The organism is Paenibacillus helianthi, from assembly GCF_001909055.1.
Taxonomy (GTDB): domain Bacteria; phylum Bacillota; class Bacilli; order Paenibacillales; family Paenibacillaceae; genus Paenibacillus_AQ; species Paenibacillus_AQ helianthi.
In genome coordinates this window covers 1-115343 of sequence record NZ_LVWI01000048.1, presented here as the reverse complement: position 1 = coordinate 115343, position 115343 = coordinate 1, and the positions used below count along the sequence as shown (strand labels likewise).

Annotated in this window: 46 protein-coding genes (1 of these 46 running past the window's edge); 30 read left to right on the top strand and 16 right to left on the bottom strand. The window is 54.7% G+C overall.

All coding sequences use genetic code 11. From position 1 onward, the window contains the following. The 13 genes from A3844_RS18085 to A3844_RS17965 form a co-directional block, all read left to right on the top strand. Positions 1–12529: the 3' portion of an amino acid adenylation domain-containing protein gene (locus A3844_RS18085; protein ID WP_074108120.1), read on the top strand. The gene continues 2315 nt to the left of window position 1, outside the view; only the last 12529 of its 14844 coding nucleotides appear in the window; its start codon lies off the left edge, out of view; it ends in the stop codon at positions 12527–12529. Continuing rightward, positions 12495–35324: a non-ribosomal peptide synthetase gene (locus A3844_RS32380; protein ID WP_167374700.1), complete on the top strand. Its 22830-nt coding sequence runs from the start codon at positions 12495–12497 to the stop codon at positions 35322–35324. Before A3844_RS18085 ends, A3844_RS32380 begins: the two co-directional genes overlap by 35 nt. After that, on the top strand, positions 35314–52071 hold the full coding sequence (locus tag A3844_RS18015) for a non-ribosomal peptide synthetase (protein WP_074108119.1): 16758 nt from the start codon (positions 35314–35316) through the stop codon (positions 52069–52071). Before A3844_RS32380 ends, A3844_RS18015 begins: the two co-directional genes overlap by 11 nt. 45 nt (positions 52072–52116) lie before the next feature. Further along, entirely contained in the window at positions 52117–54987 is a 2871-nt protein-coding gene (locus A3844_RS18010) for a beta-ketoacyl synthase N-terminal-like domain-containing protein (protein ID WP_074108118.1), read from the top strand. 66 nt (positions 54988–55053) lie between these two features. Continuing rightward, complete coding sequence (locus A3844_RS18005) at positions 55054–65997, top strand: non-ribosomal peptide synthetase (RefSeq protein WP_074108117.1); 10944 nt, start codon at positions 55054–55056, stop codon at positions 65995–65997. Positions 65998–66057: 60 nt separating this feature from the next. Then, the gene (ectB, locus tag A3844_RS18000) at positions 66058–67356 is read left to right on the top strand and encodes a diaminobutyrate--2-oxoglutarate transaminase (RefSeq protein ID WP_425270611.1); all 1299 of its coding nucleotides are present in this window, start codon (positions 66058–66060) and stop codon (positions 67354–67356) included. 83 nt (positions 67357–67439) lie between these two features. Further along, complete coding sequence (locus A3844_RS17995; RefSeq protein ID WP_074108116.1) at positions 67440–68861, top strand: MATE family efflux transporter; 1422 nt, start codon at positions 67440–67442, stop codon at positions 68859–68861. A gap of 52 nt (positions 68862–68913) precedes the next feature. Then, entirely contained in the window at positions 68914–72762 is a 3849-nt protein-coding gene (gene uvrA / locus A3844_RS17990; protein WP_083606914.1) for an excinuclease ABC subunit UvrA, read from the top strand. 5 nt (positions 72763–72767) lie between these two features. Further along, positions 72768–73523 (top strand): MBL fold metallo-hydrolase, encoded by a 756-nt coding sequence (locus tag A3844_RS17985; RefSeq protein WP_244169795.1) that lies wholly within the window; start codon positions 72768–72770, stop codon positions 73521–73523. A 28-nt stretch (positions 73524–73551) separates the two neighbouring features. Continuing rightward, positions 73552–73920: a hypothetical protein gene (locus A3844_RS17980; RefSeq protein ID WP_074082894.1), complete on the top strand. Its 369-nt coding sequence runs from the start codon at positions 73552–73554 to the stop codon at positions 73918–73920. Positions 73921–73925: 5 nt separating this feature from the next. Further along, on the top strand, positions 73926–74690 hold the full coding sequence (locus A3844_RS17975) for a 4'-phosphopantetheinyl transferase family protein (protein WP_167374699.1): 765 nt from the start codon (positions 73926–73928) through the stop codon (positions 74688–74690). A gap of 17 nt (positions 74691–74707) precedes the next feature. Then, positions 74708–75667, top strand: coding sequence for an acyltransferase domain-containing protein (locus A3844_RS17970; protein WP_074108114.1), 960 nt, complete (start codon positions 74708–74710; stop codon positions 75665–75667). Positions 75668–75925: 258 nt separating this feature from the next. Then, positions 75926–76093, top strand: coding sequence for a MerR family DNA-binding transcriptional regulator (locus A3844_RS17965; protein WP_083606912.1), 168 nt, complete (start codon positions 75926–75928; stop codon positions 76091–76093). A 4-nt stretch (positions 76094–76097) separates the two neighbouring features. On the opposite strand, the gene A3844_RS17960 is transcribed toward A3844_RS17965, so the two are convergent. The 5 genes from A3844_RS17960 to A3844_RS17940 all read right to left on the bottom strand — a co-directional run bounded on the left by A3844_RS17960 (position 76098) and on the right by A3844_RS17940 (position 80471). Next, positions 76098–76895, bottom strand: a complete 798-nt coding sequence (locus A3844_RS17960) for an RnfABCDGE type electron transport complex subunit D (protein WP_074082899.1) — start codon at positions 76893–76895, stop codon at positions 76098–76100. Then, the gene (locus A3844_RS17955) at positions 76885–77781 is read right to left on the bottom strand and encodes an FAD:protein FMN transferase (RefSeq protein WP_074108113.1); all 897 of its coding nucleotides are present in this window, start codon (positions 77779–77781) and stop codon (positions 76885–76887) included. The genes A3844_RS17960 and A3844_RS17955 overlap by 11 nt, the downstream gene beginning before the upstream one ends. 11 nt (positions 77782–77792) lie before the next feature. Continuing rightward, on the bottom strand, positions 77793–78338 hold the full coding sequence (locus tag A3844_RS17950; RefSeq protein ID WP_074108112.1) for an FMN-binding protein: 546 nt from the start codon (positions 78336–78338) through the stop codon (positions 77793–77795). A 194-nt stretch (positions 78339–78532) separates the two neighbouring features. Beyond that, positions 78533–79795: a sensor histidine kinase gene (locus A3844_RS17945; protein WP_074108111.1), complete on the bottom strand. Its 1263-nt coding sequence runs from the start codon at positions 79793–79795 to the stop codon at positions 78533–78535. Further along, on the bottom strand, positions 79785–80471 hold the full coding sequence (locus A3844_RS17940) for a response regulator transcription factor (protein WP_074083318.1): 687 nt from the start codon (positions 80469–80471) through the stop codon (positions 79785–79787). Before A3844_RS17940 ends, A3844_RS17945 begins: the two co-directional genes overlap by 11 nt. Positions 80472–80922: 451 nt before the next feature. Between A3844_RS17940 and A3844_RS17935 the strand changes: the two genes are divergently transcribed. After that, positions 80923–81318 carry a MerR family transcriptional regulator gene (locus tag A3844_RS17935; protein WP_074100218.1) on the top strand — a complete coding sequence of 132 codons (396 nt, stop codon included), beginning with the start codon at positions 80923–80925 and terminating at the stop codon, positions 81316–81318. Between the two features lie 15 nt (positions 81319–81333). On the opposite strand, the gene thyX is transcribed toward A3844_RS17935, so the two are convergent. After that, positions 81334–82041 carry an FAD-dependent thymidylate synthase gene (gene thyX / locus A3844_RS17930; protein WP_074108110.1) on the bottom strand — a complete coding sequence of 236 codons (708 nt, stop codon included), beginning with the start codon at positions 82039–82041 and terminating at the stop codon, positions 81334–81336. Positions 82042–82186: 145 nt separating this feature from the next. On the opposite strand from thyX, the gene A3844_RS17925 reads away from it, so the two are divergent. From A3844_RS17925 to aroB, 6 genes are all read left to right on the top strand, one after another. After that, positions 82187–82705, top strand: a complete 519-nt coding sequence (locus A3844_RS17925) for an NUDIX domain-containing protein (protein ID WP_074082908.1) — start codon at positions 82187–82189, stop codon at positions 82703–82705. Next, positions 82702–82848: a hypothetical protein gene (locus tag A3844_RS32815; protein ID WP_167374698.1), complete on the top strand. Its 147-nt coding sequence runs from the start codon at positions 82702–82704 to the stop codon at positions 82846–82848. The genes A3844_RS17925 and A3844_RS32815 overlap by 4 nt, the downstream gene beginning before the upstream one ends. 2 nt (positions 82849–82850) lie before the next feature. Beyond that, positions 82851–83699 carry a GNAT family N-acetyltransferase gene (locus A3844_RS17920; protein WP_074108109.1) on the top strand — a complete coding sequence of 283 codons (849 nt, stop codon included), beginning with the start codon at positions 82851–82853 and terminating at the stop codon, positions 83697–83699. Between the two features lie 21 nt (positions 83700–83720). Then, the gene (locus A3844_RS17915) at positions 83721–84206 is read left to right on the top strand and encodes a GNAT family N-acetyltransferase (protein WP_074108108.1); all 486 of its coding nucleotides are present in this window, start codon (positions 83721–83723) and stop codon (positions 84204–84206) included. A 15-nt stretch (positions 84207–84221) separates the two neighbouring features. Beyond that, the gene (locus A3844_RS17910) at positions 84222–84773 is read left to right on the top strand and encodes a YoqH family protein (RefSeq protein ID WP_244169794.1); all 552 of its coding nucleotides are present in this window, start codon (positions 84222–84224) and stop codon (positions 84771–84773) included. A 112-nt stretch (positions 84774–84885) separates the two neighbouring features. Continuing rightward, entirely contained in the window at positions 84886–86028 is a 1143-nt protein-coding gene (gene aroB, locus A3844_RS17905) for a 3-dehydroquinate synthase (RefSeq protein ID WP_074100222.1), read from the top strand. 104 nt (positions 86029–86132) lie between these two features. On the opposite strand, the gene A3844_RS17900 is transcribed toward aroB, so the two are convergent. The 3 genes from A3844_RS17900 to A3844_RS17890 all read right to left on the bottom strand — a co-directional run bounded on the left by A3844_RS17900 (position 86133) and on the right by A3844_RS17890 (position 91343). Further along, on the bottom strand, positions 86133–87812 hold the full coding sequence (locus A3844_RS17900) for a type 2 periplasmic-binding domain-containing protein (protein ID WP_074108107.1): 1680 nt from the start codon (positions 87810–87812) through the stop codon (positions 86133–86135). A gap of 104 nt (positions 87813–87916) precedes the next feature. Then, positions 87917–89527: a response regulator transcription factor gene (locus A3844_RS17895; RefSeq protein WP_074108106.1), complete on the bottom strand. Its 1611-nt coding sequence runs from the start codon at positions 89525–89527 to the stop codon at positions 87917–87919. Further along, positions 89508–91343, bottom strand: coding sequence for a cache domain-containing sensor histidine kinase (locus tag A3844_RS17890; RefSeq protein ID WP_074082920.1), 1836 nt, complete (start codon positions 91341–91343; stop codon positions 89508–89510). The genes A3844_RS17895 and A3844_RS17890 overlap by 20 nt, the downstream gene beginning before the upstream one ends. Positions 91344–91486: 143 nt before the next feature. Between A3844_RS17890 and A3844_RS17885 the strand changes: the two genes are divergently transcribed. Together A3844_RS17885 and A3844_RS17880 are read left to right on the top strand one after the other, a co-directional pair. Beyond that, positions 91487–92437, top strand: a complete 951-nt coding sequence (locus tag A3844_RS17885) for an ABC transporter permease (RefSeq protein WP_074108105.1) — start codon at positions 91487–91489, stop codon at positions 92435–92437. A gap of 15 nt (positions 92438–92452) precedes the next feature. Then, complete coding sequence (locus A3844_RS17880; RefSeq protein ID WP_074108104.1) at positions 92453–93325, top strand: carbohydrate ABC transporter permease; 873 nt, start codon at positions 92453–92455, stop codon at positions 93323–93325. Between the two features lie 90 nt (positions 93326–93415). On the opposite strand, the gene A3844_RS17875 is transcribed toward A3844_RS17880, so the two are convergent. From A3844_RS17875 to A3844_RS32810, 6 genes are all read right to left on the bottom strand, one after another. After that, positions 93416–93892 (bottom strand): DUF2231 domain-containing protein, encoded by a 477-nt coding sequence (locus tag A3844_RS17875; protein ID WP_074108103.1) that lies wholly within the window; start codon positions 93890–93892, stop codon positions 93416–93418. Between the two features lie 17 nt (positions 93893–93909). After that, a complete protein-coding gene (locus tag A3844_RS17870; RefSeq protein WP_083606911.1) occupies positions 93910–95247 on the bottom strand; it encodes a sensor histidine kinase in 1338 nt (445 codons plus the stop codon). Continuing rightward, complete coding sequence (locus A3844_RS17865) at positions 95234–95929, bottom strand: response regulator transcription factor (protein WP_074108101.1); 696 nt, start codon at positions 95927–95929, stop codon at positions 95234–95236. Before A3844_RS17865 ends, A3844_RS17870 begins: the two co-directional genes overlap by 14 nt. 130 nt (positions 95930–96059) lie before the next feature. After that, positions 96060–97841, bottom strand: coding sequence for a hypothetical protein (locus tag A3844_RS17860; RefSeq protein ID WP_074108100.1), 1782 nt, complete (start codon positions 97839–97841; stop codon positions 96060–96062). 37 nt (positions 97842–97878) lie between these two features. Beyond that, positions 97879–98808: a hypothetical protein gene (locus tag A3844_RS17855; RefSeq protein WP_074108099.1), complete on the bottom strand. Its 930-nt coding sequence runs from the start codon at positions 98806–98808 to the stop codon at positions 97879–97881. Continuing rightward, positions 98795–98947, bottom strand: a complete 153-nt coding sequence (locus A3844_RS32810; RefSeq protein WP_167374697.1) for a hypothetical protein — start codon at positions 98945–98947, stop codon at positions 98795–98797. The genes A3844_RS17855 and A3844_RS32810 overlap by 14 nt, the downstream gene beginning before the upstream one ends. A 150-nt stretch (positions 98948–99097) precedes the next feature. On the opposite strand from A3844_RS32810, the gene A3844_RS17850 reads away from it, so the two are divergent. From A3844_RS17850 to A3844_RS17820, 7 genes are all read left to right on the top strand, one after another. Next, complete coding sequence (locus A3844_RS17850; protein ID WP_074108098.1) at positions 99098–100915, top strand: vWA domain-containing protein; 1818 nt, start codon at positions 99098–99100, stop codon at positions 100913–100915. Between the two features lie 12 nt (positions 100916–100927). Then, positions 100928–104317, top strand: a complete 3390-nt coding sequence (locus A3844_RS17845; RefSeq protein ID WP_074100229.1) for a tubulin-like doman-containing protein — start codon at positions 100928–100930, stop codon at positions 104315–104317. Between the two features lie 4 nt (positions 104318–104321). Beyond that, a complete protein-coding gene (locus tag A3844_RS17840; protein WP_083606910.1) occupies positions 104322–106772 on the top strand; it encodes a transcription initiation factor TFIID in 2451 nt (816 codons plus the stop codon). 79 nt (positions 106773–106851) lie between these two features. After that, positions 106852–108129 carry a vWA domain-containing protein gene (locus A3844_RS17835; RefSeq protein ID WP_074108097.1) on the top strand — a complete coding sequence of 426 codons (1278 nt, stop codon included), beginning with the start codon at positions 106852–106854 and terminating at the stop codon, positions 108127–108129. Between the two features lie 55 nt (positions 108130–108184). After that, a complete protein-coding gene (locus A3844_RS17830; RefSeq protein WP_074108096.1) occupies positions 108185–108820 on the top strand; it encodes a beta-mannanase in 636 nt (211 codons plus the stop codon). 144 nt (positions 108821–108964) lie between these two features. Continuing rightward, a complete protein-coding gene (locus tag A3844_RS17825; protein ID WP_074108095.1) occupies positions 108965–110227 on the top strand; it encodes a hypothetical protein in 1263 nt (420 codons plus the stop codon). Then, positions 110224–113316 (top strand): GAP1-N2 domain-containing protein, encoded by a 3093-nt coding sequence (locus tag A3844_RS17820; protein WP_074108094.1) that lies wholly within the window; start codon positions 110224–110226, stop codon positions 113314–113316. The genes A3844_RS17825 and A3844_RS17820 overlap by 4 nt, the downstream gene beginning before the upstream one ends. Before the next feature lie 273 nt (positions 113317–113589). Here the strand turns inward: A3844_RS17820 and A3844_RS17815 are convergent, their stop codons facing one another. Continuing rightward, positions 113590–114498, bottom strand: a complete 909-nt coding sequence (locus tag A3844_RS17815) for a GNAT family N-acetyltransferase (RefSeq protein ID WP_167374696.1) — start codon at positions 114496–114498, stop codon at positions 113590–113592. Positions 114499–114799: 301 nt separating this feature from the next. Here A3844_RS17815 and A3844_RS17810 point away from each other — a divergent pair, with 301 nt between their 5' ends. Continuing rightward, positions 114800–115024, top strand: coding sequence for a hypothetical protein (locus A3844_RS17810; protein WP_074108093.1), 225 nt, complete (start codon positions 114800–114802; stop codon positions 115022–115024). Positions 115025–115343: the final 319 nt, after the last annotated feature.

The following is a 115343-nucleotide window of genomic DNA, read 5'->3' as shown; positions in this document are numbered from 1 at the left end:
GGAAGTAAGGGGGTACCTGGGTGCAAGATTGCCGGAGTTTATGGTTCCGTCCTCCTTCATCGTTCTGAAGGAAATGCCGCGAACTCCCAATGGCAAGCTGGATCGTCACAGACTAATCAAGGCCGATACCGCTGCCCTTGTGCGTGAGCTGGAAGAAACGGCGGGCAAGGCTGCGAACGCTGTCGTTCCGCCGGTTGAAGCTTCTGCCGAACTGGACCATGACACCGTCAGGGATGAGCTGCTCCGGATTGCAACAGAAATCCTGGGAGGTGGCCCGGACGAGATCAAGCCGCATCATAAATATTACGAAGTCGGCTTCGATTCAATGACCATCGTTGATTTCATGAACCGGATCAAAGCGTTGTTCGCGGTCAAGCTGGAGGTTACGGATTTCTACGATCATCCCAGCATCAAGGATTTGGTTATGTTCCTGGCCGGAAAGGGGGTCCGTCCAGTTCCGGTTGCTCCCCCGCTGCCCGAGCCGGGCACTGCTGCCGTGGACACCGGCAATGCTTCGCAGGAGGCCAGTTCGTCTGGACTTGCAGCAACGGATGATCCGGCCAAGCCGGAGGACGACGTCTCGACGAGCCGGCAGCCGGTTGACAGAAAAGTAGCCGTAATCGGCTTGTCCTGCAGATTTCCGGGGGCCCGGAATGCCGAAGAGTATTGGAGCAATCTGGCCGCCGGCGTCTGCTCCGTAACGGAGATTCCCGCAGGAAGATGGGAGATGGAGGCATTTTATGACCCGGATCTGAAGAAGCCGTTCCGGTCTGCCAGCAAATGGGGCGGATTTATGCAGGGCATCGACCAGTTCGATTCGGATTTTTTTCGGATCTCTCCACGGGAGAGCGAAATGATGGACCCCCAGCAGCGCTTGATTCTCGAAGAGTGCTGGAAGGCGATGGAAGATGCGGGCTATCAGGAAAAGGAGCTTAGCGATAAGGCGGTTGGCGTATACATTGGCGGAAGGCCGGGGGATTATGTCCAGTTGATCCGCGACCGGCAGCTTCCCCACGATCATTACACGACCATGGGCAATGATAACGCCATTCTGTCAGCCCGGATTTCGTATTATCTCAATCTGAAGGGTCCATGCATAACGGTGGATACCGCCTGCTCTTCTTCGCTTACCGCCATCCATTTGGCTTGCTCCGACATTGCGGCGGGCGAGTCAGAGATGGCTTTTGCAGGAGGCGTGTCCGTGATGTCGTCTCCGGCGCTGTATTATCAGTCCTCCAGTATGGGGATGTTCTCCCCGGATGGACAATGCAAGGCATTCGATAATGAGGCCAACGGGATGGTGCCGGGCGAAGGTGTAGGAATCGTCATTCTGAAAAGCCTGGACCGGGCATTGGAGGACGGGGACCACATTTACGGGGTAATCGTTGCCTCCGGAATCAATCAGGACGGCAAAACCAATGGAATAACCGCTCCGAGTGCTGCCTCGCAGCAGCAATTAATCCGAAATCTGTATGCTAAGTACAAGCTTGATCCTGAACGGATTTCGTATATCGAAGCCCATGGAACCGGCACCAAGCTGGGGGACCCGATCGAGATCAAGGCGTTGACGGAAGCATTCGCCGGCTGGACGGATCGGAAGGGGTACTGTGCGGTCGGTTCCGTAAAGACGAACATCGGCCACACGATTGCTTGCTCCGGGGTAGCCGGGCTGGTAAAGGTTCTGCTGGCAATGAAGCACAAGAAACTCCCCCCGTCGCTGCATTTCAAAAACGCTAATGAGCATATTGATTTCGCCGGCAGCCCCTTCTATGTCAACACGGCGCTTAAGGATTGGGAGGCTCAGGGCCCGCGAATGGCTGCAGTCAGTTCATTCGGCATCAGCGGAACCAACGTGCATCTGGTTGTTGAAGAAGTGCCGCACGCCCCGCGGGGCGGCAGCGATTCACTTCCGTACCACATCGTGCCGCTTTCTGCCAAAACGAAACGGGCACTGATGGCCAAGGCAGGCGAATTGGCCGTTTGGCTGGATAAGGAAGGGAGTGGCTATACCCTAGACGAGATCGGCTATACGCTGCAGGCGGGACGGAGCATGTTTGATTGCCGTGCAGCCTTCGTGGCGGCGGGCCACCACGATCTGAAGCGCAAGCTGGAAGCCTTTCTGAACGGGGAGGAGCTGCCGTATATTTACAGCAATCTTCGTCCTCAGGCGAAGGCGCAGGCAGAGGAGCACGGCCCATACCGGCAGGACACGCTTGTCAGAAGACTTGGCAAGGCAGGCCTTGAACGGGAGGAGTACAGAAATATAGCCGGTCAGATCGCTGTATGGTTCGTTCAGGGACAGGATATCGACTGGAACCTGATTCCGCGCGACGGCCGCCTCGGCCGGATTTCCATGCCGGTCTACCCGTTCGAACGTCAGAGCTATTGGATTGCAGGGACGTCGGAAAACCGCCCGCAGGTGCAGCTTGAAGAGAAACACGCCAACCCTGACCAGAAGTTACACCCTTACCTGGGGGAGAATGCCTCTACGCTGAAGGAACAACGATTCAGAACCGTCTTTTCGCTGAAGGATGCCGAAGTACGGGAGCATGTCATACATGGGGCGGCTGTACTTCCGGCGGCGGTCATGCTGGAGATGGCAAGGGCAGCCGGGGAGTCTGCTTGCGAGCAGAAGATACACTTAATTTCTTCTATTGTATGGAAAAAAGAGCTTCGCTTCACCGGGGAATCAAAGCAGGTGGCTATTCATCTCTCGGAGCGGGAAGCTGCTGTTCATTTTACGATAACGGAGCAGACTGACGACGGCCCTCAGACCGTATGCCAAGGCAAGCTGGAGCCGGATGTTGCTCCCCGGTCAGCCGCAAGGTACGAGAAAACCGCTTCAATTCTGGATAGATGCACCCGGTCGAGGCCGGTTGGCGAGCTATATGCTTCCTTTGCGGAGAAGGGGATACGCTACGGCGCGGGCTATCAAGTAGTGAAGACACTCGCGTACAACGGGAATGAACTGCTGGCCCGGCTGGAGCTGCCGGACGGACAGGCAGGGCAGACCGGCGGAGAAGCCCCCTATTATGAGCTGCTGCCCCAGATGCTGGACGGGGCAATGCATGCTATGGGCGGCTTCGACGAGCTGTTCGAGGCGGATCATTCGTATGTGCCGTTTATGCTGGGGCAGCTGGAGCTTTATCGGCCTCTAGGCCGACAGTGCTGGACCCATATCCGTCTCCACCGCCCTAATGAAGCGGGTCATGGAATAATTAAGGCTGATATCGACGTATTTGACGAGCAGAGTGAATTATGTTTGAGCATGAAAGATTTTGTAATCAAAGCGATAACAACACCGGGGAAAACGGTTGTCAATATAACGGCGGAGCCGGAAGTGCTGTTTTTTGAAGGCCGCTGGAAGAGTAAGGAACTGCTCATATCGTCTCCTGCTGCAAACGTCAAGAACATAATGGTATTCGGCAGTGAGGAATACCGGGTGCCAGCAGGCGCTCTTGCGGAGCAGCGGGTCATAGTTGTCAAGCAGGGAACGTCATGGAGACAGCTGTCGGATACAATGTACGAAGTGGGCTGCGAATATGCGGATTACAGCAAACTTATGGACGTATTATTCGAACGCGGCTTCCGGCCTGACGAAATCCTGCATTTATGGACGCTGGATACCGGCATGTACCGCGACCCCTCTGTTCATATGGAAGCAGGCGTATACTCGTTGTATCTGTTAACCAAAGCATATATGCATGGGCCATATAGCTCGGAGACGGTGCGTCTGGTCTATGCATACTCCGGCGAGAACAACGATGCGTATCCCCACTACGCGGGAGTCAACGCCTTCCTTCGGACTGCGGCGGCAGAGAATCCGCGATTCCGCACCACAAGTGTCATGCTGGAGCCTGATCTGCTGCGGAAGGACTGGGCGGCCTGTTATGCCAGGCTGAGCAATGAATTGAATGAGGTGTCCGGGGATTCGGAGGTTATGTACTCCGGGCCTGGGCGGAGCGTTAAGGTTATGGAGTCCGTTGAACTGCGGCAAGTGCCGGAAGCCGGGCCAGTCTACCGTGGAACATACGTGATTACAGGCGGTCTTGGGGGCATTGGCTATCAATTGGCCTGCCGCATGCTGGCTGATCCCGGCTGCCGGGTCATCGTCATCGGGCGTTCCGAACTGGATGAAGTGCGAAAGCGCAGGCTGCAGCAATTACAGACATTTGCAGGCGAAGCCCATTACATCCAAGGGGATATCGCCAGCTATAGGGAGGCCAGAAGCGCTCTGCAGGAATGCCGGAAGCGTTATGGACCTATCCAGGGAGTGTTTCATTGTGCGGGGGTAACCCGTGATGCTTTATTGTTTCATAAGGAGCGCCATGATTTCGATGCCGTGCTGCAATCGAAGGTATGGGGCACCTTGAACCTTGATGAGTTGACTGCTTCCGATGATCTTGAGTTCTTTGTTCTGTTCTCGTCCATTTCGTCTGTGTTCGGCAATGCCGGTCAAAGCGATTATGCCTATGCCAACCGCTTTATGGACGAATTCGCAGCGGGAAGGGAGCAGAAGCGTCTCAACGGCTTAAGGTCCGGCAAAAGCTTGGCGGTGAATTGGCCCTTGTGGGCAGACGGAGGTCTGCAGCTGACGGAGGCGTACAAGAAGAAGCTGCGGATGGAGCTGGGGATGGCCGAGCTCGGCAGCCGAGCAGGAATAGCCGCCTTAGAACAGGCGCTGCAGTCTCCGTATCCGTGCCTTGCCGTTCTGGCCGGTGATCCCGAGCTTCTGTTGCAGCGGACAGCCAGCCGGCTGTTCATTCAACCGGGAGGGCGGCCGAAGCAGCTGCAACCGTACGCAGCTGCTTCGGCCGGGCCGCATGACCGGCTCTCGGCGCTTCCTGGGGTGAAGGCGCCGGTGAAAGCGCCGGAAGATGACGCTGTCAAGCTCAAGCGGGTAGAAGAGCTGCTGATAGGCCTTGTGGCCACCGAGACCCGCCTGCCGGCCGGGAAGGTGCAGCCGCAGCGCAGCATGGATGAATACGGCTTGAATTCTTTAATGATTATGAATATGACGGGGGAGCTAATCAGTCAATTTGGAGCCTTGCCGCAGACGGTATTCTTCGAGCACCGCAATCTTAAGGAACTGGGGGTCTATTTAGTGAAGGCATACCCGGATCAGACGGCGAAGCTGTGCGGAGAAGCCGAGGACCTCGCCGTCAAGGAGCCTGAGCAGAAGACAGGAGAACGCTTTCTTCCGGAGGATGCAGCTGCAGGAGACCCGGCGGTCAAGGAGCAGGAGACTTCCCTGGCTGAATCTGCCGGGACAGGGAAGAACGGTGATAAGGATGAACGGATTGCCATTATCGGGATTAGCGGACGTTATCCGATGGCCCGGACCCTGGAAGACTATTGGAACAATCTAAAGTCGGGCAGGGATTGTATTGCCGAGATCCCGGCGGACCGCTGGGATCTGCACGCTTTCTTCGATCCGAACAAGGAAGCGAAGGGGAAGAGCTATACCAAATGGGGCGGTTTTCTGGACGGCATGGAGGAGTTCGATCCGCTTTTTTTCAATATATCGCCCAAGGAAGCGGAGCTGATGGACCCGCAGGAAAGGCTGTTTCTGGAATGTGCATGGGAAACGCTGGAAGACGCCGGTTATACGCGCAAAGCGTTGGATAAAGCCAAGGTAGGCGTATATGTGGGAGCGATGTGGAGCCAGTATCAGCTGTACGGCGCCTCAGGAGATGAACGGGAGAAACCGACCTCAAGCTTCTCCTCCATTGCCAACCGGGTATCGTACGTAATGGATTTTACAGGTCCCAGCATGGCGGTAGATACTATGTGCTCCTCTTCGTTGACTGCGATCAAGCTTGCCTGCGACAGCCTTGCTCGCGGGGAGGCGGATTATGCGCTTGCCGGCGGAGTGAACGTGGCCTCGCATCCCAATAAATATATTTTGGTCAGCCAGGGCAAATTCGGCTCCACGGACGGAAGATGTCGCAGCTTCGGCGAAGGCGGAGACGGGTATGTGCCGGGTGAAGGCGTAGGGGCCGTGCTATTGAAGCCGCTGGCCCAAGCCGTCCGGGACGGAGATTCCATCTATGGCGTAATTGCGGGTACTTCGCTTAACCATGGAGGCAAAACCAACGGATATACCGTTCCGAGCCCGGTATCCCAGGCGGAGCTGCTGAGCCAGGCATTTCATGAGTCGGGAATTGACCCGCGCACGATCAGCTATCTCGAAGCCCACGGCACCGGAACCGCTCTGGGAGACCCTATTGAAATCGAGGGCATTAACAGGGCGTTCGCATCCTTTACGGAGGATAAGGGTTTCTGTGCCATAGGCTCAGTGAAGTCGAATGTGGGGCATCTTGAATCGGCGGCCGGGATTGCGGCACTGACGAAGGTGCTCTTGCAAATGCGCGAGCAGATGCTGGTACCGTCGCTGCACGCTGAACAGTTAAATCCAAGAATCGATTTCCGGAATTCTCCGGTCCGCGTTCAGCGCGAATGCAGTGAATGGAGACAGCCTGTCCGCACGGTGAACGGGAAGCAGGAGAGGTATCCGCGCCGGGCGGGAATCAGCTCCTTTGGAGCAGGGGGCTCCAACGCTTTCCTGGTCATAGAGGAATATGCAGAGGAGCAAGCCGTCTCCGGCAAAAGGTCAAGCGATAACAGACAGTCTGCTTCCATAGCGGTGCTCTCCGCCAGGACAAGGGAACGGCTGTCTGAGTATGCAGGTATCATGAAGGCATTTGTGGACATCCGGCGATTGCAGGAAGGAGCGGCGGCAGGCGCAGAGGAACCGGCTGCGGCTTATTCGCTGCTGGAGTACATCGAGGCGGTGACCGGAGGCGGACAGGAGCAGCTGGATGCAGGGGAAATGCTCGGAGATGTATTGGGCACTGCGGCCGACATCATGCAATTCGCATCCGGGATTAATCAGAGGTTCGGGGTTGAACTGAATCTGCACGATGTGGCAGGCGGTCTGACGGTCGGCGGCCTGGACAAGCTCATTGCGGATGCCAGAAGACAACGCGAAGGGGCGGCGGCAACCGCAGTTCTGCAACCCCTTCGGACAGGCGCCGGCGTTGCGGGCTGCTCGTTGCAGGATTTCGTCTATACGCTACAGACCGGCCGTGAACACTTTGAGGAGCGGCTGGCTATCATCTGCGAGGATTTTAATGAACTGAGCGATCTGCTGGATGTGTATCTTCAAGGCGGCGATGCGCCGGGGCTATACTCCGGATGTGCAGCGGACAAGCTCCTGTTCGGGCAGGTTCCTGCACTTGACCTAGACCCTGAGCTTGTCGATCTAACGGCCAGGGACCGTCTGAATGATATTGCCAGAAGCTGGACGGAGGGCTCTGAAATTCCATGGAAAAAATTGTTTTCGAACTCGAAGCGCCGTCCGGTCCGGCTGCCGACCTATCCCTTTAGCAGAGAACGTTACTGGGTAGAGACCCGCTGCACACTTCAGGCAACGGTGGAGGCGACAGCTGCCGACACTCTGCTGCCATTTATAGATGCGAATGTATCCACTTTTGAAGGTCTGGCGTATACCAAGCTTTTCGACAGGGAGAATGCTCTGATCCAGGATCATATTGTGCAGGGAGCTGTTCTTGTTCCGGGTGCGGCCATGATCGAGATGGCCAGGTCGGCCGGCTCGCTGGCGAAGCCGGGGACAATCGTTGCAGGGCTGAAGCATGCAATGTGGTTCTCGCCCCTTGATGTAACGGCCGGAAGCAAACAGGCGACGATCATGTTAACCCCGGACGGCAACCAAGCGAAGTATACCATTGTTACCGGCGTCCAGGGAGAGCAGACGGTTCACTTTAAAGGTACTCTGTCCTATGGAAACGCTGCCCCCGGCAATCCGCTCGATCTTTCAATGATAAGAAAGCGGTGCCTGAACTTGATCTTCCCTGCCGAGCTTTATTCCGGTCTCCATGATCGGGGTCTTCAATACGGCCCCGGTTATCAGGTTATGGCGGAGCTGTATCACAATGAGGTTGAGGCACTGGGCCATATCCAGCTGCCGTCCGGAAGCCGGCAGTATGAAGGCGGCGGGGGCCATCCGGCGATATGGGATGGGGCACTGCATTCGGTTGCCGCTCTGGCATGGGGAGAATCGGCCGAACAAGCAGGGCTGCCGTTTGCCATTGAGGAAATTGCATTCTATGGCGCCCTGCCGAATGAGTGCTGGGTATACACCGTAAAGGGCAGCGCAGGATATGACATTACGATCTGCGATATGTCCGGGAACCGCTTGGCCCAGATGGACGGCTTCCGCTTGACCGGAACGCCTGGCCCCAAGAAGCAGGCGGAAGACAAGGGGCTTATGTATGTGCGGGAGCAATGGAAGCCGGTTAAACTGGCAATTCAAGTGCCATCCATGAAACGGAGCTTGCTTATCTTCGACGACGACAACGCAAGGTTCGAGCATATAAGGGATGAGCTGAGCAAGTCATACTCTACGATTGTGCGGGTGCGTCCGGGGACTGCATTCCGTAGAACGGAATCGGGGTTTGAGCTGAACCTGGAGGAGCAGGAGGGATACCTTAGACTTTTCCAATCCCTTCGGGAGTCCAGTCTCCGTGACTTCCAGATCATGTGGTTATGGAGCGAGACGAACGCCGGTGATGCTTCCGGCAGCTATAACGTGGACCATGTACACCGCTCGGCGCAGCGCCTGCTCTGCTTCACCAAAGCAATAGCCGGTGCGGGGGGGAGTGAACAAACGAAGATTCTGTTTGCTTACACGGGGCAGCATCCGGAATGGGAGAGCTCCTGCGCAGCCGCTTTTGTCAAAAGTGTCTGCCTGGAGAGCAAGCAGGCGGTCTATAGAACGGTCCGCGTGCATGACCGGCTGCAGGCTGCGGAGCTGGCTCAACTGCTGTATCGGGAAGTAAACGCCATTCAGCAATCCTTTGCGGAGATTGCGTATACCGGCGGTATACGGATGATGCGGCTGCTGGAGGAAGCGGATATCGGCCTTCGGCTGAATGCCGATATCCGCCAGCATGCCGGGTCGTCTCCCCGCAGTCATGCACAGGAGCGGCCGGTATATGTAATCACCGGCGGAGCAGGCGGGCTGGGCCTCGTCTTCGCCCGGTATTTGGCGTCCTTGCGCCCTTGCATCCTTGTGCTGGCCGGAAGGTCGGAGCTGAATTCGGAGAAGCAAGCGGTGCTGGAACAGCTTGGGGAGACAGCCGAGATATCGTATCTGAGCTGCGACTTGTCGGACGCTGCGGATACACGCCGACTCTTTCAGATCATCGGGCAGCGGTACGGGGCCGTTCACGGTGTGATCCACGCCGCCGGAGTCACCAGGGATTCATTGGTGAAAGGGAAGTCCGAAGCAGAATTGCAGGCTGTGCTTGCGCCCAAGGTAAACGGGATCTTCCATGTGGATGAAGTCACCAAGGAAGAACCGCTTGAATTTTTTGTGGCCTTCTCTTCTATAGCGGCGGTGGCGGGAAGCCGAGGACAGGCCGACTATGCGTTCGCCAACCGTTATATGGATGAGTACATGGAGCATAGGCAGCAGTTAACGAACATCGGCCGGCGCTCCGGTGTATCGTTATCCGTGAACTGGCCTCTGTGGCAGGAGGGCGGCATGGTGATGCCCGCTGCCGTAAGCGCCAGGATGGAAGAAGAGACCGGTCTGTCGTCTCTGCAGACCGACCGGGGAGTGCGGGCCTTTGAAGCGATGCTCGGTGCCGGTTATCCCCGGCTGACGGTGGCGGAAGGACGGCTGAACAAGGTGAGAGACTGGCTGTTCCCGCCGCAGGACCTACCTGCTGCCGAAGCTTCGAGGCTGGAGGCGGATGCGGCTGCCGGCCTCCCAGGTAGGGGGGATGATCCGGCCCCGGAGCAGGTTGCTGCATTTGTGAAAGAAATGATCTCCCGGACGACAAAGGTAGCGGTGGAACGCATCCGCGATACCGATACGTTTGACCGGTATGGTATGGATTCTGTCATGCTTATGGGGATGGGGCGTGAGCTAGGGGCTGTCATCGGTGCCGATGCCCAAACCGTATTCGTCGAATACAATTCGGTGCGGCAGATAAGCGGCTGGTTGCTGAGCAATCACCGGGAGCGGCTGGCAGCTTATTTCCGGAAGGATTGTGCCGATGCAGTTGCCTCGGCTCCTTCGACTCCTTGGACGCCTTCGACCCCGGCTGCTTCGGCCAACCCTCAGCAGGTGCGGCCGGGTGCCAAAGAGGTTGCTGTAATCGGGTTAAGCGGGAAGTACCCTGAGGCGGAGACGGCCGCTGAATTCTGGAGCAATCTGAGTACAGGGAAGAATTGCATCCGGGAGGTGCCCGCCGAGCGGTGGAACGGCGATTTGTATATGAATGCCGCTGCAGACCAGCGGCACATGCGCAGCAATGGCAAGTGGGGGGGATTCATTAAAGATGTGGATCGGTTCGATCCGCTCTTTTTTAACATTTCGCCCAAGGAAGCGGTCGGTATGGACCCGCAGGAGAGAATCATGCTGGAGACGGTCTGGCACGCGCTGGAGGATGCCGGCTACTCAAGAGCAAAATTGAACCGCTTGGAGAAGGAAGGGCGGCGGGTAGGCGTATTTATCGGGGCTATGACTCAGCCGTATCCTTGGGTTGCCAAGGATAAACAGGTCGGGGCCATTCTTTCCGGTGCTTCTTATTGGTCGATTGCCAATCGAATTTCGTATTATCTGGGCATTCAGGGACCGAGTATGGCCGTGGATACCGCTTGCTCCTCTTCGCTTGCGGCGCTGCATCTGGCGGTCAACAGCTTGCGGTTGGGAGAGTGCGCGATGGCTATTGTCGGAGGCGTGAACTTAAGCCTGCATCCTTACAAGTATATAGGCTTGTCCCAGGCCAAGCTGCTGGGAAGCCACAGCAGGAGTCTCAGCATGGGCGACGGGGACGGTTATCTTCCGGGTGAAGGGGCGGGTGTCGTCATATTGAAGCTCGCCGAACCGGCGGAAGCGGACCATGATCGAATTCTCTGCAGGATCAAGGGCAGCGCCGTTAACCATAGCGGCAGAACCAGTGCCTACAAGGTTCCTTCCGGTGACGCGCAGGCGGAGCTTATCCGCCTGGCGTTGGCCGATGCGGGAGCGGAGCCTGCCACGATTGGTTATGTCGAAACGGCAGCCAACGGATCGGCGGTCGGAGATGCAATCGAAATGGATGCGCTGAAGCTTGTTTTTCAAGATTGCAGCGCGGACAGTCATGTGTGTGCCGTCGGATCGGTCAAATCCAACATCGGGCATTTGGAGGCGGCCTCCGGGATGTCCCAATTGACCAAGGTCATTATGCAACTGGTGAACCGTAAGCTCGTTCCCTCGCTTCATGCGGACAGCTTGAACCCACGGATCGACCTGACGGGCACCGTCTTGCAGATTCAACGTGAAACGGCCGATTGGGGTCGGCTGCGGCAAGACGGCGACGATGGCTTCGGCCCGGAAATACCGTTGCGCGCAGTGATCCATGCTGTCGGTGCCGGTGGAACCAATGCGGCGCTCGTTGTAGAAGAGCATCTCCCCACTCTGCAGGCAGAGCTGACACATGAGCCGGAGACAGCAGGTCCCTTCCTGTTGTTAATGTCGGCCCGAAACGCGGTGAGACTTGGCCGGGTGGCCCGCAATTTGCTGGAGTATTTGACAAGCAGCGAATACGTCTCTATGAGGGACCTTGCCTATTCGCTGGCTCTGAGGGAGCCGATGGAAGAAAGGCTGGCCCTTGTTGTGCAGGATAAGCAGGCTGCCGTCGATGCGCTGGAGCGGGTGTTGGGCGGAAGCGCAGCCGGGACCGGAATATTTGCGGGGAGTGTAGAGGAGCCGGGTATCCAATCGCGGCTAAGAGCAACTGACGTGACAACGGCCAGGTTGTCCGTCTTTGCGGAGCGGTGGGTGCACGGCATTGAGTTGGTGCTTGACGATCTGTACCCGCCGGAGGAATGCTTCATGCTGCCTCTGCCGGGTTATCCCTTCGAACGGGAAAGCTATTGGGTCGCCAGCGACTTGACTGCAGAGCAACAGCTGGAACCAGCGGCAGAGGCTGCACCGGACCGGACTGCATCAAATCAGGCTGCACCAGACCAAGTTGCACCGGACCGTGAGGTTTCGAGCGAAATCAGGGACTATCTGACGGAGCTGCTTGCGGAACTGCTGGATTTGAAGGCGGAGCAGATTAAGCCGGGCCAGCGGTTTGACAAATACGGCATGGATTCCCTGACTGCCAGCAGTATGGTAAAGGCTATCCGGCAATTTTTAGGGATAACGGTTACCCTGCCTGATTTGTTCGAGCACTACTCCATTGAGCGGCTCAGCGGCTTCTTAATGGAACGCGGTGCTCCCCAGACCTGGGAATTGCCGGAGAACCTCTTCTCCGGTAAGGATGCTACAGAAGCGGAGCCGGAAGGCGAAGCATCCTTCGACTATTACCTGAACAACTTGATTTTATCGAGTATGGAAGATAACAAGCTTCAATGGGAAGAAGCGCTGGCTTTGAAGGATATCATAAAGTCTTTTGTTGAAAGCGGTGAAACGAATGATCGAAAGAGAGATATATCAAAAGTTTGCTGACGGCCGGTTGTCGCGGGAGGAAGCCCTCAAGCTGATAGCCGGAAGCCACCGGCGCAGATCTTCACGGATAGCGCTGTCTGCTGGACAAAAGGGAATGTGGGTTGAGCATATGCTATCGCCCGGCAGCTGGGCCTATCATACTCCCGGTGCCTTTAAAGTACATGCCGGATTTAACGAGAATCTTCTCTATAAAGCGCTGGAGTATATGCTTTCGGTTCATCCTTCCCTTCGAACGGTACTGCTGCGTGAGGAAGGGGAGTTCTTCCCGTACCAGGTGACCGACAGTGCAGTGCTTCCGGCGATCAGCCGGTTCGCTGTGGCCGGATTGGCTGAAGATGAGGTCAACCGCCTGCTCCGGGAAGACATTAAGCGGCCCTTTGATCTGGAAGCGGGACCGCTCTTTCGCGCAAGTCTGTATGATGTGTCGGATGAGTACTCCCTGTTGCTGTTTACGTTCCACCATATCATTCTGGACGGCCTTTCTTCGCAGCTGTTTCTGAGCGATTTGCAGACCTGCTATGCCTCCTTGAGCCAGGGGCGCACACCGGTACTGCCGGAACGGCGTGCAGATTTCACCGATTATGTTCATTACGAACAACGTTATCTCAACAGCGATAAGGCCGGCAGGGATCGCAGCTTTTGGCTGGACCGGCTGGCTGTGCCTGTACCCGCTTTGGAGCTGCCTGTAACCGGTATGCACTCTGCCCCTTCTGCGGAAGGGGCGTCTTTTTCATTTTCGGCTCCGGAGTGGCTGGTTGCCGCCTTAAAGTCCGTACCGACATCCAAGCCGGTGACGCTGTTCTCTATAATGATGGCGGCTTATCAGCTCGTTCTTTCCCGGCTAGGCAATCAAACCGACATCTCCATCGGGACGCCGGTGGCCGGCAGACCGGAAGAGAGCTTCGATAATGTAATCGGAAATTTTATTAACATGGTTGTGATCCGCAATGATATCGATCCAGCCGATTCGCTGCTGGCCTTCATTGAGAAGGTTCACCGGACGGTGCTTGGATCCCTTGAACACAGCCAGTATCCGTACTATACATTGGCCCGCGAGCTCAATGACCAGCGTCCGTCGGGGGAACGTTTTTTGTTCCAGGCGGCGTTTTATTTTCAGAACGGCATTCAGGCAGCGGAGGATGGTATCTTCCTGGACTGTCTGCACCATATCCATCAGCTTGGGGAATTCGACCTGACGCTGGAAGTAATCGAGAAGGCTAACGGATGTCTGTTCCATCTGAAATACAATCCCGATGTGTATGCATTGGATACGGTGGAGACGTTGGCCCGCCACTATATCCGCGCGCTCGAAGCAATAGCCGGGCAAGGAGGTCTCCAGCTCTCCGGAGTTACACTGTTGTCCGAGGAAGAACGTCAGCTGCTGCTCTACGGCTGGAACGATACCGAGACGGCTTATCCGCGCAGCTTAACGTTTGTTGATCTGTTCTGTGAACAGGTCAAGCGCTCTCCCCATTCCGAAGCGGTACGCTTCCGGGAGGAAAGTCTGACCTATCTGGAGCTGTTCTGGCGTGCCAAGACGCTCGCCCTCCATCTGCAGGCCAACGGAGTTGCGAAGGGGACCTTTGTAGGCATCTACCTGAACCGTTCCCTGGATTTGCTGATGGCTTTGATTGGCGTGCAGATGGCTGGCGGTGTATACATTCCTCTGGACCCCCTATATCCAAAGGAACGGTTGGCCGATATGTTCGAGGAGAGCGCATTATCATATGTGCTGACACATTCTTCCGTCAAATCTGGCTTGCCGCAGTTTGCCGGCGCGGTACTGTGCGTGGATGGAGCGGATGCGCGGCAGGCTGCCTCTTCGGAGGAGCTGGAGCAGATAGCCCCTTTGGTATCCTTACAGCCGGACGACCCGGTATACACCATATTCACATCCGGTTCGACAGGAAAGCCCAAAGGAATTATAGTGAGCCACGTTGGACTGACCAACTTTCTGTGCTCCATGGCCCGGCAGCCCGGTTGTACGCCGGATGACAGACTGCTTGCCGTAACAACGGTCTGCTTCGATATTGCGGGACTGGAGTTGTATTTGCCGCTTATAGTTGGTGCCCAATTGGAAATAGCCCCGGAGGACATGCAGAAGGATGGCATCCTTCTGCTGGACAAGCTGGCGGAAGGCAGAATCACCATGATGCAGGCGACCCCTGCAACATGGCAAATGCTGCTTGTGGCCGGCTGGGATTCCCCCCTGCGGATCAAAATGCTGTGCGGCGGCGAAGCTCTGTCCAGGGAGTTGGCAGATCAGCTGTTGCCGCTGGGCAACGGGCTCTGGAACCTGTACGGCCCGACGGAGACTACGATATGGTCCTCTGTCAGCAAAGTGGAAAGTGCAGGCCGAATCAGCATTGGCCGGCCCATTGCGAACACGCAATTCTATGTGCTGGACGCATCGCTCCAGCCTGTGCCTGCCGGTGTCACGGGAGAGCTGTATATCGGCGGAGACGGGGTCGCCATCGGCTATTTGAACCGGGAGGAGGAAACGAAGCGCCGCTTTTTGCCTGACCCATTTCATCCGGATCGATCCTCAAGAATGTACAAGACCGGGGATTTGGCCCGTTACATGCTGGATGGCACCGTGGATTATCTTGGGCGGGCGGATTTTCAGGTCAAAATTCGGGGGTTCCGCATAGAACTGGGCGAAATCGAGAATGTGCTGCATAAGACCGGAGGCATTGCCGAAGCGGTTGTGGTGGCGCGGGACGAAGGAAATGACAAGCAGCTGACGGCATTCCTTGTTCCTCAGCATACGGACAGGATGCCGGATGTGCTGGATCTGCAAAGACAAGTCCGGCTTGTTTTGCCGGAGTATATGGTTCCTTCCCGGATCATGTATGTATCCGGTTATCCTCTGACCTTAAACCGCAAGGTGGACCGGAAGCAGCTGGCGTCCGCCGGGACGGAGCAGATTGCGCATTTGTTCGGCCTGGCCGGTTCTGTCCCGATGGACGAGCAGAGCGGGCCGGAGAAGCAACAGTTACATACCTCCGGCAGCTCGGCCCTGGATCTGCAGCCATTGGTTGAGAATGAACTGGTCCGCCTTGCCGGGATAATAAAAGCGTTGCCCGTTGAGGCGAACCTGCTGACGAACCTGGGCCAGATGGGATTTGACTCCATCTCCTTTACGGCTCTGGCAGCGCTTATCAACAAGCATTACGGTGTGAAGACGAATCCGACGCTCTTCTACAGCTATTCGACGATCCGGGACTTTGCCGGTTATTTGACGGCTGCATACCCTGGCGAAATGGCTTCCCATCACGGTGGGCAGCTTACAGATGAGCAGCGGCACGCCCAATTTCCGGCTCACGAGGCCCGGAGAGCGACGAATGAGCGGGCCGGCAGCGTGGAGGGGGAAGGCCCGGCGGCTAATGCCGGGGATATTGCCATTGTCGGCATGAGCGGCAAGCTGCCGGGTTCGGCAAATCTGGAGCAGTTCTGGCAGCAGATTGTCGCCGAACGGGATTTGATTACGGAAATTCCGGCAGACCGTTGGGACTGGAAGCAGTATTACGATGAAACCAATGAAGATCCGAACAAGTCCGTGTCCAAGTGGGGCGGATTTATTCCAGATGTCGATAAATTCGATGCCTCCTTCTTCGGAATATCACCACGGGAGGCGCAACTGATGGACCCGCAGCAGCGGATCATGCTGGAGACCGTCTGGGCAGCCTTTGAGGATGCCGGCTATAGACCTTCCATGCTCTCCGGCTCCAGAACAGGCGTATTTGTCGGAGCGACCAGCTCCGACTATGCCGAAATTCTCATGAGGGAGTCGGATATTGACCCGCATACATTATCGGGCATTGTTACAGCCGTCATCCCGAACCGCATCTCTTATTTCTATAACTTGAAAGGTCCGAGCGAACTGACCGATACGGCATGCTCCAGTTCGTTGGTGAGCGTTAACCGGGCAGTGGAAGCGATCCGCAGCGGTGCCTGCGATATGGCGCTGGCGGGCGGTGTCAATCTGATCTTGAGCCCGTTCGCCCACATTGCGCTGAGCAAGATCAATATGTTGAGCGGGGACGGACGGTGCAAGGCGTTTGATTCCTCGGCTAACGGTTATGTGCGCGGAGAAGGTTGTGCGGTTGTGTTCCTGAAGCGTATGTCGCAGGCGTTGGCCGACGGTGACCACATCTATGCGGTCATCAAGGGAACGGCGGTCAATCATGGCGGCAAGACCAACTCGCTGACTGCACCCAACAGCACTGCCCAGCAGGAATTGATTGTATCGGCCTTCCATGATGCCGGCTTTGATCCGGCAACCATCGGTTATCTGGAAGCTCACGGAACGGGAACCGCACTGGGCGATCCGATCGAAGTCAACGGAATGACGGCGGCGCTGCACCAGCTCTACCGGGAATGGGACCGGCCTGCCGCCCAAGCATCCCATTGCGGCATAGGCTCGGTCAAAACAAACATCGGACATTTGGAAGCGATGGCCGGAGTGGCCGGGCTAATCAAGGTAGTTCTGGCCTTGCATCACAAGCAGCTTCCGGGCAATCTGCATCTTCGGGAGGTTAATCCCTATCTTTCACTGGAAGGAAGCCCGTTGTATCTTGTGGGCCAGACCAGACAGTGGGAGCACCTTAAAGACGGGGCAGGCAATGACATCCCGCTGCGGGGCGGTGTCAGTTCCTTCGGGTTCGGCGGAACCAACGCCCATGTGTTGCTGGAAGAGTATGTAAGTGGACCGGCAGCAGCGCAACCGGCACAGGGCGGAGCACCGGTTATCATCGTGCTGTCTGCCAAGGGAACGACTGAATTGAAACGGCAAGCGGAGAATCTGGTCCGGTATCTGGGCGAGATGCAGGCAAGCGGGTCAACGATTCCGCTTGAGAAGATCGCCTATACGCTGCAGACGGGCCGGGAACCGCTGCAGGAGCGGCTTGCTGTGGTCGTATCGGATGCCGCTGAATTACTGGACAAGCTTGGTCTGTATTTGCAGGGAGAAGATCCGGTGCCGAACCTGTATGCATCGGCATACAGCGAAGGTCTGGAAGCGGTGCTGGACGACGGGGATTTGGCCGAGATTCTGGACAGGCTTGCATCTCAAGGCCATTGGGACAAGATCGCACGGCTATGGCTGAAGGGCTTCGAACCTAATTGGAGACGGTGGTATGTCGGGGATGGGCCGGGCAGAATTTCGTTGCCGACCTACCCGTTTCTCCGAGAATCCCACTGGGTGCCGGTACGAAACCGGAAACCGCAATACGGAACATCCTCCGGCAGCAAGGCAACCTTAACGGCTATGCTGGACCATATCGCGCCCGCACAAAGTTTGGGGGAGGGGCTGGTGTTCCGCAAAGTCTGGAGCGCTTCCCACCCGATTGTTCGTGACCACATGGTGAACGGAAAATCAGTGTTTCCGGGAACGGGATATGTGGAAATGGTCGTTGAAGCCACAGGTATGCTCGGAGATGCGCAAACATGGCGCATATCAGACATCGTGTGGCTGCAGCAACTAACCGTGGAGGAGGCTGCACTGGCAGAAGTGCATCTTTCGGTGCAGGAGGATGGCGATGCCTTCCGGTTCGAGATCGAGAGCGCCGGTCCCGATGCAAGCGGGAGCAGGCTGCATGCCAGTGGCAGCGTGTCCAGCGACAGCGGGACTGCTCACCAGGCTAAGGCTGAATTTGTGAATGTAAGTGAGATTATTGCCCGTTGTCCGCAGTACATGGACAAGCAGCGATTTTACTCGCAGATGGCAGCAGGCAGCGGCATTGTATACGGCCCCTTCTTCCAGGCTATGGAAGAGGTATGGCACAGTGCAAAGGAAGTGCTGGGACGGATTAAGCTGTCGGATGAAGCTTATGCGGAACTGGGCAGCTATACGGCCCATCCGGTATTACTGGATTGTGTGCTGCAATCTATGGGCTGCCTGTTTGATCAGAATACGGAGAAGGGAGTAGCCAAGCTGCCATTCTCCGCAGAGCAGATTCATATTATGGAGCCGCTGCGCTCCCGCGAGTATTATGTCTATGCCGTCCAAGCAGGGAAGGATGTCCACAATCTGGCGCTCCTTGATATGCAGGGCAAATTATGCGTAGCCTTCCACAACCTTGCTTCCCGCGAAATCAAAAAAGCGGAGGAACACAGTCTATATGTTCCGCAGTGGGTGATGGGCAGTTATAGTGAACGCCGGAGCAGTACGCCGATGAAGAGCGGGCGTGTGCTGCTTATCTCAGGAGAGCAAGAGGTTCCGGGCATTAGCGGTTTCACCCAGGCACTGCGGAACAAGATGCCGGATTGTCTGGAAATCCGAGTGGCGGAAGCAACCTCTATGGAGGAAGGATGCAGTTGGACCGTTGCCTATAACGATGAGGCGGCTTATCGGAGAACGGTGGAGGAGAACGGCATTGCCGAAGTCTATTTCCTTGGCGGACTTAGTGACAGCCCGGTCCCAACCGGCGAGATCGCCGATTGGGAAGCAAGGCAAAGCTGCGGGGTTGTGGCGCTGTTCCATCTAGTTAAGGCCATTGGTCACATCCGGGGTATCCGGCTCACTGTTGTAACGAATGGTATCTTCGAGGTTCTGCCCGGCGAGTCAACGAATCCGGTACACGCTGCCATAAGCGGTTTCTTAAAAAGCGCAGCACTGGAGTACCCCGGCCTGTCCCTGCTGCTGGCGGATCTTCCGCAGCAGGGCTGTCCGAATGCGGCAGCAAGCAGCGAGACTGCACATGCGTTTCTGGAAGCAGCAGCGTCGGGGGCAGCGGGAGAGCTTGCCGTTCGCCGCGGCAAGCTGTATACCCGCAGGATCATCGGCCTTGATCTTCCGTCCGGCGACGGCCTCGCTTTCCGGAACCGGGGAGTATACTGGATTGCCGGCGCGGGCGGAATCGGTTGGGAACTGGGGCTGCACCTGGGCAGAACGGTCCAGGCCCGGCTGATTCTGACGGGACGCAGCCGGTTGACGGAAGAGATGGAGCAGAAGCTTGCCGATATCCGCCGGGCGGGGGGAGAGGCTGTCTACATTCAGGCCGATCTTACCGATCCGTCCGCTCTCACAGCGGCAATAGAACAGGCCCGTGTGTTATACGGCTCCCTCCACGGAGTGTTCCATTCGGCAATGGTGCTTCAAGATATGAGAATTGAGAACATGAACGAGGATCACCTGATAAGTGTACTTGCTCCGAAGCTGACAGGTTCTGTTGCTCTGGGCGAAGCCTGTATGGATGTTCCGCTGGATTTTATGGTCTTGTTCTCTTCCACGAATTCGCTTCTGGGCAATCAAGGCCAGAGCAATTACAGTGCGGCTAGTTCCTTTCAGGACGCGTTCTCGATCTGGCTGGGCGCCAAGACCGCTTATCCGGTGAAGGTAATCAATTGGAGCTTCTGGGGCAATGTCGGGGCCGTGGCATCGGATGGATACCGCAGTTTGCTCACGGAAGCCGGTCTGCTTCCCATTGATACGGCTGAGGGTATGAAGACGATCGGCAGAGCGCTGGCTCAGCCGGTCCCGCAGGTGCTGATGTTCAAAGCCAAACCATTTCTAATCCATAAGCTGGGATTCGACAATAACATCCGTGCCAAGGTATATCCTGCCCGGCTGCCGTCCGTGATTCAGGAGATCAGCTTGGATTCGGGATCACGCAAGCACGGGATGGAGCAGATAGATTTCTTGAAAAACGGATTTAAGGAGCTGGAACGATTCGGCCTGCTGGCCCTGTGGCTGTACTTCAGGGAGAGTCTGTTTCCGGCAGCGGGTGAACGCTACGGTAGACAGGAGCTGCTGAAGGCCCTTGGCATTGTGCCAAAGTATGAGCAGCTGTTCGACGCATTGCTGGATATGCTCGAACGGGGCGGCTTAATGGTCAGGGACGGGGATGAGGTCGTTGTCTCCTCCTTGGCGGAGGATGAACAATTCCGGGTTGCCGCCGGCAATCTGACAGCGCTCAAGACTTCGCTTGAGCAGGCCTACCCGACGCTGGCACCGTACTTTCATTTGACCTGGCAATGTGTGGCCCACTACACGGAAGTGCTCAGCGGCCGGAAGGATTATGTCGAGATTATGTTCCCCGGCGGCTCTAAGGAACTGGTCCAGAACATTTACCGGGGCAACCTGATTATTGATTATTACAACGGGCTGGTTGCCGATGCAGTCTGCAGCTATATCCGTAAGCGAAGAGATGTCGGAGACGGCTCACCGGTCCGAATTCTGGAGATCGGAGCGGGTACAGGCGGCACGAGCGCCATTGTCCTGGACCGGCTGGATCGGCTGGACGGGCCGCGCGGCCCGATCGAATATGTATATTCGGACATTTCGGCAAGCTTCACGGCCTATGGCGAAGAGACTTACGGCGGCCGGTACAGCGATGTTCGCTTTCAGGTCCTCGACATCGAGAAGGAGCCTGGCGGCCAGGGATTCACAGAGGACAGCTTCGATGTCATTCTGGCAACGAATGTGCTGCATGCGACGGGATCGGTGGAGCGGACGCTGCGGAATATGAAGGGTCTGCTCAAAAACAAGGGCATCGTTGTGATCAACGAGATTACCAAATTCCAGAATTTCTCCACCTTGACCTTCGGTCTGACGGGAGGATGGTGGAATTTCACCGATTCGGGGCGGATCAAGGGCTCCCCGCTGTTAAGCGCCGAAGCCTGGGAAGAATGCTTGAACCGCAACGGATATACTCATGTCAGTATTTACGGGCTGGCAGACGTTGACGGGGTAAACGATCAATCCGTCATCCTGGCGGAAGGAAACGGCGTGTTCATTAATGAAGGGGCGGAGCAGCCTGCGGCAGAGCGGGCCGAGCAGGCATTGGCGGAGAGCCCCCCGGTTGTGAAGAATCAACCGAAGCCTGCTTCGCTGCCGGGAACCATGTCCCCAAGCCCGGCAGCGGGCGCGGTTACGGTCACCGGTAACGGGATGACGGACGAGCAACTCTACCATTGCGCCTGCCAATATATTAAACAGCTGCTGTCCCGCAAACTGAAAATTGATACTGACAAAATCGGGGAGCAGACGTTATTTGATAAGCTTGGTGTCGATTCTCTCATTATTATCGAGTTGAACAAGGAGCTGGCGAAGGATTTCGGCAAGCTTCCGTCCACGCTGTTCTTTGAGCATGTTACCGTAGAAGCGCTGGCTGTCTACTTGGCAAGGGAGCATAGGGCGAAGATGACGGAAAGGTTCGGCGTGAAGCCTGGTCCACAGACCCCGTCCCCGGTCGGTTCGTTGTTTGCTCTGAAGAACGAGCAACCAGCCGGAATGACGGAGACAGCTCCTGCAGCTGCCACGGAGATGCATGCAACAGCGGTGTCCGACGCCACTGAAATGTCTTCAACAACGTTGTCCGACGTCATTGAAATGCCTACAACAGCGGTGTCCAATGCCACTGAAACGCCTTCAACAGCGGTGTCCAATGCCACTGACATTGCCATCATCGGTGTATCAGGCCGTTATCCCTTAGCCGAAACGCTGGACGAGTTCTGGGACAATCTGAAGCAGGGGCGCAACTGTGTTACAGAGGTGCCGGGGGACCGTTGGGACTGGGAGCGTTATTATGATCCCGATAACCGTGAGCAAGGAAAAGGAAGCAGCAAATGGGGCGGATTTATCCGGGATGTGGACAAGTTCGATGCAGCGCTGTTTCATATTCCGGACGACCATGCCAGAGAGATGGACCCTCAGGAAAGACTGTTCCTGGAAACGACCTGGTCGCTCCTTGAGGATGCGGGCTATCCGGGACAGAAGCTGGCGGACAAGGGCGATAAAGTTGGGGTATTCGTCGGTGCGATGTACGGCGCTTACGGACAGCTTGCGACCAGTGCATGGGAGAAAGGCACGGCGACCAACGCCCAATCCGCTTACTGGATTATTGCCAACCGGACCTCTCATTTCTTCAACTTTACCGGTCCCAGCATCGCGGTCGATACGGCCTGTTCTTCTTCGCTGACAGCCATTCACTATGCCTGCGCAAGCCTGGTGAACGGAGACTGCAATGTGGCGGTAGCCGGCGGGATCAATCTCATTCTGCATCCGAGACAGCATGTACGTCTGGCCAACCTGAACAATCTGGCCGGATCGGATCGGAACCGCTCCTTCGGCGAAGGGGCCGACGGTTTTGTCGAGGGCGAAGGCATCGGGGCCATTCTGTTGAAGCCGCTGAATCAGGCAGTCCGCGACAACGACTATATCTATGGAGTGATTAAAGGTACGGCCATCAACAGCGGCGGGCAATCGAGCAGCTTCACCACGCCGAGTCTAAGTGCTCAGACAGAGGTGGTGGAGCAAGCATTACGGCGGTCCGGCGTAGATCCGGAGAGTATCAGTTATGTGGACGCTCATGCGACCGGAACGGCCTTGGGAGATCCGCTCGAAGTTCGGGCACTGAGCATCGCGTATTCCAGATTCACCTCCAAGAAAAGCTATTGCTCTATCGGATCTGTCAAATCCAATATCGGCCATCTGGAGGCGTCATCGGGCATATCCGCAATGACCAAGGTGCTGCTGCAGATGAGATACGGCAAGCTTGCACCGAGCATCCACACCGACAGGATCAACCCGTACATTGCATTCGAGGGTTCACCGTTCTATCTGCAGCGGGAGCTGACGGAATGGAGCCGTCCGGTAATTCTGGAGAACGGGGAGCGGAAGACTCTTCCGCGCAGAGCGGGAATCAGCTCCTTCGGGGCGGGCGGCTCCAATGCGCATGTCATTGTGGAGGAATACAGGAAGGAAGCTGTGGCAGCGTACAGTACAGAACCGGTGCTCATTGTGTTGTCGGCTCGCCAAGAGAGCAGTCTGCTGGCGTATGCGGAAGCACTTCAGCGGTTTATTGCGCGACGGCTGACGCCGGAAGCGGAAGAAGTCTTGTCGCTGGAGCGGATTGCTTACACACTGCAGACGGGCCGCGCGGAGATGAAGGAACGGCTTGCCTTTGTTGCGGCTGATCTGACGGAGTTGACCGGGAAGCTGGCCTTGATTGGCAGAGGAGAACCGGTGCAAGGCCTGTTCAGAGGCAGTGCGGGCCAACCCTCCGAAAGAGAAGCGCCGGCTGACATAAGCCTGGAAACAATGGCCTCGCATTGGGTGGCAGGCGGACAGGTAAGCTGGGAAGCGTTGTATCGGAATAGCCGGAAGCCGGACCGTCTGCCGCTCCCGACCTACTGCTTTGACCGTCAGCGATACTGGCTGGCGGATGGCTGGGCGAGGGATGAAGTGCCGGACCGTCCCGCTTATACGGCGACCTACCATTACAACGAGCCTTACTTGAGGGATCATTTGTCTATGGGCAGACGCACCTTGTTGGGGGTGACTTACTGTAGCCTGGCCTACGAAGCATTCAGGCACTCCACGCCGGATGCTCCAGGGTTGCAGATCCGGGGCATGCTTTTTCAGGAGCCGGTTGAAGTGCCGGAGGGTGAACAGGTTGAAATAACGTCCCGTATCGCTGCGGAGGACGGTAAGCTGTATGCGGACAGTCTGTTTCAATATAACGGATCGGGACCGCAGCGTCTGGCATCGCGGGGAGAAGTGGTTGCCGATGTTGTTGCAAGAAGTCGGAGCATTACGATTCCATCCTTCTCGGAGCATGAGGCGCTGCCGGGCTCTTCGTTGTATGAAGCCAAGCCGGGGGTATACGGACCATCGCTCTTTACCGTCAGAACAATTATCGTCTCCCATGCGGCCAGAACGGTATGGGGACAGCTGGCGCTCACGGCTGAGATGAGACAGGATCAGCGGGCATATGCAGTTCATCCGGCCTTGCTGGACGGTGCGGTTCTGTGCCGCCTTGCATTGCTGCCTCATGGAGAGAAGGATGCGCTGATTCCGCTGATGGTCAAGCAGATGTATATCTTCGGCGCTTTGCCGGATGAGTGCTTTTGCCAGGTGCGGGAAGTGAGGACGAATGCGGAGCTGTGGGAAGGCGATATTGAATGGGCGGATGCCGACGGACAGGTTCTTGTGGCGATGAAGGGCTTTGTCTGCAAAAGAATAAGACCGGACAAGAATCTGCCGGAAGGCCCGGCAAACGGGAGGAGCATAAGCGGTACCATGAAACAGCATACATTGACCCCGGATAAGCTTTTGGCGGAGGTACAAATGTACTTGACCGGTAAAATCGCCGGTTTGCTTCAGGAGAACCCGTCTGAAATGGATACGGCCTGCCACTTTATGTCCATGGGCATCGAATCGGGAGATTTAATCGCACTGGCCCAGGAGCTGCAAAGCAAGCTGGACCTTCCGGTTTACCCGACCTTGTTCTTTGAATATCCGAATATAGAAGAATTGGCAGTGTACTTGACCAGGGAGCATGGAGACAAGCTCACCGTCTTGCTGCCATTCGGGCAGGAGCTTGAACGGATTCATCCTGCCACAGCAGCACAGCCGGAGGCCGAAGCAGCCGGAGCGAGAGAGGATAGCGGCTCTGCTGTAGCCGATTCCGAATCTTCTTCCCCGGCCGATGAACCGGTTGCGATTATCGGCATCAGCGGCTACATGCCTCAATCGGACAATCTGACTGATTTCTGGAACAAGCTTGTCCGCATGGATAGCATGGTGACGGAGATCCCGCCGGACCGCTGGGATTGGCGCGAGCATTTTAAGGAATCGACGGAGGACAGGGATAAGACCAAAGTAATCTGGGGCGGCTTCATGAAGGATGTGGACAAGTTCGATCCCGGATTCTTCGGGATGTCGCCCAGGGAAGCCAGTCTGATGGACCCCCAGCAGCGGCTCAGCCTGGAGCTGGTCTGGAGTGCAATCGAGGATGCGGGCTATAACCCCAGAGAATTGTCGGGCAGCCGGACCAGCGTTTTTATCGGGGTAGCCGGACACGATTACAGCGACGTTCTGGCAGAGGGAAGGATTGAGAGCCGGGCCCAGGCTTTAACCGGCAATGCCCACAATGTATTGACCGGTCGCATCTCGTACCTGCTGAATTTACACGGGCCGAGCGAGCCGATAGACACGGCATGCTCAAGCTCACTGGTTGCCGTTCACCGGGCAGTGGAGAGTCTGCGCAGCGGCGACTGCGAGCTGGCGATTGCCGGAGGGGTTAATGTCATTACCAGCCCATCGCTCTACATTTCCTTCGACAACGTAGGCATTCTCAGTCAGGACGGAACATGCAGAACCTTCGATCAAGCCGCAGAAGGTACAGTCCGGGGAGAAGGCGCGGGCATTCTCCTGCTGAAGCCGCTTAGCCGGGCAATCCGCGACGGTGACCGGATCTACGGGCTTGTCCGCGGTTCGGCGATCAATCATGGCGGACGCTCAAGCTCGCTGACGGCCCCCAATCCGAACGCCCAGGCAGATGTAGTCTCGATGGCGCACCGCAAGGCGAAGCTGGACCCGGCGACCATCGGCTATGTGGAGGCCCATGGCACCGGCACGAAGCTCGGAGATCCGGTCGAGGTCAACGGCTTGAAGCGGGCCTTCAAGCAGCTGTATGAAGACTGGGGGCATGATGCCAGGGCAGCGGCCAAACATTGCGCCGTCGGTGCCCTGAAGCCGAACATCGGACATTTGGAGACGGCATCCGGCATTGCTGGGATGATTAAGATCCTGCTGGCGATGAAGCATCAGACCTTGCCGGGATTGGCCAATTACAGCGTAAGGAACCCTTATATTCAGCTGGATGACAGCCCCTTGTACTTGGTGGAGAAGACACAGCCATGGGCCCGCTTGAAGGATTCGGATGGACAGGAGCTTCCTTACCGGGCAGGCATCAGCGCCTTCGGCTTCAGCGGTGTGAATGCCCATGTTGTGCTTGAAGAATTCGTGCCTGAACCGGGAACAACGGCACCTGCAGCGGAAGAGGAAGGTGAGCAACTGATCGTATTGTCCGCCCGGAGTGAAGACCGTCTTTTGGCTTACGCCGCTTCCCTCCATGCCTTCCTCATCGGCAGTATGGATTCCGCGGAACCGGCGGCAACTGAACGGAAGGACAGTCGCCTCATGGATGAGGTGAAGCGTCTACTGGCAGATGGCCTGAACGTCTCGCCGGAGGATCTGGAGGAAGACATGACGCTGGCCGAATGCGGATTGGACCCCATTACGATAGACGGCTTCCTCCGGAAGCTTGAAGCCAGATATGGATCACAGGTGCTTGAGCAGGATATTGTGCTTGAGCACAGTCTGAAGCAGATTTCGGCTATAGTCCGGTTCTCCGGCACCGCAACAAGGCCGGAGAACGGCCGGACCTCCGGCCCGCTTTCTCTTCGGGATGTGGCCTACACCTTGCAAACGGGAAGAGAGGCCATGGAAGAACGGCTTGCCTTGATTGTCAACTCCGTCGATGAGCTTGCAAGCAAGCTGGAGCTTATTGCCGAGGGAAGATCGGTGGCAGGCAGAATCTACAGGGACAGCTGCAAGCAGCCGGGGCAAACCGCCAATTGGCGGACCGAGGATGGCTTGGATCAGCTTGCCCGGTCCTGGACGGCGGGCGGCACCTATGACTGGAGAAGGTTGTATGCGAATCCAAGTCCGCGCAAAGTTTCGCTGCCCGCCTACCCCTTTGCCCGCAAGCGGTACTGGGTGAACAGAAGCGAGCGCGGGCTTAACGAGCAGCGGGCAGAGCATAGCCGCCTGGGCGCCTTGCTTGATTCCAACCTGTCTACTTTCGGGGATCAGCTTTACCGAAAAGTGTATGATCCATCCGAGTTCTATTTGAAGGATCATATTGTGAACCAGCGGATGATTCTTCCGGGTGTCGTCTATCTGGAGATGGCCCGTTCGGCCGGGGCCTTATCGAGTCCCGGACAGAAGGTAACCGGGCTTAGAAATGTTGTGTGGACCCAGCCATTGGAATTGACCGGCGAACCGAAGGAAACCGGCATCAGGCTGCGGAAAACAGACAAGGCTGCCGAATATGAGATTGTATCCGAGCAAGGGGCCGTATACTCCCAGGGGGAAGTTGCATATGATGCGTACCCGGAAGTAACCGGCGGGTCGGTGGCCATTGAGCAGGTTCTTGCCCGGTGTACTGAAAAGGTCGAGCATCCGAGGCTCTACTCCCTGTTTGAAGCAGCGGGCTTCCGCTACGGGCCCAGCTTCAAGCCGGTTCATGGCTTGAACTGCAACCGGACGGAAGCCTTGTCCCGGATTTCCGTCCCTGAGCCGCTGAGAGAGAATATGGACGACTTCTTGCTGCATCCGGTGCTGCTGGAGGGTGCCTTGCAAACGGCCGGATTTCTGGTGCATCACGGACTGGAAACGGCCTCCCCATACATTCCGTTTGCGCTGGGCAGCCTGGAGATACACAGCAGACTTACGCCGGATTGCTGGGCTTATGCCGCCTTTGCGCCGGAACAGGAGAGCGGCGGTGTAAGAAAGCTGGAGGTGGCTATTGTGGATGAGTCCGGCAGGGTGTTAATCCGAATGAAGGATTATATGGTACGGCCGTTATCGAAGGACAAGCCGTCAGTGCGGACATCGCCGGTAGCTGATGTCCCGGTGGCTCAAGCCGAGGAGCGGAATGCAGATGCGCTGCTTGCTTATCTGCGTGAGGAGCTGACCGGCATTCTGGCCGGGATGGTGAATATTCCGGCTGCGGACATATCCGCGACCCGTGACTGGAGCCAGTATGGCATCGAATCGATTCTGTTGACGGAGCTCTCCGGTTTGATTAATGCCAGACTGCATCTGGAGACCACACCCGCTCTTTTCTTCGAGGTGAACGATTTGACTGTCGATAATGTAGCCGGTCATCTGCTCGCCAAGAAGAGGGGAGCACTAGAAGAGCGTCTCAAGGAAAGTGAGCTGCAGCAGATCCGTCAGGAGCATGAACTATCGCGGCTAACCGTTGCAACAGCCTCCTCCCCGGAATACGCCGGCGAAACCGTTCTTTCCTCCGTAAGTGATGAAGGGGGAGCAGAACCGATAGCGATTATTGGCATCGGCGGAAGAATGCCGCAGTCAGACAATCTCGATGCGTTCTGGGAGCATTTACGGGAAGGGCGCGACCTGATTACGGAAATCCCTCCGGACCGGTTCGATTGGCGGGATTACTATGGCGACCCCCGGAAAGAAGCCAACAAGACGAACAGCAGATGGGGAGGTTTTTTAGAGGAGGTCGATAAGTTTGACGCGGCTTTCTTCAATTTAACCCCTGCCGAAGCCAAGTACATGGACCCGCAGCAACGGCTCTTTTTTGAGACCGTATGGGAGACGATCGAGGATGCGGGGTATAAGCCCCGCAATCTGTCCGGCAGCCGGACCGGTGTATATGTGGGGGTGTCCAACGGGGACTATTCGGAGGTTCTGGCCAAAAGTCCGGTGGATGCCTTGACGATGACGGGGAACAATCATCCGATGATTCCGAATAAAATCTCCTATCATTTTGGCTTCACTGGACCGAGTGAGCCGATTGACACGTTATGCTCCAGTTCGCTTGTGGCGATTCACCGGGCAGTGGAGGATATCCGCAGCGGCCGCTGTGATCTGGCCATTGCCGGCGGGATCAACGTTATCCTGAGTCCCAAGCTGTACATCAGCTACAGCAATGCGGATATGCTCAGCCCGGACGGCCGCTGCAAAACATTTGCGAAGGACGCCAACGGCTTTGTCCGGGGGGAAGGAGTCGGAGCGCTCCTGCTTAAGACGCTCAGCCGGGCGGAGGCAGAGGGTGACCGGATCTATGCGGTAATTCGGGGAAATGCGGTTAACCATTGCGGGCGCTCCAAATCCCTGACTTCACCGAACCCGCTGGCCCAAGCCGAAGTGATTAAAGCCGCTTACGGTAAGGCGGCCATAGATCCGTCTACGGTTACGTATATTGAAACGCATGGCACCGGAACCCCGCTGGGCGACCCTGTAGAGATTAACGCGCTCAAGCTGGCTTTTGAAGAGCTGTATGACCAATGGGGCATTCGTCCTGGAGAAGTTCCGCATTGCGGACTGGGCTCTGTCAAAACAAACATAGGACATCTTGAATCTGGGGCGGGCATAGCGGGGGTATTGAAAATTCTGCTTGCCCTTAAACATAAGACCCTTCCGGCAAGCCTTCATGTGAAGGAGATAAATCCGTATATTGATGTGAAGCATAGCCCGTTCTATATCCTGGAGCAGAGCCGGCCTTGGAGCCGGCTCCGGGACGGAGAGGGGCACCCGGTTCCCCGCAGAGCGGGAGTCAGCTCATTTGGAGCAGGCGGGGTAAATGCCCATCTGGTCTTTGAGGAATATGTGAAGCAAGATGCGCCCAAGTCTGCAGACATCTCCCGCTCCGGGACTGCCGGCAGCCAGATCTTCGTTCTGTCCGCGAGGAACGAAGAGCGGCTCCTTGCCTACGCCGAGCGGGTGCTGCAGGAGCTTGGCCGGACAGAAGCGGATTTGGAGGATATTGCTTTTACGTCCCAGACGGCAAGGGAAGAGCTGGAGGTGCGCTTCTCCGCCGTTGCAGAAGATAGGCATGCACTGGTTCACAAACTTCAGCAGTTTATCCGCGGTGGAACCGGCGACTGGTACAGAGGAAGCATCTATGACGAGGACAATCTGACAAACGCCGGTGCTGCGGAACAGGCTATGATCCAGGAATGGATAGAGCGGTATAATCCGGGGGAGCTTGCGGCTCATTGGGTGAAGGGAGCAAGAATTGACTGGAGGTTGCTACATACGTCGTCGGCACGCTCACGGGTAGCTTTTCCGACATATCCGTTCCAGAAAGAACGTCATTGGATAGACGGAACAGACAGCATCAAATGGCTGTACGGGATACCAAGTTCCGGTGGAGCAGGCGCTGAGGGGGGAGAGGTTAAGTTAACGGAGGCAGGCGGCAACCATCCGCTGTATACGGCCAATACCTCAACCTTGCGGCAGGTAAAATTTCTTTCGACACTCCGCAGCACCGCCCCGTTCATCCGGGATCACCGCATACACGGCGGCATGATTGCTCCCGGTGTCATCTACCTGGAGATGGCCAGAGCGCTGGGTGAACTCGCCGCCGAACAAGCGGTTGCGGGATTGCAGGATGTGGTATGGGTTCAGCCGTTGACCGTGCCGGAGGGGGGCAGAGAGCTGTCTGTTTCCTTCTCCGGGCTTGAACGGGATTCGGAAAGGCTTAACTTTGTAATCTCCAGCCTGCAGGCAGACGGGAGCGAAATCGTTCATTGTCAGGGCCGGGTTCTGCTGGGGAGGCAGAGCCGTAAGGAGCCCGACAATCTGCCGCTTGCAGAGCTTATTCGCCAATGCGGCTCAGAAGAGACGGGGAAGGATTTCTACGAGCAGGCGCAGCGGAAGGGTTTCTCCTACGGTCCCGCTATGCGAAGTATCCAAAAAGTGCATAAAAATGAAATGAAAGCGCTCTCCAATTGGATTATACCTAAAGAGTGTAGGTCTTGGGATGCAAAGTATATGCTGCACCCGTCGATTATGGATGGCGCGCTGCAAAGCACAATGGTCTCCGGACTTGAAGAAGCCGGCGATACGGCATATCTGCCCTTCAGCCTGGCAGAGCTGTATTGGTACCGTCCGCTGCCGGAGAAAGGGTACGTGTATGTAACTCCGGCAGGTGCAGGCGGCTTGGATGCAGCGGTCGGGCAGACCTTCAAGAAATATCATATTCGGCTGCTTGACGAAGCGGGCCGTGTCTGCGCAGAGTTTACGGACTTTGCCAAAAAAGCGGCATCCCTTCAGCCTGGACCGCAGCATACGGACAGCTTCCTGTTCACCCGCAGCCGTTGGATCGAAGCGCCGTTGAATGGGGATGGCAGAGAGGAGCGGCCGAGAACTGCCGTCGTATTCGTATCCGGCGAAGAGGCCTTGCTTCAGGTCAAGGATAAGCTGCCTGGTATCGAATGCCTGATTGCCGTTATGCCCGGAACTGAATTTGCGGCATGCGGCAAGCTGGAGTACCGGATCAATCCGGTGAACCGCCGGGATTATGAGGCTCTCTGGAGAGTGCTGCAGGAGCGGGGAATACAGCCGGACAGCCTGCTGAGCATGCTGACGGATGGCCAGGCCGGGCTGTCTGCTGTAGAGTCCGGGTTCTATTCACTGGCCTATATGATGCAGTCCTTTGGACAAATCATGAAGCCGCTGCCGCTGCAGCTTGTGTTCGCCTATCCGGTCCACCGGGAACCGCAGGAGACCGAGGTATACCACGCCGCTGCAAGCGCGCTGCTCAAAAGTATGGCGCTGGAGAACCGCCTGCTGGCGTGCATTTCCTTAAGCTCAGACCAGCCGGATCTTCTGGCTGCACAAGCGGCTGCGGAGCTAAGGCGGGAAGCGAAGCCGGCTGCGGTAGAAGTAGTCCGTTATCAGAATGGGCGCAGGCTGACCGGCAAGCTGATCGAATGCGGCCTTCCCCTCAACGGAAAGGGGCCGTCGCCGTTCCGTAACGGCGGGGTCTATATTATCAGCGGCGGCTTAGGGGGCGTAGGCCGGTTGGTGTGCAAGCATCTGTTGTCGGTCTATCAAGCCCGGATAGTCGTGTTTGGCCGTTCTCCGCTCGATGGGGAGAAGGAGCGGGAGCTGCGGGAGCTGGAGGAGCTGGGCGGCGAAATCCTGTATTGGAACAAGGATATTACCAACGGAAGCGATGTGGCCTTCGTCATCGAAGAAACGATACGGTGTTTCGGAAGCATCCATGGTGTGCTGCACCTGGCCGGGACAATCCGCGATGCTTATTTGACGCATAAAACTGAAGAGCAAATGCGGCAGGTGCTCGCTCCCAAAATCGATGGACTCCTCCATCTGGACACGTATACCCGTGACCTGCCGCTTGACTTGTTTGTCCTCTTCTCTTCGATTTCAGGCCAGATAGGGAATGTGGGACAAAGCGATTATGCTTATGCCAACCACTTTTTGGATCACTTTGCGGTATGGAGGGAGAGCCTTCGCCGGAAGGGGCAGCGTCACGGCAAATCGTTATCTGTCAACTGGCCGCTTTGGCGCGACGGGGGAATGACGATAGATGCTTCCGCCGAAAAACAGATGCTGGAGCTGACGGGCATGGGAGCGATGGACACCGCTTCAGCCTGCAGCATCCTGGAGGCGGGGCTTCATTCCGGGGAAGCCCATGTTACTGTGTTCAGCGGGAACCGGAATCAAATCGCAGCCGTGTTTGGCATCGGCAGAGCAGAGCAAGGTCCGGCTGCGGCCAACGTTGCCGTCCCTGCCCCTGCGGAGGCCGCTGATCTGTCGGCAGAAGCCGTCAGCCGGGAGGCGGCCGATTCGACTGGCTTGCGGGAGCGGACGCTGCATATGCTGACAGAGGTATTTGCCAAGATCAGCGGGATTGCGGTCGATACCTTCCAGGAGCGGGTTCCCTTCGAAAGGTACGGCCTTGATTCCATCATGCTCATGAAAGTCAGCACGGAGTTGGAGGCTTACCTTCCTTCTATGTCCAAGGTGATGTTTTTTGAGCTGCAGACCTTGGGCCAACTGGCAGATTATTTTACCGAGCATTATGAGCTGCCGTTGCGGGAGCATCTGGATATGCTGCATGAAGCTGCTGTGGCAGCCGAACCGCCGACTGATGTGCATGTGCCGGCCGAAGCTGCAGAACCGACGTTCCCGGATTATACCGGACAGCATAACGTTGTTCAGCCGGCAGACCGGCGTGACGGTCAGGAGATTGCGATCGTAGGCGTGAGCGGCAAGTATCCCTCTGCAGCGGACCTGGATGAATTCTGGGAGCGGTTGAAAAGCGGGACCAACTGTATTACCGAGGTGCCGCAGGAGCGGTGGGACGGAGACATTTATTATGATGCCGACCAGGAGGTTCAGGGGAAAAGCTATTCCAAATGGGGCGGTTTCATCGACGGTGTAGACCGGTTTGATCCGTTGTTCTTTAATATTTCTCCGGCAGAGGCGGAGCTGATGGACCCGCAGGAACGCCTGATGCTGGAGACGGTCTGGGCAACGATGGAAGACGCAGGTTATACAAGAGAAACGCTGGGAAGCTCTGTGGGCGTGTTCGTGGGTACGATGTACAAGCATTATCCTTGGGCAGCCAGACATTTGGAGGTTGGGAGCCTGCTCGCCAGCACCTCCTATTGGTCGATCGCGAACCGGATCTCCTATTTCTTTAACTTTCAGGCGCCGAGCATGGTGATTGATACGGCTTGCTCGTCTTCCCTGAATGCTATACACCTGGCCTGTGAGAGCATCAGGCGGGGAGAATGCTTGAGCGCCGTTGCCGGAGGCATCAATCTGACATTGTTGCCTGACAAGTATTTGGGGCTGAGCCAGACCCGGATGATCGGAAGCGCCGACCGCAGCAAAAGCTTAAGCGACGGTGACGGCTACGTCATGGGGGAAGGGGCGGGAGCCGTACTTCTGAAGCCGTTGTCCGAGGCGGTCAAAGACGGCGATGTCATTTATGGCGTCATCAAGAGCAGTTGCTCCAATCATGGAGGGAAAACGAACAGCTTCACCATGCCAAACCCCAATGCGCAGGCAGCGCTCGTAACGAGAGCCGTGCAAGAGGCCGGCATTCCGATAGACACGCTTCGTTATGTGGAATCTGCCGCCAATGGTTCACCGCTTGGCGATATGATCGAGATCCATGCCCTTATCAAAGCGCTTAAGGAGTTGGGCAGCCGACCGGGCAGTATTTCGCTCGGAACGGTGAAGGCCAATATCGGCCATTTGGAAGCGGCCTCGGGGATCTCCCAGCTGACGAAGGTGCTGCTGCAGATGAAACACAGAACCTTGGTGCCGACCATCAGCGCCGATCCGTTGAATCCGGATATTAAGCTTGAGGGTTCGCCGCTATACCTTCAACAATCGCTCCAGGAATGGGAGCCTTCCCCCGGTGAGCCTCTCCGCTCATTGATCGTTTCATTCGGTGCCGGAGGCTCCAATGCCGCACTGGTCGTGGAAGAGTACAGGGTAGCTCAGCCTGGCGGCAGCGAAAGAGCGGATACCTGGCCGCTGTTGTTCGTATGGTCAGCCAAGAATGATGAGCGGCTCATGGAGCATACGCGCCGAATGTACAGCTTCATCGCGAATCATCCAAGCCTACCGGCTGCGGATATCGCTTATACGCTGCTGAGCGGACGCGAAGGGATGGAGAGCAGAGTGGCAATCGTTGCAGAGAGCAGAGCGGATCTGCTGAAGAAGCTGGAGCTTGTCCTGGAGGGAAGCCGCCGCAAGTGGGGGATTTATTACGGAACACTCGACCCTATGGACGGGATATCCGGGAAGGAGGAGGCAGACGATGTGCAGCGGGCTTGGGAACGCGGAGATCTGGGTGGGCTCGCACAGATGTGGGTGAACGGTGCGCAGATCGAAGCCCGCTCGTTCCCGCAGCTGAGTCAGGCCCGCCGTGTTCCGCTGCCGTCGTACCCTTTTGAGCGTAAACGCTGCTGGATTACAGAATCATGGACAGGTGCAGAGCCGGGCGGCAGGATCGCTCCCCCGGAAGAGGTGGCAGCGGGCAGCAAGCCTGAACGGCCTGAAGGATACACACTTCCAGAGCTGGTGAAACAGTTGGTCGCCGATATTGTCAAAATTCCGGTTGAAGAGCTAGATGCCGATTTGCCGTTCCACAGGTTTGGTTTTGACTCGTTAAGCGGAATGCGCTTTGTAAATAAACTGAAAGAACGGCTTGGGACAAAAATACCGGTCAGCGCCTTGTACGAACATCCGACCGTTCATAAGCTGGCGCAACATTTAGCGGATGAAGGGATCTGGAGCAGCAACGGATTGACCGAAGCTGACCAGCGCAGAGAAGGTGGCAGCGATGGTGCAGCGGAGGTGTTCCGCATGCTGCTTGCGGGGGTAAAAGCGGGAAGACTTACCGCAGCCGAAGCAAGCAGGCTCCACCAAAAGCTTGTCAAAACTGAAACGAGAGGTGGCTCTAAGCGAGATGAAGCTTGAAGATTTGTACCAGTTGGCATCGGAGCTGTCTGACGAAGAAGCATTGGAGATGTGCAGACAAGAATCGTGGGAAGCCGCTGAACCGGAGCGGGACGAAGCAGCGGGATACCCTTTATCCGAAGGACAAAAAGCGTTATGGGTCATCTATCAGCTCTCCAGGGACAATTACGCGTACAATACGCCCTTGGTCTTCCGGTTGCGGCCGGAAGCCGATCTTCCGGCACTGAAGCGGGCGGTTGGCCGTCTGGTGAAGCGCCGGACCATCCTGTCAACCCGGATTGCCGTCACAGACGGCAATCCGTTGCAACATACGGATACCGGGCTGCCAATCGATATGCTGGAGCAGGACACCGCCCGGATGACGGAGGCGCAGCTGGAGGTCTTGTTGAAGGAGGAGGCACGAAGCCCGTTTGAGCTGGAGAACGGTCCGCTGTTCAAGGTACGGCTGTATCGGCGGCCGGATGGTGCGCATTTGTTATTTTTCAACATCCACCACATCATATTTGACGGAATATCTTCCCAGATTCTTGTAGAGGAGCTGGAAGCCTGTTATCAGGCGGAGCTGTCCGGCGGGAACGGCAGTCCCGGAAGCGACGAACTGGATTACGGTGATTATGTGCGGTGGCAGCGGGCATTCTTGGCCGGCAGAGAAGGAGAAGCGCAGAAGCAGTATTGGCTCGGCAAGCTGAACGGGGGGCAAGGCCATATCGAACTCCCGTATGACAAGCAGCGGCCGGCCTCTCCGGGCTTCTCCGGCAAGAGCCAGGCGTATCCGCTGCCCGGAGATACCGCAGAGAGGGTTCGTGAACTGGCTGCCCAACATGGTTTTACTCCATTTATGGTGATGTTGTCCGCTTATACAACACTGCTCTACCGGTACAGCCAGTCCGAGGATATCCCGGTGGGGACTCCGATGGCGGGAAGGCCGGAGGCCTATTTCGAGCGGGTGATCGGCTATTTCATGAACATGGTGGTCATCCGAAGCAAGCTAAATGAGCATTCCCGCTTCATTGACCTGCTTCGTAATGTCAAACAAGCCGTGTTTGAAGCGCTTGAGAACAGCGACTATCCGTATTTCACGCTGCTTCAGGATATGCGCAGACAGGATAAGTCGGTCCAGTCTCTGTTTAATACGGCATTCTATTACCAGAACTGGCTGGAGCAGCCGGGTCTCAACAAGGCATCTGCCTTGATTGCTGGCCCGTATGAAGGGCTTCGCCAGGAGGGCGAATTCGATTTGACTCTGGAGATTATGGACCTGGGGGACGGATACCGCCTGTACTGGAAGTACAACCCGGATCTGTTCGAGGACCGTACGATTGAGCGGATGAACCGGCACTATGTCAATGTGCTGTCGGCCTGCGTTGCGGATACGGAGCTTTGTCTGTCGGAGATCGGCATTATGGAGCCTATGGAAGCAACCGGGATGCTGGACAAGCTGAACCATACGGAATGCACCTATCCGATTGACAAGAGCGCCGCCTGTTTGTTCGCAGAGCAGGCAGAGGCGGCTCCCGCTGCCACAGCGGTAATTTCAGGCGGACAAGCACTGACCTACGGGGAACTGGATCGAAGAAGTGATGTTCTGGCATCTTATCTCCAGTCCAGGGGGATCGGCAGAGGCCGGTTGGTTGGCGTATTTATGGAGCGGTCGGTTAACCTGCTGACGGCATTGATCGGGGTGCTGAAAAGCGGAGCCGGCTTTGTGCCGCTGGACCCGCTCTATCCGCCAGACCGCATCTGGATGATGCTTGAAGACAGCGAAACTTGCTGTGTTATCAGCGAGGCCGGTCTGTTAAGCCTGCTGCCGGAAGGAGCTGCCACCGGGCTTGCCATGGACTCCGAGTGGTCCGGCATTGAAGCGGCGGCCGGGAGTTACGGCAAGCCGTCCCGAGAGCATGATCCGAAGGATGCGGCCTACGTCATTTTCACATCCGGCTCCACCGGACGTCCGAAAGGGGTCGAGGTGGCGCATCAAGGGCTGACGAACTTTCTGTGCTCAATGGCCGAAGCGCCGGGATTCGGAGCAAGGGATCATCTGCTTGCCGTCACCACCGTGTGCTTTGACATTGCCTATCTGGAATTGCTTCTGCCCCTGGTTTGCGGCGGGGTTGTGGAGCTTGTGCCCTCGCATGTGGCTAAGGACGGAATTGCGCTGAAGGACCGGATTGAAGAAGGCGGGTTTACCGTCATGCAGGCCACTCCGGCTACCTGGAGCATGCTGCTCAAGGCCGGCTGGAGCGGAAGCAGACCTTTCAAGCTACTGTGCGGAGGGGAAGCGTTGTCTCCCGGATTGGCCGATCAGCTGTTGGAGCGGTCCGGAGAAGTGTGGAATATGTATGGACCTACCGAGACGACAATTTGGTCGTCGGTCCTGAAGGTCAGCGGCGGCTCGCCGATCAGCCTGGGTCATCCGATCGCCAACACGCAGATGTATGTGCTGGATCAGAGGCTGCAGCCTTGTCCGCCGGGAGTAGCAGGAGAGCTGCATATCGGCGGATATGGTCTCGCCAATGGGTATTGGAATAACCGGAAGGATACGGACGCTAAATTCATTGTCCACAGTCTGGACGGCGGAACCGGGAAGCGGCTCTATAAGACGGGAGATCTGGCCTGTTACAGAGCGGACGGAACCATTGAATACTTAGGGCGGATGGACAATCAGGTGAAGATTCGCGGTTACCGCATTGAGCTGAGTGAAATTGAAACCGCATTGAAAGGGATCGGCGGGGTGCAGGATGCGGTTGTAGTGCTCCGCAATGAAGGTGAACGCAGGCCATTGACGGCTTTTCTCATAACCGGAAATGCGGCGGAGCCGGAAGCGGCGCTGCTTAAGAAGCGGTTGGCCGAAGTGCTGCCGGACTATATGATTCCCGCCCATTATATTGCCGTTGAGACATATCCGCACACCTTGAACAACAAAATTGACCGGAAAACATTGTCAACGGCACCGCTTGCAGATCTTCGGGGGATCGGGACAGCGGCTGCTGCGGAACAACCGGGACCAACGGAACCGAGAGGCTCCGAAATTGCGGCAGAGGATATGAAAGGCGGGCTGATCCGGGCGATCGCCGGCATAATGGAGCTGGACCCGGACGAAATTGACACAAATGTGCCAATCGGCAATTACGGCTTCGATTCCATCTCGTTTACGGACCTTGGGGTTGCAGTCAACCGTCTTTTTGGTATCAAAATAAATGCGACACTGTTCTACGAATACAGCACGATTGACAACATCGCCGCCTACTTGTCGGAACAGGTCGGCATTGTCCCGGCACTCCGCTCCGAGCCGGTGCCGGAGGCTGCCGGGCAGGCTCCGGCGGAGGCGGAAGGGGGCCGGCGTGCGGCAGCGCCAGGCGAAGCCGGGGCGGTGCTGTCCGGTAATGCCGGCGCGGCTGCCGAACAAGACCGGGAGGACAACCGGATTGCCATCGTCGGCATGTCGGCGCGGCTGCCCGGTTCACCTACTCTGCAGGACTTCTGGAATAACCTGGAGCGCTGTGCAGATTTGGTTACGGAAATTCCGGAGGACCGCTGGGATTACCATTCGTTCTACGGAGATTCCAAGAGAAGCAGCAATAAGAGCCATTCCAAATGGGGCGGATTCATGTCCGGCGTAAACCACTTCGACTCCCTGTTCTTCGGGATATCGCCTAGAGAAGCCGAGATTATGGATCCGCAGCAGCGGCTGTTTCTGGAAGTGGTCTGGGAGACCTTCGAGAATGCCGGTTACAGGCTGTCCGAGCTGTCGGGGTCGGATACGGGAGTTTTTGTCGGCTGCACAGGAACCGATTTTCTGGATGTGCTGCAGTCCAGCGGCAAAGCGATCAACGCCCATTCCATTTCAGGGCTGTCCCGCACCGTCATCCCGAACCGGGTTTCCTATCTGTTCAATTTCCATGGACCCAGCGCCGTTGTCGATACAGCATGCTCCAGCTCGCTGGTTGCAGTACATAGAGCGGTTGCCGCCATCCTGAACGGCGAATGCTCCATGGCTATCGCCGGAGGCGTCAATCTGATCCTCAGCCCCTTTGCTCACATTGCCCTGAGCAAAACGGATATGCTGAGTCCGGACGGACGCTGCCGGGCCTTCGACCAAAGCGCCAACGGCTATGTCCGCGGTGAAGGCATTGCGGCCGTGTTGTTAAAGCCGCTGGCTCAGGCGGTTGCGGACGGCGACCACATTCACGGGGTCATCTGCGCCTCGGCGGAGAATCACGGCGGTCGTACTAATTCTTTGACCTCCCCGAATGTCAACGCCCAAGCGGATCTGCTGGTCCAGGCTTACCGGAAGGCAGGGATTGATTCATCTACCGTTACCTATCTGGAAGCTCATGGAACCGGGACGGCGCTCGGTGATCCGATCGAGATTAACGGAATCCAAAAAGCGTTCGACACCTTGGGGCATTGGAGCGGCGGCAGCAAGGACGCAGAGCCTTACTGCGCCATCGGTTCAGTGAAAGCGAACATTGGCCACCTTGAGGCTACCGCAGGAATTGCCGGTCTGCTGAAGGTGCTGTTGGCGATGAAGCACCGGACGATACCGGGCAATCCGCAGCTGAGCGAGCCTAATCCGCTGATTGAGCTGGAGCGCTCCCCGTTCTATCTGGTGCGCGGCACACAGGCCTGGAAGCGGCTTACGGGCAAGGATGGAAGGGATATTCCATTCCGTGCCGGGGTCAGCTCCTTCGGCTTCGGCGGAGTGAATGCCCATATCGTCATCGAGGAATTCATGCAGCCTGACAGCGTGGTCAGCGACGACACCGGCGGAGAGTTCCTGATCGTTCTGTCCGCCCAAACCGCAGAGGCTCTCCGGGAGTATGCGGAAAGGCTGCTGAACTTCCTGGAGAATGCTCAAGCGGTCAGCTCCATTCCCTTGAGTAAGCTCGCATTTACGTTGCAAACGGGCCGTGAGGAGTTCGAGGAACGCCTTGCGCTGTCAGTTCATTCCCTGGATGAGCTGCAAGAAATGCTGATCTCATTTATCGACGGGCATGCTCCGGCGGGCAATCTGTTCCGGGGAAGCGCCGGTGGCGATGGACAGAGCGTCCATCAGTTGCTGGAGGGCTCCGAAGGAGCGGATTACGTCCGTATGCTGATAAAGAACAAGCGGTACCGGAAGCTGGCCTCTCTGTGGGCCGATGGAGCACGGATCGACTGGAAGCTGCTGTACGGAACCAAGCCGGGCAAGCTGCCGCTGCCGGTATATCCTTTTGCCCGGACAGCCTTTAAGCTGCCGGTGGATTTCAACGAGCTGCTGAAACCCGCCGCCAGAAAGGCCCCGTTGATCGACCGGGTGCATCCGGCGCCGGGCGATGCGGCGGTCTGCTTCCACAAAACGTTCAACGGACGCGAGCCGATCCTGAAGGACCATGAAGTAAACGGCATGGAGATCATGCCCGGCGTAGGCTACCTTGAAATGGTGCATCAGGCGGCGTCCATGTTCAGATCCGGCCCGTTTGTCCTGTCGAAGCTGGCGTGGCTCCAGCCGCTGACTGTTGCAGAGGAGCAGCTGGATGTCTACGTGCTTCTCAAGGAGCGGGGGGAGCAGCAATTCGGCTATGAGGTGCGTAGCGGGGGCACAGAGGGAATGCTGCATGCCCAAGGCACCATCGGCAAGGCCTCCGAAGTTCAGGAAAGCAGGCAGGTGTCCATTCCGGACATTCAGGCGCGTTGCCGGACAGTGCATGAACGGGAGCCTTTTTACCGTCTTATCCGTGATGCAGGCATTCATTACCGGACCTACTTTCAGTCGGTGCAGCGGATATGGTCCAACGGGGAAGAGGCGCTGGGCGCCATGCAGCTTCCTGCGGACTATGCCCATGAGCTGGAGGAATATAATCTTCACCCATCTCTGGCGGACGGCGCGCTGCAGACGATGGCCATTCTTATGAACAAGGGCGGCGCCCCCCGAATCCCGTTCGCTGCCGAACGAGTGGAATTCTTTCGCCCGCTTACCGCTGAATGTTACGCCTATGTGCAGAGAAACGGCGAGCATTCATTCCATCTGGCCATTCTGGATGATAAGGGCAACGTATGCGTTGCCTTCACGGAGCTGATGTCACGGGGAGTGAAGCAGCCTGCGTCCGGAATGTATTATTCCACGCAGTGGAAGCAGGCAGGCTCGGCCGATTCCAGCGCAGCCCTAACCGGACATGAACAAGTTCTGGTCATTGCGCCGCAGCTACCGGTAGAGCTTGCACCTGAGTTCAGACAGCGGTTCCCGAATGCGAAGATGCTTCGTATGGGCCGGCGGATGTTCTGCGTCCACGAACATGAGTATGAGATGGATACAGCCGATCCGCAGGCGTTCGAGCCTTTGCTCGAGGCCATCGGCCCCGTCGATCAGGTGTATTTCCTGGGCGGGCTGCACGCTTGCGTCTATGGACCGGCTGACTTGAACAGGATACGGGAGCTGGAGGAGCAGGGGGTTATCGCGTTGTTCCGGCTCATCCAGGCGCTCGGCAAGCGGGGAAGGACCAGACAGCCGCTCAGGCTGCTTATTGTGACCAACCAGGCGGCGCTCGTCACGGGAACGGAGACTGCGAATCCGGGGGCTGCGTCTCTGATCGGCTTTGCTATGGGGGCGGCAGCGGAATATCCGGCCTGGCGCATTCGCCATCTTGATATATCCTTGCAAGAAGCTGACCCGGCGGATCTAACGGCGAAGCTGATCGCTTATAACACACAGGATGTCAGTGAAGGAGAGGGGCTGACCGCTCTGCGGGGCGATCGGCTGTACCGGCAAGCTGTATACGGGCTGGAGCTGCCTCCTGCAGCCCATAGCGCCTTCAAGCAGCAGGGAGTGTATTTTATCGTGGGCGGTGCAGGCGGCATCGGCCGAAGCTTGAGCGAATACTTGGCGGCCCAATACCGGGCCCGGTTGGTCTGGGTGGGAAGACGTACGCTGGACGAAGAAATCGGACATGCAATCCGGAGCATTGAAGCCAAAGGCGGAGAAGCCGTCTACCTTCAGGCGGATGCCAGCGACGCTGCACAATTGGGACTGGCGGCGGCACAGGCGGTGGAGCGTTTCGGCGCAATCGACGGAGTTATCCATTCCGCCCTTACGCTGCGGGACCAGACCATTGAATCCATGTCCGAGTCCGTTCTGCGGGAGGTGCTCGCGCCCAAAGTTGCAGGCACGGCGGCCCTTTACCATGTATTCAAGGAAGCGCCGCTTGATTTCATGCTCTTCTTCTCCTCCACCAGTTCGTTTCTCAGGAGCGCAGGGCAGAGTAATTACGCGGCAGGCTCCAGGTTCCAGGACCTGTTCGCTCAAGCGATATCCTCTGCGGCCCGCTTCCCGGTTAAGCTAATCAACTGGAGCTACTGGAGCGAAACCGGAATAGTGGCGGGCAAAAATTATGTAGAGCGCCTCAATTCACTTGGAATGACCGGCATCCACACCGGTGAAGGCATGGAGACGATCGAACGGGTCCTTGCGAGTCCGGTGGAGCAGGTGATTGTCATCAAAGCCTCTCCGCGGATACTGGAGGTGCTGGGATATGATCCGGAGCTGAAGCTGATCGCGCATCGGCCATCATCTCCCGCAGCCTCCCTCGCCCTGCCGCCGGCTCCGGAACCGACGGGAACCGCGGAGGTGGACCGGCTCATCGCCGGATTCCGCAGTGTGGAAGCATACGGCATGCATAGGCTGGCCGGCGTAATTCGGAGAATGGGCGGTTCGCAGCATTCCGGTGAATCGCATAGCATAAGCGGACTGCGGGAACGTCTGGGAATCATTCCGGCATACGACCGGCTGTTCGATGCGATCGTGCGTATGCTGGCCGGTCGCGGCTACATGCTGCTGGACGGGAATTCGGCCGCGATGCTGCCACGATTGGACCAGCCGGAGACAGCGCAGCCGAGCCAACAGGACATGCTTGAGGCCTATCCGCTGCTGAGCCCTTACGTTGCGCTGCTCGATACGTGCCTGGAGGCGTATCCCGAAGTGCTGACCGGCAAGCTGGACCACATGCAGGTGCTGTTCCCGGACGGCTCCAAATCGCGGGTAGAGCCGATCTACAAAGGCAATGCGCTGGTGGATTATTACAACAAGACCGTAGCTTCGCTGATCCGCCGGATCGTTGAAGCCCGCCTGAAGGCCAATCCGGGCGAGGTCGTCAAAGTATTGGAAATCGGTGCGGGAACAGGGGGCACCAGTGTTTTTGTTTTCGATGCCCTTAAGGATTTGCGGGAGCAGATTGAATACTACTATACAGACATATCCCCTGGGTTTACCCGGTACGGAGAGAAGCAGTACGGGGAGACCAGCGGGTTCGGACTGTTCCGAACGCTGGATATTGAGAAGGACATCGAAGCCCAGGGCTTTGAGCCGGATTCGATGGATATCTGCTTTGCCTCCAACGCCATTCACGCAACGGGGGATATTCAGCGGGCTCTCGGCCATGTGAAAAGACTGCTGAGAACGGGGGGGCAGCTTATTCTGAACGAGCTGACCTCCCTTCAGGTATTCTCAACACTGACCTTCGGCTTAACGACCGGCTGGTGGCTGTTTGAAGATCCCGAGAAGCGGATTCCGGGATCTCCGCTGTTGAGCCCAAGGCAATGGAAGGAGGCGCTCGGATTATGCGGCTTCCGCCATACCCGACTGGTTGATTTGCTGCAGCGGGAAGGGGAGGACAGGAGCCAGAGCATTATTGTGGCGGAGAGCGACGGTGTCGCCCGCCTGCCACAGCCGACACAGCTCCATCCGGCAACCGAACCGGTGCCGTCAAAGGCAGCGCTGCCTGCCGCTGCTGAAGTCCGGCCGGAGCCGGCCGTCGTACAGGGAAGCCCGGCTCCCGCTGCGGAGCAGAACGTTCTGGAGGAGCTGCGCGAAATGTTCGCTGCGGTGCTGAAGATCGCTCCGTCGGCGCTGAAGCCGGATGTGCCTTTTGAGAAATACGGGGTCGATTCCCTGATTATCATCGAGCTGAATAAGCTGTTCGAAGAGAAGTTCGGACAAGTATCCGGCACAGTATTGTTTGAGAACTCCACGCTTAGGATGCTAGCCGCCTATTTTATGGAGCATCACCAGGAACAGGTTGAACGCAGCTTCACCAAGGAGCCTGCGGAAGCTGCTGCGCCGGTTGTACATGAGAACGACCTGCCCGATAGGTTTACGAAGGAGCCGCCGACAGCTGCTGTGCAGGAGCCCATCCACACAACATGGCGCGGCTCACTCCGGGAACAGCCTGCCGACATACCGGCGACGGGCAGTCATGCTCCTGCTGCAGCGGGGACGGGGGAAATCGCTGTAATCGGACTAGCCGGCCGTTACCCGCATGCCGATTCGCTGGATCAATTCTGGGATAACCTTGCCGCCGGCAAGAACTGCGTTGCGGAAATTCCGCCGGACCGTTGGGACTGGTCGGCCCATTATGATCCGTCCGGCTCTTCTGCGGACAAGAGCTACAGCAAATGGGGCGCTTTTATTGCGGACCCTGACAAATTTGATGCCGAGTTCTTTGAATTCAATGCAGGGTATGCGGCAGAGATGGACCCTCAAGAGCGCATCATGCTGGAGCTGACTTGGCATCTGCTTGAAGATGCGGGGTATCCGTACCGGTCATTGTCGGAGCAGGGACTGAAAACAGGTGTTTTTCTCGGTGTTATGTATGGGACTTATGGGATGATGGGGGCGCTGGCTTCGGCAGAGGGCGCTAACAGCCATGCTCAATCCTCGTATTGGCTGATCGCCAACCGTGTCTCCCATTACTTTGATTTCAAGGGACCGAGCTTTGCCGTGGACTCCGCTTGCTCGTCTTCGTTAACGGCTCTGCATCTGGCCTGCGAGAGCATCCGTCGCGGAGAATGCAATACGGCGGTCGTCGGAGGGATTAATCTGATCCTGCATCCGAGACATTTGCAGCGGTTGTCCAATCTGCACAACCTCAGCTCGGACGACAAGACGCGAACCTTCAGCGGGGAGGCAGACGGCTTTGTTGTCGGAGAAGGAGCCGGAAGCGTGCTGCTGAAGCCGCTTGAGCTGGCTGTGCGGGACGGAGACCGGATCTACGGGGTAATCAAAGGCACGGCCGTTAATTCGACCGGAAATGCCGGAGCCTTCATGTCGCCCAATCCGGCGGTGCAGGGTGCTTTGATTGCGGAGGCGCTGGAACGGGCACAAGTCGATCCACGGACCATCAGCTGTCTGGAGGCCCATGGAACAGGCACAGCTCTGGGAGATGCCGTAGAAATCAGCGGCTTGACCAAAGGTTTCCTTCCTGGCGGTGCAGATCGGCAGTATTGCGCAATCGGGTCGGTCAAATCGAATATCGGCCATCTGGAAGCAGCTGCCGGAGTATCCGCCCTGACGAAAGTGCTGCTTCAGCTGAAGCATCGGCAGCTTGTGCCCACCCTGCATGCTGAGAATCCGAATTCCTATTTGAAGCTTGAACGGACCCCGTTCCGCCTTCAGTTGGAGCTTGAGGAATGGAAGGCTCCGGTCATTGCTGGGACGGTGCTCCCACGGCGGGCGGGCGTCAGCTCATTTGGCGCCGGTGGAGCCAACGCCCATGTAATTGTGGAAGAGCATACGGCTGCCGAGCGGCCCGGATACGGAGAACAGCCGCATCTGATTGTGCTCTCCGCCAAGAAGGATGCAAGACTCCATGCCTATGCAGCCAACCTGTATGCGTATCTACAGGAGCATTCCGAGCATTCACTCGGGGAGATTGCGTATACGCTGCAAAAGTCCAGGTACCACATGGACAGAAGATTGGCCTTTATTGCAGAATCCAGGGAGAACCTTCTGCACATGCTTCGTCAGGCCTCCACCGGCGATTATACCGGCATGCTGTGCGGGGACGCGGAGCCGGATTTCGAGACGGATGATGAAGCGGTAAGCGCAGCTATTCAGGAACGGAATCTGCCGCAATTGGCCCGGCTGTGGCTGGCCGGCAGCCGAATCGACTGGCCTGCCCTGTATGCACACGGCACACCGGCGCTTGCGACGCTGCCGGGGTATCCGTTCGAGCGGGTCCGGCACTGGTTGAAATCCGGTAAGAACGGGGACGGCCTTCGGCTGCCGCCGGTTGAACGGCCTGCCGGGGAGCGTTCGGGAACCGGCGTCTACACCCGCACCTTCAGATACAATGAACCTTATCTTCGCGACCATGTTACATTCGGGAAGCAGGTGATGTTGGGCGTTACCCATTGCAGCCTGGCACTTGAGGCAGCCCGGAAGGCGTATCCCGATAGACCTCAGGCGCATATCCGCAACCTTCTGCTGATAGAGCCGGTTATCGTGGAGCGGGATGAGTGGGTGGAGGTCGGCATTCAGATGGACGGCGCTGCCTTTGCCAGCGTGTATTCCGGCGGAGCGCACAGCGGACCAAGGGAAGCGGCGCGGGGAGAGTATTACTTCTCCTATGAAGCGGAGCCGCCGCCCCTGGATGTGGAGGACTTCATCCGCCGCAGTGACCGGACGTATACTGCCGGAGACATCTACACAAGGAAGAAGCCCGGCGTATACGGACCGGCTCTCCAGACGGTAGCCGAAGCGTATGTATGCGGGGGCGAGGCGGTAGGCAAGCTCAGGCTCACAGATGAAATGCTGCGGGACGGGCAGCGGTACTTCGTTCATCCGGCTTATCTGGACGGAGCGATGGTTACCCGGTTCGCGCTGCTGGAGGATAGCGGAGAGCCGGAGCCGTTCATTCCCCTGATGGTCAAGAGAATAACCGTCTTCCGGCCGCCGTCGGGCATTTGTTACAGCCGGGTGCAGCCGGTTAAGAGCAATGAAGAAATGTGGGAGGTGGATCTGACGCTGTATGACGAAATGGGAGCCCCTTTGGTAAGGCTGGAGGGCTTTGTCGCCAAAAGAGTGAGAACCGATGAGGATGACAGGCGCAGGAAGGATCCGGTGTTTGCGGCCGTTTCGGCCGGAGAGCCGGAGGAGGCGGCAGAGACGGGTGGACCGATCCCGGCGGTCAGAAGCTATATTGCCGGGAAGCTTGCCAGAATTTTGCAGGTGTCCGCATGGTCGCTCAAGCCGGAGAAGAACTTTATGGACATGGGTGCCACTTCGATGGTGCTGGTTAACCTATCGCAGACAATCGCAAGCGATCTGGATGTGGAGCTTTACCCGACGCTGTTCTTCGAATACCCGACTATTGGCGCGTTGTCGGAATATCTGGCGAATGAGTATACGCAGCAGTGCTCCGCTTATTTAGCTGGGGCAGAGCTTCTCAGCCCTGCCGAGGCGATTGCCGCGGCAAGCGAAAAGGAGCCGGGAGGGCGAGCAGCGGCGCATATGCGTGAGGCGCAGGCCAAGGCAGGGATTGTGCTGGAGGAACGGAAGGAGGCGGACGATCCGTTGGCCGATACCGGTGCGGCGGAGAATGGGGCAGTCGCCATCATCGGGATAAGCGCGATGCTGCCGGGCTCGGCGGATCTGGAGGACTTTTGGAGCAAGCTCGAAGCAGGCGAAAATCTTGTAAGCGAGATTCCCGCAGATCGCTGGGACTGGCGGCGCTACTATAAGAATAACCCGGATGAACCGGGCACAACGAATATTATCTGGGGCGGGTTCATGAAGCACATGGATACCTTCGATCCGGGCTTCTTCGGCATCTCTCCCAGGGAAGCCAATCTGATGGACCCGCAGCAGCGGCTTAGTCTCCAGCTTGTCTGGAGCGCCATTGAGGATGCGGGCTATAATCCAAGGCAACTGGCCGGCAGCAATACAGGAGTGTTCATCGGCGTGGCAGGACATGATTATGCCGACGTATTGGCCAAGGGAGTTGTCGAGAGCGAAGCGCAAGCGCTAACGGGCAATGCCCATAACGTGCTCACCGGCCGGATCTCCTTCCTGCTGGATCTTCACGGTCCAAGTGAGCCGATCGATACGGCTTGCTCCAGCTCGCTCGTCGCTGTGCACCGTGCGGTTGAATGCCTGAGCAACGGCGAATGCAATTTAGCTCTGGCCGGGGGCATTAATGTCATTGCAAGCCCCTCCTTGTATGTTTCGTTCGACAGCGTCGGCATCTTGAGTCCCGACGGCAAGTGCAGGACGTTCGACAAGGATGCGAGCGGTACGGTCCGCGGCGAAGGAGCGGGAATTCTGCTGCTGAAGCCTCTGAACCAGGCCGTTCGGGATGGAGACCACATCTACGGCGTCGTTCGGGGAACCGCTGTCAACCACGGCGGCAAAGCCGGGTCCCTCACAGCGCCCAACCCGAAGGCGCAGGCCAATGTCGTCGCAGCCGCTTATGAAAAGGCAGCGATCGATCCGGGCACCGTCGGCTATATCGAAGCCCATGGAACCGGCACTGCCTTAGGTGATCCGGTGGAGATTAACGGTTTGAAGGCAGCGTTTAAACAACTGTACGGCAAGTGGAGCCGCACGTATAACGGCCCGCATATCGGCATTGGCACTTTGAAGACGAACGCCGGTCATCTGGAGACGGCGGCGGGGGTAGCCGGAATCCTGAAAATTGTCGGGGCGATGAAACGCGGGGTTTTACCGGGTCTCCTTCATTTTGACGAGATCAATCCGTATATTCAGCTAACCGGCAGTCCGTTCTATCTGGTCAAAGAGACGCAGCCCTGGAGCCGAATCAAGGACAACACCGGCCACGAGCTTCCTTACCGGGCCGGCATCAGCTCCTTCGGATTCAGCGGAGTGAATGCCCATGTTGTATTGGAAGAATACACCGGCGCTTGTCTGCCGGAGCCTGATCGGGAAGATGTGCTGATTACTCTGTCTGCACGCAACGAAGAGCGGCTGCGGGAATACGCGGAATCGTTGAGCCGGTTCTTGAAGCAGAGCGGGACCGGGGAGTCCGGCCACGCTGCAGCAAGGCTGCAGGCTATCCTTACCGGCGAGGTGCAGCAACTGGTCGCCGAGATTGCCGGAATTTCAGGCGAGGACCTGGATGGCGAAACTCAGCTTATGGAGTGCGGCTTGGACACTATTCTGCTTGCCCGGTTGGGGGAAGCGGTGGAGGAGCGGTTCGGCCCAGGAATGGAGAGCATGGAATGGCGGCCGGAATGCCGCATTAAGGAGCTGGTGCGAATCCTTGCTGCCACAGCATCTGTGAAGCGCCGCTTCGGCCGGCACAGGGGAGCTGCTGCAGGTGTCAGTCTGCGGCAGATTGCGTACACGCTGCAAACGGGCAGAGAGGCCATGGAAGCAAGACTTGCCTTTATCGCCGAGGACCTGGAGGATCTGCAGGCCAAGCTTGAAGCTTACCTTGACGGAGCAGCGGCTGGAGATTCCGGCATCAGCTCATCGCAAGGTAGGGGGGCTCACAGGTCCGAAGACGACCTGGAGGCAGAAGTGGCACAACTGAAGCTTCCCGAAGAGCTGGAGCGGCTCGCTGCCTTGTGGGCGCAAGGCGCTGATTTCAGCGAATGGAACCGGCTGTATCCTTCCGGCTTGCCCGGAAGAGTACAGCTGCCCGCATATCCGTTCTCCCGCCAACGCTATTGGGTGGAACCGCTGGCGGAGGTGTCCGCCGGGTCGGGAGAGCCGCCTGCCGTTGTCCCGCAGGCGGCTCTGACCGCACTCATCGACAGCAATGAATCGAATTTAGTCCGCCAGTGCTATAAGAAGCTGCTGCGGGCGGAAGCGTTCTATCTGCAGGATCATATCGTTGACGGCCGCATGATTCTGCCCGGTGTGGTCCACCTGGAGATGGCCCGCATGGCCGGGGAATTGGCGCATCCGTACCAGCATGTGACCGGCTTGGCCAACGTCACGCTGATTCAGCCGCTGCAATTGACGGGAGAGCCTGTCGAAGCATGGACCTCCATTCATCAGTCGGCAGCGGGCTATGACTTCAGGATTAGCCTGGAAGACGGAACGGTCAGCTCCCAAGGCGAGATTCACTACGGGGCACTGCCGGATGTTCCGTCCGAACGTTTAGATCTGCAGGGAATCGCCCGGCGGTGCCGCACGGAAATGGAGCAGAACGAATTTTACCATTTGTTTGAGGGTGCCGGATTTGCCTATGGCACAACCTTCAAGCCGCTGCGTCGAATCTCCTTTTACGGTGATGAGGCGCTCGCGAGCATTCATTTGCCTGACCGCTTGCAGCAGGATTTCCAATCATTCCTGCTGCATCCCGTCCTGATGGAGGGGGCGCTGCAGACTGCGGGCTTTCTGGCCAACCGCCATGCGCAAAAGGAAAGTCCGTACATCCCGTTTGCGATTGGCAGTCTTGAAATCTACGGTGAACTGCCGGAGCACTGTCTGGCGTATGCCTCGTTCTCGTCCTCTGCATGCGAAGAAGAGGTGCTGAGGCTGGATGTAAGTCTGGTCGATTCCGAGGGGAACGTGCGAGTCAAGATTAAGGACTACAGCGTGAGGCCGCTTATCCGGCGTGGTAACGGCCAATCCCTCCTGTACCGTCCAGCTTGGGAGGAGAAGCACAGGGAGCAGGATGACGTTCCCGTGGAGGGTCCGATCGTGCTGTTCCATGATGACAGCAGCTTATGTGGGACATTGTCCGCAGCGACGGGCCAACGGGTCATTCTTGTGAAGCCGGGAGATCGCTTTAGGCGCATGGGGAACGACAGCTATCGGATAAATCCGTTATATGAAGAGGAATACCGCCAATTATTTGAAGAGCTGGAGGAAGTGGCTCCGGGCTACTCACATATCGTACACATGTGGTCGCTTGAAGCACGGGGCGAGAGCATTTCTCCGACCGACCAGCTTGATCGCGGCCTATTGTCACTCTTCTATGTGAGCAGGGCTGCTGTCGCTGCCGATTCGGACCGTGAGGTCCGGATGGTTCATCTGTATCGGCGGGATGATCCTGCAGGCGCGGCCGTCGGCGGCTTTTACAAAAGCTTATATCTTGAGAACAGACACTGGCTCGGCCGTTCCGTCGGTATGGACCCGGATGCCCCGGAGCTGCTTCCGGAAATTCTTCTGCGGGAGCTTACCAGCGGCGGACCTGAGCGGGAGGTGCGTTATCTCGGCGTTGTGCGGCAGGTGAGAAAGCTTGAGATTTACGAGCCGTCACGCGTAAACACCACGCCCTTGAGGGAGAACGGCGTTTATTTGATTACGGGGGGCGCGGGCGGCATAGGGTTTCAGGTCGCCCTGCATCTGGCCAAAAATTACCATGCCAGGCTGGTATTGAACGGCAGAACGGCTATGAACGAGGGGATTGCGGCCAAGCTTGCTGAATTGGAACGGGCGGGAGGCCAGGCGGTCTATGTGAGCGGAGATATATCCGACCAAGCGGATGTGGGATTCGTGCTGAGACAGGCCAAAGCCCAGTTCGGCCGGATTAACGGAATTCTCCACTGTGCTGGCATTATCCGGGATTCTATCGCCCTCCGCAAGCAGCGCGAGGATATCATGGATGTGCTGGAGCCCAAAATTTCCGGCGCGGTTTATCTGGATGAGGCGTTGCGGGATGAGCCGCTGGATCTGTTCGTCCTGTTCTCCTCGATATCGGGCGAGATCGGCAACATTGGGCAATGCGACTATGCCTATGCCAACAGCTTCCTAGACCATTTTGCCCGCAAACGGGAAGCGCTGCGCATGGAGCATAAGCGTTACGGTAGAACCGTCTCCATCAATTGGCCATTGTGGGAGGACGGCGGCATACCGGTCGATGAGGCAACCAGGCGTTTCATGAAACAAACACTGGGGTTGTTGCCCCTTAGCCATGAACAGGGAATCCGCTTATTCGAGGAATGTCTGGGGTCTGACGAGGAGCAGCTGATGGTGCTTTACGGCAACCGGGACAGAATGAAGGCCGTGCTTATCGGATCATGAGGCAGAGCGTAAGGAAATACTTGGAGGAAGAGGAGGGGTTATACGTTGGATGCCCAAATTAATCTTTCGGTAAAAGTAACCAAAGATCTTATTCAGTCAATTGTGACTATTTGCAGTCTTAGCGAGCAGGAGATTTTGCACCATACGGAGCTGGAAAAGTACGGATTTGATTCCATAACCCTGACGGAGTTGACGAATAATCTGAATAAGAAGCTGGGACTTAAGCTTACACCGGCTCTTTTTTTTGAAATGAAAGAAATCACTGTACATTCTATTGCACAGCAGCTCTGTGCCAAGTATCCGCAGGAGCTGGCGGTATGCTATTCCGAGCCTTCAGGGTCTGCCAAATCTTCAAGCCTTGGAAGCAAGGACATTTCCGCAGAGCCGGAGCTTGTATTCCGTAAAGCGCAACCGTCGGCTGCAAGCTCTGCTGGAGAAGCGCTGAAAGACAGCGGCTTCGTGCCGGTCAATACCGCCAAGGCGGTGAACCCTTTCCGAACAGCTGCCCGTGTAAGTGGCTTGCGGGAGGAGCCGCTTGCCTCACAGTCGGCCGGTGGCGATCTGCCCGAAGAGGCCCGGCCGGCGCCGGCTTTGAACGAAAGGGTTACAATGGATGAACCGCAACCTTGCGGGGCGGTTGCAATCATTGGCATCGGAGGGGTGATGCCCCAATCCGACAATCTGGAGGAATTCTGGGACCATCTCGTCAAGGGGAATGATCTTATAACGGAAATTCCTTCGGAACGTTGGGATTGGCAGGCATTTTACGGCGATCCGATGAAGGAAACGAACAAATCGCAATGCAAATGGGGCGGCTTCCTTAAGGATGCTGCCTCTTTTGACCCTCTCTTCTTCAGGATGTCGCCGAATGAAGCGCTGCTGCTTGATCCTCAGCAGCGCAAGTTTCTTGAAACGGTGTGGCAGACCATCGAAGATGCGGGCTATAGCCCGTCGTCGCTGGCCGGCAGCCAGACCGGAGTTTTCGTCGGTGTTACCAACAATGAATACACCGATTTGATTGCAGAGTCGGGACTTCCTGTGGATGCGCATTCGATCGTATCGAATGCGCACTTTCTGATTGCCAACCGGACCTCCTATATTTTCGATTTCCATGGTCCCAGCGAGGCGGTGGACACCGCATGCTCCAGCTCGGCGGTGGCTCTTCACCGGGCCGTAATGTCCTTGCAGGCCGGCGAATGCAGGCTTGCAGTGGCAGGAGGAGTAAATTTACTGGCCTCTCCACGCAGTATGGCAGCCTTTGACAAGGCAGGGATGCTCAGCAAGTCAGGACGCTGCAGTACCTTCGACAAGCAGGCAGACGGCTTTGTCCGGGGGGAAGGCATCGGGGCGCTGCTGTTGAAGCCGCTGGCCCAGGCGGAAGCGGACCGTGACCTGATTTATGCCGTAATCAGGGGAACCGCCGTCAATCATAGCGGACGGTCCAAGTCATTTACAGCGCCCAATCCAAGCGGACAGGCCGCAGTGATTAAAGAGGCGGTTGCCAGGGGCGGTATTGATCCGTCTGCCGTTTCCTATATCGAGGTTCACGGCACAGCGACCACGCTGGGCGATACCGTGGAGCTGGAGGGGATCAAGAATGCATTCGCGGAGCTGGGCAAGCAGCGGGGGACACCAACTGTGCCTGCACCCGCATGCGGCTTGGGCTCGGTTAAATCCAACGCCGGACATCTGGAGGCGGCATCAGGGATGGCCAGTCTGCTGAAGGTAATCTTGGCGCTCAGAGCCAAGGAGCTGCCGCCCAGCATTCATTGCGGTGAATTAAACCCGTTTATCCAACTGGACGATAGCCCGTTCTACATTGTTCGCGAGAGACAGGAGTGGCGGCAGCCGGTGGATGCAAGCAACCGGAAGCTTCCGCGTGTGGCTGGTATCAATGTGTTCGGCGCGGGAGGGGTTAACGCCCACATCATTATCGGGGAATACGAACAGCCGGCTTCGCCGGAGCCTGCGGGTACGGACGAACCGGTCGTGATGGTATTCTCGGCCAAAACCAAAGACAGCTTGCGGGAGATTGTGAAGGCCACGGCAGCATTTGCTGAGGACGATCACCGTTTTGAGCTTCGGAATGCCGCCTACACCTTGCAGACGGGCCGTGACGAGATGGAGGAGCGAGTTGCTTTTGTGATTCAAACCGCCGAGGAATTTGTGGAGAAGGCCCGGCTCTATGCAAGCGGACAAGCGCCCGAAAGCGAGGACGGCATCTTTGAGACGGCGCCTCCAACGGTCAAGCAAGGCATTTGCGATTTAATGAGCCAGGATGCAACCAGCCGCTTGTATGTCGATATGCTTCTGCAGAGCAAGCAATGGTTCACCATTGCCAAGTTATGGGTGAACGGTGTTTCTGTAGAGTGGGCGAAGCTCCACCCGGCAGGAGCCAGATCCCGGTTGCGCCTCCCGACCTACAGGTTTGCGAAGCAGCGGTATTGGATAGCCCGGTCAGGGGAGCTTAACCGGAGCCGGGAGGGAGTGCCTTCTGCTTCAGGGGAGACGGAGAAGCGCTCAACGTTCACTGTCCAGGAATCCATCGGGCCGGAGGAAGCCGCCAGCCGGTATTTCGGGGACAGAATCAGCTCCATGCTGGGAATCCGTCCGGAGGAGCTTCGCATGGACAAGGAGCTGCAGGAATTCGGCTTCGATTCCATCATGGCAATGAAATTCAAATATGAGGTGGAGAATGAGCTGGGGCTGACGCTTCCGATGGAGGTGTTGGGAGAGAGCCGCTGTATCAAGGATCTGGCGGCGCGCATCGTATCCGATCCCGGACAGGAGGAGCTGCGGAAGGCGATCACAGGCACCTGCCCGGAGCCCGAGATCGAATCTTTAGAAACGGAACAGCTGGATGCTTTGTTCGAATCTTTGAACCGGAAGCTTCACGGCGAGACGGTGCTTCCTTAAGGACGGTCCTCCCGCCTTCGCATACATGTCTTGCAGTGAGCCTTTCACTCTGGAAGGAGAGAAACCATGCTAAACCACAATCAGTTTGTCCAACTATCCGACAAGGAGAAAAGGGAAGTTCTGCAGCGTATGCAGCAGCTTGTACAGGATAAAGAGCTTCATGAGGATTCCGGTTCACCGGTCCGGAATGAGGCTGCGGGATCGGACCGGGAGCGCTACCGCCCGTTTCCGTTGTCGGATATGCAGGAATCATTTTCGGTGGGCAAGTTTTTCGGGGGAACGACCGATCGTGTGGGCTGCCATATCTATTTCGAGCTGGAGGAATACGATCTGGATATCTCCGCCTTGACCTCTGCCTGGAACCGGTTGATTACGTATCATGAGATGTTGAGGACCGTCGTATTGGCCAACCGGTCCCAGCAGCTTCTGGAACAGGTTCCCGAATATGTGCCGGAGGTATATGACTTAACCGGCAAGGATCAGGGGGAGGTTGACCGCCGGATCGGGGAGATCAGGCAGCGCATGTCCCACAAGCTGTACGGCACGGGCGAATGGCCTTTGTTTGAAATAGGTGTGTCCCGGCTGGACCAGGGCCGGCATATCATTCACTTTAGCATTGATGAGTGGCTGGTCGATGGCTTCAGCATGGCGACATTGTTCAAGCAGTGGTACCGGCTGTACCGAGAACCGTCCTGTGAGCTGCAGCCGCTGCAGTACACGTTTCGTGAATATATGTTGTATCAGCGTAATCAGGAGGGGTCTCCCCGATACAAGCGCGATTTGGCCTACTGGATGAAGAAGTATGCCGAGGTGCCAAGCGGTCCTTCTCTTCCCTACGACCTGAACCCTGCCAAGCCGACTGAGCAGCCTTACTATGAGCGTAGGCGCTATCAGCATGTAGTCGGCAAGGAAGACTGGACACGGCTCAAACATATTGCCCAGGACATAGGCATTTCGCAAACGGCACTGCTCATCCTGTGCTTCAGCGAGCTGCTGTCGTATTGGAGCGGAGATGATGCTTTTTCTATCATCCTTACGTACTTTAACCGGCCGCCCGTTCATCCGCAGATTGACCAGGTTGTCGGTCCTTTTGTATCCACCAACATTTTCACGATCGAACAGATCCGCCGGCTATCGCTCAAAGCTAAAGCAAAGGGCTATCAACAAAAACTGTGGGAGGATCTTGACCACAGCAGTGTGAGCGGAATCCGGGCCCTGCGGGAGCTGCGGGTGCGCAGCAAGCAAGCCCCCGCTCTGTCCATTCCGGTTGTATTCACCAGCATGCTGAACAATGCGGGGCGGGCGGCGGAGGACAGCTGGCTGGCCAAGACAGTGTATTCGATCTCCCAGACACCGCAGGTCTGTCTGGACCACCAGGCCTATGAGCAGGATGGTCGGCTGACCGTGATGTGGGATGTTGTGGAGCAATATTTTCAACCGGGGACTGTAGCCCGCATGTTCGCCGATTACGTGAATATTATCGGGCAGCTCGCGAGCCGGGAGATCTGGGACCAGATTTCCTTGAAGGACAAGCTTCCGGCACCGCAGCTGCTTGCCGCTGGAACATCTCCGGCGGGAAGATATGATAAATTCCGGCTGTCCGATATGCAGCAGGCGCAATTATTCGGACGTCTGAACCATAAGGCGGGCTGCCGGATGTACCAGGAATTTGATTTGGAGGAGCTTGATATTGCCCGCCTCCAGCAAGCCTGGAACCGTGTGGTCGGAGCCCATGATATGCTGCGGGCCGTCGTTCACGAGAACGGCACGCAGCAGGTATTGGAATCGGTGCCGGAGTATGTGGTTTCTGTTGAATCCTATCGGCAGTCGAATGAAGAAGTGGACCCTCGGGCAGCGGAAAGGATACGGCAGGACAAGCAGCAAATGCAGTTTCCCTTGAACCAGTGGCCCTTGTTCGATCTGTCGGTTTCGCTGTGGAATGGGAACAAGGCGCGGATTCATTTGACCATCGATGCATTGATCGCAGATGGGAACAGCATTGCTATGCTATATCATGACCTATTCAAGCTGTATGAGACTCCCGAAGCTTCCCTGGAGGAAGCCGGGTTAACTTACCGTGATTATCTGGAGGAAGCCGGCCGTTTCCGCAAATCGGATGAGGGCAAGGCGATGGCGGCATACTGGAAGGAGAAAATGAAGGATCTGCCTTCCGGCCCTATGCTCCCCTATGCTGTCGGCGGCGGAACGGCAAACGGACACCGCCGGCTGGAGGGGAGAATCCACAACTGGGCGGGGTTCAAGCGAAAGGCAGCGGAATTGTCCATTGAGCCCGGAATTCTGTTGTTCGCCGCCTATGCTCAAGTGCTGGAGGAGCAGAGCAAACAGGAGCCCTTCACCGTCGTATTCGTCGATTGGAGCCGTCCGGCGGTTCATCCGGATATTCAACGGATCGTCGGTGACTTCACCTCGCTCAGCTGGGTTGTGATCCGCCCTTCCGGTCTGCCTTTTGCCGAGAGGGCCCGTAGCTTGCAAGAGAGCATCCGCAAGGACTTGGCCTGCGGTGCCGTCGGCGGCTTGGGAGAGCTGCGCAAGAAGCTGATGCTTGCTTCACCGGCTGCTCCGCTCAGCTTCCCGGTCGTATTTACTAACAGCATTGCAGGCGGAGCCTTGCCGCTGCCGCCGGAGGTGGCGGCCGGGTTCGGGCAATCCGCTACCCCCGGTGTCTATTTGGACAACATGAGCCTTGAGCGCGAGGATTCCCTCTGGGTCCAGTGGGATTACGATGCATCCATGCTGCCGCCGGAAATAGCGGAGAGCATGTTCGAGCGGTACCACGGCTTGCTGACCGACCTGGCCCATGATCCCGATCTGTGGGGGGCGGATTACGTTAACCGGCTGCCTGAGTCTACCGGCTGCATCCACTCGCTATTCGAGAAGCAGGCGGCGAGAAATCCTGATGCCGTGGCCCTTACCTTCAACGGATTGCAGATGACGTATGGGGAGCTGAACAAGCGGGCGAACCGGCTGGCGCATTATTTGCGCAAGCAGGGTGCAGGGCCAGAGGTAATGATCGGATTGTGCTTGGAGCGTTCCTTCGAACTGCTGATCGGCATTCTGGCTATCCTTAAAAGTGGAGGGGCCTACATACCCTTGGACCCTCACAGTCCCAAGGAACGGCTGGCTCTCATTATCGAGGATGCCAATCTGCCGCTTATTGTTACCCGGACCGGGCAGCTGTCCGAGCTGCCTAAACCGGATCAGGCCCGGTTCATCTGTCTGGACCTTATTGAGGAGGAGCTTGCCGTAGAGGATGACCGCAATCCGGACAGCGGTGCGCACGGCGATAACGTATCTTATGTCATCTATACGTCCGGCTCCACCGGCAAGCCTAAGGGAGCTCTGATCCCCCACTCCAACGTAGTGCGCCTGTTCTCTTCGAGTGAGGCTTGGTTCGGATTCGGGGAGAATGATGTCTGGACGCTGTTTCACTCGTATGCGTTTGATTTTTCCGTATGGGAAATCTGGGGGGCGCTGCTTCACGGCGGACGTCTGGTGATTGTTCCTTACGCGGTCAGCCGTTCCTTCGATGAGTTCTACCGGCTGGTTGCTGCCGAAGGGGTTACGGTGCTTAATCAGACGCCGACCGCCTTTAAGCAATTTATGCTGACTGAAGACCGGCTGGAGCATCCGGCAGTCTTGTCGCTCCGGTATGTCATCTTCGGAGGGGAGGCGCTTAACCCGCAGAGCCTGGCTCCTTGGATTCAGCGGCACGGCGACCGGGAACCGGAGCTAATCAATATGTACGGCATTACGGAGACCACGGTACATGTTACCTACCGGCCGATAACCGGCGCTGATCTTGTCTCCAAAACCAGTGTCATCGGCACTCCTATCCCCGACTTACAGCTGTACATATTGGATGACAAGCTGCGCCAGGTGCCATCAGGGACTCCGGGGGAACTGTATGTAGGAGGCAAGGGGCTGGCCAGAGGGTACTTGAACCGACCGAAACTGACTGCAGAGCGGTTTATTCCGAACCCGTTCTCCGGGGAGCCGGGCAGCCGGTTGTATAAGACCGGGGATGCCGCATTGCGTCTGCCTGGCGGCGATGTGGAATATCTCGGCCGTCTGGATCTGCAAGTGAAGGTGCGCGGCTTCCGGATCGAGCTGGGTGAGATCGAAACGGCGCTGCTCCGGATGAACGGGATTCGGCAGGCGGTTGTGGCTGTGCAGGACAAGGATACCGACGATCCCAAGGTTGTCGCCTACGTCATTGGCGCCAACCGGGAGGAGCCGACTGCCAAGGAAGTCCGGCAGCATGTAAGAGGACTCCTGCCGGATTATATGGTGCCGAACGTTATTGCCCGGATCGCTGAGCTTCCGTTGACAGAGAACGGCAAGCTGGACCGGGAGGCTCTGCCGTGGCCGCTTCCGGCCGTAGAGGCGGAGCGGCCTGCCGGGAATGGCAGTGCCGACTATCAAGGATTGGTCAGCAGTCTGATCGACATCTTCCGTGAAGCGCTGGACACCGGGGATGCGGTAACGGCGGAGGATGATATTTTTGATCTCGGGGCAACCTCGTTGACACTCATGACGGCCAATCAGCGGATTGCGGACCGGTATGAAGTCAGCGTCCCCATCGAAATCTATTTCTCCAATCCGGCTATCCGGGATATCGCGGCTTATATACACGGTCATGCGGCAGGCGGAAATCCCGCTGACATTGAAGCCAAGGGAGAGACGTCCGCAAGCCGGATCGGCTTGACGGAGGAGCTTCTTGGAATGTTCAAGGAGGCGCTGGAAACGGAGGAGGACATTCAGGCATCCGACGATTTGTTCGATATAGGCACCACCTCGCTGACAATTATGACAGTAAGCCGGATGGTGGAAGAGAAATACAAGGTCACGATCCCGGTGGATCTGTTCTTCCGCTCGCCTACAATTGAGGAAGTTGCCAAGTTTATTGCAGGTGAGGCGATGACGGACGCTTCCGGCTCTTCCCTTCCGGCATCGGGAGCTGCCGGAGCTGCTGGAGCTGCCGGAAGGGAAGCAGCGGCTTCTGCACTGGCCTTGGAAGAGAAACCGGTACAGATCGTACAGCTGCAGGCTCCGCCGTTCAAAAAGATCTTTTACCGCTTCGCATCAAGCAAACACCGCTTTGTGCAGAAGCCGATATCATTTGATGTTTTTTCCGCTTTCCTTGCACTGCTGAAGATGGAGAAGGTGAAGGGTGACAGCAAATTCCTGTATCCTTCGGCCGGCGGACGCAATGGCGTTCAGGCGTATGTATATATCAAGGAAGGCGGCATAGAAGGTCTGGCCGGCGGCTTGTATTATTACCATCCGCTGACGCATGAACTGTATTTCATCAGCAGCCCGCTCATGATCGATTCCTCTGTCCATATGGAGTTGAACCGGTCTGTGTTTGAGCAATCCGCTTTCAGCATCTTCTTCATCGCCCAGCTAAATGCACTGCGGCCGGTGTACGTGGATTACAGCGAGAGTCTGGCCAAGCTGGATGCCGGATACATGGCGCAGCTGCTGGTGAACAGACAGCACGAATTCAATATCGGGCTGTACCCGGCCATCGGGCTTGATTTTGAGCGCATTGCCGACAGCTTCCGGCTGGACGACGGCAACCGGTACATCTTCTCTCTTATGGGCGGTTACTATGATTATCGGGCCGAGGATGGTCCGCTGTTCGATGAAGCGGCATTGGTGCAGACCTTGAGGGACGGCCGCCTTGACATTGCCGGACATTTCAGAACGCGTCCCGTATACGAGACGGCGGCAGATATTCTCCGCATCCAGCGTGAGCGGAAGTTTAATATTCTAAGCCGCAAAGAGCTTGTTCAGCTTACGCGGGAACAGCCCCATATCCGCAGATTCCATGAAGACGATCAGCGGATTGCGCTGGCTCCGCACGAATGGGACTCGTCCCATTACATCCTTCGCGCCAGCAGACGGCATTATATAGATGCCTCTGTTTCCTTCCGCCAGTTCAGCAAATGGCTGTCCACGCTTGGTACGGAAGAGATTGATTCGGTGGAGAAGGGGCTGTACACGCCTCCCGGCGGTGTCTCCGGTCTAAAGATATACATCTATGCCAAAGAGAACGGTGTAGAGACACTTCAGGAGGGGATATACGAATACAATCGGAGTAAGAATGCTTTAACCATGATTCGCGCCGGCTTATCCGAGCCGATTCGCGCCTGCCACACCCCCTTCAATATCAAAATCAGTGTGGAAGCCAAGTTCTTCATCTTCCTGGTCGGCAATTTGTCGGAGAGCCGTCTTCTCCTTGGAGAGGGCTGCACGGCTTATGCACAGCTGGAATCCGGGATGATCGGACAGGTATTGATGGACAGACAGGCCGAATGCGGAATCGGAACGGTGCCAATCGGCGGAATGGACTTCGGCAAGATTGCCCGCGATTTCGGGGCCATGGATGAGGATATCTATATTCACAGCTTCATGTGCGGCTCCGTGGAATTCGAAGAGGAGAGGGACCCAGGATATGTCCTGGAGGAGAACGGGGCGGCGCCGAATCTGCTGACAGAGAAGCAGCCGCAGCAGAAACTAGCGGAATCTCCCGTTCGGACGGCAGAACATTTGGAGTTGCCTCTCCAGCAGGCCGAGCGTCCGAAACTGCCCGTCCAGCAGGGCAAGCTGCATTTTCCGTTGTCGCTGGGACAGCAATCGTTGTTCTTTGTACATTGCTCTTATCCGGAGAGTGCCGCGTACAATACGGCTTACCATGTCCGAATCCGGACTCCGTTGCACCTTGATCTGTTCAAGCGGGCACTGGAGTTTCTCGTCTTCAAGCATCCGCTGCTCCGGACTACCTTTGCTGTTATCGAAGGGGAAGAGACGCAGATTGTACACGAACAATATGATCCTCCCATCGAGCTGATCGATGCCTCCGGATGGGATGAAGCGCGGCTGACCGCCGAAAATATCAAGGAGTACCGTGTTCCGTTCACTTTGACGGAGCGGCCGGGCTTCCGCGTAGTTCTATTCCGCATTACGGATAACGATCATGTGCTGCTGTTTAATATCCATCACATCATCACGGATTTCACCTCCACAGGTCTGATGATTCAGGATTTGTGGACGTTCTACGGCAAGCTGATGGATGACCCGGGGACTGTGCCTGTGACTGGGCCGGATATGCGTTACTTCGATTATATTGCCTGGCAGAGAACGGAACTGGAGGGCGAAGAGGGGAAGAGGATGTGGACGTACTGGGAATCGCAGTTAGGCGGCGATCTTCCCGTGCTTAATTTGCCGACGGATCGTCCCCGTCCGCCTGTCCAGACCACCAGTGGGGCAACCCTGAATTTTAGTATCGACAAGGCATTGACGGACGAGCTTGTGAAATTTTCGCGCAAGGAAAAGAAAACATTGTACACGGTGGCATTAACCGCCTTCCAGGTGCTGCTCCACCGTTATTCCGGGCAGGAGGATGTGCTTGTCGGGACGACGGCTTCAGCCAGAGGGCCGCTCCGCTTTCAGGATGCCTCGGGTTATTTCATTAACCCGCTTGTCATCCGGGCGGATCTGTCAGGCGGACCGACCTTCAGGGAAGCGCTTGAACGGATCAGCCAGACGCTGTATTCGGCTCTGGACAACCAGAACTATCCGTTCTCGCTGATGGTCAAGCAGTTGAAGCCGGTAAGGGATCTCAGCCGGTCTCCCGTATTTCAGGTTACCTTCCAACTGCTGAGCCAGAATATGACCGCCAAGATGAACGGCGGAGACGGGACCGTCGAACGTTATGAAATCCCCCAGCAGGAAGGCCAGTTTGATCTGGAGCTGGAATTGCTGGAGGGAACGGACGGAATGAAGGGCAGATTGGCCTACAACAAGGACTTATGGCATGAGAACACGATGGAGCGATTCCAGGCGCATCTTGTTAATCTGCTGCGGGAAATCGTCGCCGATCCGGATCGGAAGCTGCTGTCTTACGATTTTCTCGGACAAGAGGAGAAGCAGCTTCTTCTGGAGACATGGAATGACGGGATCAGGGACTATCCCCGTAATCAGTCCATACACGGGCTGTTTGAGCAGCAGGTGGAACAACATCAACATGAGCTTGCCGTTACCGCACGGGGAGCAGGCGGCCAATCTGCATCGATCACCTATGGAGAGCTAAATGCACGGGCTAACCGGTTGGCACACTTCCTGCGCTCCATCAGCACGAAACAAGGCGGAGTAGTGGGAATCTGCCTGGAGAAATCGATGGAGACGGTCGTATCCGTGCTTGCCGTCTTCAAAGCGGGCTGCGCCTACGTGCCGATTGACCCCGCTTATCCGCGGGAGCGGATCGGATTTATAACCGCAGACGCCAATGCCGGAATCATTATAACCACCTCCGATATGGAGCCGAGCTTCGATGCGCAGCAGTCCACCATCATCTGTCTGGATTCAATGCAGGACCAACTGGACCGCTGCAGGGACGACAACCCCGGCGATCCGCCGCAGTCCGAGAGTCTGGCCTATGTGATCTACACCTCCGGCTCAACGGGAACGCCCAAAGGTGTAGGCATTACGCATGGCAGTGCTGTCAACATTTTCTGCGGATATCGGGATGTTTACTTACTTGAGAAGAACAACAGGATTCATTTGCAGATGGCGGCCTTCACGTTCGACGTATTTATTGGCGATCTGATGCGGGCGCTCTGTTCAGGCGGCCGGCTGGTGCTCTGCCCAAGGGAAAGCGTAATAGATCCTGTCCAGCTGCACCGTCTGATCGTTGAAGAGGGCATTCATATTGCAGAATTTGTGCCGGCGGTGATGCGGCATCTGGTTCAATACATGAAGAATGCAGGCATAATGCTGGATACCATGCAGACCGTGATCATAAGCTCTGACAGCTGGAATATGAAGGATTTGCAGGAGTTCCGCCGTTATTTCGCCAAGGGTACACGGTTTATCAACGCCTATGGGGTGACAGAGGTTACCATTGACAGTACCTATGTGGATTGCGCGGAGCTGGATTCCGACAATCAGGGCTTTGTCCCCATCGGCAGGCCCTTCCCGAATACCGACATCTACATTGTGGACCCGGAACTGAAGCCGGTTCCCATTGGTGTAGCGGGTGAGCTCTGTATTGGCGGCAAGGGAGTTGCGGCAGGTTATCTGAACCGGCCGAAGCTGAACGCCGAGAAATTCGTCGCGAACCCGTTCAGAGAGGGCGGTACTGAGCGGATGTACCGTTCGGGCGATATGGCGCGGTACTTGCCGGACGGCAGCATTGAATTTCTGGGCAGAGCGGACTACCAGGTGAAGGTGCGCGGCCTGCGGATTGAAGTGGGCGAGATTGAGGAGGTACTTGCACGTCATCCCTCCGTCGGGGCCGCGGTTGTGCTTGCGAAGCAGGATCAGACAGGCGAGAGCATCCTGATCGGTTACTATACAGAGAACGGGCCAAGCAATCTGCCGCTCGACGAATTACAGGATTATGCGCGGAGCAAGCTCCCGGAATACATGGTGCCGACGATCTTTATCCGGCTTGACGCCTTCCCGTTGACCAGCAACGGCAAGATCGACCGCAAGGCTCTGCCGGGGCCGGACTTGGCATTGAAGGTATCCATGCGCGATATCGTCCAGCCGGCAACTGAAACGGAGCGGCGGATGGTTGCAATCTGGCAGCGGGTTCTTCAGTTGGAGAACCTCGGTGTTACGAACGACTTTTTTCTGGTCGGCGGCCATTCATTCCTGGCGATCAAGCTGCTTGACGAGCTGAAGCGGGAGCTGTCGGCGGATATTTCCCTGATGGAATTTTTGGAGAATCCGAACATCCGCGAAATGGCCCGACGGTTTGACAAGGAGGACGAACATGTAGACGAAATGGAAGAAGCATGGGCCGGCAGTCTGGAGGCAGAGGCCATACAGGCAGAGGTGGCTTATCCGGAGTGGGACAGACCGCGGAACATCCTGCTGACCGGTGCGACGGGACATCTGGGAATATATCTGCTGGTGAACCTTCTTGAATTGCATGAGACGGCGGTGGTCCATTGTCTGATTCGCGCGAAGAATGTGGCTGAAGCCCGTGACAGGCTGGAACGTACGCTCCGGAAGCATCTGCTCTGGCGGGAGAAGCTGCTTGACAGAGTGATTCCTGTGGTTGGAGATTTGGAGCAGCCGCTGCTGGGGCTTGCCAGCGATCAATATGACGAACTGGCGCGCAAGATCGACCTCATCTTCCATAATGGCGCATATGTAAATTTTGCTTATCCGTACCAGGTGCTGAAGAAGGCCAATGTGAACGGAACAGCGGAGGTGCTGAAGCTGGCCGCCCAATCCAGAATCAAGCCGGTACATTACATTTCTACCACCTCCGTCTTTGAGAATACCGAAGCAAGATCCGGCATGTTTCAACGTGACATCGTGATCGGCGACAATGCGGAGCTGGTTCACAACAGGAAGCTGGACCAGACGCTCGGATATACCCAGAGTAAATGGGTGGCGGAGAAGCTGGTGCAGCGGGCCAGAGAGCAGGGAATGCTAGTTACCATTTACAGACCCGACATCATCTCGGGACACAGCCGGACCGGCATCTGGAACAACAATGACTTTGCAGCCAAAACATTGCAGAGCATCGCAGAAGCGGGAATAATCCCCAAAGGACGGTTCAAATTCAACTGGCTGCCGGTGGAGCAGGCAAGTCAGGCGATCGTGCGGCTATCGAGCCTCCCGAAATGTCTGAACCGCAATTTTAATGTCGCCTCCCCGTATTCCTTCGAGCTGTGTGACTTGGCGGAATGGCTGACCGAAGCCGGATTCCCGGTTAAGGAATTGCCCTTCCACACATGGAGAAGACAGATGGAAGAGCTCCAAGCGAAGGCAAGCGTCTCTGGACAAATCCCAGACGAAGTATGGAAGGCCGCTGATAGTCAAGACTCGCGGGCAGTGCATGTCTATGATCTGAAGAATCTGAAGATCGGCCTTAGAGAGACGGACATCAGCTTCGAACCGATCGGCAAGGAACACATCCGTAAATACGTAGAATACTTTGTGCAGAATGGCTATTTGAAGAAAAAATAATAGATATGAAAAAGTAATAATCGCCATTTATTGGCGATTATTACTTTTTTTGTAGTGAATATGGCGAAGGGAGCGATTATAGTGATTCATGAAGAGCTCGAATCAAATGTAAAATCGTATTGCCGGTCATTCCCAACTACTTTTGGCAAAGCCAAAGGCTCCATTCTTTACTCCTCCGACGACAGACCGTACATTGATTTTTTTGCCGGAGCGGGTGCCCTCAATTACGGGCACAATCACCCTTACATCAAAGAGCGTCTGATCGCGTATTTGCAGGAGGACAGCATCATTCACGGCCTGGATATGTACACAGAGGCCAAGCAGCAGTTTATGACGGATTTCCAGGAACATATCTTAAGCCCCCGTGGAATGGAATACAAGCTGCAATTCTGCGGGCCGACAGGCACCAATGCAGTGGAGGCCGCCATGAAGATAGCCCGTAAGGTCACCCAACGCGCAGGCATCATCTCGTTCATGGGCGGGTTTCATGGGATGTCCCTCGGAAGCTTGGCGGCGACGAGCAATCGCTCTTCCCGTGCAGGTGCAGGTATGCCGCTACACAATGTGACCTTCATTCCTTACTGCGACGGGTATCTCAAAAATTTCGATACTCTGGGCTACTTGGAGGCACTGCTCTCGGATACCCATTCCGGCGTGGAGAAGCCGGCTGCCGTTATCATCGAGACGGTGCAGGCGGAAGGGGGAATTTATGTTGCTCCTGCGCAGTGGCTGGAACAGCTGGCTGCGCTCTGCAAACAGCACGATGTGCTGCTGATCGTCGATGACATTCAGGTAGGCTGCGGCAGAACAGGATCATTCTTTTCCTTTGAACGCACGAATGTGCAGCCCGATCTAATCGTATTGTCCAAATCGATCAGCGGTTATGGACTGCCTATGTCTTTGCTGCTGCTGAAGCCGGAGCTGGATGTCTGGAGTCCGGGCGAGCACAATGGAACCTTCCGCGGGAATCAGATGGCCTTTGTTGGGGCTTCGGCTGCATTGGAATTGCGAAGCAACGAGAATTTAGATCAATCTGTATTGCAGAAGGGGGCTATCATCGAAAATTTCCTGCGCAATGAGATCAAACCTTTGATTCCGGAGGTAGACATACGCGGGATTGGACTGATATGGGGAATAGATTTCGGAGGCTGCGCTGATCCGATGAGTGCAGAGCGTGTAGCCAAAGCCTGCTTCCAGGCCGGGTTGATCATTGAGCGGGTCGGACGCAATGATACCGTTCTGAAGATCATGCCGCCTCTGATGATTGAACAGGATTTGCTGCTGCAAGGCTGCGAGATTATCAAGCAAACCATCCGATTGATCGCTTCGGGAGAACCTTTGGCCTCTTCTATTCTTTGAGAAATGCAAGTTGATTATTTTATTACTATTAGTGTAACATATGTATGTAATTCAAAAAAATAGGAGATTGGAGCTGGGAATCTATGAGTGAATCTAACAATTCCATAGAGAAAGCGGGGGGCGGACTATCCGATGAGATATTGAGAGGACCGATTGCTCCCACATCGATCAAGCTGGCTGTGCCGGTCATCATTGGGCAATTAATGCTGCTTGGCTATGGTATAACCAATACGGTGTTCATCTCTATGATCGACAAGTCCTCGACAGCATTAATGACCGGAATCGGGCTGGTCTTTCCGATACATATGTGTTTCCTTGCCATGAGTCTCGGCCTGTTCACCGGGATGAGCTCGATTGTGGCAAGAGGGATCGGTGAGAAGAACAAGCAGGTAACCGACAGGGCGGCGGGTTCGGGCATTTGGCTGGCGGTTGGGCTGGCACTATTCTCCATTGCCGTAATCTATCTATTCTCTGACAATATTCTCCCGTTCCTGTCCGGCTCCCAGATGAGTGAGGAAGCACTGAACAACGGGCTGACCTACTTGCACTGGATTCTCCCCGGACTCGGGATGATGCTGGTATTTCAGACGCTTCTGGGCGTGCTGCAGGGCGAAGGTCTATCCAAATATTACGGAATGGCTATGCTGCTCTCCACGGTAGTCAACATTATCCTCGACCCGATCTTTATATTCGGGCTGAATATGGGCGTTGCCGGCGCCGCATTGGCCACCACAATCTCGATCACCGTCTCTCTGTTATTTGTAATCAACCTGTTCCGCAGCAAGAAATCGAGTCTTCCTGTCAACTGGAAAGCCAGACATGTGGAACGTTCGGTGATTGGCAAGATAGCCTATATCGGTCTGCCGCAGACGCTCAGCATGATCTCTTTGTCGGTTGCAAGCGCAGTTATTAACAATTTAATGGGCTCCATCAGCGAGCATGCAATGAACTCCTGGATCATTGTCGGAAGAATCGACGAGCTGCTTTTGCTGGCAGGCTATGGCTTTGGCAGCGCTGCATTGACCCAGATCGGTCAGAACTATGGCAGTGGAAATATGTCCCGCGTGCTCAGCATTTTCAAGACCAATGTGCTGCTGTCGCTTGCGCTTTGCATCGTGCTTGTTCTTATCTACAACGGCTTGGCGCCGTATATCTTCTCCATGCTCACGGGAGTATCCGATGTGGTAGAGGGCGCCGTAAGACAGGTGCGGATTGTTTCGTTCTCTTATCTGGGCGTAGTGGCAGCTATTGTAGTTACCAGCTCCTTCCAGGCAACCGGAAGAGCAATGCCGGGGCTCATTCTCGACATTCTGCGCATGGGGCTTCTGACCATTCCTGTGTCGTATATGCTGTTCTATTGGTATGACGCGGGCGCCACCGGTATTTTCTATGCGATGGCCGCGATTAATCTTGTTATGATGGTGTTCGCCTTAGGCTGGTGCTATCTGTATCTTAATAAACTTAAGCAGTCCACAGGTTTGACGGAGGCTATGGCATTCAAATAATAACCCAGCGCATATCGATTGGCCTTGGGTACAACGTCCAGCGGAGGGGAATATGAGATACTTGCATACAGATACAAAGCTCAAAGAGTACTACCGACAGCACGGAGGGATAACTGACCCTGGCGAATGGTCCGCTCTCTATAATGACCTACCCGCCCAGCCCAATGATCTGTGCTTGCTGATTCAAGGCCTGGCAATTGATTTTCAGCATGCAGATCTTTATGGAGTGAAGCTGACGAATAACCGGAAGGAAGAGGTGGAGCTGCGTTATGCCGCCAGGCTGCTGGGCAAGCTCTATGAGCTTCAGTCCGAACCGCTGAACGTGCGCAGGGAACCCAAAGACCGGCTGCTGCTGACTTCACGGGATATCAACGTTATGTTGTGCTCCATGTTGCGCCATCAAGGGATACCAGCGCGTGTGCTGTGCGGCTTCTCCGCTTACCGCACCGACTTCTATCCTGCCCACTGGCTCTGTGAGTATTGGAAAGAAGAGGAGGAGCGCTGGGTGTTGGCGGATGCTTCTCTGGATGAGACGCTTCGCAGCTCCTTGGGACTGTTCTTCGGGCCGGATGACATTCCGCAGGAGAAGTTTTACCGTTCCGAGGAGGTCTGGACGAAGTGCCGCAAAAACCTGCTCGATGACCGTCTTTTCGGGTATAAGCAGGACACAGGGCTGGGCTTTATCCGGGGCAACCTGATTCGCAACTTTGTATCCCTTAATAAATATGAAGTATCGCCTTGGGATAACTGGTGGGGATTCCGTGCCAGAAAAGATATGAAAAAAGATGATCTCGACCATCTGCAGAAGATAGCGGATATTTTGTCAGTTGGAAATGACGGCTTTGAGGCTATGAGAGCCCTCTTCGAAACAGATGTCTTCCTCTCGTCTCCTGTTCGGACTAAGCTGGATCAGCAGCAAAGCACAACAGAAGACTTGCGCGGGAAGGCTCAAGATACGTCCCGCATCGTAGTCGGCAGCCCCCCGGACAGCTTCCGCAGCTTTGACTCGTCCAAATGGGATACGGGAGAAGAAGTCGTTATAGATCAGCTGGTGATCGAGGGCGCCAAACATCATAATTTGAAAGATGTTCATCTGAAAATACCTAAAAACCGGATGGTTGTCTTCACCGGGCTAAGCGGCAGTGGAAAATCCTCCCTGGTGTTTGATACGATTTATGCCGAGGCGCAGCGCAGGTTTATGGTTGGCATGTCGCCCTATGTTCGCAAATATATGGATAAAGTGGAACGGCCCAAGGTAGATTCCATCCACGGGCTCAGTCCCGCCATTGCCATTGAACAAAAAACATTAAGCAATAACCCCCGCTCCACCGTTGGGACCGTTACGGAGATTTCCAGTTACCTGCGGTTGTTGTACTCGCGGATCGGATTCCGGGAATGTCTGAAATGCGGCACGGCAATACACCCGCAAGGACCTGCGGATATTGCCGCAGCCTTGTACGGCTCTTTGTCCGCAAGGGATACATTCCAGCTGTTTGCACCTGTTCTGGTTCAGTATACCGGGGATATAAGTTATACCGTTCAGGATTTGCAGAAGAGAGGCGTAACAGAGCTTCGGGTCAACGGAAGACGGCAGTCTGCGGGTGAGCTGGATGTATCCCAAGCGGTCAAGAGCTGGAATGTTGAGCTAATCGGCGAACGTTTTACTGTTCCCGATAAGTCGGCTGCTTCAGCCGTGGAACGGGAAACGTTCATCCAGCGACTGACCGGCTCCATCCAAGAGCTTCTCAAAGCGGCCAAGTATACCATCTCCGCTGAATTACAGGATGCCGCCTACCTGTTCACAACGAAGATGATCTGTCCTTGCTGTCACTCTAGCTTCCCGGAGCTCAGCTCCCAGCATTTCAGCTTCAATACACCGCTCGGCATGTGCCCGGAATGCAACGGCCTTGGAACGAAGCAGGACATCTCCCCGGAGCTTCTGGTGGATGATCCTAACTTGTCCATTCTTGACGGTGCCCTGAAATGGTTTGGCAACCTGAGGGAAGGCAAGAAGACAACCTGGCCAACAGGCCCGCTGGATGTCGTCTATGCCCACTATGGATTGGATATTGAGAGTCCATGGAAGGATCTTCCCGAATGGTTTCATCGGATTATTTTCTACGGGTCAGGCCAGGAGAAGGTCAAGTTCCAGTCTACGCTGGGCAACAAAGAAACCGCGAAGCCGATCAAAGGGCTTGTGCCGGAGCTGTCCCGTCTGTATTACGAAACGGAATCGGAAGCCTCCAAGAAGAAATACGGCACCTATATGGAGTCTGCGGAATGTCAAGGCTGCGGAGGAACCCGGCTATGCAAGGAAGCAAGGGCGGTCCGGCTCAGAGGCAAGAATATCTCGGAGGTCAGCTCATCCTCCATTGCAGAGATGCTGGAATGGATCAAGGGCGTATATGAATCTCTCGATGCAGACATGCTGGACATCGGAGAAGAGCTGATTATAGAAATCTACAACCGGCTCTCCTTCATGATGAACGTCGGGCTGCACTATCTTACACTGAATCGGACGGCACCAACCTTATCCGGGGGAGAAGGGCAGCGCGTGCGCTTGGCCAGCCATCTGAGCAGCGGCATGGTTGGCGTGCTCTACGTACTGGATGAGCCTTCCATCGGGCTTCATCCACGGGACATTCGCAAGCTGCTGCATACGCTGCTGAAGCTGCGGGATCAAGGCAATACCGTGCTTGTCGTTGAGCATGAGGAAGAAATTATGCGGGAGGCCGATTATTTGGTGGACATCGGGCCGAAGGCAGGGGTGCTGGGCGGAGAAGTGATGGCCGTCGGCTCACCGGTTGAGGTTATGGCCAACCCAAGGTCCATTACCGGGCAATACTTGAATGGAAGCAAGTCGGTTCAAGCCCCGGCAACGTCCAGAAAGCACAAGCCGATTCAGGATTGGCTTGTGCTTGAAGGAGCATCCCATAACAATCTGAGAGATGTAACCGCAAGAATCCCGCTGGGCTCCTTTACTTGCGTGACCGGTGTCAGCGGCAGCGGCAAAAGCAGTCTGATTGGCGAAACCCTGGAACCGCTGCTGGAGAAAATATTGAACGGGAGCGATACCCAGCCGGGACCATACCGGAAAATATCGGGCCTGGATCAGCTGGATAAAGTTATCAATGTCTCCCAAGATCCGATTGGCCGCACGCCACGTTCTAACCCTGCGACCTATACGGATCTGTTCAACAAGATCAGGAAGCTGTTCGCCCAGACTGAACAGGCGGGCGAGATGGGGTTCTCCTACGACAGCTTCAGCTTCAACTCGTCGGCCGGGCAGTGCGAGGTATGCCACGGTCAAGGACAGGTCAAAATTGAGATGCACTTTTTGGCCGATATGTGGATTACGTGCAGCGAATGCAAGGGCAAGCGCTTTAAGCCGGATATTCTCAAAGTGACCTATGATGGAAAGAGCATAGCAGAAGTACTGGAGATGGATGTCAAGGAAGCCGCACAATTTTTCAGCAAGCATAAAGAGATCAAGCGGATTCTCGGTACATTCCAGGATGTCGGGCTGGACTATATTAAACTAGGGCAAAGCGCAACCACGCTTAGCGGAGGCGAAGCGCAAAGAGTCAAGCTGGCCAAGGAGCTTAGTCAAGTCAAGAAGGGGAAGATGATCTATATTCTGGATGAGCCGACCACTGGGCTGCACTTCAATGATATCCAGCATTTGCTCAATATTCTGCACAAGCTTGCAGATGAAGGACATACGGTCATCGTCATCGAGCATGATCTGGATGTAATCAAGACAGCGGATTGGATCGTGGACCTGGGACCGGAAGGCGGTAAGGGCGGTGGCCGGATCATCGCCCAATGTCCGCCGGCTGAGTTGATGCTGGAGCAGGACAGCTATACAGGTCAGGCGTTGCAAGCCAAGCTGAAGAAGTAGAAGAATTGCAACGAGAAGGAGAAGATGTCGTCAACAACATGTATGTGTTGTGTGACGGCATCTTTGTTTGGGGGGGGATTTCTATGAACCGGAGCTGCATCGTACATGTAATCAGAACCCGCTATGCGGATTTTATCAACTATTGCTATCTTGTCGAGGAGGTGCAGTCCAAGACGGCGTTCATAGTAGACCCGTCCTGGGAGATGGAGAAGATACTCCGCAAACTGGAGGAGTTGCAAGTACAACTGCGGGCTGTTTTGTTGACCCATTCTCATTTCGACCACACCAATCTGGTAGAGCCGTTAATCGATTTGTACAATCCGGAAGTCTATATGTCACAGAGAGAAATCAATGACTACCATTACCAATGCAGAAATATTCACGGAGTGCATAACCTGGAGGAGCTTACTCTGGGCAATACCTCAATCCAATGTCTGCTCACACCCGGTCATACATCCGGCGGCATGTGTTATCGAGTGGCGGACTATCTGTTTAGCGGTGACACGCTTTTCAGTGAAGGCTGCGGCTCATGCTTTGGCCAGGGAGGCTCCGCTGACCAGATGTTCGAGAGCATTCAAAAGCTCAGAAGGGCAATTCCGCCCGAGACAATCGTGTTTCCAGGCCACTCTTTCGGCATGGCTCCCGGACAGACGATGCGGACACTGCTGAATCAGAATATTTATTTTCAGTTTACAGAAAGAGAGGATTTTGTGCGATTCCGAATGAGAGGCAATCAGAGCTCATTGCTCAATTTCAAATAGACCACACATTGTTAAGGGAGATGAGAACGTGACGGAACGCAATTCGATCCATCTAATATCGAATCATTCTGCAAACGACGGGCAATTCAGACAGTGTGATTTGGCAATCAGGATCACCTGTCCCTTGTGCGGCAAAGACATGCGCGGTTATGTGCAATGTGCACTTAATATACTTCAGCAGGTTCATTTCCATTCCTGCACCTGCAGCCAGACGGCACAGATGTGCCGAACACTTGAACCGCTGTTCAGAACGGCATCCATCGATGATCTGTATGATGATGGCTTTATCCAACAGGTTGCAGGGCAATTGTCATCCTTCAGTCCGGAACTGCGTGTTGCAGGGTTAAGCTTTTCCGATAAAATTCTTTACGCATTCTACAATAAATATTTTACATGAGCACCATGGAGCAATTACCGAACCGGACGCCGCTTGTGGCTAAAGCGTTATATGAACTGACCGCCGAGCGCGGGCGTTATCCATGGGGCTGGAGCATGTGTTATATGCCTGGTCCACAATATTATCGGGCAATCCTATCGCACCTGCATCCGCAGGAGGTTGACTATTTGAACGGCCTGCAATACGAGGCGAGAATCCGAAGCTATCTGTTGGGGAGGTATGCGGCAAAGACAGCGGCGTCTCAGCTCATCGGAGAGCAGGATTTGCGGCAACTGCAGGTGAAGAACGGAATCTTTCAGCAACCTCTGTTGGTCTCCCGCGATGGACACCGTCATCCGGTCAGCATCAGCCACAGCGGGGATGTGTCGGCGGCGGTTGCTTTTCCGGCGGAACTTCAGATGGGGATTGATGTGGAAGCGCTTGATGAAGTTAATGTTGCAGCTGTTGAGACGCAGATGACCGAACGCGAAAAAGTAACCGTCCGTAAGCTGCCGATCTCTTACGAAAAGGGCCTGATGATGTTATGGACCGCCAAAGAATCTTTATCAAAAGCAGTGAAAACCGGGCTGACCACGCCCTTCTCCATCTATGAAATCAATCAAATTGAGCTTAGGCCGACCTATATGGTAAGCACCCATACTTATTTTACCCAATATGTAACCCTCTCGGTTCTGGGACATCGCTATGCGGTATCGCTAACCATACCCAAGCTTGCCAGGCTGCCGGAAGCATTCAGACAGGAGTGCCAAGCATTTCTAGCGAAGCTATGAAAGGATATCCTTAACCTATGACCAAATCCGTTGTATTTATGTTCTCAGGCCAAGGCTCCCAGTATTATCATATGGGAAGAGAGCTGTACAATAAGCAGCCTGTTTTTCGCGAGTGGATGCAGACATTTGACCGGGTCGCCTGTGAAATGCTGGGGGTGTCCTTAATAGAGATTATTTACGATGACGCCAAAACAAAAGGCAGCACGTTTGATCGTCTGCAGCATGCCCACCCTGCGCTGTACATGGTGCAGTTTGCCTTGGCACAGGTGCTGATTGCCCAAGGGCTGCGGCCTGACTTCGTTCTCGGAACCAGCCTGGGAGAGACGGTCGCTGCCGCTGTGGCCGGAGCAATGGCCGCCGAAGATCTGCTTCGGCTTGTCAACGGGCAGGCACGGCTGGTAGAATCCAGTTGCGAGCCGGGAGGAATGATCGCTATTCTGCATGATCCCCGGCTCTATGAAGAGGAACCTATGCTCTATTGCTTCAGTGAGCTGGCATCTGTGAATTACGATTCGCACTTTGTAGTTGCAGGCTACGAGCGGAATCTGGAGTGCATTATGAAGTATTTGAAAGCGGAAGGCATCCTGTTCCAAGCCCTTCCGGTTACGCGTGCCTTCCATTCCTCCTGTCTTGAACCTGCGCGAGAACAATATGCGGAGATGCTGCAGCATGTCGCCTGCCGCCAATTGCAGTTTCCTATGGTTTCGTGTGTCCACGGGGAGGTAATCCATCAGCTAGCTTCCGGTTATTTCTGGGACGCTGCCCGCCAGCCGATCCAGTTTCCCGCCGCCCTGCGTTCACTTGAGTCAGCTGGCCCTTGCTTGTATCTGGATTTGGGGCCGACCGGTACCTTGAATCATTTTGTGAAAAGTAATTTGCCCGCCGGTTCGCCATCCAGACATGCTGCCGTACTGACACCGTTTCAACAGGATCTACATCATCTTGAAGCAGTCTTGGACCGATGGCATTCAGGCTGATGCCGCTTCTGCTTGGAATCAACGGTTCAGCACGCCGGCATACTGAGGATACAACTAGCGGAGGCACAGCTTTGTTGAATGAATAAATGCCTACTTAACCAAGGGTACTAAAGCATGTTTAACAACTAATGATCGATCTAGCAGGAGATTGCTTGGATTAAGTCTACTTTTTCCACTATAGACCTTGTTTCTACTGAAGGTGGACCACTTAAGCCACTCACTACTTCAGGTATGCAAAAAACAGAGGGGAGAACAGGCATGGAAGGAATGGCACGCGGCGAACTGGCTCAGCGGACCGGCTTGAGCATGGCAACTATCCGCTACTATGAGGACAGCGGCATTCTGCCCGTCCCCGAGCGGTTAGCAAATGGCTACCGGATCTACTCCGAAGATTATCTGGTAAAGATTCCGGCGGATAAGGAGTAAACGGTTATCTCGTCAGCAGCTGTGTGCGATAAGAAGGTCTTGTTCTTGCGTAGTGATACAGGTTCCCGGCAAGCAATCCCACAAATAAGTAGATCAAACCGCCGAAGTATGCATACACCATAGCCCCCGCAACAGCGCACAGGATACCGAAAATGATTTGATCTTTATACTTGGCCGGTGAGGTAGGCGGGTCCGTAAGCATAAACAGGGCAAAGAACAGGCTGGCATTGATATAAGGAATCCTCAGGGCATCTGTGGCGTCACCGAACTGGAATATTCCCATGATCAGCAGCAGGACGAAATATGTGCCGAGAAAGGAAAAGACCAAAGGGAATTTATTCACACGCTTAGTCACCAGATAACCGCCTATTACAGGGAAAATCAGGCTCCAGGCCGGAAGGTCGCCGAAGGCCCCCCACCAGCTCTGTCCGGTTTGAAAGAGCAGGCTGGATAACAGCAGGCCGAGAGCCGCCGGATTGAAAATGGCTTTTTTCTTATTCACAAACACATATTTCGGTACAATGGCGAGCAAGGCAGTTGCAGCGACAATGATCCATGAAGCACTTGTGCTTAGGATCAGAGCGACGATAAGTCCTGTGATGACGGCGCTATAGGGAGGAGTCCGTTTCTTTTTGACCAGAGAAGTGCCTAGCATGTCAGCGGCGACGGATACACTGACGGCAATGCCTGCGTTAACTACGCCTTTAATATCCATTGTTCCGGCTGAAGCCAGCAGGACATAGGCAAGCATGCATAGGATGACATAGCCTTTTGGTGTTTTGATCCATTGTTTAACTTTCAATGTCTATCCCTCCAAGCGTAACTGTTGTTAAATCGGAAGTAATAAAGAGTGCCTTGAGATTCACCTGCTCAATGAACGCTGTCCCATGCTTCACCCCTGACAAGAAGCTCGCTGTCGAGAAGGCGTCTGCCATCATGGCATAAGGGGCAATTACACTGCAGCTAACCATTTCATGCGGGGATTGCTTGCTGCCCGGGTCGATAATATGATGAGTTTCCGGGTGGATAGAGCTTCTGCGTTCATAGCTTCCGGAAGTGCAGATAGCTTCATTTGAAAGTTCAACCGTGTGGATGATTTGTTCCTGATGCACAGGATGCTGAATGCCGATCTTCCACTTGCTCCCGGTTTCAGCGAGGCCTCCGGCATACAGGTCGCCCCCGGCATTGACGACAAAACCATCAAAAGCTTGCAGCTCATGTGCGGCTAAATCAATGGCAAAACCTTTGGCAACCGCTCCTAAATCAATGACCAGCGGCTTCTGTAAATATAGCGTATGCTTCTCCTCGTCCAGGACAATATCCCGGTAGGAGGCGGAAGCAGAGGTGAAGTTGTGAATCGCTTGCTGAGTCAAGTAATGCTCATTAAAACCAAGGTCCTCCAGCGCCTGCCCCACGGTGGGGTCGAATAGGCCATCCGTCCATTCAGCCACCTCCAGGGCAAACTTCAGCGGCTCAAATAAAAACGGGCTAACCGGCACAGGGGTCTGAATCTGCTGCGTAGTCTGCATCAGCTCACTATCCGGGCTAAACCGGCTGCAGGCCTGCTCAACCTTGCGAAAGGCTTCGAAGGCCCGATCCAGGGCCGCGGCAGCGGCTATATCCTGTGCTCTACCGGTAATAACCTGGATCTCGACGGTGGTATCCATAAACAATTTTGTTCTCTTCATGTTACCCTCCGTTAAGCGTTCAACGCTTGGTCAAGCGCATTTTGGATAGCGTCCCTGAACGCCCTGGTGCTATAGGTTGCGCCTGATACATTGTGCACCTTAGCGCTCTGATTCTGTATAATCTCTTGGGGTAGTCCGGCTATATAGTCTTGGGAGTAACGCATTCTGTAATCACTGATTTCTACGCCCGTAATTTTATCATTCTTAATGCTCACCGCGACCTGAACGGACCCCCGCCGGTTATTTCCTGCGCCGTAGAAGGTTCCGTTTATATATTTGCTTTTGACCGTAGGCGCGGGGGTGGGGGTTGTAGCCTTGGACTTAACCTTTGTACTGGCCGGCTTGCTGGTCGGTTGGCTAACATTAACGCTGACCTGACTGCCCGCCGGTTGGCTATCCAGCTTGCTGCCCTGATTGCCGGATGAACCGCTGACCTGGCTGTATGGTACGGGCTGCTGAATAGCCGCCAGTGTGTCCGTTGTGAAATAGCCTGCAGTGTAGATCGCTCCAATGGCTGCGGAACACAGGATGACCCACTTGCTGTTCATCTTTGCCATATTGATTATCCCTCCAATAGAATGCTTGTGTGAATGTTTTAAGTATAAGAAGGGATTATTGAAATTTTCTTAAAATATAAGAAAGTATAAGTTTCACCCGATACTTTATCCTTATATTTCTCGCTGAAACAGATACCGTCCTTTTGAGGACGGCGCAGCCGTTTCTACTTGAAATGACACAGCCGGAGAGCAGGCTACAGCTTCTTGGGGAAAATGAGCTGGAACTCCGTTCCGCTCCCCTCCTGGGAGGTGACATGAATCGTCCCTTTATGAGCAAGCACGATCCATTCGGCGATAGACAGGCCAAGACCTGTTCCGCCTTCGGTGCGGGACCGGCTTTTATCCCCGCGATAGAAGCGTTCGAACACATGTGGAAGATCGTCCGGGCTGATTCCGCAGCCGCTGTCTTTCACAAGGACTCGGACAGAGTGAGGGGAATTGTGGCAGGTCAGCTTGATGGAGCCGTTCGGCGGTGTGAACTTCAGCGCATTATCCAACAAAATAATAAACAACTGCCGCAGGCGGTTGTCATCACCCTCGATTTCGGCAGGCTGGAACTGGGAATGGATCTGAATGGACCTCATTTCAGCCAGAAGCTCAAACTGCTCGGTGATCTCTTGAAGGAGAAGATGCAGCGGAACCGGGGCGGTGTGAATCTGTAGCTGGTTGGAGTCTGTTCTTGCCAGGGTCAGCAGATCGTCAATCAGCCGGCCCATACGTTTACTTTCTTTTAGGATCAGCGCAATGTTCTGGCTCTCCTCTTCAATGGTGTGCTGCGGATGACGGAACAACAGCTCGGTGCGGGTCAGAATCACGGCAGTTGGCGTGCGCAGTTCATGGGAGGCGTCTGCAACAAACTGCTGCTGCTTGTTCCACGACCGGCGAATCGGCACAAGGGCATGTCCCGCCAGGAAGAAGCCGATGAGTACCGAAAAGAGTACACCCGCAGCGCAGCCTATGACAAGGTCCATGCGGAGGGAGTCCAGCATTTTGTTCTCCTCTTCCAGATTCCTGACCACAACCACATAAGCGACATGAGAGGCTGCGAAAGAGCCAGCCGTTTCTCTAGAGGCATTAGCAAAACCCAAAGTCAGATAATCCCGGCCGTCACCAGTCTTCACAGTCTGTAATGCCCCCCCAGCGGCAGCATCCTTAAATCTCTGGGCCTCTTCACTTGTGAAGTCATGCTTCGGATATTGTATAATCAACTTTCCTTGCCCGTCCCAGAAAAAATAGGAGGTCCTCCGGTCGGCATCCGGTTCGGGATGATCTTCTTGAAGCATTTGGTCGATGGATGCATTTTTCATAGTTTTGGCTGTATTCAGAATAGCTTCATCTGCTTCGTGAAATAACCGGTAGCGGAGCTGAGTATACAGGGCCAAGCCCGATACAAGTAAAATCAATACAAGGATTGCCGAATTCAGCAGCACCAACTGGCGGCGGGTTTTACTGAACATGATCTTCTCCCTTCAGCAGATACCCCACTCCGCGGATCGTCTTCAGATAGAGGTCGCCTCCATAGGGAGCCAGCTTCTTGCGCAAATGATGGACATAGACATCCACGGCAGAGGAGGCCGATTCCGAATCGAAACCCCATATCCGTTCGAAAATTTGCTCTCGCGATAAAATTTGATCTTTATTGCACAGCAAAAATTCCAACAGCTCATACTCTTTTGGTGTAAGCTTCAAGGCCTCCTCGCGGGCAAAGGCGTCTCTCAAAGAGGAGACCAATTGAATCTCTCCGCATGTCATATTGCCCTCCAGATTAACGGTTCCCCGGCGTCGTAACACGGCCCTTGTTCTGGCGAGCAGCAGGGTCGCGGCAAAGGGTTTAGTCACATAATCATCCGCCCCGGCATCCAGTCCCTTCACAGAGTCCTCGACACTGTCCTTTGCCGTGAGCATAATGATGGGTGTCGCCACTTGCTTTTCCCGCAGCCGTTTGACGATTTGAAGACCGTTCATTCCCGGCAGCATGATATCAAGTACAATAAGATCGTAGCTCCCGTTCTCCGCCAAGTAGCAGCCCTCATCTCCGTTCGAAGCCCCTGTTGCTTCGAAGGATTCATTTTCATAGATTTCAATGATCGCTTCTAGCAATGGAAGTTCGTCTTCAACAATTAGTATTTTCATCGGAATCACCTCTGATTTCATTCTGTTTCCATAGTATCAGTTGCAGATTAATTGTTTATTAAGAAGAGCCAATAGCAGCTTGACCTTGGAGTAAGATAACTTAAGAATCTATCCCCGTGAATCGATGATTCTCTGAATAACAGGGAATTCATGGGATCGCGTTATTCAATTTTTAAGTGCAGCGTAAGTAGGTGGAAAAAGGAAACCTAATCGCAAAAATCCGCTCCTTAAAGAAGGTTAGTTGGAATTAATATACTTATTTCGGGCTCTTTTACCGCATATTGGACAATATGGACGGATTAACTCTACTTTTTCCCACTAATGATCGATCTAGCAGAAAATTGCTTGGATTAAGTCTACTTTTTCCACTATAGACCTTGTTTCTACTGAAGGTGGACCACCTAAGCCACTCACTACTTCAGGTATGCAAAAAACAGAGGGGAGAACAGGCATGGAAGGAATGACACGAGGCGAACTGGCTCAGCGGACCGGCTTGAGCATGGCAACTATCCGCTACTATGAGGACAGCGGCATTCTGCCCGTCCCCGGGCGGTTAGCAAATGGCTACCGGATCTACTCCGAAGATTATCTGGTAAAGATTAAGTTCATTCGGGATGCCAAGTCCCTGGGATATTCGCTTAAAGAAATTCAGGAAGTGCTGCATATGCTCGGCCAGGACATGGATGCTGAGGCCCTTAGAGAGCGGGTCCGGGGCAAAATCATGGAAATCGACGAACGGATTGCAGCGATGCGTTCCATTCAGAAGTTGCTTGCCGGACTGCTTCAGACGCCAAATGAAGAGGTTCACGATTATCTGAAATCCTTCCATCCGGCGGATAAGGAGTAATAAGCAACAAGTCTGTTATTTGGACAGCAGCTCTTCCACCGCTACGGGGAACAATGATTTTACGATATCCAGGATGGCCTTCGCGTAGTCCTGGATTTCCTTTTGGGCATCATGCTCCAGCCGCTGGTTCAAAAAATGGGCAACGGACTGCAGGGAAGCCGTCCAATACCAACGCACGTACAGGCCGTAAGCCGCAAGGAACAGTCTGGCCTGCTCAGCGCATATGCCGTCAGCTAGAGCAGCTTCGTATTTCTGTATGCCCAACTGGACGTATTCCATAAGCTCTTGTGTATATTTCTCACCTAGCTCCCATGCTATCAGGTCACCGCTGCCTTGTTTGGAGTTCTCCGGTGCACTTCTCCACTGTCCGGCAGATGGAATATAAAAAGCGGGTTCTTCTGTAATGTATCTGCGGCTCGATTCATTCCACGCCTCCAGGCTATCTCCGGTGCCCTCATAATGGGCTGAACCTACAACGTATTTCCACCACTGCCTGGCGACCATGAGCGGAGCATATATTTCCAGCTGGATTACGGCATGTCTGAAAGGCGAAGTATGGCCTTCCCGTGCGAGAAACTGAATCAGCCGGATATCTTTTTCCGTCAGTGCTTCAGATTGTTTGGCATAGGATACGCGCGCCGCATTCACAACGGTCAGATCGCTGCCCATATGGTTAACCAATCGGACATAGCCCTTGTCCAGTACGTTAATATGCAAAATCATTACCCCCTAATAATAGTAAGCTCTCTAATTCTTATTCTGGAATGGGAGGGTTCTTTCCTGCAAATGGAAGTCCTACACTTATCTATTCCCAACACGCATGGTATAATTTCCCTTATAGATATCCTTACTATAGAGGTGAACTTGGATGCAGCTTAGACAAATGGCCGTAGCCTTCTTATTGAATGAGCGCAGAGAGATGTTATTTCTGCAAAAGAAATCCACCAGCGCTTTTCTTCCCGGACAGCTCGTTCCCATCGGGGGGCATATGGAGGGGGAGGAGATCAGCGAACCGAAGCGGGCTTGCCTCAGAGAGATTGAGGAAGAGACAGGTCTGGCGGAACACGCGCTTGCCGGTCTGGAACTCAGGTACATTGTGCATAGAATCAAGGATGAGAGCGAAATTCGCATACAGTACATTTTTACAGGAGAGGTACAGTCTGGCAGCAGATTGATGGAGAGTGATGAGGGGCGGCTGATGTGGGTGGATTGCGGTAACGTATTGAACCAGCGGGTTACAGCCTCTACCAAAGAGGTCGTACGGCACTACCTTGAAACGGGAATACATAATCATACAACGTATATCGGCACTATGCACGGCTTACAGGGACAAGCTGCAATGAGCTGGGCGGTGCTGGAAGATTGGGAAAGCAGGGGGAGTCTATGAACCGAACGGTGAGTATTTTGGGTGTGTCATTCTCCAAGCTGACGCTTAATGAGACGATCCTTCATCTAACTGAACAAATCGGGAGCCGGAGCGACAGGCTGTTTCATCTCATTACCACCAACCCGGAAATGAAGGAGAAGTAGAGATGGAGCAAGAGAATAGCAAACCAATATTGCAGCTCGTTTCGCTAATTTCAACGGGAGCAGAGGATTTTGTCAGAGAGGCTTTTGCCAAACAGAAGGTAACGGTTGTGTACCATGAAGAGTCCGGGGATAATCAGGGTGTGTTCTGTTTGGCAGAGGACGACGATTGCGTCATTGCTTATGCTGCTTTTATTCGAACGGACGGGATCGGCTCATTGTTGAAAATGATAGAAGACAGTATTAAGCCGTACATAGCAGAAGAGTGCAGAGAATTGTGCTGTAATGTATACGGTGGAAATAAAGAAATTATTGAATGTATAAGATCGCTTGGTTTTACCTCGGATATGGAGGGGTATCAGTTCAAGTATGACTTATCCTCTCCAGGCTCATTGGATGAAACTTCTGTATTGTGGGAGCAGGGGTTCACACCGGATATGCTGGAGCCGTTTATTGTTTTATTTGACGGGGCCTATCATCAATTACTTCAAGACAATGGATGGGAAACAGACCGGTACCAAAAGAACCCTGAGCACTTTCTGAGAGCACTTACCCGGTATGAGTCGGCCGGGGGAGTCCGGTCCTTTTGGCTGCAGAGTCAATTGGTTGGGGCGTATATTTCGGAAGGTCAATATATCCGTGATGTCGTTGTTGCTCCTGAATTTCAGAACCGGGGATTTGGGCGAATCCTCCTGCAGAGCTGTGTTAACCGTATGAGCAGTTTGCTGCCAGGGGGACCTATCTATTTGCGGGTGGCAGCAAGCAACCAGGGGGCTAAACGGTTCTATGAAAGAAATCATTTCGTGGAATGCTGCTATTTTGCTGAGCACACCTATCCCCGTCCAGATTGCTAAATGAGGAAGGAGAGATGCCGGATGATTCGATTGTGTGAGAAGAAAGACGAGGAGAACATGTACCGGATTATCAACGATGCCGCTAAGGCATACCAGGGGGTTATTCCGGAGGACCGGTATCATGAACCTTATATGAGCAGAGCTGAACTCGATCACGAAATGAAGGATGGAGTCGTTTTTTGGGGATTTGAAGACAAGGGAGAACTGTGCGGTGTGATGGGAATTCAGGACAAAGGCGAAGTAGCCTTGATCAGACACGCCTATGTTCGAACGGCCCAGCGCCAAGGCGGCATCGGGACAAGACTGCTAACGCACATCATAGAACGTACAGATAAGCCCATCCTGATCGGTACGTGGGAAGCGGCAGATTGGGCGATTTCCTTTTATACTAAGAATGGTTTCAATCTTGTGCAGCCAGACGAGAAAAGAAATCTGCTGAACCAATACTGGAATATTCCGGAGCGCCAGATCGAAACGTCTGTTGTTCTAAGCAATAAAGGCTGTTAGAGGTAAGGAGATCTTATGCTAGAAGGCCTTAATGTATGGCATAAGCGGCATATTCGTGGATGGCGTGGGGAAGAATATCCTTTCGAAAAAGGAGGGAGTACCATCAAAAAACCACTGTTATGGATTTGTGTCCTGCTGCTGGCAGCTATATTCCCAGTGGCCGTACAAGCCGCACCCCCAGAGAGTAAGTATCCTTGCAGTCTCATACTGAGTGCCAAAGAAAATATGCCGGTCAACGCCAAAGGTGTAGCTCTGGTTTATCGTGTACTTAGGGATGTCGGAGGTGAGCGGACAAGCTTGAGCATTCACGCCCAATACTTACCGGAGCCAGCCTCCTTAGGAAATTACGACAGGTATGAGGGATTTGCTCAAGTGGCGGGTGAGATCAGCTGGCGATTCCGTTTGCATCCGGCTCCTGCAGGAACGGAGAATCCAACCTGGGCTGGCCGGATTGATGATATCACAGGTCCGCTGGAGCGTGCTTCCGTACAGGTCCGTCTATCCAACTCTACAACGAATACCCTGGGTCCCATCGTTCTGGAGAGTGTTATGAGCAAGTGTAATTGATGATAATGTTGCTACTCGATAAGTAAAGCATGCAGGGAGAAGCAGGAGAATTTTCCACTTCGGGCGAATGTACTCTACATCATGTCCAAGTCTGGGGAAAAGAGGTTGTGCCATGTCCCGAAGCTTTCAGGTTGTACTAAAAAAGGTGGTCGATCACTCCTATGCGATTGAGATTGGTGAGCGGCTGTTTGATTCGCTGATTGAGGATTTACAGCAGGGGCTAGTGCCGAATGTAAGCAAATATGCGATTATTACGGATTCCACGGTGGAACCGCTCTATGGGCGGCCTTTGCTTGAACGGCTGCGTCTAAACGGTTTGGAGGCGGACTTGTTTTCTTTTCCGGCGGGGGAGACCTCGAAAACCCGGGAAACCAAGGCCCTGCTGGAGGATCAGCTGCTGCAACGCGCTTATGGGCGGGACTCCTGCATCATCGCCGTGGGCGGCGGAGCTGTGACCGATCTGGCCGGATTTCTGGCCGGGACCTTTGGTCGGGGAGTACCGAGCCTGAATTATGCAACCACCCTGCTGGCTGCAGCGGATGCGTCGGTCGGCGGCAAAACGGGTGTGAATACGCCGGTGGCCACGAATCTGATCGGTGTGTTTCACCAACCGCGCAAGGTATACATAGATTTAGCCGCTTGGCGCACCCTTCCGGCCCGTGAATTCAGAAGCGGCTTGGCCGAAACCATCAAGCATGCCTGCCTGGGGGATGCCGGTTTTTTCAGCGATCTGGAGGAGAATCTGGGCAAGGTCATATCGGATCGCGGGCAGCTGGTGCTTGATGCCGGAGTTTGTGAGCGGATTGCGCTGGCCAACTGCCGGATCAAATACGAAGTAGTGGAGCAGGACGAGCATGAGAGCAATCTGCGGCAGATTCTGAATCTGGGCCATACGGCCGGCCGGGCGCTCGAAGCAGTAAGCGGTTATACGCTGCTGCATGGAGAGGCCGTTGCGGTGGGACTGGTGATCCAGGCGAAGCTGGGAGTGAAGCGCGGGTACATGACCGAAGAACAGGCAGAGCGCGTCATTGCACTGCTTAAGAAGGCAGGATTACCGACGGACATTCCAGATCAGGTCTCGAACAGACAACTGATGGACAAGATGTATACGGATAAAAAAGTGCGCAGCGGCCGCATCCGGTTTGTGTTCCAGGACGGTATCGGGGCGATGAAGCGTTTTGCAGACGGCTCGTATTCGGTTCCGGTTGAGGAAGCAGAGGTTATGGAAGTGCTGGAAGAGATGCGTCAATTGTAGGAAATGAGCCCAAAGCAAAGGCAGGACCCGGCAGCATTCATAGCTGCCGGGTCCTGCCCGTTTTTATTAGATACTGCTCTACTCCAATTATTCCCGGCTTCTAATTATTTGGCAGATACCGATTTGTACCAATCGTTAACTTCCTTCGTGATTTGATCGCCGCCGTTAGCTTTCCAGTTGGTAACGAATTCGTCAAATGCATCAACCGGCAATTTGCCGTAGATGATTTTGTTGAAGGTTTCCATCTCGGACTGGCGTAGCAGATTCCACTTGGAGACCATGGTCGGCGTAGCTGCACCTGTGAAATAGTTTTGCTTGCGGATATCTTTCTGTGACATTACGATCTTGGCGGCTGCCCAGTTTTCCGGCTTGCGGAACTCAGCCATTTGTTTCTCATAAGGGGTTACCGGTTTTTCGCCGTCTGCCAGCTTAACGAGTGTTTTCATGTACAGATCAGGAATACGGGCCGGACCGGTCAGGAACGGGAACTCATTGTTGAAGTCCTTAATCTTGTCTTTATCGCTGGTAGGCTGGCCATCAATGATATCCCAATCGTAGCCCTTGGCAAAGCCGTATTCATATGGGCTGCCTGCGGCCGGATTCGCCACGTTATCGAGCAAATAGTTATAGTACAGGAAGATAGCTTCCGGATGCTTAGCATCTTTATTGATCATGATACTGGCATTTACACCGGAATTCTGCCATTTAGTGCCGATCTTGCCATCAGGTCCGGCAGGAATGGGGTAAGCTTTGTACTTAGATCCCGGCACATTCTTAAGCAGATCGGGAGCGGGCCAGTCTGGAACCCATTGGGCTCCCGGCAGAATGCCTGCCATGCCTTTGGTCCAGCTCTCAGCGGATTTCGCTTCATCCCACAGAGCGGAGTCGGCATGGATATAGCCTTTATCCATCCATTCCTTCAGCTTTGCAAGGGCTTGCTTGGCACCCGGGTTCACAGAACCATACTCCAGATTGCCATTCGCATCCATGTTCCATTGCTCCTCGATGGTTCCGTAAGCTCCGAATAGCCAGTCGAGCGAGCCCATCCAGGTGTTTGTGTTATTTTTCAGCGAAATGGCCAGTGGATACACTTTATCGGGAGCCAGACCGTCAGGGTTCTGGTTCTTGAATTTGTCCATGATATTGTCTAAGTCGGCAATAGTCTTGGGTGCCTTAAGATTCAGCTTCTCCATCCAGTCCTCACGGAGCCAGAGCAGGGTATCGTCATTGTCGGTATATTCCATGATCGGCATATTGTATTTCTTGCCGTCTCTCATGAAAGGATACCAGAGCTCAGGGTGTGCAGCAGCATGGTCTTTCAGTGTCTTGTTGGCGTATTTGTCAAACAGATCATCAATCGCAATGAACTGGCCGGAATCAATCAATTGATTAGTCAGCACCGGATTGGTAGGTACGGATACGAAATCCGGAAGCTTCTCGCCCGAGGAGATCGCTAGCTGAAGCTTTTGCCGGTATTGGTCGTCATTCGCGGGATACCAGGTATCTTTATGCTTGATTCCCAGAGTCTCCAGCATCCAGCGGTCATGTACATTGTTTTCCTTCGTGTCGCCATGGGCGTACTTCTTCGGCATAAGTACTGAACTGATCTCAATCGGCGGATCGTATTTGCCTTTGGCGAAGGCAGCGTCGGCTTCAGAGGTAGTTGCACTATTGGAAGCGGCATTGTCTTTGGGTGCCTTCTCATTGGATGTTCCGTTACAGGCTGTAAGTGTGACGAGAGCTGTGACAGCGAGCAACGAGCCTAATTTTTGGAATGTATTCATTCATCATGTCCCCCTACTGTGTATGATGCTTACATGTGTACTGTACCAACTTTGAGGGGAGGGCATCTATATGAGTTTCTTAGTTTTGATAGGACTCTATCATGCTATTTTTTCCCGTCCCTGTATTCCTGCGGTGTCACTCCAAACTGGCGTTTGAATACTTTGATGAAGTAGGCGGGGTCCATGTAGCCTATGTCCGTGCTGATTTCATACACCTTTTTACCGGTAGTCTTCAGCATATGACAGGCCCGGTCCATACGCAGGCGTGAGATATATTCGCTGATGCCTTCACCTGTTTCAATCTTGTAAATTTTGGATAAGTGGGTGGGGTGCAGATTAACATGGTCTGCCAGGACCCGCAACGAAACATCCAGATGCAGATTCTTATCCGTAAACTCCTGGATCTTCTTCACGTAGAGGGAACGGATGTCTTTGATTTCGCTTGAGGTTCCCTCTTTCAGCTTGCCAAGCACGCTCAAGGACCATACTCTGAGCTTATTGATGGAAGAAAAGGCTTCCCCGCTCTGCAGCTCTTCAATATCTGTCCCCAGCAGCTTCCCGAGTGTATGTCCATTCCGGTGTGCCAGGTTGGAGAAGGCCGCCGAGATTAGGAATCCGGCCTCCATGCAGTGCTCCCAGGATTCAGGCCATTTCTCATCCAGTTCTGCACATACATCCATCAGTTTGGCCTCGGCGGCTTCCCAATGCCCGGATTCCAGCAGATGAATCAGGGAAGGAGGCGTGTAGAGGGCATCCAGCGGTCCTTGCTCTGCTTGTTCGCCGGGTTCACTGACCCGCATAACGAATTCCCGCTCATCCCCGACAATCTGACGGAAGTAGGCCGAGGCCTGGCGGAACCGGTCATACAACTGTTCAGGGAACTTGAACCATTCTGTGATCACTATAGACAGCGACCCTTTCAGGAATTGTTTTACCTTGTACTGGAGCTGTACAGACAGCTGCTCCAGAAGGCCTTCTGTCCCCAGATCTGCTGCCCGTTTCTTCAACTGAAGCAGAAAGACCAGATATCCATGCTCTTCCTTGACGCCCCAGACCTCCATGAATTCACCAATAATCTCTTCCGCCATATTAATGACTGCATATTCAATGAGCGGCTGTCCGTTATTCTTATACTGTCCGAATTCTTCCTCCATCCTGACAAGCATCAAGGCGCAGTCCCCCTGGCTGAAGGGGAGACCGTAGCTCCTCAGCTTGCGTTCCCATTCGTCGGCTGGCAGCCGCTGCCCCTGCAGAGCACTCAGAAGCAACTGGCCGCGCAGCAGCGGCAGGTTCTCTCTCAGCGTATATTGGGTCCGCTCCAGGGAGCTGACCAGCTCCCACTCCGCATTCAATTGATCAATTGCCGTTTGGACGGCACCCAGTAATTCAGGGTCTGTCGGAGGCTTAAGCAGATAATCCACTGCACTGTGCTGAATGGCAGTTTTGGCGAATTCGAAGTCCGAATGCCCGGTTAAGATGATGCATTTGATTTTCTTGTCCCGTCTCCGGATCCGTTCTATCAGTTCAAGTCCCGTCATTTCAGGCATCTGAATATCTGAGATCACAATATCTATAGGGTGCGTTTCGATGATCTGAAGCGCCTCGGTAGCGGAATATGCCTTGTGTACTTGTTCGATTCCCAGTGTGTGCCAGGGTTTGGTCATGGACAGGTTATCTACCCAGTGGGCTTCGTCGTCAACGATGATCATTTGCATGCTGTGTGTCTCCTTGTTGGTTAGTGTACAGGTGATACTCTTCCTGAGCTGGAATCTCCCAGATGATCTCTGTCCGGAAACCGCCTAGCGGTGATTCCCTGAAATACAGAAAGGATTGATTACCGAACTGGTGAATAAGCCGCTGATTCGTATTCCAAAGGCCGCAGCCCATTTCCTCGCGCAGCGGCTCCCGCATCTTCCGGTTAAGTGCTTCCTGCTGGTCCTGGCTCAGGCCCGGCCCATCGTCGTCAATATACACCCGGCAGAAGCCTTCGGTAGTCTCGCCGGTGATTCTGATTTCACCGGAGCTGTACGATTTTCCGACCCCGTGGATAACCGAGTTCTCCACAATGGGCTGCAGCAGGAGACGCGGGATAGACTGTTTTAGCATCTCTTTGGGGATATCAATATGATAATCAATTCGGCCATTGCGCAGCTTTTGAATATCCAAATAGTTAACCAGCAGTTTGACTTCGTCGTCCAAGGTGGCTGTATCCCGCTCCATCCGGGTAGTATAGCGATAGTAAGCGCTTAAGTTATAAGCCATCGATACAACGGCTTCTTCATCCTTCATTTGGGCCATATTGATAATATATCCCAGGCAATTGTAGAGGAAATGCGGATTAATCTGAGCTTGAAGCTGCTTCAGGGTAGCCTCACGGGCACGGATTTTTTCGTTGAAGACATTTTCAATCAGGTCCTGAATCTGATGAGACATATCATTGAACCGGTGGAAGAGAAACGAAAATTCGTTTTGATCGTCGGAGTGGAGGCGCACAGTGTAGTCGCCCCGCTGCACACGTCTAAGCCCTTTGATGAGCTTCTTGATAGGCTGTTGAACGTTCCGGTACAGCAGAATGGAAGCCGAGATTCCAACAACAAAGAGCAGAAGCATGGATACATAGAATAAATTACGGCTGCCGGATATAGGCCCGAGAATACGGTCAAGCGGTACAACGTCAACCAGATACCAATCCAGATTAGTGGACTTCACCGAGCTGACCAGATAATTTTTATTCTCCAGTTTCACTACATGCTGCGTGCTGTTGTCCGGTGAATGCTCATTCAGATAAGTAATCAAATCACCGGTTAGGCGCTGGTCCGCACTGCGGTTCAGGATCGGCTTATCGCCTTTGTGATAGAAGAACGGGTCCCCTTGTCCCCCTGCCTTATACGTATCCAGCATATTCTGGATATTCTCATAGCTGAAGCTGGCTTCAACGACCAGATCACTTCCCGTAAACGTACCCTGCGGAGCAATAGAATCGCTATAGAACCAGTAAAAAGCCTTGGTTTTCCCCGGATAGCCGGATTGGCCGTCGCTGTATGTCCATTTGCCGCTCATATTTTGCTTCAAGTAGTGTTCATCATAACCTGTAGGTTTATCGTAATTGGAAATGACATCCTTGTTCTGCTGGGAATATACAGCGTATCGGGAAGGCCAGATATCCGTTAACCCGGACTGGAGCATCATCTTCTCCTGAATGACATAACGGGTCTGCATATGGTCGTAACGGTCTTCCCACATATTCAGGCCATTGAATTTCCTGACATTCGGATCTTTCGAGAATACCAGGCTGAAATCCATCATCTGGTTGATCCGTGAATCGATTTGACTGGATAAAAAAGTGAGCTGTTTGGTATTGGATTCCTGGAGCTCTTTACTGACTACATCGTAAGTGACGTTATTGGAATACGTATACACGATGATGATCGGCACAAACAGCACAATGATCAGACTGTTCATTTTGGCGAACAAACTAAATCTGCTCCAGGATTTTTCCTTAGCGAAGTTAATAGCTTTACTTAGACCCATCTTTGTCCCCCCAGACGATGCCCTAATAAATCCCTATGCGAGCCTAACAAAGTAATATAGTCAAACCTTAGAAATGCTTGCTACTATTTATATCAGAGATTCATACAACACACAAAATAATTTTTTGAAAGCGGGAGAGAGCGATGGAAGCTAACACTATACAGCAGGTGAATCCTGGAAAAACGCCGCGCTTATCGAGGAAAAAAGGGTATAAGCAGCCGTGGGTGCTCCACTTTATGGTGCTGCCGGCGGCCGTTATGGTGTTTATTTTTTCTTATGTTCCCATGGGCGGAATTCTAATGGCCTTTCAGGATTATAAGCCGGCGCTCGGATTCGCTGATTCTCCTTGGGTGGGACTCAAACATTTCGAATACATGTGGCAGAACGATTACTTCCTGCAGATTACATGGAACACCCTGTTCTTCGCCTGCTCCAAAATGGTGATGAACCTGATTATCCCGTTCTTCTTCGCCTTACTGCTGAATGAGGTCAGAAAGATGGCGCTCAAACGAACCATTCAGACGCTTGTCTATTTGCCGCACTTTTTATCCTGGGTTACCCTGTCGGGAATTCTGATTGATATGCTTGCCCAGACGGGCCTTATCAACCAGTTCATCTCCAGTGTTTTCGGTGTGAAGCCGATTTTCTTCCTGGGTGACGGCAACTGGTTCCGGTTCACGATCATTTTCAGTGATGTCTGGAAAGAATTCGGGTTCAACATGATTATTTTCCTGGCCGCGCTGTCCGGCATTAATCCCTCCCTGTATGAAGCGGCGGAAGTGGATGGGGCAGGGCGCTGGAAGCAGACGATTTATATTACCATTCCGGCGTTGATTCCGATTGCCATCGTGGTGGCAACCCTGGCGCTGGGCAACGTGATGAACGCGAACTTTGACCAGGTGTTTAACCTCTATAGTCCTTTGATCTATCAGCAAGGGGATATTATTGACACCTTTGTCTACAGAGAGGGTCTGCTCAGCGGACAGTTCAGCTTTGCCACTGCGGTGAATCTGTTCAAATCGGCGATAAGCCTAATCTTGATCGTGATCTCCTATCGTCTGGCATACCGGTTTGCCGGCTACAGAATCTTTTAGAAAGGATGACATCCTATGTATCACAAAACGGCGTCTTACCGCATATTCAGCGTATTCAATAATGTCTTCCTGACGGTTATTTCCGTGCTGTGCCTGCTTCCGCTATATCACTTGCTGATGGTATCACTCAGTTCGACAGCTCCGGCCAATGCCGGGATGGTGACCTTTTGGCCGATCGGATTTACCCTAGAAGCCTACACAAAAACATTTAATAACAGCAACTTTCTCTCCGCCCTGTGGGTGTCTGTAGAACGGACCGTGCTGGGAACGGCGCTTGCCCTGGTTGTGAATACCATTGCTGCATACGCGCTCTCCAAGGAAACCCGTGTATTCCGGGCCCGCAATATTTATCTCTGGTATTTTGTCGTCACCATGCTGTTCAGCGGCGGTCTGATTCCCGGCTACATTCTGATTCTGAAGCTTGGGCTGATGGATTCCCTGATGGCACTGATCCTTCCGGGACTGGTGGCTGTGTTCAATATTATCCTGCTGCTGAATTTCTTCCGTACGGTGCCCAAAGATCTGGAAGAAGCCTCCTTTATTGACGGGGCAGGGCAGTTCCGCACCTTTTATAGCGTATATCTGCCGGTGTCCCTGCCGGTTCTTGCCACGGTATCCTTGTTCATTATGGTCGGACATTGGAATTCGTACTTCGACGGGATTATCTATATCAAGGATGCCTCTAAGCTCCCGCTGGCGACCTTTATGCAGACAATTATTGTGCAGGCAGATATGTCGCAGATTGATCCGAACGTCGTGGCCAATCAGTCGCAGCGTACCCTCCGGGCGTCACAGATTTTTATAAGCGCCTTGCCGATTTTAATGGTTTATCCTTTTTTACAGCGGTACTTTGTAACCGGGATTGTTGTCGGTGCTGTAAAAGAATAGCGATGCCAGGCGGCAGCATGCCAAACAGGACGTTCATCACAACGAAGCCGGTGCTCACCTTGTATAGGGGGCACCGGCTTCTTATCGCTGTTACTTATGATTACCTTGCACAGGAGGATTGACTGCAGCGCCGTTGGCTGAGACGCCCACGCCATCTGTGTACACCATTTTCCCGCCGTAATATCCGGTTCCCAGCACAAGCCCGCAAGCGACAAGAGAGACGGCTAAGTACAGCACCAGCGGAACTTTCACAAAAGCCCGCTTGCCCTTCCAGAACATTATCAATCTCCACACAACGATCAGAGAAGCTGCCCAAGCGGTCAGAGTAGCGAGTGTCTCGTGAGGCTCAATAAATGAAGTCACGCCGCGGGCATCATCATCCGGTCCGGTTGCTATAGCGACCCAGGCACCCGCTGCAGCAAGAAGCCACATCCATAACCCTCCGGCAGGATTCAAAGTGCGTTTTTTCAGGGCCACCACCAGATCATATCCAAATCCGATGAGGATCAGAGCGATAGGGAAATGTACAACAATGGGATGGATGTGGTTAAAGACTTCAGTAAACATAGTAATACCTCCATTTTCTACTTGAGTGGTTGCCTAAGGATTCGCTGGGTTTCAGGTAGGATGACCGTAAATATGCTCCCCTGATGAAGGGTGCTGGTTACGACGATTCTGCCACCGTGCCGGCTGACGATCTCGTGTGCAATGGCGAGTCCCAGTCCGGTGCCACCATGCTCTCTTGTGCGGGCTTGATCTACCCGGTAGAACCGTTCGAACAAGTGGGGAAGATCCTCCTCGGGAATCCCGCAGCCCGTATCCTGAATGATTACATTCACAGTGCCGTTGTCATTCCGGGAAAGCCCCAGTGTGACTGTGCCTCCCTCCGCAGAGTATTTGATTGCATTGTCCAAAAGAATATAAAGCAGCTGATCAATCTGTTCACTGTCGCCCAGACAGGTAAAGGTATCTTCCGTGTTGCCGATATGGAGCTGCAGCTGCACAGTTTTCTCTTGAGCCACCAGCTGCATTCTTGCGGCTGCAAAAGAAAGGCTATGCTTCAGGTCGAATAACTCTCGTCTCATCTGCTGCAGAGGGGAATCGTTTCTGGCCAGCGTGAGCAGTTGTCCGGTTAAACGTGTCATGCGCTGTATTTCTTCTTTCATATCCTGGAGCACCGTCTGATGGACCGGTGAAAGCTTGTGCTGTTCCTCTTCCAGAATGTCCACCGACAGCTGAAGTACACTTAGGGGTGTCCTTAGCTCATGGGAGGCGTAAGCGGTGAACTTTTGCTGCCGGATAAACGCATGGTTGAGGGGAAGCATAGCCCGGCCGGCTAGTATATATCCTATGATTGTGGCCACCGCCAGCAGGAGAAGAGTGATCCCGATGAGGAGCAGCCTCATCTCCTTCAATAAATGCTCCTGTTTGCTCACCTCTTCCCCGAGCAAGAGAAACGGATGTTCTTCATCACCTGTCATCACACGCAGTACCGCATAATTCGTCCTGTTGTTACCCGAAGAGATGCTCAGATGAATGTAGCTTTTACTCCCTTGGGCATCCAGCAGCTTCTGGAAGGAAGGCTTGAGCAGCAGGTTATTCCCCTCTGGCGAATGAACGAAGATCGTCCATGAAGGATCTGTAATGACTGCAAATTGGTCACTTTGCAGATATTCCCATTCCATCCGGTGGCTGTCCGTCTGGCGCTGCTCCCGGATTTCCTCCTTATCCTGCGGCCCCGGTGAATGATTACGCCATTCGTTTACGGCCTTTTGCCCGGCGGACTCCAGATTATGCCTCTCATCCCTGTGCATCACATCGGTCAGTACCCAATAGAAGGAAGCCGCCATGATGAGCAGAATCAATCCAATCATAGTGCTGTAAAAGATGGTTAATTGCCTGCGGGTGTTAGGTATCATCATGGACAGCTCCGGTATCTACCAGGCGGTAGCCTCTTCCGTGCACACTCCTGATCAATTTCACAGGGAAGGGGTCATCGACTTTTTTGCGCAGCAGCTTGATCACCGCATCCACCGCATTCAGAGTAACATCGGCATTGTTACCCCATACATAATTAAGAATCCGCTCTCTGGACAGAACCTCATTGGGGTGACGGGCGAAAAACTCCAAAAGCTGAAACTCGCGGTTAGTCAGGGTGAAGGTAACCCCAGCACGTTCTGCTTCCTGTGTGGCCGGGTTCAGCCGCAGGCCGCTGACCGTATACTGGTTCACATAACCCTGGGTTTGTTTTCTGCGGTCCAGGGACGTAATACGGGCCAGTAGTTCTTCAAAGGCGAAAGGCTTGATCATATAGTCATCCGCTCCGGTAAGCAGTCCGCTGACGCGGTCCTCGATCTCGCCGCGTGCCGTCAGCATCAGAATGGCCGTGTTGTCATTCAGTCGGCGCTGCTGCCTGCATAGTTCAAGGCCAGTTTTGCCGGGAAGCATCCAGTCCAGAATGTAGAGATCGAATTCTGCAGAGGAAAAGAACAGTTCCGCTTCATCCGAGTTGCGGGCCCATTCTGCCAGATGGCCTGCAAGCTGCAGTTTATATTGGATCATATACCCGAGTTTGGTATCGTCTTCTACTAATAGAATACGCATGGTTGCCTCCTCAGCCGCTCTTTATAAGGCTCATTATATCCCGTAATAATGAAAAAATAATGAAATCATTGCAGACATCAAAAGGAGCAGCGTGCATGACCACGCTGCTCCAACAATAGTATTAGAGTACTTAGGGGATTGGATTCATACTCCCCAATGACTCGACTACAAATACAGGCACGTACTGCTCCCCTGTATCGGTTCCTACATAATCGAATCTATACTGGAATTGGCCGGTTGCCAAGGCGGGACCCGTAACCGTACCCACATTTCCTTGCAGGGCCAGGAAGCGCCCATTCGCGCTTACTACGGGTCTGCCGTTGGAATCGATATAAATATCAACCTTCAGGACAACGGTCTCCAGGGGGTGAAGCTCCAGCTCAGAAGCGTCCACAAGCGGATACTCCTGGTAGATTTCAGAGAACTGGTAGACTCCATTCGTCTGCCGGAATATGGCAGTACGGCCCTCCGAACCGTCTCCCATATCTGCATTGGTGACACGGATGGAAGCATCGTCCGGTTGGAACTCGTAGCTGTTGCCGGCAAACGAGAAGAGCAGGGAGATTCCTTCAGGCCTGATGGTGTAGGCCGTGAAAGAGGTCCGCCCGTCTTGGCGGCTGCCTGCGGCGACTACCACCGGCACTTCAGAGTAGACGGACAATGGGTCATCAAAAGCAAGGCTGCGGAGACTTTCAAAGCCGGGTATCGGATCTCCGGTCCGTGTAGTTACGGTGCCGTCATTCCTTAAATCCGCATAGTAGAGGCGTCCGCTGCTGTCTGTTCCGGTTACGGCGAGCTTTGCGCCGTAACGCCCGCTGACGGAAACAACATGCGTATACTTACCAGGCTCCTCCCCGCCGGGCAGCAGGCGGACGGGTTCGGCAATGTTCCACGCAAGCTGTGCTGCGGAGATTTCAGCACCCGTGTCCTGAAGCTGGGCCAGGTCGCTGTAGCGCTGAATGGCCTCCGCGTACCCGCCGCTGCGTACCAGCATCGCGGCGCTTCGGAGCAGCTTGGAGGTGGTACTGTCAATTAGAGTCAGCACCTTCGAGGCAGCAAGGCCAGCCGAGGCGGCATATTTGCGGTACGCTGCAGCATGCGTAGAGAAGGCGGCAATCTGATCGCCGTCTACATCCTTACGCAGAATGAGCTTGGCGCTCATTTCAATCTGGCTGGCTACCCAGGGAGCCGTATAGCTGTGGCTGCTATAGGCATCGGTAAGGGATAAAGCGTAATCCAGCATGGGGGAGAAGCTGCCTGCCGCAGCAAGCGCCTTCAGCTGGGCGGTGTCATGCGCTTTGAACTGTGTGGCCAGCAGATCTTTTTTGGCATCAGCTCCGCCTAGATACACATCGGGAATTCTCAGCAGATTCCATTTGAAGCTGTCTCCATCATTATCGGTGCTGCTGCCGCGCTGGCTTGCCGCCAGTTCGGCAAGAAACTGCGCCTTGAACTGCTGAAAACCTATCCCCAGCCGATCCGAAATGCCTGAATCTCCTGACAGCTGGCGATAATAGGTTTCATAGGGTCCGCTTGGTTTCATATATTGGCTCTTCAGACTCAGCAGAGAGGCATAGCTCTCCATAAAACCGCCAAAATCCTTGGTCGTCAGCTGGTCTTCAATCTTTAGTGTAAGTGTGCTAAGACTACTGCGGATCGCCGTAATCGGAGCCAGCTCCTTAAGTCTCGCGGCAATCTGGTCTTCCTTGTAAAGAATGGAAGCATTAGCGGCTGCCAGGCGGTAACGCTTCTCGGCGGCAATCAGATCTCCCGAGGCATAGAGCCGCTCGGCTTCCCGCACCGTCTCGATCTTGCTGTGAAGCCTGAGAGCCTTCTGCCCCAGCAGGGCCAGCATGAATATACACAGAATGATCATAAAGTTCCGCAGGGTTAAGACCTGTTTGATCGTCATATTATAGTAGCCCCTTTTCCGGCTGACAGTGCTCTATTCAAAAATCGGGGTCCCAGCGGTATTTGGCTTCGCGGACCTCCGCCACTTTGAGGTCCAGGCCGTTCCAGGCCTCATAGGGACTGGCGGATATCATCCGGCTCAGACGCATAAAACGGTCCTTGGGAAGCTCCTGTATGTATCGTCCGATCATGCCCGAGTAGAGCAGAGCGTAACGTTTTAACCGCACTGCCGCTCCCGCCACAGCCGTCAGAATGGCTGGGCCACGGTCCATTTCCAGAATCTGTACTTCATAGGTTTTGACATAGCGCAGCGTGCGGTCCTTGATCAGCTCGGGCCGCACTCTGGCAATCTCGCCGATATATTCGGCGAGCAGCGGTTCGAAATCCTTGAGCAGCAGCTGTTCAAGCTCCAGGTTCATATCCTTGCGCAGCTGAAAGCCGTGCAGCAGAGCGACACGCTGGCGGGCGACCCGGTCACCGCGCAGCAGGATCGAGATTTCGCGCAGCTTCTCATAGGCCAACACATCGTTCTCCCGCAGAACGGACACGGCCTCCTGGCGGTTGATCTCCAGGCCTTCCCTGAGGCTGTCTATGCTGCGGCCCAGCAGCTCATTCAGTGCATACAGATTTTCGTTCTGCCGTACTTTGCGCTGCATAAGCAAGAGCAGTCCGGCCAGCACGATGCCGCCGGCACCGCACAGCGTCATCTGCTGCAGACTTTGGCCGAAATAGACCGAACCCAGAGTAAGCAGCAGGATGAGAAGAAGACGGGTATGCATTTTACGTCCGGCAAGGGAAACAGCATGCTTCTCTACTGGTGTCAGCGAAGCATGGCCGCAATGGCCGCACCGTTCTTCACCGAGCGCAGTATAACGGCTGCACCGGCGGCAGATACGCAGCTTGTCAAAGGCATACCGCGGAGTCTTAAAGGGGCGGAACGTCACGGGTTTCTTCTTATTTACCGGCATGGTCGCCTCCGTTCAGCGCAGCCAGCAGACGCTCATCAATGTCATCACGGGTCAGCGGTTTGCGCTGCCGTAAGGCATAAATAATGATCTGAATGACTACATAAAGAAACGTAATGCCGAGAATGGCGTATGAAATCATGGAACTCTTCCTTTCTTGTTGGAAGCTGACAGCCCTAAAGTTGAAGTTTACAAGGTTTAATTATATCATAATGGCATGCTATTGACAGAATTTAGCTATACCGGCAACCCTGCCGTAGTTGCCTAATTTAACACAAGAGGAGCCCTATTTATGCTTCGTACACCGATTAATATTTCAAAGACAGCCAAGAACATACTGCGGCATGTTGTCCCGCTGCTGCTGGTGCTGTGCATCTCGGCGGCGCCGTTTGGAGCCGGTAGGGCAAGCGCGGCATCACCTGCGCCATCCCATATTGACGCTGTACTGCTGATTGATGTCAGCAATTCCATGAATAAGAGCGACAAAAACAAGATCGCAAATGAAGCGATGAAAATGTTCATAGATATGCTGGCTGCCCAAGGCGATAAGGTCGGGATTGTGGCCTATACCGACAAGGTGCAGCGGGAGAAGGCACTGCTGCAAATCGGCTCTGCCGGAGACAAACAGGATTTGAAGGATTTCATTGACGGTCTGGACCGGGGAGCCTATACGGATATTGCCGTCGGAATGGAAGAGGCCGTAAAGGTGCTGGAGAACGGCAGCGATCCGGCACATGAGCCGATGATCGTCATGCTGGCGGACGGCAACAATGACCTTAACGAAGCAACCGGACGCACGCAGAGCCAGTCGGATCAGGAACTGGACGGTGCGGTAGCCACTGCCAAGCAAAAAGGCTACCCGGTCTATACTATAGGCCTTAATGCCGATGGAAAGCTGAATAAGGAGATTCTGGCCGGAATTTCCAATCAAACAGGCGGCAAAGCGTTCACCACCGATTCGGCGGATGACCTGCCGCAGATTCTCAGCGAAATTTTTGCCGACCATTTGAAACTGAAGGTGGTTCCGGTACAATCCATCACAGCCAACGGCAAGTACCAGGAGGTTACAGTAAATGTTCCCAATGGAAGCGTGCTGGAGGCGAACATCTCTATTATGTCCGCACAGCCGGTTACGGCGAAGCTTAGTGATCCCTCCGGCAAGGAAGTGGCTATTCCGTCTAACGATGTGCTGCTCTCCAAGTCCAGCTCGTACAGCCTGATCAAGCTGCTGTCCCCGGAACAGGGGGACTGGAAGCTTCAGGTGAAGGGCGTGCCGAAGGACAAGATCGATATCAATCTCGTCTTTAACTATGATCTGGAGCTGAAGCTGGATGCACTGTCATCCAAGACCTACCAGAAAGGCGATACCATAGAAATCTCTTCACACCTGTTCAGCAATGGAACTCAGGTAACACTCAGCAATTTGTATCAAGATATGAAGGCGGTATTGCTTGCTACAGATACCGATACGGGGAAGGTGCAGGAGCTTCCGATGGATAACACCGGGGCGGTGTTCAAAGGTTCCTTCAAGATTACGGAGAGCCATAATTATGAGCTGAAGGTGCGGGCGGAGGAGAGCAGCTTCTACCGCGAGAGTGATGTTCTTAAGATCAATGCCAAGACAGGAGCTGTGGCGACGAGTCCGGCAGCAGGAACGGGTGTGAGTGAGCCTGCACAGGATAAGTCTTCTTCCAAAACTCTCTATTATATTATCGGCGGGATCGTGCTGGTACTGGCGGCGGCTGTGGTGCTGTGGATGCTGCGTAAGCAATCAAACCGCGGCTTCGTAGGGCAGATGGTAGTAGAAGTTCTGGACGGCAATACCGGGGAGAAAACCTATCCGCAGTACAAGAAACTCTCAGCTTTCCGAGGCAAGTTCACTCTGCATCAGCTTCTGCAGCTGGCGCCTGAGCTGAAGGAGAGTGAGAAGCTTGTATTCACTCCGGGCAAAAATGACCGCCTCATGCTGCGCGGCAGCGAAGGGATTTCTGTTGAAAAATCAGGACGCGCCGCCGATGTGACGCGCGGCCTGGAACTGAAAAGCGGCGACCGCATTTCCGTGGCCCTGGCTACGGTGGATAAGACAATTTTACTGGAGTATTTGATATAAGGGGGAGCACGTATGAAACCGGTAGTAAGAGAACATATTCAGCAGCTCGACGTATCGCTGGGCGGAGGAATCGTCAGCGACAAAATCCGAGTGGACACCATTGACAACCCAATCCTCATCATTGGCCTTGGCGGCACGGGGATTGACGCCCTGCTGCGGCTGAAATATCAGATTAACCGCCGTTTCAAGCTGCCGGAAGATCCGCTGTCCAAGAAGAAAAGGGATAAGCCGGATAACGTAGAGTTCCTGGCGTTTGAGACGAATGAGCAGGATCGCGGGAAGAGGTACAAAGGCATCGGCCTCGATCCGCAGAATGAATTTGTGCTGCTGGCCAATGCGGAAATCGGCGGACTGCTGCAGAACCGCAGCATTTTGGAGCCTTATATTACGGATTGGCTGTCGCCGGAGCTGAGCATTACCGATGGCATGAACGGAGCCGCCGGGGTGCGCCAGGCCGGACGCCTGCTGCTGTTCACGAAGATCAACCAGGTGGTAGCGGCCATCGACAAGAAGATTAAGACGCTATCCGTCGGTACCAGCAAGAAGCTGATGGTTTTCCTGCTCACCGGCTTGTCCGGCGGAACAGGCAGCGGGGCTTTTCTGGATATCGCCTATATCGTACGCGGGATTATTGAACGGGATTACGGCTCAGCCGGTATCGACCGTGTAAATACACTGGGCTACCTGTTCACGCCGGATGTGAATCTGTCGAACAAAAGCCTCAGCGAGCACACCCGTGAATATATCCGCAAGAATGGCTATGCGGCGCTCAAAGAGCTGGATTACTGGATGAACGTGGACAGCCGGGGGGAGAGATTCCGCCAGCAGTACGGCAATATTTTGACTGTGAACTCGCCGCTGCCTCCGTTCAATCTGTGCCATCTGATCTCCGCGACCAATACCGAAGGCAAGCTGCTGGAGAACGCCTATGACTACTGCATGAATGTGACAGCGGAGAATATCACGAACTTCATGGCCAGCGAGGAAAAACAGTCGGGCGAGGAATTCGCCATCCACGACTACATCAGCAACATCAGAACGAATATTGCGCAGATGAACAAGACCTATCCTGCCAATTATGAATACAACATCATCGGCGCTTCGTCCGCGGTGCTGCCGATTGAGGAAATGACGACCTATCTGGCATTCCGCCTGTTCGACAAAATGGACAAAATGTTCCAGCAGGCTCCCGGGCAGGAGGATGTGGAGAAGCTTGCGCGCAAGCTCGGCATCGATCTCGACAGCATGATTAAGACCTTCGAATCCCGTGTGCCGGAGCCGCTGCCCGGCTATGAGAACAGCGAGCGCCTGAATCACAGCAATGTCATCAAGCACCAGGTGGTGGACATGGATACGGAGCTGGAGCAGAATTTTCTGGCCCGTGCCCGTGAGGAATATATCAAGTCCAAGAAGCAGCTTCCCGGAGAGATTACCGGACGCTTTGGCGAGGAGCTGGAGCGAATCTTCCTGCATCCTGAGCAGGGTCCGTTCTATGTGTCACGGCTGCTCTATACTGAAAAGGGCTTCTGTATTCTGAAGCTGATCCAGTCTTATATTGAAGCGCTGCGTGAGAGCCTGCTGCGTCTGCCGCGCGATATTGAGACGGCACAGGACAGTGCGCAGGAGAAGCTGGGCGATGCGCGGAGCGCTTTTGTCTCCAAGGAGAAGAAGAAAAATGCCTACATTGAAGCCAAGATCAATGAATACTGGCTTCATGCCGACGTAGAGCGCACCGAACAGATGATTGAGTTCTATGAGGACCTGTTTGAGCTTCTCAATGAAGAGAACAACCGGATTTATGGTGTGTTCACAGAGATTCTCAGTGCGCTTAGCACGATCTTCGAGAAGAATGGCGACATTCTGATCAATGGTGAAGAACAGGCTGACCAAAAAGGGAACAAAACCTACTATTGGAATATCGTTAACGTGCCGGATATTGCCTCAACCATCTCTAAGGTGATGGACCAGAAGGACGGCGACGATCTGATCCGCGACTTCACACGGGAGATGCTGAAGCATTCCGGGCGCTGGGTCAAGGAGCAGGAGATTGATATTGTGCGCTCTATTTCAGAGTTCCTCAGCGATAAGTTCGGTGATCTGATTACCCGCTCCATGGAAGAATTCCTGGTGATGAAATATGGCCGTGAGGAGCCGCTGGACAAGTTCGTGGAGCGGATTATCGCCGGACGTCTGGATGAAGATGCGGTGCCGATTTTCCATCTCAGCAACAGCTCCGGCAGTTTGCATTTCCCTTCGTGGGGGTTTGTCTCCGTTCCGGTCAAGGCGCCGGGCATTCTGAAGGGAATCCGCAATTATCAGAACAACGCGCTGGGCAAATCACAGTTTACGATTAAGGAAAGTCAGGTGAAGAACCGGATTTTCTGGCTCAATACGCGCAACGGGGTGCCACTGTTCGTATATACACCGCTGCGGGTATTCGAGGAGAATTATGAACGGACGATTCTGGATAAGGAAGGCATTGGCCGCCATTTGGTGATGACCGACAAGAACAACTGGACCTATCTGCCTTCACCGATTCCGGAAAAATCATGGGGGGATACTTACGTTAACACCCGTGTCCGGGATTACAATGCCAGAGTTCGGGCGGATTTCGCCAGAGCGCTTGAGATCGGGGTAATTATTGAAAAAGGCCTCGACGAAAATACAAGCAGCCGTTTCTCGGTCGTCTTCACGAAGCCGTTTGATGTGGATAAAATGCTTAGCGGCTATGACCTGCAGCTTGGCATGGCTCGTCCAAATCTGGGCGAAGTGAAAAAGGCGGCCGATGAGCTGAAATCGCTGCGCGCAAGCGGCCTGGAACGCGAAGGGGTTAAGGATATTTTCGGCAGCATCAACAAGGACCTGGCCCAGGAAAATCTCATTCGCTCGCCGCAGCTGATTACGCGTGTCCGCGAGGAATTGGCCAAATATGAGGCACTGGCAGCGAAGGCGGGCGAGCTGGATGGACTGCTCCATCAATATCTCGACGAAGACAAGTGGATCGACCAGTTTATTGAAGCCCTGTACACGGACACGATCACCAAAAAGGGCGCGCTCTACGTCTATGACCGTGATGAAGACGAAGACGCTTGGGAGCCGTTCGCCAACTTGATGAAGGAACGCAGCTATGTGGAGTATGCCGTCTACCGTCATTTCCGCGGTCTGGACGAGAAAAGCCGCAGCCTGCTGCTGCGTAAGGCGGCGCGCCGTGCCGGGGAAATGACCGCTGCCGAGGATGTGACTCCGCTGCTGTATAAACTGGAAGGACTGTATGTCTCCTTCCTGGAAGCACGCGACAGTCTGGAATATGAGCGGGTAGAGCATGCGGACGGCGATGAAATGTACAGCTTCTACAAGAGCCTGACCGGCAAGCTTGGCAGCATCCGCAGAAAGCTGAAGTAATCCTATGATCAAAGCACAGGCATTAACCTATGCGCAGCAATATGCGGCCCAGGAAGAGGCGCAGCGCAGCAAAGGGGACGGGCGCAGCAGTATTCATTATCCTGCCCTGTTCCTGTTCCTGGGTGACAAGGTAGCCCCGGCCATCGGCCCGGTGCTGGACAGCTGTGAGCGGAAATGGGACAATGCGGGCGGTATTATGGCGCTGCATGCCGCATCCGCTGGAAGCACAGGCCAGTCTGGCGGTGGTACTCAGACTCAGGCTCAGGCTGGAAATGCCCATGACGGGAATCAGGTGCAGCCTGAAGGCGGCAGTGGCAGAAGAGAACGGGTCCTGGCCATGGCCCTGCCGGAAACGGCGGGCCGTGATCCCCGCACCGTCCGTCAGGAACTCTATCGCGAGTTTCATGAAGACAGCCGGTTTCTGGCCGGGTTGAACCGGAGCCTGCGGCGTTTAAGCAACAGCATAGCGGATTATGGACGGCTGTATTCCTCTTTTGACGTCATCCATCTCTCTATAGTTACGCGGGTCGATGACCCGCTTAACGTGCTGCTGCCGGAGGTTGCCCTGCTGGCCCGCGCGGTGCTCAGCCAGTCCTTCAAGTCGGTGCAGACTGACCTGTACGCGCTGATTAATGAGCGGGAGCAGGGGGACAACTTCGGTTATTCCAGCTCGGTAGGGCTGGCTTTTCTGCGTGAGCTGGACGGGATGCAGCAGTCGGATTATGCCTTCAGCGCCCCGCTGCTGGTCACGGAGGACGGGCTGTCCATACCTGTAGCTCATGGTCCTTCTCCGCTGTTCGATCTCGTCTATCTGCTCTCGGACAAAAACGAGCGGGGGATGATGTCCGCTCACGGCATGGACGACAACTACGAAATTATCGCCCATATCAGCCTGCTCAAGAACCGTGTACGCCCGGCTACAGATACGGCTACGGGACACGGCGGCTACAACAATATGACCTTCAAAAGCGGCATCCGGGGCAGCTCCGGAAGACAGGGCTACGCATCCGCCGGGTTCTCGGCAGTGCGCAGACCGAACCGGCAAATCGCTCTCGCGGTGCTGGCTCATGCCTTTCATTATCTGGCCGCAAAGCTGCAGGAAGGCGGAACAGTCAGTCTGCGCGAACGGCAGGTTCTGCTCGGCCTAAGCGCCGATTCCCTGCGTGAACGGGCAGCTTCGCTGCTTCCGGATGAAGCGGGAATTGAAGAGATGACCGGGCTGATGAGCCACGGCCGGCCCTCTTATAGCGAGCTGAAGCCGCTGTCGCTGCGCGAGGCCGAGGCGTTGCTGTTCGGAGACGGCGGGCAGGCCTATTTCCGCAGCAACTTTGCGGATGTGGCGTCGCGGCGGGCGGCGGCTCTTGATCCTGCCCGCGAGTGGGCCGCTCTACTGGCGGACCAGGAGAAGGCGGTTCCGCCGCTGACCTTCTACCAGCTGGCGGAATGGACCGCCGAGCAGGGCGGCGGGGGCAGTGTACTGCATGCGCTGCGCCAGCATATGGCCGGACTTCGGGCGGCGATTCTCTCCGCGCAGGAGGAGCTGGATCACCTCTACGCGGAGAGTGTGGAGCGCCAGCCGTTCCAGCGCGTGCCGCTGCTGGACAAACGGACGGTTCGCAACTTCATTCATTATTTATTCGCAAGTGTGTACGGCCGGAAATATGAGCTGCTGCGCATGGAAAGTGAGCTTGCACTGTGTCTGCGCTACGATGCGGCGCTGGAGCAGCTGCACGCGGACAGCAAAGCCAAGGTGCAAACCATGGAAGCGCTGGAGGAGGAGCTGCGCGGTCTGGCGCTTGACAGCATCGGCCGGACGGGCGAGACGGTGGACCAGAACATTATGGAGTATTACCGGACCGTCACGGAAGATGTCATGCGGGATATGGAAGCACGGCGCGGCCCTGGTATTTTCTTCAGCGAGCGGTTCCTGGGAAGCGTCTCGGGCCTGCTCCGCCAAGGAGGCGCCGCTGTCGCAGAGCGGCTTACCCAGCTGTGCCGCCTTGAGCTGCTGACAGCGGAGCCGTTCGCACTGCCGTTCGAGGAAGAACTGCTGCGGCGCGCCAATGTCGCGGCGGCTTACGAGAACCGTGAAGTAGTCTCCAGGGAGGAGCTGTTCAAACGGCTCTACCGCAGCCTGGAGGAAGAAGCGAGCATCAATGTCCGCCTGTTCGAATATACACAGGAGCACCGCCATGAGGAGAAATATTTCTTCGGTGACAGCGGCTCCGAATTCCTGCGTTATGCCTTCGGCGCGGATGAGACGACGCGCATTTACCGGCTTGGGTTTGTACATGAGCAGCGCAGAAGCGGTGTCGAGAAGCTGAACCTGATGGGTGGCTTCCATCTGGAGGATCTGCTCTACTACCGCAACGGCAAAGTCTATTATGAGACCTACGCCACTAGCGGCTATAAGCTGCATGGTATAAGCGAAGAAGAGCTGCCGGAACTGAGGTAGGTGAGTGGAAGCAGATAGTCATGGCCACAAGAATGAAGATAAGCTCAATTCAAGTTTTTCCGGGAAAGGATGGATATCGATGCAGCGAAAAATCAATCTGCTCTTGCTCCTCTTCAGTCTGCTTGGCGGTGGAGTTGCCTTTGTGTTAGGTGAGCTGCTGCTGGACAGCAGGCCTTATGATCTGCCGTCGATCGTACTGATCGGCATCTATTTTGCCATTGTAGCACTTGGGGTCGGGCTGGGCAGCTTGCTCGCGGAGATCATTTCGCCCCTATTGAACGGCTTGTCGTGGAAGCAGCGATATCTGGGCTTATCCTGGAAGCTGCTGCCCGTAACGCTGGTGATGCTGTTCGCGGTTGGCACTGTAACGGAATTTGTGTATGAGCTGAACTTCGGCGGCGTGAGACCGGTAAAAGATGTGGTCATGGTCATTGATGACTCCGGCAGCATGAAGCAGAGCGATCCGGGCAACAGCCGTTATACGGCTGCAGAAGCACTGGTACAGCGCATGGATGAAGATAACCAGGTAGCCGTGGTGACGTTCAGTCAGGAGGCCACAGTGGTTCAGCCGCTGGTCCCGCTGTCCAGCACTGCGAACCGTGAGAAGGTAACTTCGGTTATTCGCAGTCTGCAGACCACAGAAGGCGGTACGAATTTCAGCGCCGCACTTACGGAAGCCATGAGTGTTATAAACAGTGACAATACATCCGGGCGTGGAGCTATGGTAATCATGCTGTCCGACGGATTCAGCCAATTTGATACCTCGAAGGAACTTGCGGAGTATGTCGGCCGCGGGATTGCAGTTAATACCATTGGCCTGGCGCTGGATGATCCTTCGGGATCAGCTTTGCTTCAGAATATCGCCACCACAACCGGCGGGCAATATTATGATGTAACGAATGCAGAGCTCCTCGGCGGTGTGTTTCAACAAATCTATGACCGGTTGGGTGACCGGACGCTGATGACGGTGCGCAGTGATTCAACGGCAGACAGCCCGTATTATGCCGGGGTGCGGATTCTGGCACTGCTGCTGGTAGGTACGGCTCTCGGTATCGGGCTTGGCATTGTGTTTGACAATCGGCATCTGGCGCGAAGCTTTGGCGTAGGCGGCGCAGTATCCGGCCTGCTCGCCGGCCTGATACTGGAATTTGGTCTGGACGGCCACTCCTTCGGGGATGCCATGACCCGTCTGCTGGCTCTGCTTGTTCTAACGGCCGTCATTGCGTTGTTCACCTTTGTGATACCAGTCGGAGAGGGGCGTCTTTCCCGTAAAAGAGGAAGAGGCGCAGAAGTTCCTTCGCCAGCGTCGGACGGCTTCCCGTCCTCACGCAGAAATCGGGGAAGCAAAGGGTTCTGATCGTGAAAGAGACATTGAAAGATACTGAAAGAGATACGGAAAGGAGCCTACATTCATGAGGTACGCCGAGGTTGATTCCTCCACACCGGTAATTATGGAGGTATCCTCCCGGATGGAGGACAGGTTCTGTACACTGCGGTGGCACTGGCCGGACGGCGTACAGGCAGTCTACATTCATAAGTCACCTGCGGAGGCGCCGGACAACCTGGAGCTTCCTCCTCCTGGGATGAAGCTCTATACCCGTGAGGAGTACAAGGCGAACAACGGATACCATGACCGGCTGGATGACATCGGCCTGGTTGTCTATACCGTTTATGTCCGGCTTGCCGATGGCGGAGACATCCTGCTGGTTCGTCAGCGGGATGGTGCCAACCGTACGCTGGTCAGTGCCGGCAAAGCGCGGATCTACTATTCCATCCAGCAGAAAAAAGGCTTGTTTGGCAAGCAAAAAACAGTACATATGACGCTCACGGCCGAAGTGCCCGTATCCAAAGAGGTACTGTGCTATGTGAAAAAACGGGGCGGTTTTCCGGCGTCCAAAGAGGACGGCGTACTCTTTCCGTTCGTCCAGGATTTTGCCGCCGGACGCAACGTGCTTCCGCCGATCGAAATCGGCAAAGAGGACGCTGTCCGTATCTTTTTTACGGATGGCCGCAAATATGGATTGTATTATGAACTGATACCTGAATAAGTGGAGAGAATGCCTGCTGACGTGATGCAAGGCATTCGGAAGGGTATCACTGGGCGCAGGAACTGAAGGCAGCGGGCCTGCCGAGCGTTCAACACTCACAAGTTAAGGGAGCAGAAGCTCACAAAACTTTCAGGAGGACAAGAGATGTCTTTTTTTAACCGGTTTAAGAAAAAGAATCAGCCGCAGCAGCGGCCGCTTTTTTATGATATTGTCTGTCCGTATTGCTTCACCCGGTTCCAGCCGGAGGATGTGGTCTTTCGGGCTATGCACAGCCGTGAGGATGACGAGAATTATGCGCTGGGCGAAGACGATGCACTGAACAAATACCGCGAGCGTTTCGGCCTCGATACGGTTGACGATATGGAAGCCATTCTGAATCCGGCGGATATTCCGGAGGAGTACCACCACTATACGGACCATGTGCTGACCGGCATCACCGACCGCTATGGTGTGCTTACACGCAGACGGCTGTGCCCGTCCTGCCATAATGAGCTGCCCGTGACCGCAGGCAAGGTGCCAAGTAATATTATTTCGATCATCGGCGCTTCCCAGGTCGGGAAGTCGGTGTACATGACCTCGCTGATCCATACACTCCAGCATACGACGGCGGGGCATTTTGACGCAGCCTGCATGCCACTGAATGCAGAGATCAGCCGCAAGTTCCGCACACTGTATGAAGAACCGCTGTTCGAGCGGGGCGATCTGCTGGCTTCGACCCAGAAGGAGAAAATGCAGGAGCCGTTTATTTTCCAATTTGTATTCAAGGATGAGTCCAAGCCGCCGCTGACGCTGGTATTCTTCGATGTCGCGGGTGAAGGTATGGTCGATCAGGACTATCTCGGGCTGCACGGACAGCATATCAAGAATTCTGCCGGCATCCTGTTCATGGTCGATCCGCTGCAGATCCGCTCCATCCGCGAGAAAATCCGCATCAACTTCGGGGACCGTCCGGGCGAATGGGTCTCGCAGTATGACGAGCCGCGCGATGTGGTGCTGACCATGTTCGGTGATTTCATCGCCTATCAGGAGAAGAGTAAAACCGATATCCCAACCGCAGTTGTGCTTGCCAAGAGCGACATGCTCCATTCACTGAAGGATGAGGACGGTGACTATATTAAGTCCAACAGCAATGTGTTCAATAACTATGTGCACCGCAAAATGCTGAATCTGGACGAGTTCCACAACATCGACGGCGAAATCCGCCGCTTCATTGAGAAGGTAGACCGGCCGTTCAAGGATACGATGGATGTGTATTTTGCGAACACGGGGTATTTTGCCGTGTCGGCACTGGGCAGCAATCCCGTGAATCAGAGGATAGAAGGTGTAGTCAGCCCAATCCGTGTGGACGAGCCTTTCATCTGGCTGCTGCACAAGCTGAACTATATTGAGGGGAGCGACGGGCCGTGAACAGATTTTCAGGGTCCATGATCACCCAGCAGATGTATACCCGGGAGCGGCGCGGGGTATACCGGGCGACAGAAGGATTCGATACGGTAGCGAAGTCGGAGAGCCTGGACCATAATTTTGTCAAAAAAATTCTGCACCCCTTCTGCCTCTACGATGCTCCGGCAGAGCTGACGGCGCGCGGTGAGAAGAATGAAGAACTGTATCCTGCCGCGCTGCATTTGTTCCATACGGAGACGAATGATACAGTCATTGGGCAGAGCCGGTATCTGGCGGCGGATTTCACAGGGCAGCGGAGCGCTTTTTTTGCCCATAATTTCGTGGTGCCGCCGATCCGCTCCGAGGAGATTCTGGAGGGTTACCGGGACTTTCTCCATGCGGATTTTGCCGACAGTTATGCGGGTGAGCTGGGCGGGACACTGCCGGAGCTTCCGGCTATTCCTGCCCTGCAGCAGGAGCGGAGTACGAATCCGCTGACGATCCTGAGCGCACTCGGCATCACAGAGGAGCTGTTCAAGTCGCTGCTCCAGGCTGTGATGGTCTCTGTGGCCGGGAAGAAGAAAATATATGTTGCTTTGGATGTCCCGATTGTAGAGCTATCCCGGCGCGCGGTGGAGCTGACGGAGGTGCTTTTTGCATCTTTGCCTTATGATTTCCGCCGCAGACTGGGTGTGATCACCTATGCGAGCGAGCCCAAAAGCCGTAAATATATCCATCTGACCTTCGTGGAAAAGGGCTCGCTCCGCCCTGGCGACCGCAGCATCGAGAAGGATTTTGTGTTCGATCTCGCTTCGGGCCGGATCATGAATGCGGACTTCGGTGATTCACGTCAGCCTTATGCCGAACTGGCCTGGAAAACACTGAAACAGCCGGAGCGCGGACTGGAAGATTTCGCACATTTTGCCGATTCGCTGCTGCCCGGGGAGAGCGTGGAGCGCAAGCTGTCGCTCGCGCTGTACAACGAGCTGGCGGTATTTTATGAGATCGAGCAGGGCAATGAAGAGCTGTATACAGAGAATAAGCAGGCGGTGCTGGGCGGATTGCTGTCCTACCTGAAGCCGGAGGGTGCGCTCACTTCCCGGGTGAGGCTGAATGATATGTTCCTGGAGCGGTTTGACCGCGAATATGATCTGATCCGGCAGAAAGGCATTCCTGTGCCCGAGATTATGGAGCAGTTTGTGGAGTATTTTACGCTGAAGGACCATAATTACCGGGTCAAGATTGTCGATTATTTCATCAATGGTATGCTGAATGCCCAGTCTGCCGGCCGTGAAGACGCACTGGCAGCAGCTTACGGTATGATCGAGAGCAATGATGAGCTAAGTGCGTCTTTCTTCAAAAGAGTGCTGGCCCAGCCCATCTTCCGCCGGGCGCTGCTGGAGCCTTATATGGAGTCCCGGCTGTCTGCGGCGTCAAGGTCTGCTGACATTTTGCGCTTTGTGGTACACTTTGGCAGGTTCCTGCCGGAAGCGCTGCAGCAGTCGTTTGTCCGTGATACCGTCAAGGAGTACCTGCTGGAGAAGCTGCAGCGGGAGGCTGATCCGGTAGCGGCGGTAGCGGCGATCCATGATTCCGTGGACAAGGCGGAAAAGGAGCGCCGCAGAGGAAGCGGGCTCTATCCCGAAGCCCTGTCGCTGCTGGAGGAGCTGATGACGGCTGCGGACCGCTTCCTGCTGAACCGGGTCTCGCTGGACGAGCTGACACAGGAGCAGCTGCTGGAGATTTCTTTTCTGCGCTACCGCGAGGTGACCGACTGGCAGCCGCCGCTGGATGCGATTACCCGGCAAAAGGCGAACGCCCTCCGGGCTGCGTATCGGTGGTTCGGGGAGGAGAAGCCGACAGAGGAGATTTTTGCCGGACTATCGCCGAGAGAGCTGGATGATGTGCAGCTGCTCGGACGGCGCTGGCTGAAGGAATCGCGTAATATTGAACCGTTCGAGCGTGTACCGCTGGCCTTCTATCACAGCAGCGAGCGACAGGATGGACCGCTGGATTATGAGACGCTGATGGAACTAATAAAGCGTAAGGCGGGCGACGACAAAGAGAGGGTCTACCGTTTCCTGGCCTGGTCGCAGGGCAATCCGCTATTTTCTATTTCAAATAAAAAGCTGTGGCCCGGTTACCGCCGGGCTATTCTGAAGTATTTCCTGAGCAGCGACCGCGATGCGTTCAAGAGCCGTGATTTCCGTAAAAGCTATACCGCCGCCGCAGGCCCGGCACTGCAAAATGTATACAACGAAGCGCGCTCCCAGCTGGCTTCGCCGCTGGCGCGGTGGGTCAGCCGCAGCCGATTTCAACTCCTGATCTCCGGCAGCGTGCTGGGTATTGTGCTGATCGCTGTTATGATCGCGGTCAGCGTGCTTCGGCCGGACCCTGCGGACACGGCTCTGCCGGAAGGCAGCGCACAGCCCAGCGCCACAGGTGGGGCTGGTGCTCTAGTTCCCGCCACCGTCCGGCTGGGCGGCGGGACAACAGGCGGCAGCCTGGTGTTCACCTTTGCTGCTGCCGCCGACTGCTCCGCCTTCAAACCGGCGGAGGTCCGCGTGGTGTCCTCCGGCGATGTGACGGAGGACTACAAGGTCACGGCGACGACAGGCAGCTGCCTGGTCGTGTCGCCGAAGCCGGGCGCCGCCGGTTCCGGCACGGATGCGAGTGCGCCGGCAGGGTCTGACAGCGGCGCAGATGCAGCCGCTGGAGCAGAAGGCAGCGCGGAGGCAAGCGCGCCTGCAGCGACTGACGGCACCGACACGGGTGCCGGACAGAAGACCGGCGCGACTGCGAGCGCTGGTGTGAAGGGGGCCGCGGGTGGGAACGCCGGCGCGGCCACGCCTTCTCCGGCGGCGGGAGGCACCGCGCCGGGAGCTCCCGGAGCCTCGGGAGCGGTGCCGGAGGCATCCGCGTTCGAGGTGACGGTGCAGCTGGAGGCCGGTGCGAAGCTGGCCGCAGGCGACATGATCATCGCCGGGGAGTACAAGCTGATCCTGCAGCCGGCTTCGGGCACGGCAGCAGACAGCACCCCGGGCGCCGGAGCAGATGCAACTTCAAGTACTAAACCTTCGCCTAAGGCGACTGGTAATACGGACAACGAATGATGCGTGGCAGTGGAATATAGTTTATCCTGAACAGCACGATTAGCCGAGAGTGTGGGGCGCGTGCAGTTCAGATTTTTGCTAATTTATGGTCTACATGAGTTGAACCCGGGAAGTCGAAGGCTGGGCGTATTAACAGATAATAAAGTATCTGACTGACCCTGGAAATTGAAACAGCGACAGTAAGGGACAAGAAATAAAGTCCTAGACTGTCGCTGTTTCAATGAACGCTAACGTTCTCCGTTAGAGTTAAGTATGAAAAAGAAAAGTATAACTCTAAGCATGTGCTAATGCAGGTACACAGAATTTTGAGCTTGGATCTAAAATAAAGTTAGACTTTATAAAAAGCATATCACCATTGTTGTCCATCCACTCGTACTGTACGTTCTCAGGCAATTGATCTGGTGTGAAATGAAAATGAATATATTCTGTTTGCTCATTAGCAATACGCTTAAGTAGGCGATCTAAATTAACGTCACATTGACTAACTACATCATATAAATTTAGGTTATGATCTTCTTGTTGATAGACGATAATAGCCTCGTCCTCTTGCGAATAATATATTGATTCGGGAAATACTTTTATAGCGTAAAACATAAAGAGTCCAAGGTTATTAATATCACCAAATTGTTCTGAAACAGGTCTGCGGGACAAAACCATTCTTTTGATAAATGCCAAGTCTTCCTTACGGGAACAATTCAACTTGCGCAAGGTAGTATCCGCATTTGGAGTGGGAAGATATTTAAGTTTGATTTGTGATTCACCAACGGATTCAAATCCAAATATTGGATATAAATCAATTACACTGCTATTAGCGAATAAGAAGAAGATATCACAATCATGCTCGTACAAATCTAGAACGTGCCTCATCAATTTTCCAGAAAGCCCTTTCCCTCTAAAATCAGGATGAGTCATAACTGTGCCAATTTGAATCGCTTTTTTATTTAATCCATTTATCATCAAGTCCATTTTGCTAACGGATACATTGGCAATCACTACATTATCTCTGATGAAAGAATGGCATATATAACGATCATCCCAGAATCCTTTCTGATACCAATCTTCAAAGTTGATATCAAAAACCAAAGTCGCTAGTTGATTAAAACTATCCCTGTAAACTTTGCTATCTTTATAGTCATAAACTAGGTCTATTTTATCAATATCTACATTTTCACTAGAAAACACAAATATCCCCCCCATTGTCTTTATGTTCACACTACCACGGAAAGTTTTATTGTATAAGGGTAAATATCAGGTATACCTAAACTATCCAAGACAGTTTATCGCAGCGAGTAGCCAGTCTACCTTTTGAGTGCAGGATTCACTGCCGACTAAAATATTTACATTATGAATAATTCGAGGATATACTCATTGAAGTGGATAATTTATCTAATTTTGTTAATCAATTAAATACCGCTAAATTATTTGTACAGTTTCACACCAAAGTGACCAAGTTAAAATGAATTGGAAAAGAGGTTTTGAATCAATGAACAGCAATATTATTTGGGGGATAGTATTATTAGTGCTGTGTTTGTTTCTTAAGCCATTATTGGCGATTGTGGGGCTGGATGAAAGGTTGTTCGGAGTGGTCTGGCAGGGTGAAGCTGTGTTTTCATTGAGTCCATTTTTAGTTCGGATTATTCTAGCAGTAATTGGGATTATTATGTTTATCATCGGCGGTATGCAAGTTGCAAAGCAGAAGAATAATTAGTTGAATACAATGTTAATCAGAAAAGGGGCTGTCTCAAAAGCCATGAAATGGCTACTTGAGACAGCCCCGCTGTTTTTGAGTTGGATGGACTTGCGCACTTGGTGCGGACGCTCCGCGAACGGACCGTTGCTACAATCGCTGTGCTCTCCAGATTTTATTTATTTCCCGTAGCGGTAAAAATCCGGAGAGCAAGGCGACCGCTACCGCTTTTCCGCAATCAGTCCGTCCTCTCCGCTGTTTAAGCGGGGGAACGTTCCTACAATTCTTTCAAAAATCACAAAAAGAAATCGCCCTTTGGTAAAATGGAAGTGTCGAGCAA

What these genes read in the sequence shown, in the direction of transcription:
- A3844_RS32380 (WP_167374700.1), top strand. Translation starts at nt 12,495, where the DNA reads ATGATCGAAAGAGAGATATATCAAAAGTTTGCTGACGGCCGGTTGTCG.
- A3844_RS18015 (WP_074108119.1), top strand. Translation starts at nt 35,314, where the DNA reads ATGAAGCTTGAAGATTTGTACCAGTTGGCATCGGAGCTGTCTGACGAA.
- A3844_RS18005 (WP_074108117.1), top strand. Translation starts at nt 55,054, where the DNA reads ATGCTAAACCACAATCAGTTTGTCCAACTATCCGACAAGGAGAAAAGG.
- ectB (WP_425270611.1), top strand. Translation starts at nt 66,058, where the DNA reads ATGGCGAAGGGAGCGATTATAGTGATTCATGAAGAGCTCGAATCAAAT.
- A3844_RS17995 (WP_074108116.1), top strand. Translation starts at nt 67,440, where the DNA reads ATGAGTGAATCTAACAATTCCATAGAGAAAGCGGGGGGCGGACTATCC.
- uvrA (WP_083606914.1), top strand. Translation starts at nt 68,914, where the DNA reads ATGAGATACTTGCATACAGATACAAAGCTCAAAGAGTACTACCGACAG.
- A3844_RS17975 (WP_167374699.1), top strand. Translation starts at nt 73,926, where the DNA reads ATGGAGCAATTACCGAACCGGACGCCGCTTGTGGCTAAAGCGTTATAT.
- A3844_RS17970 (WP_074108114.1), top strand. Translation starts at nt 74,708, where the DNA reads ATGACCAAATCCGTTGTATTTATGTTCTCAGGCCAAGGCTCCCAGTAT.
- A3844_RS17965 (WP_083606912.1), top strand. Translation starts at nt 75,926, where the DNA reads ATGGAAGGAATGGCACGCGGCGAACTGGCTCAGCGGACCGGCTTGAGC.
- A3844_RS17955 (WP_074108113.1), bottom strand. Translation starts at nt 77,781, where the DNA reads ATGAAGAGAACAAAATTGTTTATGGATACCACCGTCGAGATCCAGGTT.
- A3844_RS17950 (WP_074108112.1), bottom strand. Translation starts at nt 78,338, where the DNA reads ATGGCAAAGATGAACAGCAAGTGGGTCATCCTGTGTTCCGCAGCCATT.
- A3844_RS17945 (WP_074108111.1), bottom strand. Translation starts at nt 79,795, where the DNA reads ATGTTCAGTAAAACCCGCCGCCAGTTGGTGCTGCTGAATTCGGCAATC.
- A3844_RS17940 (WP_074083318.1), bottom strand. Translation starts at nt 80,471, where the DNA reads ATGAAAATACTAATTGTTGAAGACGAACTTCCATTGCTAGAAGCGATC.
- A3844_RS17935 (WP_074100218.1), top strand. Translation starts at nt 80,923, where the DNA reads ATGGAAGGAATGACACGAGGCGAACTGGCTCAGCGGACCGGCTTGAGC.
- thyX (WP_074108110.1), bottom strand. Translation starts at nt 82,041, where the DNA reads ATGATTTTGCATATTAACGTACTGGACAAGGGCTATGTCCGATTGGTT.
- A3844_RS17925 (WP_074082908.1), top strand. Translation starts at nt 82,187, where the DNA reads ATGCAGCTTAGACAAATGGCCGTAGCCTTCTTATTGAATGAGCGCAGA.
- A3844_RS32815 (WP_167374698.1), top strand. Translation starts at nt 82,702, where the DNA reads ATGAACCGAACGGTGAGTATTTTGGGTGTGTCATTCTCCAAGCTGACG.
- A3844_RS17920 (WP_074108109.1), top strand. Translation starts at nt 82,851, where the DNA reads ATGGAGCAAGAGAATAGCAAACCAATATTGCAGCTCGTTTCGCTAATT.
- A3844_RS17915 (WP_074108108.1), top strand. Translation starts at nt 83,721, where the DNA reads ATGATTCGATTGTGTGAGAAGAAAGACGAGGAGAACATGTACCGGATT.
- A3844_RS17910 (WP_244169794.1), top strand. Translation starts at nt 84,222, where the DNA reads ATGCTAGAAGGCCTTAATGTATGGCATAAGCGGCATATTCGTGGATGG.
- aroB (WP_074100222.1), top strand. Translation starts at nt 84,886, where the DNA reads ATGTCCCGAAGCTTTCAGGTTGTACTAAAAAAGGTGGTCGATCACTCC.
- A3844_RS17900 (WP_074108107.1), bottom strand. Translation starts at nt 87,812, where the DNA reads ATGAATACATTCCAAAAATTAGGCTCGTTGCTCGCTGTCACAGCTCTC.
- A3844_RS17895 (WP_074108106.1), bottom strand. Translation starts at nt 89,527, where the DNA reads ATGCAAATGATCATCGTTGACGACGAAGCCCACTGGGTAGATAACCTG.
- A3844_RS17890 (WP_074082920.1), bottom strand. Translation starts at nt 91,343, where the DNA reads ATGGGTCTAAGTAAAGCTATTAACTTCGCTAAGGAAAAATCCTGGAGC.
- A3844_RS17885 (WP_074108105.1), top strand. Translation starts at nt 91,487, where the DNA reads ATGGAAGCTAACACTATACAGCAGGTGAATCCTGGAAAAACGCCGCGC.
- A3844_RS17880 (WP_074108104.1), top strand. Translation starts at nt 92,453, where the DNA reads ATGTATCACAAAACGGCGTCTTACCGCATATTCAGCGTATTCAATAAT.
- A3844_RS17875 (WP_074108103.1), bottom strand. Translation starts at nt 93,892, where the DNA reads ATGTTTACTGAAGTCTTTAACCACATCCATCCCATTGTTGTACATTTC.
- A3844_RS17870 (WP_083606911.1), bottom strand. Translation starts at nt 95,247, where the DNA reads ATGATGATACCTAACACCCGCAGGCAATTAACCATCTTTTACAGCACT.
- A3844_RS17865 (WP_074108101.1), bottom strand. Translation starts at nt 95,929, where the DNA reads ATGCGTATTCTATTAGTAGAAGACGATACCAAACTCGGGTATATGATC.
- A3844_RS17860 (WP_074108100.1), bottom strand. Translation starts at nt 97,841, where the DNA reads ATGACGATCAAACAGGTCTTAACCCTGCGGAACTTTATGATCATTCTG.
- A3844_RS17855 (WP_074108099.1), bottom strand. Translation starts at nt 98,808, where the DNA reads ATGCCGGTAAATAAGAAGAAACCCGTGACGTTCCGCCCCTTTAAGACT.
- A3844_RS32810 (WP_167374697.1), bottom strand. Translation starts at nt 98,947, where the DNA reads ATGATTTCATACGCCATTCTCGGCATTACGTTTCTTTATGTAGTCATT.
- A3844_RS17850 (WP_074108098.1), top strand. Translation starts at nt 99,098, where the DNA reads ATGCTTCGTACACCGATTAATATTTCAAAGACAGCCAAGAACATACTG.
- A3844_RS17845 (WP_074100229.1), top strand. Translation starts at nt 100,928, where the DNA reads ATGAAACCGGTAGTAAGAGAACATATTCAGCAGCTCGACGTATCGCTG.
- A3844_RS17840 (WP_083606910.1), top strand. Translation starts at nt 104,322, where the DNA reads ATGATCAAAGCACAGGCATTAACCTATGCGCAGCAATATGCGGCCCAG.
- A3844_RS17835 (WP_074108097.1), top strand. Translation starts at nt 106,852, where the DNA reads ATGCAGCGAAAAATCAATCTGCTCTTGCTCCTCTTCAGTCTGCTTGGC.
- A3844_RS17830 (WP_074108096.1), top strand. Translation starts at nt 108,185, where the DNA reads ATGAGGTACGCCGAGGTTGATTCCTCCACACCGGTAATTATGGAGGTA.
- A3844_RS17825 (WP_074108095.1), top strand. Translation starts at nt 108,965, where the DNA reads ATGTCTTTTTTTAACCGGTTTAAGAAAAAGAATCAGCCGCAGCAGCGG.
- A3844_RS17810 (WP_074108093.1), top strand. Translation starts at nt 114,800, where the DNA reads ATGAACAGCAATATTATTTGGGGGATAGTATTATTAGTGCTGTGTTTG.